The sequence below is a fragment of the Winogradskyella arenosi genome, assembly GCF_003337305.1.
Lineage (GTDB): Bacteria > Bacteroidota > Bacteroidia > Flavobacteriales > Flavobacteriaceae > Winogradskyella > Winogradskyella arenosi.
The window spans coordinates 519,044-634,386 of the sequence record NZ_QPJO01000002.1 but is presented as its reverse complement, the minus strand read 5'-3'; the positions used below and the strand labels follow the sequence as shown (position 1 = coordinate 634,386).

Annotated in this window: 97 protein-coding genes and 3 tRNA genes (2 of these 100 running past the window's edge); 44 read left to right on the top strand and 56 right to left on the bottom strand. The window is 35.0% G+C overall.

The window, feature by feature from the left end; genetic code table 11:
- Nucleotides 1–713: the 3' portion of a DUF6048 family protein gene (locus DFQ08_RS07480; RefSeq protein WP_220235577.1), read on the top strand. 31 nt of this gene lie to the left of the window's left edge; only the last 713 of its 744 coding nucleotides appear in the window; its start codon lies off the left edge, out of view; it ends in the stop codon at nt 711–713.
- 189 nt (nt 714–902) lie between these two features.
- Here DFQ08_RS07480 and DFQ08_RS07475 read toward each other — a convergent pair whose 3' ends face one another.
- The 3 genes from DFQ08_RS07475 to DFQ08_RS07465 form a co-directional block, all read right to left on the bottom strand.
- A complete protein-coding gene (locus tag DFQ08_RS07475; protein WP_114309312.1) occupies nt 903–1,847 on the bottom strand; it encodes a phosphoribosylaminoimidazolesuccinocarboxamide synthase in 945 nt (314 codons plus the stop codon).
- Between the two features lie 120 nt (nt 1,848–1,967).
- A complete protein-coding gene (locus tag DFQ08_RS07470; RefSeq protein ID WP_114309309.1) occupies nt 1,968–2,483 on the bottom strand; it encodes a hypothetical protein in 516 nt (171 codons plus the stop codon).
- A 134-nt stretch (nt 2,484–2,617) separates the two neighbouring features.
- On the bottom strand, nt 2,618–3,571 hold the full coding sequence (locus tag DFQ08_RS07465) for a PhoH family protein (protein ID WP_114309306.1): 954 nt from the start codon (nt 3,569–3,571) through the stop codon (nt 2,618–2,620).
- Between the two features lie 122 nt (nt 3,572–3,693).
- On the opposite strand from DFQ08_RS07465, the gene DFQ08_RS07460 reads away from it, so the two are divergent.
- The 6 genes from DFQ08_RS07460 (at nt 3,694) to dnaN (ending at nt 9,057) form a co-directional block, all read left to right on the top strand.
- The gene (locus DFQ08_RS07460) at nt 3,694–4,530 is read left to right on the top strand and encodes an SAM hydrolase/SAM-dependent halogenase family protein (protein WP_114309693.1); all 837 of its coding nucleotides are present in this window, start codon (nt 3,694–3,696) and stop codon (nt 4,528–4,530) included.
- Nucleotides 4,531–4,533: 3 nt separating this feature from the next.
- Nucleotides 4,534–4,830, top strand: a complete 297-nt coding sequence (locus tag DFQ08_RS07455) for a putative quinol monooxygenase (RefSeq protein WP_114309303.1) — start codon at nt 4,534–4,536, stop codon at nt 4,828–4,830.
- A 91-nt stretch (nt 4,831–4,921) separates the two neighbouring features.
- A complete protein-coding gene (gldF, locus tag DFQ08_RS07450) occupies nt 4,922–5,644 on the top strand; it encodes a gliding motility-associated ABC transporter permease subunit GldF (RefSeq protein WP_114309300.1) in 723 nt (240 codons plus the stop codon).
- 1 nt (nt 5,645) lies between these two features.
- The gene (locus DFQ08_RS07445) at nt 5,646–6,152 is read left to right on the top strand and encodes a hypothetical protein (RefSeq protein WP_114309295.1); all 507 of its coding nucleotides are present in this window, start codon (nt 5,646–5,648) and stop codon (nt 6,150–6,152) included.
- Complete coding sequence (gene gldG, locus DFQ08_RS07440; RefSeq protein ID WP_114309293.1) at nt 6,139–7,809, top strand: gliding motility-associated ABC transporter substrate-binding protein GldG; 1,671 nt, start codon at nt 6,139–6,141, stop codon at nt 7,807–7,809. Before DFQ08_RS07445 ends, gldG begins: the two co-directional genes overlap by 14 nt.
- Nucleotides 7,810–7,938: 129 nt before the next feature.
- On the top strand, nt 7,939–9,057 hold the full coding sequence (gene dnaN, locus DFQ08_RS07435; RefSeq protein ID WP_114309290.1) for a DNA polymerase III subunit beta: 1,119 nt from the start codon (nt 7,939–7,941) through the stop codon (nt 9,055–9,057).
- 77 nt (nt 9,058–9,134) lie between these two features.
- Here the strand turns inward: dnaN and DFQ08_RS07430 are convergent, their stop codons facing one another.
- The 12 genes from DFQ08_RS07430 to DFQ08_RS07375 all read right to left on the bottom strand — a co-directional run bounded on the left by DFQ08_RS07430 (nt 9,135) and on the right by DFQ08_RS07375 (nt 26,512).
- Nucleotides 9,135–9,686 (bottom strand): hypothetical protein, encoded by a 552-nt coding sequence (locus DFQ08_RS07430; protein ID WP_114309287.1) that lies wholly within the window; start codon nt 9,684–9,686, stop codon nt 9,135–9,137.
- A 76-nt stretch (nt 9,687–9,762) separates the two neighbouring features.
- Nucleotides 9,763–12,852 carry a T9SS type A sorting domain-containing protein gene (locus DFQ08_RS07425; RefSeq protein WP_114309284.1) on the bottom strand — a complete coding sequence of 1,030 codons (3,090 nt, stop codon included), beginning with the start codon at nt 12,850–12,852 and terminating at the stop codon, nt 9,763–9,765.
- 161 nt (nt 12,853–13,013) lie between these two features.
- A complete protein-coding gene (locus tag DFQ08_RS07420) occupies nt 13,014–13,520 on the bottom strand; it encodes a hypothetical protein (protein ID WP_114309281.1) in 507 nt (168 codons plus the stop codon).
- A 33-nt stretch (nt 13,521–13,553) separates the two neighbouring features.
- Nucleotides 13,554–14,786, bottom strand: a complete 1,233-nt coding sequence (locus DFQ08_RS07415) for a hypothetical protein (protein WP_114309277.1) — start codon at nt 14,784–14,786, stop codon at nt 13,554–13,556.
- Nucleotides 14,787–14,899: 113 nt separating this feature from the next.
- Nucleotides 14,900–15,652, bottom strand: a complete 753-nt coding sequence (locus tag DFQ08_RS07410) for a LytR/AlgR family response regulator transcription factor (protein WP_114309274.1) — start codon at nt 15,650–15,652, stop codon at nt 14,900–14,902.
- A 7-nt stretch (nt 15,653–15,659) separates the two neighbouring features.
- A complete protein-coding gene (locus tag DFQ08_RS07405; RefSeq protein WP_114309270.1) occupies nt 15,660–18,566 on the bottom strand; it encodes a sensor histidine kinase in 2,907 nt (968 codons plus the stop codon).
- A gap of 139 nt (nt 18,567–18,705) precedes the next feature.
- Nucleotides 18,706–19,068 (bottom strand): DUF4870 domain-containing protein, encoded by a 363-nt coding sequence (locus tag DFQ08_RS07400; protein ID WP_114309267.1) that lies wholly within the window; start codon nt 19,066–19,068, stop codon nt 18,706–18,708.
- A 509-nt stretch (nt 19,069–19,577) separates the two neighbouring features.
- Entirely contained in the window at nt 19,578–19,787 is a 210-nt protein-coding gene (locus DFQ08_RS07395) for a YgaP family membrane protein (protein WP_114309264.1), read from the bottom strand.
- Between the two features lie 121 nt (nt 19,788–19,908).
- On the bottom strand, nt 19,909–20,214 hold the full coding sequence (locus tag DFQ08_RS07390; RefSeq protein ID WP_114309261.1) for a hypothetical protein: 306 nt from the start codon (nt 20,212–20,214) through the stop codon (nt 19,909–19,911).
- A 314-nt stretch (nt 20,215–20,528) separates the two neighbouring features.
- Complete coding sequence (locus DFQ08_RS07385) at nt 20,529–23,723, bottom strand: efflux RND transporter permease subunit (protein WP_114309259.1); 3,195 nt, start codon at nt 23,721–23,723, stop codon at nt 20,529–20,531.
- Nucleotides 23,724–24,001: 278 nt separating this feature from the next.
- Complete coding sequence (locus DFQ08_RS07380) at nt 24,002–25,078, bottom strand: efflux RND transporter periplasmic adaptor subunit (protein WP_114309255.1); 1,077 nt, start codon at nt 25,076–25,078, stop codon at nt 24,002–24,004.
- Nucleotides 25,079–25,201: 123 nt separating this feature from the next.
- The gene (locus tag DFQ08_RS07375) at nt 25,202–26,512 is read right to left on the bottom strand and encodes a TolC family protein (protein WP_114309252.1); all 1,311 of its coding nucleotides are present in this window, start codon (nt 26,510–26,512) and stop codon (nt 25,202–25,204) included.
- Nucleotides 26,513–26,981: 469 nt separating this feature from the next.
- Here DFQ08_RS07375 and DFQ08_RS07370 point away from each other — a divergent pair, with 469 nt between their 5' ends.
- Nucleotides 26,982–28,379 (top strand): nicotinate phosphoribosyltransferase, encoded by a 1,398-nt coding sequence (locus DFQ08_RS07370; RefSeq protein WP_114309249.1) that lies wholly within the window; start codon nt 26,982–26,984, stop codon nt 28,377–28,379.
- 36 nt (nt 28,380–28,415) lie between these two features.
- A complete protein-coding gene (gene pncA, locus DFQ08_RS07365; protein WP_114309247.1) occupies nt 28,416–29,024 on the top strand; it encodes a bifunctional nicotinamidase/pyrazinamidase in 609 nt (202 codons plus the stop codon).
- 260 nt (nt 29,025–29,284) lie between these two features.
- On the opposite strand, the gene DFQ08_RS07360 is transcribed toward pncA, so the two are convergent.
- The 13 genes from DFQ08_RS07360 to DFQ08_RS07300 form a co-directional block, all read right to left on the bottom strand.
- Nucleotides 29,285–30,742 carry an NAD(P)/FAD-dependent oxidoreductase gene (locus DFQ08_RS07360; RefSeq protein WP_114309243.1) on the bottom strand — a complete coding sequence of 486 codons (1,458 nt, stop codon included), beginning with the start codon at nt 30,740–30,742 and terminating at the stop codon, nt 29,285–29,287.
- 82 nt (nt 30,743–30,824) lie between these two features.
- Complete coding sequence (locus tag DFQ08_RS07355; protein ID WP_114309239.1) at nt 30,825–31,124, bottom strand: hypothetical protein; 300 nt, start codon at nt 31,122–31,124, stop codon at nt 30,825–30,827.
- A 15-nt stretch (nt 31,125–31,139) separates the two neighbouring features.
- Nucleotides 31,140–32,216 (bottom strand): cytochrome d ubiquinol oxidase subunit II, encoded by a 1,077-nt coding sequence (gene cydB / locus DFQ08_RS07350; RefSeq protein WP_114309236.1) that lies wholly within the window; start codon nt 32,214–32,216, stop codon nt 31,140–31,142.
- A 2-nt stretch (nt 32,217–32,218) separates the two neighbouring features.
- Complete coding sequence (locus DFQ08_RS07345; protein WP_114309234.1) at nt 32,219–33,553, bottom strand: cytochrome ubiquinol oxidase subunit I; 1,335 nt, start codon at nt 33,551–33,553, stop codon at nt 32,219–32,221.
- 163 nt (nt 33,554–33,716) lie between these two features.
- The gene (locus tag DFQ08_RS07340; protein ID WP_114309230.1) at nt 33,717–35,063 is read right to left on the bottom strand and encodes an MBL fold metallo-hydrolase; all 1,347 of its coding nucleotides are present in this window, start codon (nt 35,061–35,063) and stop codon (nt 33,717–33,719) included.
- A 183-nt stretch (nt 35,064–35,246) separates the two neighbouring features.
- Nucleotides 35,247–35,543 carry a thioredoxin gene (gene trxA, locus DFQ08_RS07335; RefSeq protein WP_114309227.1) on the bottom strand — a complete coding sequence of 99 codons (297 nt, stop codon included), beginning with the start codon at nt 35,541–35,543 and terminating at the stop codon, nt 35,247–35,249.
- 145 nt (nt 35,544–35,688) lie between these two features.
- On the bottom strand, nt 35,689–36,462 hold the full coding sequence (locus DFQ08_RS07330) for a 4'-phosphopantetheinyl transferase family protein (protein WP_114309224.1): 774 nt from the start codon (nt 36,460–36,462) through the stop codon (nt 35,689–35,691).
- Nucleotides 36,459–40,454 (bottom strand): non-ribosomal peptide synthetase, encoded by a 3,996-nt coding sequence (locus tag DFQ08_RS07325; RefSeq protein WP_114309218.1) that lies wholly within the window; start codon nt 40,452–40,454, stop codon nt 36,459–36,461. The genes DFQ08_RS07330 and DFQ08_RS07325 overlap by 4 nt, the downstream gene beginning before the upstream one ends.
- Before the next feature lie 42 nt (nt 40,455–40,496).
- On the bottom strand, nt 40,497–47,237 hold the full coding sequence (locus DFQ08_RS07320; RefSeq protein ID WP_114309215.1) for a polyketide synthase: 6,741 nt from the start codon (nt 47,235–47,237) through the stop codon (nt 40,497–40,499).
- Between the two features lie 391 nt (nt 47,238–47,628).
- A complete protein-coding gene (locus tag DFQ08_RS07315) occupies nt 47,629–48,723 on the bottom strand; it encodes an alanine racemase (protein ID WP_114309213.1) in 1,095 nt (364 codons plus the stop codon).
- Nucleotides 48,724–48,805: 82 nt separating this feature from the next.
- A complete protein-coding gene (locus DFQ08_RS07310) occupies nt 48,806–49,243 on the bottom strand; it encodes a GNAT family N-acetyltransferase (RefSeq protein WP_114309211.1) in 438 nt (145 codons plus the stop codon).
- Nucleotides 49,244–49,316: 73 nt separating this feature from the next.
- Nucleotides 49,317–50,171 carry a class I SAM-dependent methyltransferase gene (locus tag DFQ08_RS07305; RefSeq protein WP_114309209.1) on the bottom strand — a complete coding sequence of 285 codons (855 nt, stop codon included), beginning with the start codon at nt 50,169–50,171 and terminating at the stop codon, nt 49,317–49,319.
- A gap of 23 nt (nt 50,172–50,194) precedes the next feature.
- Complete coding sequence (locus DFQ08_RS07300) at nt 50,195–50,788, bottom strand: type II CAAX prenyl endopeptidase Rce1 family protein (protein WP_114309207.1); 594 nt, start codon at nt 50,786–50,788, stop codon at nt 50,195–50,197.
- 543 nt (nt 50,789–51,331) lie between these two features.
- On the opposite strand from DFQ08_RS07300, the gene DFQ08_RS07295 reads away from it, so the two are divergent.
- Entirely contained in the window at nt 51,332–52,330 is a 999-nt protein-coding gene (locus DFQ08_RS07295) for a metal-dependent hydrolase (protein WP_114309203.1), read from the top strand.
- A gap of 8 nt (nt 52,331–52,338) precedes the next feature.
- On the opposite strand, the gene DFQ08_RS07290 is transcribed toward DFQ08_RS07295, so the two are convergent.
- Complete coding sequence (locus DFQ08_RS07290; protein WP_114309200.1) at nt 52,339–53,196, bottom strand: phospholipase A; 858 nt, start codon at nt 53,194–53,196, stop codon at nt 52,339–52,341.
- Between the two features lie 226 nt (nt 53,197–53,422).
- Here DFQ08_RS07290 and DFQ08_RS07285 point away from each other — a divergent pair, with 226 nt between their 5' ends.
- Nucleotides 53,423–55,237 carry an SLC13 family permease gene (locus tag DFQ08_RS07285; protein ID WP_114309197.1) on the top strand — a complete coding sequence of 605 codons (1,815 nt, stop codon included), beginning with the start codon at nt 53,423–53,425 and terminating at the stop codon, nt 55,235–55,237.
- 33 nt (nt 55,238–55,270) lie between these two features.
- Here DFQ08_RS07285 and DFQ08_RS07280 read toward each other — a convergent pair whose 3' ends face one another.
- Nucleotides 55,271–56,221: a sterol desaturase family protein gene (locus tag DFQ08_RS07280; RefSeq protein WP_114309194.1), complete on the bottom strand. Its 951-nt coding sequence runs from the start codon at nt 56,219–56,221 to the stop codon at nt 55,271–55,273.
- A 514-nt stretch (nt 56,222–56,735) separates the two neighbouring features.
- Between DFQ08_RS07280 and DFQ08_RS07275 the strand changes: the two genes are divergently transcribed.
- The 9 genes from DFQ08_RS07275 (at nt 56,736) to DFQ08_RS07235 (ending at nt 62,347) form a co-directional block, all read left to right on the top strand.
- Complete coding sequence (locus DFQ08_RS07275) at nt 56,736–58,202, top strand: aldo/keto reductase (protein ID WP_114309191.1); 1,467 nt, start codon at nt 56,736–56,738, stop codon at nt 58,200–58,202.
- Between the two features lie 51 nt (nt 58,203–58,253).
- Nucleotides 58,254–59,051, top strand: coding sequence for an ATP-dependent sacrificial sulfur transferase LarE (larE, locus tag DFQ08_RS07270; protein WP_114309188.1), 798 nt, complete (start codon nt 58,254–58,256; stop codon nt 59,049–59,051).
- Nucleotides 59,044–59,703 carry a nickel pincer cofactor biosynthesis protein LarB gene (larB, locus tag DFQ08_RS07265; protein ID WP_114309186.1) on the top strand — a complete coding sequence of 220 codons (660 nt, stop codon included), beginning with the start codon at nt 59,044–59,046 and terminating at the stop codon, nt 59,701–59,703. The genes larE and larB overlap by 8 nt, the downstream gene beginning before the upstream one ends.
- Nucleotides 59,700–60,980 (top strand): nickel pincer cofactor biosynthesis protein LarC, encoded by a 1,281-nt coding sequence (larC, locus tag DFQ08_RS07260; RefSeq protein WP_114309182.1) that lies wholly within the window; start codon nt 59,700–59,702, stop codon nt 60,978–60,980. Before larB ends, larC begins: the two co-directional genes overlap by 4 nt.
- A gap of 13 nt (nt 60,981–60,993) precedes the next feature.
- Nucleotides 60,994–61,188: a hypothetical protein gene (locus DFQ08_RS07255; protein ID WP_114309179.1), complete on the top strand. Its 195-nt coding sequence runs from the start codon at nt 60,994–60,996 to the stop codon at nt 61,186–61,188.
- A 300-nt stretch (nt 61,189–61,488) separates the two neighbouring features.
- Nucleotides 61,489–61,665 (top strand): histone H1, encoded by a 177-nt coding sequence (locus DFQ08_RS07250; protein ID WP_114309175.1) that lies wholly within the window; start codon nt 61,489–61,491, stop codon nt 61,663–61,665.
- Nucleotides 61,666–61,927: 262 nt separating this feature from the next.
- Nucleotides 61,928–62,000: transfer RNA gene (locus DFQ08_RS07245), tRNA-Gly, on the top strand.
- Between the two features lie 53 nt (nt 62,001–62,053).
- Nucleotides 62,054–62,135: transfer RNA gene (locus DFQ08_RS07240), tRNA-Tyr, on the top strand.
- 139 nt (nt 62,136–62,274) lie between these two features.
- Nucleotides 62,275–62,347 (top strand) — tRNA-Gly (locus DFQ08_RS07235).
- A 64-nt stretch (nt 62,348–62,411) separates the two neighbouring features.
- Here DFQ08_RS07235 and DFQ08_RS07230 read toward each other — a convergent pair.
- Nucleotides 62,412–64,925: a leucine-rich repeat domain-containing protein gene (locus DFQ08_RS07230; protein ID WP_114309171.1), complete on the bottom strand. Its 2,514-nt coding sequence runs from the start codon at nt 64,923–64,925 to the stop codon at nt 62,412–62,414.
- 78 nt (nt 64,926–65,003) lie between these two features.
- Nucleotides 65,004–67,517, bottom strand: coding sequence for a leucine-rich repeat domain-containing protein (locus DFQ08_RS07225; protein ID WP_114309167.1), 2,514 nt, complete (start codon nt 67,515–67,517; stop codon nt 65,004–65,006).
- 220 nt (nt 67,518–67,737) lie between these two features.
- Here DFQ08_RS07225 and DFQ08_RS07220 point away from each other — a divergent pair, with 220 nt between their 5' ends.
- The 11 genes from DFQ08_RS07220 (at nt 67,738) to DFQ08_RS07170 (ending at nt 80,399) form a co-directional block, all read left to right on the top strand.
- Nucleotides 67,738–72,741, top strand: a complete 5,004-nt coding sequence (locus tag DFQ08_RS07220; protein ID WP_114309163.1) for a DUF4132 domain-containing protein — start codon at nt 67,738–67,740, stop codon at nt 72,739–72,741.
- 117 nt (nt 72,742–72,858) lie between these two features.
- On the top strand, nt 72,859–73,272 hold the full coding sequence (locus tag DFQ08_RS07215) for a hypothetical protein (RefSeq protein ID WP_114309160.1): 414 nt from the start codon (nt 72,859–72,861) through the stop codon (nt 73,270–73,272).
- Between the two features lie 9 nt (nt 73,273–73,281).
- Nucleotides 73,282–73,602 carry a hypothetical protein gene (locus tag DFQ08_RS07210; protein WP_114309157.1) on the top strand — a complete coding sequence of 107 codons (321 nt, stop codon included), beginning with the start codon at nt 73,282–73,284 and terminating at the stop codon, nt 73,600–73,602.
- A 41-nt stretch (nt 73,603–73,643) separates the two neighbouring features.
- Nucleotides 73,644–74,375 carry an SIMPL domain-containing protein gene (locus tag DFQ08_RS07205; protein ID WP_114309153.1) on the top strand — a complete coding sequence of 244 codons (732 nt, stop codon included), beginning with the start codon at nt 73,644–73,646 and terminating at the stop codon, nt 74,373–74,375.
- A gap of 112 nt (nt 74,376–74,487) precedes the next feature.
- A complete protein-coding gene (locus DFQ08_RS07200; RefSeq protein ID WP_114309150.1) occupies nt 74,488–75,003 on the top strand; it encodes a GNAT family N-acetyltransferase in 516 nt (171 codons plus the stop codon).
- A 4-nt stretch (nt 75,004–75,007) separates the two neighbouring features.
- Nucleotides 75,008–75,214: a hypothetical protein gene (locus tag DFQ08_RS07195; RefSeq protein ID WP_114309147.1), complete on the top strand. Its 207-nt coding sequence runs from the start codon at nt 75,008–75,010 to the stop codon at nt 75,212–75,214.
- Between the two features lie 72 nt (nt 75,215–75,286).
- The gene (locus DFQ08_RS07190; RefSeq protein WP_114309144.1) at nt 75,287–75,709 is read left to right on the top strand and encodes a hypothetical protein; all 423 of its coding nucleotides are present in this window, start codon (nt 75,287–75,289) and stop codon (nt 75,707–75,709) included.
- Between the two features lie 193 nt (nt 75,710–75,902).
- On the top strand, nt 75,903–76,517 hold the full coding sequence (locus tag DFQ08_RS07185; protein ID WP_114309141.1) for a DUF1444 family protein: 615 nt from the start codon (nt 75,903–75,905) through the stop codon (nt 76,515–76,517).
- A gap of 259 nt (nt 76,518–76,776) precedes the next feature.
- Nucleotides 76,777–77,151 (top strand): hypothetical protein, encoded by a 375-nt coding sequence (locus DFQ08_RS07180; RefSeq protein ID WP_114309139.1) that lies wholly within the window; start codon nt 76,777–76,779, stop codon nt 77,149–77,151.
- A 68-nt stretch (nt 77,152–77,219) separates the two neighbouring features.
- Entirely contained in the window at nt 77,220–79,595 is a 2,376-nt protein-coding gene (locus tag DFQ08_RS07175; protein ID WP_114309135.1) for a leucine-rich repeat domain-containing protein, read from the top strand.
- A gap of 33 nt (nt 79,596–79,628) precedes the next feature.
- Nucleotides 79,629–80,399: a hypothetical protein gene (locus DFQ08_RS07170; RefSeq protein WP_114309133.1), complete on the top strand. Its 771-nt coding sequence runs from the start codon at nt 79,629–79,631 to the stop codon at nt 80,397–80,399.
- Nucleotides 80,400–80,481: 82 nt separating this feature from the next.
- Here the strand turns inward: DFQ08_RS07170 and DFQ08_RS07165 are convergent, their stop codons facing one another.
- From DFQ08_RS07165 to DFQ08_RS07075, 19 genes are all read right to left on the bottom strand, one after another.
- On the bottom strand, nt 80,482–80,913 hold the full coding sequence (locus tag DFQ08_RS07165; RefSeq protein WP_114309132.1) for a hypothetical protein: 432 nt from the start codon (nt 80,911–80,913) through the stop codon (nt 80,482–80,484).
- 20 nt (nt 80,914–80,933) lie between these two features.
- Nucleotides 80,934–81,443, bottom strand: coding sequence for an endonuclease V (locus DFQ08_RS07160; protein ID WP_114309130.1), 510 nt, complete (start codon nt 81,441–81,443; stop codon nt 80,934–80,936).
- Between the two features lie 24 nt (nt 81,444–81,467).
- Entirely contained in the window at nt 81,468–82,262 is a 795-nt protein-coding gene (locus DFQ08_RS07155; protein WP_114309129.1) for an alpha-ketoglutarate-dependent dioxygenase AlkB, read from the bottom strand.
- A 15-nt stretch (nt 82,263–82,277) separates the two neighbouring features.
- Nucleotides 82,278–83,501, bottom strand: coding sequence for a hypothetical protein (locus DFQ08_RS07150; protein WP_114309127.1), 1,224 nt, complete (start codon nt 83,499–83,501; stop codon nt 82,278–82,280).
- Complete coding sequence (locus tag DFQ08_RS07145) at nt 83,501–83,956, bottom strand: hypothetical protein (protein WP_114309126.1); 456 nt, start codon at nt 83,954–83,956, stop codon at nt 83,501–83,503. Before DFQ08_RS07145 ends, DFQ08_RS07150 begins: the two co-directional genes overlap by 1 nt.
- Before the next feature lie 24 nt (nt 83,957–83,980).
- Nucleotides 83,981–84,586: an SMI1/KNR4 family protein gene (locus tag DFQ08_RS07140; protein ID WP_114309125.1), complete on the bottom strand. Its 606-nt coding sequence runs from the start codon at nt 84,584–84,586 to the stop codon at nt 83,981–83,983.
- Nucleotides 84,587–84,672: 86 nt separating this feature from the next.
- Nucleotides 84,673–85,428, bottom strand: a complete 756-nt coding sequence (locus DFQ08_RS07135; RefSeq protein ID WP_114309124.1) for a DUF2314 domain-containing protein — start codon at nt 85,426–85,428, stop codon at nt 84,673–84,675.
- Between the two features lie 32 nt (nt 85,429–85,460).
- A complete protein-coding gene (locus tag DFQ08_RS07130) occupies nt 85,461–85,982 on the bottom strand; it encodes a hypothetical protein (protein ID WP_114309123.1) in 522 nt (173 codons plus the stop codon).
- Nucleotides 85,983–86,031: 49 nt separating this feature from the next.
- Nucleotides 86,032–86,379: a DUF2493 domain-containing protein gene (locus tag DFQ08_RS07125; RefSeq protein ID WP_114309122.1), complete on the bottom strand. Its 348-nt coding sequence runs from the start codon at nt 86,377–86,379 to the stop codon at nt 86,032–86,034.
- A gap of 102 nt (nt 86,380–86,481) precedes the next feature.
- Complete coding sequence (locus DFQ08_RS07120; RefSeq protein ID WP_114309121.1) at nt 86,482–87,189, bottom strand: DUF1963 domain-containing protein; 708 nt, start codon at nt 87,187–87,189, stop codon at nt 86,482–86,484.
- Between the two features lie 11 nt (nt 87,190–87,200).
- A complete protein-coding gene (locus DFQ08_RS07115) occupies nt 87,201–87,626 on the bottom strand; it encodes a DUF2262 domain-containing protein (protein WP_114309120.1) in 426 nt (141 codons plus the stop codon).
- Between the two features lie 10 nt (nt 87,627–87,636).
- Nucleotides 87,637–88,386, bottom strand: coding sequence for a DUF1963 domain-containing protein (locus DFQ08_RS07110; RefSeq protein WP_114309119.1), 750 nt, complete (start codon nt 88,384–88,386; stop codon nt 87,637–87,639).
- 91 nt (nt 88,387–88,477) lie between these two features.
- The gene (locus DFQ08_RS07105) at nt 88,478–89,614 is read right to left on the bottom strand and encodes a hypothetical protein (protein ID WP_114309118.1); all 1,137 of its coding nucleotides are present in this window, start codon (nt 89,612–89,614) and stop codon (nt 88,478–88,480) included.
- Between the two features lie 151 nt (nt 89,615–89,765).
- Complete coding sequence (locus DFQ08_RS07100; protein ID WP_114309117.1) at nt 89,766–91,022, bottom strand: hypothetical protein; 1,257 nt, start codon at nt 91,020–91,022, stop codon at nt 89,766–89,768.
- A gap of 53 nt (nt 91,023–91,075) precedes the next feature.
- The gene (locus DFQ08_RS07095) at nt 91,076–91,723 is read right to left on the bottom strand and encodes a hypothetical protein (protein ID WP_114309116.1); all 648 of its coding nucleotides are present in this window, start codon (nt 91,721–91,723) and stop codon (nt 91,076–91,078) included.
- A 224-nt stretch (nt 91,724–91,947) separates the two neighbouring features.
- A complete protein-coding gene (locus DFQ08_RS07090) occupies nt 91,948–92,583 on the bottom strand; it encodes a VWA domain-containing protein (protein WP_181858376.1) in 636 nt (211 codons plus the stop codon).
- A 187-nt stretch (nt 92,584–92,770) separates the two neighbouring features.
- Nucleotides 92,771–93,523, bottom strand: a complete 753-nt coding sequence (locus DFQ08_RS07085; protein ID WP_114309114.1) for a LytR/AlgR family response regulator transcription factor — start codon at nt 93,521–93,523, stop codon at nt 92,771–92,773.
- Nucleotides 93,524–93,538: 15 nt separating this feature from the next.
- Nucleotides 93,539–95,404: a tetratricopeptide repeat-containing sensor histidine kinase gene (locus DFQ08_RS07080; RefSeq protein WP_181858375.1), complete on the bottom strand. Its 1,866-nt coding sequence runs from the start codon at nt 95,402–95,404 to the stop codon at nt 93,539–93,541.
- Nucleotides 95,405–95,556: 152 nt separating this feature from the next.
- A complete protein-coding gene (locus DFQ08_RS07075; protein WP_114309112.1) occupies nt 95,557–96,462 on the bottom strand; it encodes a DUF6892 domain-containing protein in 906 nt (301 codons plus the stop codon).
- 163 nt (nt 96,463–96,625) lie between these two features.
- On the opposite strand from DFQ08_RS07075, the gene DFQ08_RS07070 reads away from it, so the two are divergent.
- From DFQ08_RS07070 to DFQ08_RS07025, 10 genes are all read left to right on the top strand, one after another.
- Complete coding sequence (locus tag DFQ08_RS07070; RefSeq protein ID WP_114309111.1) at nt 96,626–96,976, top strand: hypothetical protein; 351 nt, start codon at nt 96,626–96,628, stop codon at nt 96,974–96,976.
- A 2-nt stretch (nt 96,977–96,978) separates the two neighbouring features.
- The gene (locus DFQ08_RS07065; RefSeq protein WP_114309110.1) at nt 96,979–97,839 is read left to right on the top strand and encodes a hypothetical protein; all 861 of its coding nucleotides are present in this window, start codon (nt 96,979–96,981) and stop codon (nt 97,837–97,839) included.
- Nucleotides 97,840–98,973: an adenylosuccinate synthetase gene (locus DFQ08_RS07060; RefSeq protein ID WP_114309109.1), complete on the top strand. Its 1,134-nt coding sequence runs from the start codon at nt 97,840–97,842 to the stop codon at nt 98,971–98,973. It begins immediately after the preceding gene.
- 60 nt (nt 98,974–99,033) lie between these two features.
- A complete protein-coding gene (locus tag DFQ08_RS07055) occupies nt 99,034–99,450 on the top strand; it encodes a hypothetical protein (RefSeq protein ID WP_114309108.1) in 417 nt (138 codons plus the stop codon).
- Between the two features lie 91 nt (nt 99,451–99,541).
- Nucleotides 99,542–100,600, top strand: a complete 1,059-nt coding sequence (locus tag DFQ08_RS07050; RefSeq protein ID WP_114309107.1) for an SMI1/KNR4 family protein — start codon at nt 99,542–99,544, stop codon at nt 100,598–100,600.
- 40 nt (nt 100,601–100,640) lie between these two features.
- On the top strand, nt 100,641–103,178 hold the full coding sequence (locus DFQ08_RS07045; RefSeq protein ID WP_114309106.1) for a hypothetical protein: 2,538 nt from the start codon (nt 100,641–100,643) through the stop codon (nt 103,176–103,178).
- Between the two features lie 4 nt (nt 103,179–103,182).
- Entirely contained in the window at nt 103,183–103,842 is a 660-nt protein-coding gene (locus DFQ08_RS07040; protein ID WP_181858374.1) for a DUF1266 domain-containing protein, read from the top strand.
- A complete protein-coding gene (locus DFQ08_RS07035; protein ID WP_114309104.1) occupies nt 103,839–106,082 on the top strand; it encodes a tetratricopeptide repeat protein in 2,244 nt (747 codons plus the stop codon). Before DFQ08_RS07040 ends, DFQ08_RS07035 begins: the two co-directional genes overlap by 4 nt.
- Nucleotides 106,083–106,105: 23 nt before the next feature.
- Complete coding sequence (locus DFQ08_RS07030; RefSeq protein ID WP_114309103.1) at nt 106,106–108,076, top strand: tetratricopeptide repeat-containing sensor histidine kinase; 1,971 nt, start codon at nt 106,106–106,108, stop codon at nt 108,074–108,076.
- Nucleotides 108,077–108,082: 6 nt separating this feature from the next.
- Nucleotides 108,083–108,718 carry a response regulator transcription factor gene (locus DFQ08_RS07025; protein WP_114309102.1) on the top strand — a complete coding sequence of 212 codons (636 nt, stop codon included), beginning with the start codon at nt 108,083–108,085 and terminating at the stop codon, nt 108,716–108,718.
- Nucleotides 108,719–108,784: 66 nt separating this feature from the next.
- Here the strand turns inward: DFQ08_RS07025 and DFQ08_RS07020 are convergent, their stop codons facing one another.
- Nucleotides 108,785–109,777 carry a hypothetical protein gene (locus tag DFQ08_RS07020; RefSeq protein WP_114309101.1) on the bottom strand — a complete coding sequence of 331 codons (993 nt, stop codon included), beginning with the start codon at nt 109,775–109,777 and terminating at the stop codon, nt 108,785–108,787.
- A 150-nt stretch (nt 109,778–109,927) separates the two neighbouring features.
- Here DFQ08_RS07020 and DFQ08_RS07015 point away from each other — a divergent pair, with 150 nt between their 5' ends.
- Complete coding sequence (locus DFQ08_RS07015; protein WP_114309100.1) at nt 109,928–110,323, top strand: hypothetical protein; 396 nt, start codon at nt 109,928–109,930, stop codon at nt 110,321–110,323.
- A 165-nt stretch (nt 110,324–110,488) separates the two neighbouring features.
- Here DFQ08_RS07015 and tssD read toward each other — a convergent pair whose 3' ends face one another.
- From tssD to DFQ08_RS06995, 4 genes are all read right to left on the bottom strand, one after another.
- Nucleotides 110,489–110,881, bottom strand: coding sequence for a type VI secretion system tube protein TssD (tssD, locus tag DFQ08_RS07010; protein WP_114309099.1), 393 nt, complete (start codon nt 110,879–110,881; stop codon nt 110,489–110,491).
- Nucleotides 110,882–110,899: 18 nt separating this feature from the next.
- The gene (locus DFQ08_RS07005; protein ID WP_114309098.1) at nt 110,900–111,589 is read right to left on the bottom strand and encodes a hypothetical protein; all 690 of its coding nucleotides are present in this window, start codon (nt 111,587–111,589) and stop codon (nt 110,900–110,902) included.
- Between the two features lie 331 nt (nt 111,590–111,920).
- Nucleotides 111,921–112,817, bottom strand: a complete 897-nt coding sequence (locus tag DFQ08_RS07000; RefSeq protein ID WP_147269453.1) for a hypothetical protein — start codon at nt 112,815–112,817, stop codon at nt 111,921–111,923.
- 25 nt (nt 112,818–112,842) lie between these two features.
- Nucleotides 112,843–113,547 (bottom strand): hypothetical protein, encoded by a 705-nt coding sequence (locus tag DFQ08_RS06995; protein WP_114309096.1) that lies wholly within the window; start codon nt 113,545–113,547, stop codon nt 112,843–112,845.
- Nucleotides 113,548–113,799: 252 nt separating this feature from the next.
- Here DFQ08_RS06995 and DFQ08_RS06990 point away from each other — a divergent pair, with 252 nt between their 5' ends.
- The gene (locus tag DFQ08_RS06990; protein WP_114309095.1) at nt 113,800–115,131 is read left to right on the top strand and encodes a sodium:proton antiporter; all 1,332 of its coding nucleotides are present in this window, start codon (nt 113,800–113,802) and stop codon (nt 115,129–115,131) included.
- Between the two features lie 87 nt (nt 115,132–115,218).
- Nucleotides 115,219–115,343, top strand: partial view of a hypothetical protein gene (locus tag DFQ08_RS06985; RefSeq protein WP_114309094.1) — the 5' portion only. The gene runs 355 nt beyond the window's last position; the window shows 125 of its 480 coding nt (coding positions 1–125); the start codon lies at nt 115,219–115,221; its stop codon lies beyond the right edge, outside the window.

Below are 115,343 nucleotides of genomic sequence, written 5' to 3'. Positions count from 1 at the left end.
TAACGCTGTTGTTTTCTACAATGGCTTATGGGCAACAAGAAAAGAAGAAAACGGTCCAAGATACTTTAGTTTATAAACAAAAGTATGGTCTTAGATTAGGAACCGATATTAGCAAATTAGCACGTAGTTTTGTTACTGACGATTACTCTGGATTTGAAATTATGGGTGACTACCGTCTCAGCAAACGTATTTATATTGCAGGAGAAATAGGAAATGAAGAACGTACATTAGACTATAATCAACTCAACAACACCACGAAAGGAAGCTATTTTAAAGCTGGTATTGATATGAATTTTTATCAAAACTGGTTAGACATGGAAAACATGATTTATGCTGGTTTTAGAGTTGGTGCCGCGAGTTTTAGCCAAACAAGAAACAGTTATACGGTTTATGATGTTTACAACCAATATTGGGGCGACCGCTACACGGTTAACGAATCACAAACCTTTGATGGCTTGTCCGCTGTATGGACAGAATTACAAGTGGGCCTTAAAGCAGAGCTTTTTAATAATTTCTATGCAGGGTTTAACGTACAGCTAAAAGTGCTTATTACCGAAAAGGAAATTGATAATTACGAAAACTTATATGTTCCTGGGTATAACCGTACTTACGACAGTAGTCGTTTTGGTGGGGGTTTCGGGTTTAACCTTTCTTATCTGGTTCCTATATTTAAGAAAGATAAAATTGTCATTCAAGAAAAAGAAGTAGAATAAGTTGCTTTGGCTAAACCTTACCGTTAATGCTAGTCGTTTTATTTCACTTTAATTACTTTTCTAGAGTATATTAAAATTTTTGCGACCAACAGTCATTAAAATATAATGGCAATGGATTGCCTTTAAACGAAAACAACCTAACCATACAAATTGTACGGTTAGGTTGTTTACTTTATACATTATGGTTTTCTATTTTAAATAGTCTAAAACATTTTTTTCTATTCGCGCCTGAATATCCGACACATCTGCTTTTACAAAGGTATCTCCAGTGATATTTTCATAAAGCTCTATATAACGCTCACTTACCGATTCAATATAATCATCACTCATAAAAGGAACAGTTTGCCCTTCTAAACCTTGAAAATCATTAGCAATTAACCATTGTCTTACAAATTCTTTTGACAATTGTTTTTGTGCTTCGCCCTTATCTTGACGTTCCTGATATCCTTCAGCATAAAAATAACGTGAAGAATCTGGGGTATGAATTTCATCAATCAATACAATTTTACCGTCTTTAGTTTTTCCAAATTCATATTTGGTATCGACTAAAATTAAGCCTCTAGCCGCAGCGATCTCTGTACCACGTTGAAATAATTTCTTGGTATAATCTTCCAGTACAATATAATCTTCTTCAGGAACAATACCTTTTTTCAGAATGTCTTCGCGAGAAATATCTTCATCATGATCGCCCATTTCAGCTTTTGTAGCAGGTGTAATAATAGGCTCTGGAAATTTATCATTTTCCTTCATGTCTTCTGGCATCGCAACACCACAAAGCATACGTTTACCAGCTTTATATTCGCGTGCAGCATGCCCAGACATATAGCCACGAATTACCATCTCAACCTTAAAAGGCTCACATAAATGACCGACAGCCACATTAGGATCTGGTGTTGCAACCAACCAATTAGGTACCAAATCTTCAGTTTCCTTCATCATTTTAGTCGCAATTTGGTTTAAGATCTGCCCTTTGTAAGGAATTCCTTTTGGCATCACCACATCAAATGCACTTAAACGATCGGTAGCAACCATCACCAATTGCTCGTCGTTGATGTTATAAACTGCTCTTACTTTTCCTTTATAAAAACTCTTCTGATTAGGAAAGTTGAAATTGGTATCTATTATGGTGTTCATGTCATCATCATTTATTGTGAACTACAAATGTAATTTCTTTCCTTGGTCGAAACAATAAAGTGCATAAAAAAGGAGAAATAAAATTTCTCCTCTTTAATTTAACCTGTATGTTTAGATATTTTATTTAAATCTAATGTTGTACGTTACACCAAGTCCTACGGCTTGTACATCAATATCATTTTCTGCAAAGGTGTTTTGGTAGTAGGCATAAAAATTCCAATCGCGGTTATGGTAACCAATTTGTGGATTTACATAAACCCCTCCGTCATTATCATCTACACCGGTTAAAAAACCATATCCTACATCTGTTCCGAAGAAAAGACCATTTGGTGTAAAATAGTAACGGATAAATCCGGCTAATGGAATAACTCCAAAATCATCATTCTCATCCTCTTCAAAATAGTTGGTATATCCGGTAGCAATACCGATCCCTACATTGGGGTTGAACAAATATTGCCCTCTTAAATCGGCACCCAAAGAAAATGACGAGACATCACCGGCATCACCTACAGGCACACCAGCGGTGATTCCTGCCTTTAGCCATGAGTTGTCAGAGTTGAAGTCAATATCATCATCTTGAGCAAATAATGGGCTTAATCCTAATACGAGTCCTAATGTTAAAAATATTTTTTTCATGTTTTTTTTTAAGTTTTGATTACTGTGACAAATTTAGGCCCATTAACACCCAAAATTTTTATACAATTTGTCATATCTTTTATATAATCAAACCCTTTAAAAACCTAAGAAACTTGATTATAAACACTTATCAATTATTCCCTATTTTCAATACTTTTATAAGCCGCAATAACTTTCTTAACAAGCTTATGACGAATAACATCTTTATCGTCTAAATAGATAATACCAATACCCTCTACATTTTTTAAAACCAGTAAGGCTTCTTTTAATCCTGAAATTGTACGGCGTGGTAAATCAACCTGACCTGGATCTCCGGTTAATAAGAACTTCGCATTCTTTCCCATTCGGGTTAGGAACATTTTCATCTGGGCATGCGTGGTGTTTTGTCCTTCATCTAAAATAACAAAAGCATTATCTAAGGTACGCCCTCTCATAAAAGCTAAGGGTGCAATTTGAATAACTCCTTTCTCTATATAACTATCTAATTTTTCAGCCGGAATCATATCGCGTAAGGCATCGTATAAAGGTTGCATATACGGATCTAATTTCTCCTTCAAATCTCCTGGTAAAAACCCAAGATTTTCTCCAGCCTCTACAGCAGGACGTGTTAGAATGATACGTTTTACTTCCTTTTTCTTTAGAGCTTCTACGGCTAAGGCCACCCCTGTATAGGTTTTACCTGTTCCGGCAGGGCCAATAGCAAAGACCATATCATTTTTACGCATACTGTCTACCAATTTGCGTTGGTTTGCCGTTTGGGCTTTAATTAATTTGCCCCCAACACCATGGACCAACACTTCTCCACTACGAGATGTGGTTTCGTAATCTGCGGTGCTGTCACTGGTTAATACGCGCTCAATAACATTTTCGTCGAGTTTATTATACTTGCCAAAATGTTGCATAAGCATGGTCATTCTTTGGTCAAATTGTTCAAGTAAATCCTCATCGCCATACGCTTTAAGTTTATTGCCGCGGGCTACAATTTTAAGTTTAGGAAAATACTTTTTTAACAGCTCAATATTAGCATTTTGAGCTCCGAAAAATTCTTTAGGAGATATTTCTTCGAGTTCTAGGATAAGTTCATTCAAAAGCGAGCTTTATTTAGTGCGTTAATATGTTTTCTTTTATTAATTTTGTAATTCTGTTGTATACAAACAAATTTAACTATTTTACAACCACAAATCTTAAAAAAATATCAACAAATCAATCTATGGCGATAATCACTTTAACGACTGATTTTGGATATAAAGATCATTTTACTAGTGCCATAAAGGGAGCTATTTATAGTGAACTTGATGAAATAAATATTGTAGATATTTCGCATTCTGTATCGCCTTTTAATATTTGTGAAGCCGCGTATATTATTCAGAATGCGTACAGCAGTTTCCCTAAAGGAACTATACATTTAATTGGTATAGATTCTGAGTTAAGCCCTGATAATAAGCATATTGCACTAAAATTAGACGATCATTACTTTATCTGTGCCAACAATGGGATTATGAGTATGATTTGCAATGAGATAGCCCCAGATAAGATTGTTGAAATTAACATTCATGACAAGGTTGAAACCAGCTTCCCGGTCTTAGATATTTTTGTAAAAGTCGCTTGTCATATTGCACGTGGTGGAACCTTAGATGTTATAGGAAAAGTTATTAACACTATAAAACCCATTAAAAATTTAAACCCATTTGTTAATGATGAACATAATCAAATTATTGGCAGTGTAATCTATATTGATAATTATGGAAATGTGGTGACTAATATTAAGCGCAAATTTTTTGAGAATATTCAAAAAGGGCGTCCTTACATCGTTTATGCACGCAACCACAAGTTTAAAGAAATTCTGAATAAATATAGTGACATTATAAATTATGACGATGAAGAATCCGTACGCAGTGTAGAAGGAAAAGCTATGGTGGTATTTAACTCTTCGCAGTATATTGAAATTGCCATTTATAAAAGCAACAACAGCACCGTTGGTAGTGCTTCTACGCTAATGGGTCTAAAAACCAAAGATACAGTAACAATTAACTTTTTAAACGCTTAAGCTTTGTTAGTAAGAATTGTAAAAATGAGTTTTGAACCTTCTAATATTGAAGAATTCTTGACTAATTTTGATCAGGTAAAAGATAAAATAAGACATTTTGAAGGTTGTAATTTTTTAGAACTGTATCGCGATAAGCAGCAGCCTCATATCTTTTTCACCTATAGTTACTGGGATTCTGAAATGCATCTCAATCAGTACCGGCACTCAGATCTATTTAAAGGGGTTTGGTCTAAAACTAAGCCTTTATTTAATGCTAAACCCGAAGCTTGGAGTGTAGACAAAGTCGCTTCGCTTACGTGAGTTGTGAGCTGTGAGCTGTGAGCTGTGAGCTGTGAGCTGTGAGCTGTGAGTAAATTAATATGTACGAATTCAAAAAAAAATTAAAGAATAGATGATTGCCATTTTAAAAAAAGAAATAAACACCTTTTTCGCTTCACCAATAGGCTATTTGGTTATTGGGGTGTTTTTATTACTCAACGGCCTTTTTCTTTGGGTGTTTAAAGGCGAGTTTAATATTTTTAATTACGGACAAGCCAGTCTATCTTCCTTTTTTTTATTGGCACCATGGATTCTAATTTTCTTAGTTCCGGCTGTAACGATGCGAAGTTTTAGTGATGAAAAAAAGCAAGGAACTTTAGAGCTCTTGGTCACAAAACCTATTTCGCATTTTCAAATTGTACTGGGCAAATATTTTGGAGCTTTTGTTTTGATACTTATGGCCCTCCTGCCTACTCTACTGTATGTATATACCGTGTCTTCTTTAGGAAATCCTGAAGCCAACCTAGATATGGGGAGCACCATTGGATCTTATTTTGGTCTTTTATTTTTAGTAGGCACTTATACCGCTATTGGCGTGTTTGCCTCTACGCTATCAGACAATCAAATTGTGGCCTTTATCATTGCTATTTTTATTTGCTTCTTTTTCTATTTCGGATTTGAAGGCTTATCAAATTATCACATTTTGGGCGACCTTATATATTTAGAAAACTTAGGAATGGCCGCGCATTACAACAGTATGAGTCGTGGCGTTATAGATACCCGAGATTTGGTCTACTTTATAAGTATTGCTATCGCCTTTTTATTATTCACCAAACTTAGAATTCAAAAACAGTAAAATGATTATCACACCTTTATTTGTCGTCTTTTTAATAATTGTTTTTGTACTCTTATTTCTATTTTTAAACACTGTAGATAAGCGAAAATGGTTAACCATACTCATCAGTTTGGTATTAACACCATTTGCCTATTTCTTTGTATTCTATCCGTTTATTAATATTTTAAGCAATCACCATCATCAGAAGTATTTTAATAGTACCGCTTGGATTGAAGATCCTAATCTGCGTTACGAGATGATTGATAACACCATTACTTCAGACACCTTAATTGGCCTTTCAAAAGAAAAAGTAAAAGCCCTTTTAGGCCCAGAAGAATGGTTAACCTGGGATGATGCCGCCAAAGCCCATAACACCAATAAATGGAATTACGGTTTAGGCATAGAACCTGGTGCCTTTACGGAGCACAAAGAATGCGTAGAAATCACCTTTAAAGACGAAAAAGTCGTAGCCCTTAAACCTTACCAAGAGCTAATAACCTTTGAGAAGCAAGACGATGAAAAAAAATAAAACCAGCCTATATATTTTAGCCATACTTGTTGGATTAGTTCTTGTTAACCTACTCTCTAGCACGGTATTTAAACGTTTCGATTTAACTAAAGACCAACGCTATACCTTATCTGAAAATTCAAAAACACTCATTTCAGATTTAGATTCGCCTTTAATTATTGATGTGTTTTTAGAAGGTGACTTTCCTTCGGAATTTAGATTGCTTCAAACCGAAGTAAGACAAATTATAGAGGAGTTTCAGCTTCAAACCGATCAAATTTTCATAAACTATATTAATCCTATTGAAGATGAAACAACCCGTGAGCGCAATATTGAAGAACTTACCAAATCAGGATTAGAGCCCTATATCAACACAGACAATAGCACCGGAAAAGTAACCCAAGATATTATTTTCCCTTGGGCATTTGCAAGCTACAAAGGAGAAACGGTAAAAATTCCACTTTTAAAACGTAGTATTACTCAGGGCTTACAAGAACAAATTAATAATTCCGTACAAGCTTTAGAATACGCTTTTGCTGATGGCTTTAATAAATTGGTAAATGCTAAATCTAAGAAAATTGCCATTTTAAAAGGGAATGGTGAGTTAGACGATATTTATATGGCAGATTTTCTAACCACTGTAAAACCTTATTACAATTTAGCACCATTTACTTTAGATAGTGTGGCCAATAACCCACAAGGGACTTTAGATAAATTAAAAGATTACGACTTAATTGTTGTGGCAAAACCTAGTGTTCCTTTTTCTGAAAATGAAAAATTAGTTTTAGACCAATACACCATGAATGGTGGTAAAAGTTTATGGTTAACGGAAGCCGTGGCTATGGACAAAGACAGTCTTTATAATGCGGCAGGACGTGGAGTTTCTATTATGCGAGATCTTCACCTCAATGATTTTTTCTTTCAATATGGAGTAAGAGTCAATCCTACCTTAGTCAAGGATCTTTACTCGGCACCTATTATGCTGTCTATTGGCGAAGGAAGTCAGGCGCAGATGCAACCTATACAATGGCAATATTCGCCATTAGCCGCGTCTAACCCTAACCATGCCATTACTAAAAATTTAAACTTGGTTAAGTTTGATTTTGCAAGTCCTATTGACACTTTAAAAAACAGTATTAAAAAATCGATTTTATTACAAAGCTCACCAAAATCGAAATTAGAAGGTGCCCCAACAACTATTTCATTAGATGCCGTAACGCAATCTCCAGATGAGGCCAGTTATAATCAAGGTCCTCAAAATTTAGCTGTACTCTTAGAAGGCGAATTTACATCGGTGTACAACCAACGGGTGTTACCCTTTAAGGTCAAGGATTTTAAAACTCAAAGTAATGCCACTAAAATGGTGGTTATTTCTGATGGTGATGTTGTAAAAAATGAAGTTTTAAGAAACCGACCTCAACAATTAGGTTTCGATCAGCTCACCGGAAAATCATTCGGAAACAAAGAATTTCTGCTAAATACGGTGAATTACCTTTTAGACGATTCTGGACTTATAAACATAAGATCTAAAGAAATTAACGTTGCCTTTTTAGATGCAGACAAAATAAAAGAAGAAAAATCGAAATGGCAATTTATTAATATCGCTTTGCCTCTCATTGTTTTAGGGCTGTTTGGCTTTCTCTTTAATTATTTACGAAAACGTAAATACACTGCGTAATAGACCGCAATAGTTTGGTGATAAAACCATATAAAGCGACCTATTTTGTTAATAAGTTTGTTTTATAAAACCCTTCTATTGAGATATATTTGTAAGACCAATTAAAAGTATAAAACACATCTATTCAGCATGAAATTTATTGTTTCAAGTACCTATTTATTAAAACAGCTTCAAGTATTAGGAGGTGTTATTAATAACAGTAATACACTACCAATTTTAGATAACTTCTTATTTGAACTGAGCCAATCAAAACTAACGATTTCGGCTAGTGATTTAGAAACTACAATGTCTGCAACAATTGATGTTGAAAGTGATTCTGAAGGTAGTATTGCTTTACCAGCTAGATTACTATTAGATACCTTAAAGACGTTTCCAGAACAACCTTTAACCTTTGTTGTTGAAGACAATAATACGGTGGAAATCAGTTCTAACCATGGTAAGTATGCCCTAGCTTATGCTGATGGTGCAGAGTTTCCAAATGCGGTTTCTATAGAAGATGCGAGTACAACAACAATTATGGGCGATATTTTAGCCACAGCAATTAGTAAAACTATTTTTGCTGCTGGTAATGACGACTTAAGACCTGTAATGAGTGGTGTATTCTTTCAGTTTTCGCAAGATAGCTTAACGTTTGTGGCTACAGACGCTCACAAATTAGTAAAATATACACGTGCTGATGTAACGGCTACAGAATCAGCTGAATTTATTATGCCTAAAAAACCTTTAAACCTTTTAAAAGGAATTTTAGCAGGAAGTGATGATGACGTGCTTGTAGAGTATAACGACTCTAATGCAAAATTTACCTTTGAAAATTCAGTACTAATCTGTCGTTTAATTGATGGAAAATACCCTAACTACGAAGCGGTAATCCCAAAAGAGAACCCTAATAAATTAGTTATAGACCGTACACAGTTTTTAAATTCTGTACGTCGTGTTAGTATTTTCTCTAACAAAACAACACACCAAATTAGACTTAAAATTGCAGGTGCAGAATTAAATATTTCTGCTGAAGATATTGATTACTCTAATAAAGCTGAAGAGCGTTTAAGTTGTGACTACCAAGGTGATGATATGCAAATTGGGTTTAACTCACGTTTCTTAACGGAAATGATTAATAACTTAAACTCTGATAACGTTCAGTTAGAAATGAGCTTACCAAACCGTGCCGGAATCTTAACGCCTATTGATGGTTTAGATGAAGGAGAACAAGTTACTATGTTGGTCATGCCAGTAATGCTAAATAGCTAGTATTTCAACTACGCCTTATATTTAATCATAAAAAAGCTCACTAATTTAGTGAGCTTTTTTATTTAGTCTAACCACTGTTAATCAAGACTATTATTGCTATAAATAAATGAACCTTTGTAATCTCCGGAAATTACAACTCCATCTGCTCGTGTAAACGTAAATGTTAAATTAATAGCCTCTACAGCGTAATCTATAACGGTAATACTACCATCAACGACTCTTAAATCTGAAGTTCCATCTCCTAAATAAAATTGACTCACGCCATTTTCAAAGTCGGCATCAATAAAATCACCATCAACAACAAACTCTAAACTTGAAATTTCTGATAAGTTGTAAGTTCTATTGGGTGTAAGATCCAACGCATTAATTCGAGCCGAAAACAAATCCACATTATTGATTGTCGTCCCATTAATAGCAGCTGTTATTTCTGCCTCAGTTTTATTGCTTACACTTAAATATACATACTGACCTATTGAAGCAGGTTCTACAATGGCTGTTTTCATTTCATAAACAGATGCCCCTACTGTAATATTGTTTTCGTTTTGAGAGCCTGAATTATCATCATCGGATGAACAAGACACACTTAAAATAACTAAGATTGCGAATGCAAAACGTTTTATATGTTTCATATATTAGAATTTTAAAAAGTTAGAAAAGGCCCACTTTTTACAATGGACCATTTCATATTAATATTAAAATATGGACTTATTTTTTAAGGAATTTTTGAGTTGCAGTATTGGTATTTGTTTGTAACTGCACCATATATAAACCACTTGGTAATTGCGATACATCAACACCATTTACTACCGAATTAGTTTCCTTTACTAATTGACCGTTTATGTTGAAAATAGCCAGACGTTCTATCTGTGCTCTTGTACTAATAAACAATCTGTCACTTGCAGGGTTTGGGTATAATTTCAATTTTGAAATAGAATTTTCATCCTCAAATCCTAAGGTAGAATTATACTCATAAGCACCTAAATCTATAGTGCTATTGAAAAATCTATCGTTCCCAAATAAATCAAAACTTGCAAAAATTGCTGTGTCATAATACGTATTATCTCCTTGATCTATGATATAATTTGAAGCTGATGTTGGTTTATAATCACTATCTAAATTTAAATTATCCGTTGATGGGTCTAATTGCGTAATATCTAAAGCGTTATAAGTCCCAGAAGTTGCAGCTGATGTAACCTGCGCTACAGCGTTGTAAACATTAATGGTTTGGCTATCACCTTCACTTGTTTTACTGTTTTCAATATCTACTGTACTGAATTGGTTTCCATTATATTTATTTTGCCAAAAAATACTATTTCTTGTTTCAAGACGAATCCATCCACTTCCACTTACATTAATAACGTGTTCAACGGAAGCATGGTTGTTAACGTTATTTACAATTGTAGCATTATTTAAATAGTGAACTATACTTCTGTTACCATTAGAAGCTGAACTTCTTCTAAACCAAATTGCACCAAAATCTGATTTATACGTATTATCTGTAAATAGAATATTTGACCAATGAGATGTTAATGCATCAGAATTTATAGCGCTATGTTCTACCAAAACAACACCATTATTACTAGCATTGTTGGTTATTGCTACATTCTCAACCACCAAGTCTCCAGAAAATTTTCTCCAATCTAATAGTAATCCTGCACTGTAATTTTCTGAAATCCATATATTTTTCAAAGTAAAATTGGTAACATTGGTATTAGTTGCGATAACAGGACTAGACCCAGAGGTATACGCATTCTGAAGTACAAAACCATCAAAAATGACATTATCATCTTCAAGACTTACTAATGTTGTGGCATTATCGGTTTTATTAGTTGTGAAATCACCTTCAATATCATCACCATTAATATCTCCAGAAATAATAGTAGCGTTATCCGTAAATACCTTCGTTAAATCTCGGTCTGCTAAGGTTAACTCAGTACCATCAAAACCACCATATATTTTTAAGTTTTCCAAATCTAATGTTAATACTGAAGCGGCTGTTGCTGGCGTATAAACACCACTAGTTACCCAAATTTCATCATTTAATAATGCATTATTTAATACATCTTCAATGCTAGTAAAAGCATCTGTCCAAGAGCTTCCATCATTATTTCCTGTGGCATTTGCATTAACATAATACACTGTAGGAATACAATTTTCACTATAGTTTGTGGTTGTATCTTTAGTCCATCCATTATCATACACACCTACTTGGTTTGGTGTATATCCTGAATCTATTTGTACACATGTTAAATCAGGATTATTATATACCTTCATATATACAAAATTAGAGTTATTACCATTAGCTACGTTTAAGCTAGTTAGCTGATTGTCATATATTAACAATTGATTTATTTGAGGATAAGCGCTAATATCAAAAGTTGTAAATTGGTTAAAAGCAGCGTGAATTCTAGTTAAACTAGGGTTATTGCTAATATCTAGGCTACTGATTGAATTATCTTGAAAATCTACAGCAGTAAGCATTGTGTTATTAGTAATATCTATACTTGTTAAGCTATTACTTGCCACAATTAATTCAGTTAATAAAGTATTATTAGAAACATCAATACTCGTTAAGTTATTATCGCTTGCTGTTAATGTATTTAAATTTGAATTCGCGGTAAGGATAATTGATGAGATGGCATTGTCATTAATATTTAAATCTGTTAAAGCTGTTAAATTAGTCACATCTACATTTGTTAAACTGTTATCACTACAATTTAAATCAATAAGGTTAGTATTTAAACTTACATTTAACGTAGGTAAGCTATTATCGCTACAATTTAAAACCTCAAGACCAGTTGCACCTTGAAGATTTAAATTTGAAATATTATTTGATCTCGTATTTAAAGTTGTTAAGGTCGCTAAATTTGAAACATCTAAACTCGTTAAACTATTGTCTTCGGCATCTAAAGTTACTAAAGAAGTCAACTGCACATTTAAATTGCTAATATTATTTTCTTTACAATTTAAATTGGTAAGACCTGTAATAGTTGACACATCTAAAGCCGTAATTGTATTATCACTACAATCTAATTCGGTTAGATTAATAAAAGCTTCAATTCCTGTTAAATCTGTAATTGCCAAACTACTTACATCTAATGCTCCTGTAACCGCCTGTGCTTCTTCAACAGATATTTCTTGATCATAATCTGTGTTAACTGCACTGTTAACTAAATAAGATTTAAAATTTGCATCTGGTATAGTTACGTAAGAAATACTTGAACTGCAATCTTCTACGACTCTAGTTTCTAGATCTCTAGTCCAACCCACATCATACAAGCCTACGTTAGCTGGTGGCACAGTTCCTGCATCTACTTGAATACAAGTAAGATTAGGGTTATTATAAGATTTCATGTATATAAAATAAGCATTGTTGCCATTAGCTAAATTTAATTCTACAAGCTGATTGTTTTGACAATGAACTTGATTTAATGTAGGAATGTTACTAACATCTAATTGGGTAATTTGGTTATCTGCACAATGTAATCGTGTTAAATTAGTGTTATTACTAACGTCTAAAGAGGTTAGGCTATTTGAATATACCTCTAATATGGTAATATTTACAAAGGCTTCAATTCCTGTTAAATCTGTAATTCCAAGTCCTGTTGCCGATATAGTTCCTGTAAAAGCTTCTGCTTCTTCCACAGAAATTTCTGAATCACTATTGGTGTTAATGGCTGCGTCTGCTAATAAATAGCTTTTAAAATTAGCGTCTGGAATGTTTACGTTTTGGGCCATCGCCGAAAACAAACCTAAACACAAGCAGGTTGTAAATAAGAGTAATTGTTTTTTCATTGTAGTTGAGTATTTTTTAAATTAATGGAATACAAAACAATTGCTATTCCCTAGATTACCAAGTTGTATTTTTCTGAAACTCCATTATTTTTTTCTGAATAAAAAAAGAGCCTACATTTCGTAAACTCTTTTAAAATATGAAAGCAAATATTTTTTAGATATTATTCTACGCAAGCTATATAATTACCATAAGGCGCCTTAATTGTGCCTCTATTTATACCATTGAAATAGGAATCTCCATACTGCCCTCCACCTGTATAATCTCGTCTTAAAATAAACTCATATAGCATACATTGTCCATCTGAATTTTTCTGAACAACTGCTCCTACAGCCCATTGGTATAAAGGCACTCCCGTATCTTTATGTTTTACAGTAGACCAAGTATTCGATGTAATATATTGATGCGTATTACTCATACTATGCTTACTGTAATACGAATCTAAACCTTTAACAGCAATGGCTTTTAAAGCTTCATCTTTATCTAAAGTACCAACGTCTGGCAGCTTAATATTTTTTCTTTTTTCTAACTCTTCTTCACTAATTTTTTTATCCTTCTGTTTAATAAGAGGCTTATCTAATTTATCCTTTATTTTTTTAAAAAATTGTGCATGTGAAGGCTGTGCTGCCCATATAAAGATTATAGTTAAAAATATAAATAGCTTTTTCATTTTTTAAAATGTATTAATTATTCCTTTATCGTTTTAATTGGCATTTTCACAGTTCATTTTTTGTCCGTAAGGCATTTGTCCGTGTATAATTCCACCAAACTCGGAATTCCCATAACCACTACCGTTATAATATTGCTTAATTAAAAAGCCTTGTAAATAGCAGTCGTTATTTTTATTTTTCTCTGTAAAAGCTCCTTTTATCCAACGGTACAAAATGTGACCTGTATATTTGTTTTTTACAACACTCCAGTCGTTAGATTCTATGTTCAATTTTAAAAGTTTAGCACCATCTTTTTCAATAGTTTTAGACACATTTTGTTTAGCAAAGCTTATTAATGATGCATTATTATTCATTGCTCCTGCTTTTGGCATTTTTATAGCATCCATCGTTGATTTTGCAGCGGCATCATAATTAGCTTTTAAGGTTGCTTCAAACTCTTGCACAATTGGTTTTGCTTTTTCTAGCCAGTCTACATGAAATTGTTGTTCGCCTTTACCAATCACGTTTAAAATGGTAATATCTTTTTGATGCATATACGATGGTACATTAAATGCGTGTCCCCCTTGGTGCGATGCTGCATATATGACAAAAACATCTTCTGCAATGAGCATACCTCTAACTAATATTGGCATACCAGTACCAAGCTCGAGAGTTTGTGATCGGTCTGCACCTACTTTGGTTGTAAACATTCCGGATACCAACTCATAACCAATATACCCTTCTGGTGACATGGCTTCTAATTCTGGTGTGGTTAAAAAACGTAACCATGCATAGTCTGGATCTTGTGCTGGTAATAAATCGACGTTATCCCCCATATCAGTCATTTGGCGTCTTAATTTTACACGATCTACACCAACTGCACTCATGCCTTTTGTCATTGCAAAAGGATACGACATATATAAAAATTCATCACTTACACTAGAAGCTGCTTTAGGCTTTTTAGCTTCAGCTTCTTTTTGTTTTTTCTCCAGATATTTTTGATAGTATAAATCTTGCTTCTCTTGGTCGTTAGGGTATTTTTTTGCTAATTCTGCTTTAAATTCTTCATCGGTATAGTCGGTTTTAGATGAATTTTGATTGGCTGTTGCTGTATTACCAACCATTCCGGTAGCATTTGTTGTTTGGGAAGATGCGCTAGTGTCTTCGTCTTTCATCAACTTCTTCTCAACTGCGGCTTTAGCTTTCCTTTTTAGCATTTTACCCAGTTGTGCATGTGTTGTAGTATAGCACATTGCTAAAACCAATAATAAAATTATTTTTTTCATAAGAATTGTGTTTAATAGACTTCAAAATAAGGTCCTAAACAGCCATTCTTAATTGGTTTTTTTCTAAAACTGAGGATTTTTTTTCTGAAAGAAATTCAAAGATTCTAAGGGAATCACATAAATGTTTCTTTGATGACTTCTAAAAACTGATCGCGTTTAGATTTTGAAATTGGAATGCGTTTTTGATTATTCATGAGTAGATAATCACCGTCGTCTTTCACCAATTCGTCTACATATTTTAAGTTAATTAAATACGAACGATGACATTTAAAAAACATGGTATTACGCTCTAATTGTTCTACAAAATGCTTTAACGGTTTACAAATGTTTTTTTGTTTGCCATCCATAAGCTGTACGTTGGTGTACATCCCATCAGCTTCAAAATAAACGATATCGTTGTGTGAGGCAAACATGATGCCTTTTGGAATTTCTAAAGCAATTTTATCCATAGACAATTGCTTTAACGAGTCGCGTAACCTGTTTAATTGATCATTAAGATTATTAGCTTTTATAGCCTCTTCTGCTTTGGTAACAGCATCTTTTAATTCGGTAGTATCTACAGGTTTTAACAAATAATCGACTGCAGATAATTTAAACGCTTCAATCGCATACTGATTATATGCAGTAACAAAAATGAGTTTAAAATCTACCTGATTAGGGAAGTATTCTAAAATATCTAATCCCGATTGATTAGGCATTTCAATATCTAAAAATACGACGTCTGGTTTTGTGTTTTTTATTAAATCTACACCTGTTGCTAAATCTTGTGCTTCATTAATACTTGTAATATTAGTGCAATGTTCTGTTAGCAAATTTGCCAGTAAATGTCTGGCGCGTTTTTCGTCGTCTATAATTATCGCTTTCATTGGTCTTTTAAATTGGCATTATAATAACTACTCTCGTTCCTAAAGCAGTATGACTTTCATCGTATAAATCTTCTATGACAATAGTGATATCGCGTTTCAACTTGTTTTTATACAAATGCACACGCTCTTCATTGGCTTTAGTTGCAAAAGGTTTGTGCTGGTTTGGACGTTTTAATTTTTCGGATTGCTCTCTACCTATTCCGTTATCTTCAACAGTTATTTGAAGTTTATTTTGTTGCACAACTTTAGCGTCAACAGTAAGGTTTCTATAACCTGACTTATGCAATAACCCATGTTTTAAGGCATTTTCAACATAAGGTTGAATAAACAATGAGGGCACTTTTATCTGATTTGTGTTTAACAAATTATCCACAGTAATATGGTATTCTAACTCGTCTTCAAAACGCACTTTTTCTAATTCTAGATACAATTTTAAAGCGTTTAATTCTTCTTCTAAAGTAATTTCGTTTTGTTGACTGTAGTCTAAATACATTCTAATTAATCGACTAAACTTCACTAAATATGAGCTAGCTAGTTCTTTTTCATTCGATACAATATAATCTTGAATGGAATTCAACGCATTGAAAATAAAATGGGGATTCATTTGAGAGCGTAGATTTTCTAATCTCAAATTGGTGATTTTTTTATCGATTAAAATTTTATCGATTTCAGTAATGCGTTGTTCTTCTTTTTGATGGAGTTGCCATCTAAAATACAGCCAAATTAGACCAAAAACACTAATTAAAATAAGCGTATAAAACCACCAAGTTTCCCAAAACGGTTTTGCGATAACAAAACTAATGGGCGATGCAAAGACTGCCTTTTTAGCACTCACATTTTTAGCTTTTAACTCTACTAAATACCTGCCGCTCGCTAAACTATTAAAATTAATAACGTGCGTATTTAACTGAACAGTTTGCCACGAACTATCTAATTGCTGAACCCGATAGTGATATGTAACATGTTTGTTAGATTGAAAACCGTTAGAATTAAATTGCAGTTCAATTTTATTGGCATCGTACGGCAATTGGTACTGAGACTGTAAAATGGTATCTCTATCATTTATACGAATAGCTTCAAGCGCTATTTTTGAGGTTTTAAAATTTTTAAATAAACGAGTCCCTTTAGGTAAGACATAAAAAGATTGTGGCAAGCTTACAATAATGAAGTCTTTAAGAATAAGAAATTCATCTACTGCTGTATTAAGACCATCTTGAGCACTTAAAGATTTTAAATTGTGACTCCGTGTGTTATACTGAAATAAGCCCACATCTGTTGAAATCCATAAGTCGTCACCATCAGATTTTACGGTATTAATTTGTACCTCTTTTGGCAGTTGAACTATTGATTTCTGTAACCTGTTATCAGCAAGTCGCATTAAACCGTTATGTTGTGTAGCTAACCAAACCCCTACTTTAGATTGGCACATGGCATTCACCAACAAACTTTGCCCTTTAAATTGTAGTTCTTCTGATGAAAAGTGATTTAAATCGTATTGAAATAAACCATCCATATAAGCCACAAAAAGGGTATCCTTATGCACTACAGAAGCCTTAACACGACTAGAGCGAAGAATGTTTTTTTCTTTTGAATTGTACGGATTATTGTAAACAATGCCTTCTTTAAAGTTGCCGTAGAAGAGCAAGCTGTCATTAAGTTTAGAAATGGATTTCGCTACAGAAAATTTGTTAATAGCATCCGTTATTTTATCGTTTTTTAGATTCACAATAAAAGATTCTGACGCATTTATGCTGATAATTAATTGCTGCTGTTTTTCATCATAAAATAGATTGCCTATAATTTTTTGCCCAGGTAATTTCAAGGTTTTAATACGCCTCAATTGATCATAAAAGAAAAGTTTACCATCATTAGTCCCCAAAACAAACTGATTCGCATTTAATGCGCAAGAGGCTGTTATTTTAGATTTGGTCGGAGCAAGTGCCACATGTCTAATCTCTAAATTTGGAGATACAAAGACCCCGTTATCTAAAGTAGCAAACCAATAGTTATTGTTAAAATCAACCTCAACGTCCGTAATTGATTCGGTCTTAAATAACTGTTCCTTAAAAATAAAATGCCCATTCTTTAGTTGATAAACGAAAATACCGGCAGTCGTTAAAAACCAGTAGTCATTTTCAAAATTTAAAAGATTGTAAATGATTTCATCTTTTAGTTCAAGAGGTGTTTTGGGTTGTTTTATAGAATCATCTGCTTTATTAATGATATAAATAATATTTTCCGAATCACTTTTATGGGTTAAAAACACCTCCTCTTTAAAGGCAAATAACCTAGGAGATTGAATTAATTTCAAACTATTAATCTCAAATAACTTTGCAGGATGAGCACCTTCTATTTTATAGACGCTGTGCTTATTTAATTGCCCTTCTTTCTTAATCACAAAGACGTAATTACTGGATTTACTATTAGCATTACTAATACATAACCCCTCAAAAACCTTAGTGATTTTTTTAGTTGTTTTATCAATATCAAAAATCCCGGTAGTCGTAAATAAACGAATATGATGGTCTAAAATAGTATAGGCTGCCAATTGACCTTTTACCAATTGACTGGCATCATAAAACAAATGTAATTGGTCGTTTTCAGCATAAAATAACTGACCATAGATGTTGTTACACCATAATTTACCTTCTTGATCCTCCTTGAGCTGAAACAGGGAATTGGCCTTTTGATCAGCATGACTATAACGGGTATAAGATTTTCCATCATAGCGAAATAGGCCTTTATCTGCCGCAAACCAGATAAAATTATTACGGTCTTCAAGAATGTCATAAAATTCCACGTCGGGAAGTTTTGAAACAGCAGACATGTGTTCAAACACTGGATTTTGAGCGTAGCTCCATGCCTTAACAAACCATAAGGCAATTATAATAATATACGTTTTTAAACTATACATAAGGCGTTGTACAATTCACAAACTTAAATATATAATTATTTTATGATGAAATGATTTTTCTGTAAATCGGTAATTTTCTTCTAAACTAAAAAACGCTCACATTTCTGTAAGCGTTTTTACTCCATCTCGTGAAATTAAACTAACTAATAAAATTAAGAGACAATGGATAGCTAGGTAATTCTCCATTACTAGCTTTTATGGCATTTACAATTGGCATTACAAATGCTAAAATTGCAATTAAAATTAAGGTGACAATCCCCAAACCAAGGGCAAAAATGAGTGGAATACTTATAATAGAATATACCAACATACTCAGTTGAAAATTTAAAATAGATTTTCCATGTGCATCCATCCCATCGACTTGTTCTTTTTGCGTAGCCCAAATAATTAATGGTGCTAAAAGCCCACCAAACCCTGTCACATACGTTAGTAATTGCGATAAATGTGTAATTACTAATAGTTGTTTGTCTGTGCGTTTAAGCGTGTGATAATTTGATTCCATGATTACTTATTTTACACCTATAGGACGCTGGTGGGTTAGAAATGTTACAGATTTTTTTAAAATTCTATGAAATTGTGAGGAAACACCCCTAAAGTCCCCTCGAGGGGACAATGCTTCAGATGGAACTTTCATTAAGCTACTACCGCTTTTGGTTTGAATAAAATTAGTGTACAATGTTTTTTTAATACTTGAACCTAAGTTGAACTCCCCTGAAGTCCCCTCGAGGGGACAATGCTTCAGATGGAACTTTGATTAAGCTACGACCGCTTTAGATTTGAATAAAAATAAGTATACCGTGTTTTTTTTTACTTAAACCTGAATTAAACACCCCTAAGGTCCCCACGAGGGGACAATTCTACAACTGGAACTTTAATTAAGCTACGACCGCTTTTTATTTGAATAAAGTGAGTTTGCATGCTTTTGTTATACTGAAACAGGAAAAGACACCTTTGAAGTCCTTTTGAGAGACATGTCTTAAAATTCAATTAGGACAAAAGAAATATCATCCTTTAACAAGACGAACAACTTCCGCCCTCTTTCTTTACGCCTAACTTGACTAAAATAGTTTCTAATAAGCACCATTTTGTAAAGGCTGATTGAATTAAATTCACTCCAATAAATACAGTAAACCACATCCAATTTGGATTCACATAAACGGTTAAAACAACGCTTAAAAGCACCATAGAACCAACAATAACTCTAAAATAGGTATTTAACATCTTTTCTTTTTTTAATAACTAACAAGGTTTTACTAACCTCGTCAGTTTTGATTATTAATTAAAACGTTTACGCATACAGCTAAGACACTGAGCATAATTCTATATTTAAATTTTCCGGATTTTATATGAATCTTTCAATAGGCACCACAACCGCTTTGATTGGATTGTTAGACTCTAAGTTTTCATTAAAAACTTTAATTACCTCAAACAAAGCATCTATTCGTGCTTCATCTGTAAATGAAAAGAACATACTCGATTCATTTCCTCCTCTTTCTGAAGGAAACCAACTAGAGGTCATTAATAAAGACGAACTATTTTTATGCCCATCAATTTCAGAACTACTAAACGTTTCTATATCTGCCTTTTTAAACAATTTTAAAACATCATTTTGATACTGTTCCACTGCTGTGACTATGACTAATTTCATTTGCTCTTTTTTTATACAACCTGCAAGGTTTTACCAACCTTGTAGGTTTAGTTTTCAATCTCAATTATCTCTTAACACCCCTCAAGGGGACAACGGTCCAATTCAACCGAGTGCGTTGTCCTCTCGAGGGGACTTTAGGGTTGTTTTTGTTTTTTACACCAACACTACAAGGTACTGGATACCTTCCTAGATATCATATATTAATTCTGTTAGTTCGAGTGATTCCGAATACCTTCGGAATTGTATCGAGAACTTTTAAAACTTCTCGATACTATTTGTTCATGCTTCACAAATCACTCGAAGTGACGGAAATCTTATTTATAATTCTTCTTCTCTATCATGTAATATACCAATGGCACCACCAACAGTGTTAATACCGTAGATACAATGGTCCCTCCCATTAATGATATGGCTAAACCTTGAAAAATGGGGTCAAATAAAATCACAAAGGCGCCAATAACCACTGTTCCTGCGGTTAATAAAATTGGTGTGGTTCGCACCGCTCCGGCTTCGATTGCTGCTTGTTTTAAAGGAACGCCTTCAGTTGTTCTTAAATTTATAAAGTCAATGAGTAATACTGAGTTTCTCACCATGATTCCGGCTAAAGCAATCATACCAATAAAAGAAGTTGCTGTAAAAAATGCACCCATCAGCCAATGACCTAGAATAATTCCGATTAATGACAACGGAATAGCTACCATCATTACCACTGGTGCTTTAAAATTTTGAAACCAACCTACAATTAAGATATAGATTAAGATGATTGCGCCTAAAAACGCGATTCCTAAATCTCTAAAGACTTCTAGAGTAATTTGCCATTCGCCATCCCATTTCACCGTGTAATCATCTTCAAATTCAGGTTGCCCTAAATACATTTCGTTTATCTCAAAACCTTGCGGTAATGGAATGTCTTTCAGTTTTTCTTCCATACCAAGAATAGCATACGCCGGACTTTCCAATTCCCCAGCCATATCGGCCATCACATAAACCACACGTTTCTGGTTTTTATGGTAGATACTTTTGGCAGCAATAGTTTGAGAGATATCTACCAAATCAGAAATTGGTACCATTGTTCCCATTTTAGACTTTACTTTCAATTGTGAGATATCAGTAATAGTCGATTTTTCTTTTTCATCTAAAGCTAACACCAAACCAATCTGATTCACCGCATCTTCATCATACAAAGTGGTAATCGCACGGTTAGATAAGGCCATATTCATGGTATAGGCTATTTGCTGTGGTGCCACGCCATATAACATCGCTTTTTCTTTATTAATATCGAATTGATATTCGATTTGGTCATCTTCAACCATCCAATCAATATCTACTACATCAGCTGTATTTTTCAGAATATCCTGAACGTGATTGGCCACTCTAATTTGCTCGTCGTAATCAGGTCCATATATTTCAGCAACGATAGTTGACAACACTGGTGGTCCTGGTGGTACTTCTACCAACTTTACATTAGCATTATATTTCGCCGCAATTTTCTGAATATCTGGACGCAGTAATTTTGCAATATCATGACTCTGTGCTGAACGGTCTTCTTTAGACAATAAATTCACCTGAATATCTGCCATATTAGAACCACCTCGTAAATCGTAATGACGTACCAAACCATTAAAGGTTATCGGTGCTGACGTCCCAACATAGTTTTGATAATTCACCACTTCTGGTCGGTTAGATAAGTATTGTGAAATCTCTTTGGCCACAACTCCAGTTCTTTCAAGCGTTGTACCTTCAGGCATATCAATCACTACCTGAAATTCGTTCTTGTTATCAAAAGGCAACATTTTTACAGCTACCGAATTGGTAAAAAACAAAGCCATAGTGCCTAATAATACAGCGAAGGTTCCTAATAAAAACAACCATCGTTTACCCTTACTTTCTAAAAGTGGTCTTTCAAACTTGTTGTAAATTTTATAAATACGGGTGTCTTCTACCGCTTTTTCAGGCTTTTCCTCTGCGCCTTTTTTATCTTTTTCTCTTAAGAAAATATAACCTAAATACGGTGTAATGGTCAAGGCGACAAATAAGGATAAAATCATTGCAATAGACGCGCCTATAGGCATTGGCGCCATATAAGGTCCCATTAATCCTGAGACAAAGGCCATTGGTAATACCGACGCTATCACTGTAAAAGTTGCCAAAATGGTTGGATTCCCTACTTCATTAATGGCATATAAAGCCGCTTGTTTAAACGGTAAGCGTTTCATCTTAAAATGCCTGTGCATATTTTCAGCAATAATAATGGAATCATCAACCACAATACCGGTCACAAATACTAAGGCAAAAAGGGTGATTCGGTTGAGCGTATAATCCATCATATAGTAACTCAACAAGGTTAAGGCAAACGTAATTGGCACGGATAAAAACACCACCAATCCCCCTCGCCAGCCCATGGCTAACATCACTACAATAGTTACGGCAAAGATTGAACCGATAAGGTGTAACAGTAATTCAGACACCTTATGTGAAGCGGTTTCGCCATAGTTTCTTGTGATTTCTACATGAACATCATCAGGAATTAAATTGGTACGTAAATGCTCTACTTTATCGATAATAACCTCAGCTATTTTCATGGCATCAGCACCTTTTCGTTTGGCTACTGAAATCGTCACAGCAGGATATTCCGATTTATAGTCGGCAGACTGCTCTGCACCTTTTCCAAAACCTAAGCTCACATAATTCTGAGGAACTTCCGGCCCATCAATAATCTTCGCCACTTGCTTTAAATAAATCGGCTGATTTTGCTGTACACCAATCACTAAATTTTCAACATCTGTTACTGAGGCTAAGAATTTACCTGTATTGACTAAAAATTCCGTATCACTTTTATCAAAACTTCCAGCACTTAATTGACTGTTGTTGGCTTTAATCATTTCAGACACCGACAAGAAATCTAATCCACTCGCTGCTAATTTATCTTTATCTAAAACCACACGTAACTGACGGTCTCTTCCACCTATTTTATGCGTAATAGCAACGTCATTTACCTTCTTAATTTCAGCCTCTAACTCCTGCGCCATTTGGTTGAGTTGGTAATCGTCATAATTCTCACTCCACAGTGTTAAACCCAACATAGGCACATCATCAATAGCACGTGTTTTTACCAACGGAAACGTTACACCCGCCGGCATTTGGTCCATGTGTTTGTTAATTTCGTTGTACATTTTCACAAACGAACGCTCAATATCTTCGCCCACATAAAACTGAACAATCACCATCCCTTGCTCTTTCATCGATGTTGAATACACATATTCCACACCTTTAATATTCGAGATTAATTGCTCTAAAGGTTTGATGACGCGCGATTCTACTTCCGTTGGACTTGCCCCAGGATAACCCACAAAAATATCGGCCATTGGCACGTCGATTTGTGGCTCTTCCTCACGTGGAATTAAAAACGAACTATATACACCAACCACCATAAACACAATCATTAAAAGCACGGTGAGCTTCGATTGCATAAAGACTTTGGCTATTTTACCTGCGATTCCTTCTTTCATTTTGTTTATTTATTTTGGGCGTTACTTTTTACTCATACCTGTCAGGTTTTAAAAACCTTACAGGATCGCAAAAAGTCAGGCTATTCACTATATCTTTTTACTTGTTTTCGATACAAATTTGCTTAGGCAAATTCACTCAAACTGACGTAAAAAGGATGCCGTTTCTATCCTTAACGCGCGTACTCTTTTGTGTTATTTACTCCTCTTTATTAAGTCCTACACGATTTTTGAAACCTTGCAGGATACTAAAAACTGTGACTGCGACTGTCTACTGATACCTACTGCACACTGATTTTTGCTCCATTGTAAAGTTTTCCTTCAGCAGAAACGATATACGCTTCATCTGCATTTAAACCCGATAATACTTCTACTTGGTCTCCAAAGGTTCTTCCTAAACGCAACCATCTTAATAATGCTGTATTACTTTGACTTACGGTATACACACCAGATAATTGTCCGTTTGTTATAATAACATCACTTGGAATTAAGACCATTGCTGTTGCTGCTTTTCTTTCTACAGGAAATTGTACTGTTGTAAACATGCCTGATAAAATATTGACTTCTGTTTTATCTAAATCTATTTTTACTAAATATTGTCCACCTGTGTTTTTAGCCGATGTACTTACTTCAGCTACCTTTCCTTTTAAGGGTTGATTAATTGATTTCACCAATACGTCAACAGTAGTTCCTTTTTTTATTGCAGAAATTTCAGATTCTGGTACCATAGCCATCACTTCAAAATGTCCTGGTGTTTCCATACTAATTAATGGTGCGCCTGGATTTGCCATATTACCCGCTTCTACATTTTTACTGGTAATGGTGCCACTAAAAGGTGCTGTAATATTACTGTAAGTAAATTGTGCATTAATTTCGTTTTTCATTTGATTGGCAGATTCTAAACGTGCTTTAGCCATTTCAAAATTGGCCGTTATATCATCCATCTCTTTTTGAGAAGCACTATTATCTGCGAACAAGTTTTTAAAACGATTATAATCTTTTTGTGCATTATTGAAGGCAGCTGTTGCTTCAGAAATACCAGCGTTTACCTGTGCACGTTTGGCTTGTAAATCGGCATTATTAATAGAAACTAATAATTGTCCTTTATGTACTTTATCCCCAACATTAACGTGCACTTTATTCACATAACCCATCATTCGTGTGCTTAAATCGGCGCTGTTTGCGGCTTGAATTTTTCCGCTCACTGCCAAAAAGGGATTGTTGCTATTGGCTTCTACCTCACTTGTTTTTACAACGATGGCTAGCGAATTGTCTTCAACTGCTTTTTTATCTTCATTGCCACAGCTTGCAAGTAACAAGACCAATGACAACGTTAGAATTGTATATGATTTTTTCATTTTATGATTTGTTTATTTATTAGGTCTCTATTTGCGTTGCAATGTATCTTCGGGCAAAATATATTTTGACCTCGATAATGCTCGACCAGACACAGGTTTGTCACCTCGAGCGCAATCGAGAGGTTATTCTTTAGTTAAAAATTGTAAATAGGCCTGCACGTAATTGTATTCAAATATCGTTTGGTAATATTCCAATTGCTTTTGTGCGTATTTGGTTTCCGCGATTAATAAATCGGATGTTTTTTCTAAGCCTTCTTTAAATCTGTTGGTTCTTATTCTTAGCGCTTCTTCTGATTGCTCTAAAGCTAAAGTGGTTAAATTCAATTTATTCTCGGCATCTGAAAAGGTACGTTTGGCCTTATTCAATTCTAACTGACTTTGAGATACATATTGTTGGTATTCTAGTTTTGATTTTTCGAATTCCGATTTACTTTTTTGCGCTTTCCCAAAACGTTTAGACCCTTGGAAAATATCCCAACTCAACTGCGCCCCAAACAAATAACCATTAGCATCAGCCTGAAATATTTGGTCATCATACAACTCATAACTTCCAAAGGCATTTAATCGAGGTAAGAAAGCCATTTTATCCGCTTTATTCATGGACTCATAAGCTTCAGAAGCCAGTGCCATCGCTTTAATATCCGAACGATTTTCTGAAATGCTTCGGTCTTTCATTTCCATAGTCGCCACTTCTAATTCATCCGTTGGCCTATACATCACGTAGGTGTCATCATTCATTAAAAATGACAAATAATTAGAGGCATTTTGCACATTACTTTTTGCAGATTGCAATTGATTTTGAACTTCGGTTACTCTTACTTCAACATTCAATACATCGGCACGTTGTAAATACCCTTGCTTAAAACTATTATCCGCTAATTTTTTATTGGCATGAGCCGATTCTAATGCTTTTTCTAAAACCTCAACCGCTTTATACGCCAATTGCAATTGCATGTAGGCTTTATCCACTTCAAAAGCTAAGTACTCTTGGATACGTTCCGTTTGTAATGCCATCGCTTCCATTTTAGATTTGGCCGCCTTACGTTGAAACATGCCATCGACGTTAATTAAGGGTTGTTGTATTTCAAATTTAGTCGTGTAGTTTTCAATCTGAGACGGGTCGTTCAGCAAAGCCGGATTAAAATCGTTTTGTGTTAAAATTTCCTGATTCAATTTAGACCCAAAAGCCATCAACGGATTGGTGGTTGCCATGGCTGTATGACTTGCTGTTATGTTTGGAAAAAACACCGCATTGGTTTGTTTAAAATCGGCTTTCGCTTGATTAAAGTCTTCTTCAGAAATTTTAATACTTGTATTATGTTCTGAAACTCTAGATAAAACTTCCTGTTTAGAAATGGCAACTTGCTCTTGTGCCTGTAAACTAAGTTTACTAAACAAGGTTAAACAAATCATTATTATGGTTATTCTTTTCATATTTAATGTATTTCCTACACAAAAATAGAGCGAACAAAAAGGTTTCTTAGTAACCAATGTTACCGAACAAAAAAAGCATTCACTAAAAAATGAATGCTTTTCACTAACCAACCTAAAACTGACCATCACATCAGTTTATATTTTAAACCTTTTAATTCTAAAAACCAGACTGTATGACCATTACAAATAATCAATCTAAAAAAAATGAAGTTGTATTTAGGAGCATACCAACGGATTTTACATGATAAATATAACATACGCTCCTCTATAACTTTGTAACTATTGTTACCTAATAAAGTGTATATCGATTTTACAATTTTAGGTGTATAAAAAGCCGAAGTTTCCTACTCAGCGCTGCGCTAAGTGGCAAAATATGTTTAAATTTATTCTCTAATTTTTTTCAAACCCTCTTAACAGGATTCCTACTGTATATTTTAGGAATCTTGTCAATAATATAATTCAAACTTTAATGAATATTACAGCTGCGTACACAGACCTTTATCAACTCACCATGGCACAAGTGTATTTTGAAACGAAACCAAAAGGACGTGCCGTTTTTGATTATTATTTTAGACATAATCCTTTTAAAGGTGGGTATTCCATATTTGCAGGCTTGGAAGACGTTTTAGAACACCTTGAAACCTTAAAATTTTCATCTTCGGATATGGCGTATTTAAAATCGAAAGGTTTTAAAAGTGATTTTTTAGACTACTTAGAGAATTTCAGCTTTAATGGTCATATTTATTCGTGTAAGGAAGGCGATATTGTATTTCCGAATCGGCCGATATTACAGGTTGAAGCCAATATTATTGAAGCTCAAATTATAGAAACCTTTTTACTAAACATTCTTAATTTTCAAACTTTAATTGCCACCAAAGCCAGCCGCATACGCTACAGTGCTAAAGATGCTGTTTTATTAGACATGGGCTTACGTCGTGCCCATGCTACAGGTGGCTACTACGCTTCTAGAGCTGCTGCGATTGGTGGTTTTGATAGTACTAGTAATGTTAAAGCGGCTGAAGATTACGACATTCCTTCTACAGGAACTATGGCTCATTCTTTTATTCAAAGTTATGAGGACGAATTGCAAGCGTTTAGAGACTTTGCCAAAATACGACCAGAAAATTGTGTGCTTTTAATTGACACCTATAACACTCTAAAAAGTGGGCTTCCCAATGCTATTACGGTGGCGAAAGAAATGGAAGAACGTGGTGACAAATTACTAGGCGTCCGTTTAGATAGTGGCGATTTGGCGTATTTATCAAAAAAAACAAGACAAATATTAGACGATGCTAATTTGGGCTATGTGAAAATCGTAGTGTCTAATCAACTCGATGAATACGTTATTAAAAGTTTGAATGAACAAGGTGCACCCATAGACATTTACGGTGTGGGTACCAATTTAGTGACCGGAAAGCCCGATGCCGCCCTTGCAGGTGTCTATAAGCTTGCGGCTTTTAACGAGACGCCAAGAATTAAACTTTCTGAAAACATTATAAAAACATCATTGCCATTTAAAAAGCAGGTCTACCGTATGATTGATGATCATGGTATGTTTTATGGCGCTGATGCCATTGCCATCCATTCCGAAACTGAAGTGTCTAAAATGGAACACCCTTTTGACATTACAAAACGTTTAGACTTATCGGCATTTAAACACGAAGCCTTACTTGAACCCGTGATGAAGGACGGTAAAAGAACCATTCCTGTGCGAACAGTGGCTGAAATTTCTGAATATTCTCAAACCCGATTACAACAACTCCCTAACGAATACAAGCGTTTTCAAAATCCGCATATCTATAAAATAGGACTTAGCTCTAAGTTGAAAGAAGAACGTGATGCTTTAATTACACAACACCGTTTTTAGTCTCAAATTTAATCCTATCCATTAAAACTATTAGTTATGAAAACGCTTCTAATTATTGATGTCCAAAACGATTTTATGCCAAATGGCTCACTTCCTGTGGCTGAAGGGGATCGCATTGTACCGGTCATTAATAACATTCAAGATCAATTTGATTTAGTTCTCGCCACACAAGATTGGCATCCTAAAGACCATATTAGTTTTGCAAGTAACCATGACGGGAAATCTAACTTTGATGTCATTGAATTGCACGGTCAACCACAAACCTTATGGCCAGACCATTGCGTACAAGGAACTGAAGGTGCTGATTTTCATCCCGATTTAAACACGGCACAATTTGAAGCCATCTTCAGAAAAGGTACTGATAGCGCTATTGATAGTTACAGTGCCTTTTATGACAACAGCCATTTAAAATCTACCGGATTAACCGGTTACCTTAAAGAAAAAGGTGTCACAGAACTGTATCTTTGTGGTTTAGCCGCCGATATTTGTGTTTATTTTTCAATACTAGATGCCTTTAACGAAGGGTTTGACTGCACTTTTATTGATGACGCTTCTAAAGCTTTAGACAATATTCATTTAGATAATCTGAAACAAGAAATGTTGACTAAAGGTATTACAATTATAAACTCTGAATCTCTATTATAATCTACACGATAGATATCGCACAAAAAAGCATTCACTATAAAATGAATGCTTTTTTAAAATCAACCAAAATAAACTGATAACCATATCAGTTAAGGTTTCTTGTGCCTCCGTGTCCACCAGCAACAACAACCATTATTTTTATACTTAAATAAATGAATTTGAAAAACTGAATCACGGGATTCATCATTTTGAATCTTTGATATTTTGATATTCTTTGTGTCATGATTTATAAATTATTGTTAGAACAATGTTTTTAATATTTACTCTGGTATTAGCCACCAGAAGGGTTTCATTTTAGCTTTATAAATAAAGGCATAATGCAACGCCAGTTTTAACCAATGTCCTGCTAAGCCAATTTCACCAAAGGTTTTCCCTAATTGTCGCCCTTGTGTTTCAGGATATTTTTCATAATCGGGAACAATAGGAAAGGTCGTAATACTAACTCCAGACCCTTTTGTTAATCCAAATCCTGCGGAAGCAATACAAGCTGCTCCCATATTTCCCATAGAACCTTTATGATGTAAACTTTTTTTACCTCCTTTAATGGAATCTATAATATTATCAGCTACTAACTTCGCCGTAATCCCAGAGGGCATTCCTGTTCTTGGTGGCGCTGGCGTAATGTCAGTTCCATTTTTACTTTTTCGAGGTTTAGAAATGGAATGTGGTGGTGCAAAAGCAATCCCTGGTGCAAAAATGTTTTTATAATTGGGATTTTGATAGGTTTCGGGCCAATCTCTAACCGACCATTCTTCATAAGGTTTTGCTGTATAATCGGCATCTACAATCATAAAGCCTTTAAATAATTTTTCTGTGATGTCGTTTTCATTTTTATCATAAGCCTTAAATCCATGACCCGAAAAAGACGGGATTAACATGGCAAAATCATAAGTTTCGGATTTGTGCTCACCTTCAAGGTTTTCGTAATGCGCTACACCATCTTCGACCTTATGGACTCCTGCGCCTAAAATCCATTTAATGCCTCGGTCTTCAAAAATCATTTCTATCATTTCGTGCGACTTCATCGTCAAGCTTCCATAACGCATTAGCATTCCATCCATTCCGAAATCACCTAATTGATATTCATTAGAAATCCAAGTCACTTCGGCCTTATCTCTGACTTTATGCTTACGTAATTCTTGTTCTACATTTAAGATATATTCAAAAGCAGCTCCTTGACAAGTAGATTTAGCGTGACCTGTACCAATTAAAATTTTAGCTTTCTTACCCGCTTTCAATTGTTGGATCACTTTATTTAAACCTCCCCAGGCATGGTTGGCATGGGAATAGGTACACACGGAATAGGCTTTGTTTTTACCTGGTATTAACCCTTCGGTAGCTCCAAAATTCAACTTTGGCCCTGTTGCATTTATAAGATAATCGTAAGTAATTTTTTCTTGTTGGCCTTTTTGGTTTCCTACTACATATTCGGATAACACATAGGGGGTCTGTTCGGTTTTATCACCTTCAGGATGAAACGAAATTGCTTTAGCTTGTTTAAACTGAATTCCTTTCTTTTTATATAAAGGCGCTAATGGAAAATAAATTTTTTCGGATTTCATTTTACCAATTCCTACCCAAATATTAGACGGTACCCATTGGTAATTACTATTGGGTGACACGACGACGACCTCGTGTTGTTTAGATAATTTTCTACGTAAATGCGTCGCTGCGACGTGACCAGAAATTCCTGCTCCTAAAATGACAATTTTAGACATGACCTTAAGTTTTTAATAAAGGTACTTCGCTTCTAGAGAGTACCCCGTAACTTAGGTTACACAAGGAAATTCAATCTTATCCTTACGATTTGTTTATACGTAAATACAGTTTTTTCGCCAAAATCATAAGGAGGACACCTCCTAGCGCAGATACCACAAAATTGACTATTAAACGTGCGGTATTAAAATTACCATGATCCATAATGGACCAAGGATCGAACCCTAAGCGACCAAAGGTTTTAATAAATAAAATACTTCCAAACACACCAATTAAAGTGTTCCCCGTAAAGCCAAATGAATATTTCTTATTAAAATAAGCAAATACATTGGCTGCAATGAGCCCAATAAAAATACTAATTAAAGAAATTAAAGTACCGGTCATAACAGAGACGTTTCATTAATGCTCGCCGTAACCAACATCGTCCATTTTTCCTTTAAAAACACGATATTGGATGGTAAAATAAATAATCACCAAAATAACAGCAATAACAAACCAATACACCCCAACCGATAAGCCATACTCATGTGCCGCCACATTGTATAAGGTTAAATCTGGATTTATAGCGTTAGTTGAGGGTAAGACCTTAGGAAAAATAGAGGCTACTGTAGACGCTAATCCGCCGAAAAGAAACAAAGACGAAAACAAAAAGCCCATACCATGTTTCTGAAATGATTTCACTTTAAATAAGCCAAACAAACCTGAAAAGGCAATAAGAGGAAAAATCCACAACCAAGGATGGGTTATAAAATTATGAAATGGCTTTGGTTCTATTATATGCCATATAAAAAGTGAAACTACCACTAAAAGGAGTAGAACACTATTCAAATTAAAAACAACTTTCTTTAATTTCTCATTTAAATCGGAATTGGTTTTAAAGATTATCCAATTGGCCCCATGAATGGTTAAGGCAACCACACCGATAACGCCTAAAAGCAAGGTAAACCAATCTATGATCCCTAAATGTTCTGCATGAGGACTAAAGCTAGAGTTCCAAAGTGGCAGAAAGAAATAATGGGGCTCGTGTGTAGACACACCATCAGTTACCATACCCAAATTAACGCCTCTTACGACATTCCCTAAGGCAATACCGAAGAATAACGCCAATAACAAACTAGAAATACCAAAGGCTTTATCCCAAATAGATTCCCACATTTTATTATGAACTTGTCCTCGAAGTTCTAAGCCAATAGCTCTAAAAATTAATAACCATAAAATCATCATTAAAGGCAAATAGAAGCCACTAAATGAAGAGGCATACAAGGTTGGAAACGCAAAAAACAAGACCCCTCCAGAGGCTATAAGCCATACTTCATTGGCATCCCAAAAAGGACCAATAGCATTAGTAATGGCCTTTTTATCTTTTTCTTTTTTAGCAAAAAATAAATGAATAATTCCTGCTCCAAAATCGTAACCATCTAAAATGACATAAATGGTTAACATGGTCATTAATACAATATACCAGAATAGTTCCATAGTTAGTGTTGTTGCGCGGTTTCAGGACCTTTGTTAATGATTTTTCCTGCTAACATTAAAAATAAAAGTCCAAGTAATATATATAGGCCTATAAATCCTAATAAGGTAAATAAGGTGTTTCCTGAAGACACGGTTGGCGAAATACCTTCGGAAGTTTTTAATAAATTATACACCAACCATGGTTGTCTCCCTAACTCGGCGGTATACCAGCCTGTTGTATTGGCGATATACGGGAAAGGTAGCATAAACATAAGCGTCCATAAAATCCAGGTTGTTTGGTATAATTTTTTGCGATATAACTGTACCGCAGCCAATAACATTAAACCTATAAAAATAGTCCCAAGACCCACCATAATATGGTAGGCGTAATACAAGCCAGGGATATTTGTGGGGTATAAACTCTCATCAAATTCATTAAGCCCTTTAATTTCCGCATCCCAACTTTGATAGGTTAAAAAGCTTAGAATATTAGGCACGGCTATTTTATTATCTAATTTTTTATTGACCACATCGGGTTGCCCGATAAGTACAATTTCCGAACCGCCTTTTTCAGTTTCAAAAATTCCCTCCATAGCCGCAAAAGTAACGGGCTGATGTTTTACGACATTTTTAGCCACTAAATCTCCCGTAGGAAACGCTACTAAAACACTAGACACCAAACCAAAAATAACTCCTGTTTTTACAAAAAGTTTTCCAAACTCACTATGCTTATTATTCAATAAATAGAAAGCACCAACACCTGCAACCACAAAGGAAGAGGTAATTACAGATCCCATTTGATTGTGTAAAAAGGACGGCAGAAGCCAAGGGTTAGAAAATAACGCGCCAAAATTAGTAAGCACATACCTTCCGTTTTCTAATATTTCATAGCCTACAGGATATTGCATCCAAGAATGGGTTGCGATTATGAGATAACCACTTGCCCATGAGCCTAAAAACACTAAAAAACCGGTTAGAAAATGCAGTTTATGTCCTAGGAGTTTTTCACCAAAAAGAAAAAGTCCTAAAAAGGACGATTCTAAAAAGAAGGAAAACATCCCTTCCATGGCTAATGTTTGCCCAATGATACCACCTGTGAGTTCTGAAAACTTAGCCCAATTGGTACCAAATTGAAATTCCATAGGAATTCCTGTGACGACACCCATAGCAAAGTTAAGTGCAAAAATCTTCATCCAGAATTTTGCAGCGTCATTGTATTTATCAAGTTTTGATCTGAGAAATTTCCACTTAAAATAGACGATCATTAAAGACAATCCCATGGTTAATTGTGGAAAGATGTAGTGAAATGTAATCGTGAATGCAAACTGCATACGATCATAAAAAAGCATGTCTTCCATATACGATGTTTTGGAGATAACAAAGTTACGATTTTACATGCGTTGCAGTGTTACATTAGTTACAATTTACAGCTATATGGTGTTAAAAAATCAAATTTTAACACTAGCCTTTTTAGCGGAGCTTTCAAAGCTAAATTTAAAGTTTTAAGTCCCACAGCAAGGCTTAGGATTGAAATTCCTTAACCGCTTCACTCAAATCATAAACTGCAACTTGGTCCGTGTATTTAGAAATAAGACTACTTCCGGCAGCACTTCTATATCCGCCGGCACAATGCACAACGATGGGCTTATCTTTTGGAATATCTGCTTGAGCATCTCTTAACTGATGTAATGGAATTGCTAAGGCCGATTCAAATATCTTACCCTCTTTAACTTCATTCTCGTTTCTCACATCAATAATGGTGTAATCTTCTTTATGCGCTTTAAATTTAGAAATCTCTAATTCGTTTGATGTTTCAAAGCTATGATCTCCTAAAGTGATCACTCCAACAAGTTGTTTTTCATATCCGATTTTCGCAATGCGGTGTAGAATTTCGGATCTGCATTCCGCAGATGCAATAACCACGTAGAAAGTTTCCTTAGGTTTAACCACAGCACCTAACCAAGTTTCAAATTTATCATTCTCGGAGTTGGCCTTTATATTAATACTCTTAGGCAAATGGTTATTTTTAAATTCTGAATGAGGTCTTGTGTCAATAATTAAATGGGCTTCATTAGGAGCTGTAGAAATCTGAAAGTGAAAATGAGGTTTCACTATCCCTTCCTCTAATGAACTAGCTCCTTCTTTATTAATATCTACATTATAACTAAAGTAAGACGGAATAAAAGGCTGATCTTCTAAAATAGAAGCAACAAATTCATCTTCCGTTAAATTTTTAAAAGCCCAATTTTCTTCACGTTCCTTACCTAAGGTACTCGAACCTTCTTTACTCATGTTCTTTCCACAAAGCGAGCCGGCACCATGAGCAGGATAGACTAAAGTACGATCGGGCAAATGACTAAATTTATGTTGCACCGTATGATACATACTCTTGGCGAGTTCCTTGCGTTTTGCCTTTGTTTTCCCTGATTTTTCTCTTAAATCTGGACGCCCTACATCTCCAATAAAAAGTGTATCTCCTGAAAACATAGCATGCTCATCGTTTTCATCTATAGCAATAATACTAATACTATCGGGCGAATGGCCTGGGGTATTTAAAGCTTTAAAGGTTACTGTGCCTAGCTTAATCTCATTGCCTTCATCGAATGTTTTATGTGGGTATTCCGCGCCCAATAATTCACTTACATAAATATCGGCTCCGGTTTCCTTATGCAACTGTAAATGCCCGCTTATAAAATCGGCATGCGGATGCGTTTCGAATACAATTTTTATCTGGGCTTTATGTTTTTCTGCAAATTCATAATACGGTTTTAAATCTCTAGAAGGATCGACTAATGCTATTTCATTACCGCTGCGTATGGCATAGGAATAGTGTGCTAAAGGCTTATCTTCAAATTGTTCAATATGCATTATAATTAGGAGGTTTTAAAATTGGATTTGACATGTGTGATTATACCGTTGTTTGGAACTCTAGCATAACTAAAAACAGGCAGTGTCATTTATCGATTAACAAACGATGTTATCGCGAATGCATAGTACATCCTACGACGACACCCCATAATTTATCGATGTTCAACACGCCTCCTTTTACTATTAATTAGCGGTCTTAATTACATTGATAATCGCATCTTTCTGTAGAACTCCTGATTCTCGCCACACCTGTTTTCCATTTTTAAACAACAGCATTGTAGGAACGCCTCTTACCTGATATTTTGAGGCTAAGGCTTGATTTTTGTCGACATCAATTTTTATAATACTGACGTCCTCCCCCATCGTTTCTTTAACTTGCTTTAATATGGGAGCCAACATTTTACATGGCCCACACCAATCTGCAAAAAAATCGACTAAAACGGGTTGATCTTGATTTATTAATTCTGAAAATTTACTCATACCTAACTCTTTATTTTTATCAATAAAAATTGCTCTACCGATGCGGGGTGCAATGCTTATTAATTTTATGATTATATAATTTTTGACTTTGTTTTAAAGTTACAAAGATTATTTCAAAAGTAAAGTGACTTATGTTACAGTTTAATCAAAAGTGGGGCGTAAAAATAGATTGATCTATAGCTAGGAGCGTTTGAGGGAAGGCATAAAAATTTATGGTCTTATCCTTATCCGTAATTAAGGCTAAGGCAGCTTGGTAATACGCATTAAAATTAAGACTAATGACCTTGACGGTTGGTCTATGAGAGTCGGTTTGAAGCTTTGTATAATGAACACCATCTGTTACAGACATGTCCTTAAAATCATCATTAATCCCCGTTCCCATGGCTTTCACCAAAGCTTCTTTCCTTGTCCATATTTTATAAAATGTTTCAAGGGAATCAGATGTCTTTTTAATCCAATCCATTTCATCTTCAGTACAAACGGCAGGTATGATATCCTTATACTGAAATTGTTCATTTACAAATTCAACATCTACACCCAATTCACAATTTCCAATGGCCATTATGGCATAATCTTCAGAATGTGACACGTTAAAATGCAGCGCAGGATTCTGAGGTAGATACGGTTTATGATACTTTCCTTTTTTTAAATTAATTTCTGAAACATTAAGGTTTGTTTCGTCTGAAATCAACAATTTAAGTAAGGCTCTACAAATAACAAACCTGTTTTTATCTTTCTTAAAATGATAACGTTCGGCACGGTCTTGCTCTGTAATATTCAATAATGTCCATAAGTATGACACCATAGGCTCATAAGTGGTAAACTGAATTTTAAACACTTTTATATCTTCAGGTTCCGCCTTAGTTTGGTCTTCACTATAATTAGGAAGCCTCATCGATTTACAATAGACTGTTGTCATAACCCTGATCTTTGATCTAATACCTCTTGAAGTCGTTTGGCATAGACTTCCACATTAGGAGTGTCAAACATATCCAAATGATTTCCAGGAATCATATGTCTTTGTACTCCTTGTTGTGCAAATTTACGCCATCCTAGATATTTAAAATCATGCGCAAAAAACACATTATCTTCAGCCTTAAACAAATCTACACTAATATCTTGGGGTTCCATAACGTATTTCATACATGCTAAAGAATGCATGCGATCCATTTTTAAAGTGCGGTTATGCTGCAATTCAAATTGTTTTTCATGTCCTAATTTAAGTCTTAGATAAATCCCTTCTAGACTTAATTTCAACAATCGCATTCGACGTTTAAAATTCTTAACACTGCTAAACATATTCAGAAAAACATAAGCTTTTTGTGCCCATCCATATAAAAAGGAAGCCACGCGTTTCTTCTTAGAATCCTTATAAAAATAACTAGGAAACACATAACTATCAAAACTAGCGAGCATGCTTACTTCCCGACCTTTTGCTTTTAACTGTTTGGCCATTTCAAAGGCTATAATTCCTCCCATAGAAAAACCCGCAATGGCATAAGGCCCATTAGGATTGTTAACCTCCATTTCTGAAATATAATGTGCCGCCATATCTTCAATAGCATCTAAGGGTTCTATTTTTCCATCCAAACCCTTTGGTTGTAGGGCATAAACCGGCTGATCATCATCTAACAACTTGGCCAATTCATTAAACACGTAGATTCCGAAGTGGGCACCATGAATTATATACAGTGGGGTTTTATTTCCTTCTGTTTTTAGAGGCACTAAAGAATTCCATGACTGCTTCTTATCATCCTTATCTATAAAAGCGGCTAGTTTCTCAATGGTTGGATAAAGCATTAATGCCGAAAGCGGCAATTTCTTTCCCGTTTCTTTTTCTAAACGCGTTACCACTTTAATTGCTAAAATAGAATGCCCGCCCAATTCGAAAAAATCACTCGTAATATTTATGTCCGTTTTATTTAATACTTCAGACCAAATCGAACTTACTAATTTTTCAATAGCGGTTTGCGCCGTTTTAACTTCTGAATTTGAGACGGTCTTTGTAGAGGTTTGCAACAGTGCTTTACGATCTATTTTCCCATTTAAGGTTGTTGGAAATTTGGCAATCAACCGGTATTCATACGGAATCATAGGCGTTGGTAGTTCTTCTGCCAACTGTTGCTTCCATTTCTTTATTTGATACTTGGGCAGCTCATCAATCTCATGAGACACAAAATACGTAACTAAAAGATCATCTTCAACCACAACAACGGAACGTTCAATTCCTTCGAGATTTTCTAAAGCCTGTTCAATTTCCTCTAGTTCAATACGGTGGCCTCTAATTTTCACTTGTTGATCTATACGGCCTAAACACATTAACTCTCCATTCGGTAATAATTGTCCTAAATCCCCTGTTCGGTAGAGTTTGGAGTCACTCTCCGTTTCAAATGAAGCGGTTATAAATTTTTCTTGTGTTAAATCTTCCCGTTTCCAATAGCCTTTAGACACCCCATCTCCACCAATCACAAGCTCTCCTGTTTGACCAGGTCCCATTAGCATGCCTTGGGCATTTACAATATAAAATTGCGTATTGGCAATAGGATGACCAATGGTAATTTGCGTATCTGTACTTAAAATTTGTTTGGTTGACGACCAAATAGTGGTTTCTGTGGGTCCATACATATTCCAAAGTTCATTAACCTTCGGAATTAACTTTTTTGCTAAACTCAATGGCAAAGATTCTCCTCCACATAATGCTCTAATTGGTAAAGGCTGATCCCATCCCACATCTAACAGCATCTTCCAGGTTGTAGGTGTGGCCTGCACCATAGTAATCCCTTCTTTCTTTAAGGCCTCTAGTAAAACCCGTCCATCTTTAACCATAAGCTCATCGGCTAAAACTAAAGTTGCTCCAGTTAATAAGGGAAGAAACAATTCTAAACCTGCAATATCGAAGGACACCGTCGTTATAGAAAGCAAACGATCGGTTTCTTGCATCCCAGGTTCGGTCATCATACTAAAGAGAAAGTTCACTAAATTTTTATGGGTTACGACGACCCCTTTAGGTTTTCCTGTAGAACCAGAGGTATACAGCATATAAGCATTGCTCTGAGCATCAATCGCAACATTTACAGGTGACGTAGAAAAATTAGCGCCCTCCGCCAAAACCTCATTTAAGATTAAAACCGTCGTCTCCGTTTCTAAACGAGACGCCAAGGCTGTGGTGGTGATTAAAAATGGAGCTTCAGAATCGCGCAACATATAATTTAAACGCTGCATTGGGTAACTTGGATCTAATGGAATATAAGCCGCACCGCATAGCAAGAGTGCTTTTAGCGTCACCATTAACTCCATAGAACGCGGTAAACACACACCAACAAAATCACCAGGCGCAATCCCTTTTGACATTAAGCAATGTGCGAGTTGCTGACTCTTTTCTTCCAAGTCCTTATACGTGATTTTGGTATCTGAAAATTTTAGAGCGACTTTAGTGCTATATTTCTGCGCTTGTTGGGTCAGCAACTCATGTAAGGGCAAATTAGAATAGGTTGCTGCCGTCGCATTAAGTGTTTTATAATCGGTGTCATCCGTTTTAATAATCTCTGAAATAGCACGCTCCGGATTTTCTACAATTTTCTCTATGATATCCTCTAGAGCACTCATCATCTTTTTAATGGTGGATGCTTTAAAAAGAGAAGCGTTATATTGCCATTCTAAAACAAAATCATCTTCTGAACCACTGGCATTTAGAAATATTTCAAAAGCTTCATACGTTCTAGGATTAGCCTTTAATTTAAAGGTCAAATCTTTAAAAAACACAAGATTACTCATCCCCATATCAATATTAAAAACCACTGGGACTAGTGGAATACGAGACGGATCTCTGGCTATGGGTAACTTTTGAAGAAGTTGACCAAAACTTAATTGTTGATGATCATAGGCATCAAACATTAGAGATTTTCGATGTTTTAAATACGCATTAAACGGCTGATCTAAAACCACTTTACTTCTCAATGGCAGTAAATTTACACAATGCCCAACAAGTTGTGTTTTTCCGGTTACGGCTTGGCCAGCTGCAGGCAAACCTAAAACAATATCATTCTGTCCTGTTTGTTGACATAGAAGCAATTCAAAAGTCGTCATTAATGTTGTTACAAAACTACTACCAACCCGTACACCAGTTTTTTTCAGCTTAGCTAACAAGGCACTATCTAAAGGAAAATCTAAACGATCACTTTTATAGTTACGCACCTCTGGTCTTGGGAAATCCGTTGGTAAATTGAGCTCAGGCACATTCGGCTGATACTGATCAAGCCAAAATTGTTCGGTTTCACGAAATGCATCACTCTCCAAATAGTTTTGATGTTCATCTGAAAAGTCACTAAACGGTATAGCATCTGGAATTTTAAAATTCTCATGAGAACTATTTGAAGAATACAGCAATCCTAACTCTTCAATCATAATACCCGTGGACCAACCATCACAGATAATATGATGTGCGGTCAATACCAACTGATATTCATGTTGGTTTAATTTTAGTAATCCTGCTCTCAATAATGGTCCCTTTACCAGATCAAAAATCTTATTGGCATCAGCTAAGATATACTGTGCAGCGTCATCCTTTTTTTCGGAATCACTGCGTTGAGTAAGGTCTACAACCTCTAAAGGAACAGTGACCTCTTCTAAGATCGTCATAAAGCGTCCATCCGTACTAAAAATAGCACGTAAAGCTTCGTGCCTCTGAACCAGCTGTTGTAATGCCTTCTCTAAGGCTGTTACATCTAAATCACCTTTTAAAATAACAGAAACAGACTCGTTATACGACCTATTAGCGTCCTCTCCACCTAACCTACAACCAATCCAAATTTCGGCTTGCGATTGGGTAGCGTAAATGACCTTTTCAACTTTTGGTCCATCAAAAGGGTTGAAAGTGTTCTTATTTTTAGTATCAGTTGGTTGCAAAATCATTTCTATAAAACGGTTTGGGCGTGTGATTAAAAATTGTCTTTCTTATAATTCTATACGAAGAAATTCTCCGTCATTCTCTCCATCCTTAACAAACCATGCCGGATTCCCTTCAGCATCAATTCCTAAACGGGCATTAGAAATGGGTGGCTTATTCAATTCTTTTGTGGAATACTTTGTAACATCGTCTTGAGCATGCTCATGGCCATTTAACTTGGTATGCAGAATTCCAACAGCAACTAGCGCTTCAACGCTTAAAATGATATTCTTCATTAATTGATCTATATCCTCCTCAGAAAAAGCTTCAGTCATATAGCAAGGGAAACCATCCCAGATATGGAACCCTTTTTCTCGCATTAAAACAAAGACGAGTTCTGAATACGGAATCTCTTCTAAAAATTTAAGGCGCCATAAAGAACGGTAATAGGTGATTTCTATCGGAAGGCCATGTTTTTTGAAGTATTGATTCAGTGCATTCGCTAGACGTTCTGTTTTGGCTGATAGACCATTTTGAAGCGCAATGCCTTTATTTTTAAAGTGATTTAAGGACGCTTTTGCAGCGGCTAAAGCTAGAGGGTGACGTACAAAAGTCCCTGCAAAATAAGTCACTCCTATTTCTGGGAAAGAATCGTCTCCAAATTTCCAAAACCCACCATCTAGAGCATCCATATATTTTCTTTTCCCACATATTGCACCTATAGACATGCCGCCGCCAATCACTTTTCCGTAAGTTGCAACATCCGCCTTAATCCCAAATATGGCTTGAGCGCCACCGGGATGCATTCTAAATCCGGTAATAATTTCATCAAAAATAAGAACCGTTTCCGAGGCTGCAGTGACATCCCTTACCTCCTTTAAGAATTCAATCGGTTGGAATTCCGGTCTACGACTCTGAACAGGCTCTACAAGTACGGCTGCGATTTCATGAGCACGTTCTTTAATTATGGCTAAACTTTCTTCAGTACCATAATCTAAGATTAACATATTCTGAACAGCATCTGGAAGAATCCCTGGAGCAGCAGGAAATGTTCTTAATTTTTTTGATCCTCTTACAATAACCTCATCATTAATTCCATGATAAGAACTAGAAAAGGCGACAATTAATGAACGACCAGTTACCGTTCTTGCAATACGCATCGCGCCTAATACGGCTTCTGACCCCGTGTTACATAAGGCCGCACGATCATGACCTGTAAATTCACAAAGCATTTCACACACCTCTCCCGCTAATGGATGTTGCGGTCCAACCTCAAAACCTTGCTCTATTTGATGGTGTAACGCTTCTTTTATAAAATCGGGTTGATGACCAAACAAACAGGCCCCAAAGCCATTTAAAGCATCTATATATTCGTTACCGTCTAAATCCCATAGGCGATTCCCGGACGATTTTTCAATCACCAACGGATAAACCAATTCTTTAGTTAAAGGTTTGAAGCCAGACACCACTCTTGGGTCTGCCATTTTAGAACGATGGTGTTGCGCATACGCTTTACTCTTAGCCGTTTTCGTATTATAACGCATTGTTAAGTCCTTTAAGAACGCGCTTTGCGCATCACTTAAACCAATGGCTTGCTTATCTATTTTAGGCGAAGCACCAAAGGGTTTTTGATGCGCTTTCTTTTCTTCTTCTGTTCTTATATCCTCATTAGTATTCACTAAAGGTGATACGGTTTTGCTTGACCTTTTTTCTTCAGCTTTCGGAGGTGTTGAAACCACTGGCGCAGCCGGAGCAATAGGAGTTCCACCTCCTTGAAGTAATTGCAATTGTTGCCCTAAAAGCTGTAATTGTTGTGCAATAAGATGCAATGCCGGATTCTGACCAGCTTGAGGAGCGACATAGGCATTCTGCGCCGTATTGCCCATAGGCGCTGATTGTGGCATTGGTGCTTGCTGCTGCTGCTGCTGCACGGGTTGTTGTTGTTGTTGTTGTTGTTGTTGTTGTTGTTGTTGTTGTTGTTGTTGTTGAACAGGCGCAAAAGCTTCCGATGGCAATACCGCATCCAAATGCTCAGCCAACAAATTAGGGGACCCAAATTCATCATTAAGCTGTCTGAAAGTTATAGGTACATGAAATTCATTTTTACAGGTGATAGCCATTTGTGTTAGCACAAGAGAATCGAGACCAAGTTCTAAAAAACTATGATTTGCTTCATTTTCTTCAATTTCAATCCCTGAGTTATCTTCAATGATCTCTGCTATTTTTTTTAGAAGTAAAGGTTTTCTCATAATCGTAGTATTGCTATTTGGTTGGTGTACATTAATGATATTGACTTCAGTTTCAATAGGATTTATAACAGTATTTATCGTTGTTGCGGACTCAACCACAGATTCGACTACCGGTGGTTCTACCCAACACGGTTTACGATCAAACACATAGGAAGGCAGCCCAACTTTTTGTCGGTCTTGATCCTTATACAAAGATTTCCAGTCGGGCTCTAAACCATTCAACCATAAATCGCCTAAGGCGGATAAAACGGTGTGATAGGCGTTTTTGCCATCCTTAGGAACCGTTAAACTAGAAATAGAGGCTAACGATTTGAGTCCTTTCTTTTGCATTGACAAGGTTGTTAATGCACGACCAGGACCAACCTCTAGTAATACAGGATCTTCCAATCCTAAAACCGTTTCCATAGCGCCAGAAAAATTGACCGCTTTTCTCAAATGATTGGTCCAATAGGTAGAACTTGTTGCTTCTGCATCGGTAAGCCAATCTCCTGTGACCGTAGATACAACTGGCAAACGCGGCACATTTAGAGTCACTTTTTTAACTTCGTCTTCAAAAGCAGCCAAAACCGGATCCATCATTGTAGAATGAAAGGCATGACTCGTTAATAACAGCATATTGGCAATACCCTTATCGTTTAGAGTCTTTGAAAACGCTTCAATAGCTTGATCGGGACCTGAAATCACCACTAAGCGATCAGAATTTATCGCGGCAATCGACAAGGTCTCTGGAATGATACCATCGAGACTTTCAATATTTGCACGTACTGATAGCATACTTCCTCCAGGCAATGCACTCACTAATTTTCCACGAACGCTGATTAAATGTAAGGCGTCTTCTAATGAAAATACACCTGCTAAATGAGCGGCTACAAACTCCCCAATACTATGTCCGCAATATAAAGTCGGTTTTATTCCCCAACTCATCCAAAGTTGAGAAAGAGCATATTCTATAACAAATAAAGCCGGTTGGGTAAATTGAGTGTCCTTTAATTGTAATTCAGCTTCATTGCTATTAACGTCTGGATATATAATTGTTCTTAGGTCTAATTTTAATTCCGGTTTAAGTAACTCAGCACACTGATCTATAGCAGCTTTAAAAACAGTTTCGTTATCATAAAGCGCTTTTCCCATTTGTAAGTATTGCGAACCTTGCCCAGGAAATAGAAATGCCACCTCGCCAGGACTCACTTTTAAACTATTGCTTTTAATAGCCTTAGACGCCTCTGAACTTAACACTTCACTAGTTTCCGTAGCCTCATTACTAACTACAGCAAAACTGCGATGCTGAAAAACTTCTCTTGTTTTATGTAATGAATAAGCAATATCTGCGAGTACGGTTTCGGAATTGGTTTTTATAAAATCCCCTAAAGCCTTTTGGTAGCCTTTTTGACTATTTTCTGATTTTGCCGACCAAGTAAGGAGTTGTAATGGTCGTCCTATATTAGATTTTTTTTCTTGGTTTTGGTAGTCTTCTAAAACAATATGAACGTTTGTACCACCAACACCAAATGAGCTCACCCCTGCAATTCTAGACGAATCTGATGGCCAATCTCTTAATTTATTATTGACATAAAATGGGCTATTTTCAAAATCTATGGAAGGATTCGGTGTTTCATACCCTAAGGACGCCGGGATCTGGCGATACTTCATCGCTAAGATTGTTTTAATAACACCCGCTACACCTGCCGCTGCTGTGAGGTGCCCTATATTACTCTTAATGGATCCTACCGCACAATATCCTTTAGTGTCTTGATCTCCAAAAGCCAAACGCAGCCCTTCAATTTCAATAGGATCTCCTAAAGGAGTGGCTGTTCCGTGAGCTTCTATATAACTGACTTGCGAAGGCTTAACACCTGCATCTAATTGCGCACTCCTTATCGCTCCCGCTTGCCCCTCAACACTAGGCGCTGTAAAACTTCCTTTAGCACTTCCGTCGTTATTAATACCGATACCTTTTATAACCCCATGGATGATATCTCCATCGCGTTCAGCATCCTCTAAACTTTTCAGAAGAACCACACCAGCGCCATCACAAAACATGGTTCCTGTCCCCTTAGCATCAAAAGATCTACATTGTCCATTAGAACTCAACATAGAGCCTTCTTGGTATAGATGACCACTATACATGGGCGATGTTACGCTAGACCCTCCCGCCAAAGCCATATCACATTGTCCATTACGAATAGCCTCCACAGCCTGCGCTATAGCAAGTGAAGAGGTAGAACATGCAGAATGCACACTAACCGCAGGGCCTTTTAAATTTAAATGGTAAGCGGTACGTGTTGCGATGTAGTCTTTATCGTTAGTGGTATTAGCCTGTACTTCCCCAATTTGACTCATTAATTTTTTGTTGGGAAACACATTATATAAAAAATAGGTATTGGTATATACCCCTGCGAAGACCCCAATTTTACCATCGTAAAGACTTGGCAAATAGCCTGATTGTTCTAAGGCTTCCCGAGCTATTTCTAAAAATAGACGCTGTTGCGGATCCATGGCCGAGGCCAACTTTGGATTGAGTCCGAAAAACTTAGCATCAAAAGTTCTTGCCGAAGGCACAATACCTCTAGCGCCAACATAAAGCGGATTATTACGAATCGATTCTGGAATACTTTTATCTAATTCCTCCCGCGTAAAAAATGAAATGGTTTCTTTGCCTTCTCTTAACACCTCCCATAATTCTTGGATGGAAGAAGCACCTGGAAATCTTCCAGCCATGCCCACAATTGCAATATCACTATTCGTTCGTCTTTTGTGTTTGGGTTTCGCTTCTGAAAAGGCCGCTTTATTTTGATCCCTATCAAAAAAATTAGCAAGTCCAGAAATCGTAGGATATTGATAGATAATAGTTACCGGAACCTTCACTTTTAGGCTCTCCGCAATTAAACTAGCTACTTTTTGAGTTAGGAGTGAATTTCCTCCCATTTCAAAAAAATTATCATCAATACCGATCTGCGGAATATGTAAAGCTTTGCTCCAAATCTCTGCAATACACTTTTCTGTAGCCGTCCTAGGCTTTCTTAAAAGTGGCGCATTAGACGGTCGTTGAAACTCAGGAATTGGAAGGTTTTTTTTATCAATCTTACCGTTTGTTGTGGTCGGAAACTCATCGACCCACATTATTAATGAAGGGATCATATAAGCCGGAAGAATCTCGGAAAGTTGCTGACGTATGCTATTGGCATCCTTTTCTGTATGTTCAGACTCTATATAAGCCACAAGCTTGGCCCCATCAAAATTATGACTAGAAATTACACAAGCTCTTTTTATATTGGGAAGCGTGAGCATAGCTGCTTCAATTTCACCTAACTCAACGCGGTATCCTCCTATTTTAACTTGGTCGTCTTTTCGGCCAATAAACTCTATATTCCCATCTAGAAGCCATTTGGCCAAATCTCCAGTTTTATACATCAGGCTATTTTCCTCAAACGGATTCGCGATAAAACTTTTAGCAGACAGTTCTGGTAAATTCAAATACCCTTTAGCAAGAGCGTTTCCGGATAAATACAAATCACCGATCTCACCTATGGGTACTAATTTTAAATCTTCAGAAAGAATATAAGTTTTTGTATTGGGTATTGGCCTTCCTATGGGTAATAAATTACCATAATCATCTTTTGGATCATATTTATATAATAGAGAGGTTACAGTAGTTTCCGTAAGACCATAAGCATTATAAAAGTCGCATATTTCACTTAAACGTTGCGCTAATTTAATGGAACAGGTTTCCCCCCCTGCAACAATTCTTCTAAGTGTTCTTATTTGTGATAAGTCGGCAATTGTTTCAAGATAACTCGGCGTACTATTGAGATGCGTTATGGCATTTTTCTCAATAAAATCTATAATTGTATAATCTTTAATGGTTTGCTTATCTACAATAATCGTGGTGGCACCATTCAGTATGGCTAAAAAGATTTGTTCTATAGAGGCATCAAAAAAATAATTAGAAAACTGTAAAATTCTATCGGTACTATCTAAGCCGTAATTTTTAGTCTGAAAAGTGATTAGGTTAACGACAGATCTATGTTTAATCATCACACCTTTTGGATTCCCCGTCGTCCCAGAGGTGTACATAATATAGGCAAGATCATCAGGTGTGGTTCCGATATTTAAAAGTGGAGTGTCATCGTAGTCCGCTATAGAATTTCTAAACGCTGTAAGTGTTGATTCATCAATAGTGAATTTACAATCACTATCGTTTTTTATAAAGGTTTTACGAACCGTTGGAGCTTCAATATCAATAGGCACATAAGTGGCACCTGCCTTTAAGATCCCTAATATGCTTATTATAATCCATTCGCTTCGCTCTATCATGAGACCCACAAAATCGTTTAATTCTACAGAATGCTTAGCAATTAAATATTTTGCGAATTGATTTGAAACCGCATCCAATGTTTGATAGCTGATTTCCTTGCCTTCAAAAATGACCGCGCTATTATCAGGAGTTTTTTTTGCCTGATTTGAAAATAAATCTACAATTGTTTTATCGTTAGAAAATTCAGCGTTAGTCTTATTAAATTCCCCTAATGAAGCAAGTATCTCTGGTTGGGTTAAATCCATAGTATGACATTATAATGTTTAAAGAATTAGGCATTTAGCGTGTTCTTTAATTCAATTTATATTAAATAGAGAATATTATGAGGGGTAGACTAAAGTTAGTATTAATATTCATTTAAGTAAAAACTATTAGTCATAACACATTTTTCTCTGTTAAATAACACCACACATATGTCCTGCAAAGTGATTTTTATTCACAAACCTATTTTTAATACGGAATTCCATTAACCTCCTGACTCATAACATTCTAAAATTAACGCTTAATTAGGCTGATTTAACAAAACAGAGTATTGGTTATTTTCCGTCTTAACATCACCAGTATACTGCAGGTAAACTTCGGAGGTTTGAGATAAATTAAGGAAAAATGAAAGAAGATTTCATACTAAGTATACCTTTAGACGTACACTTTTTGAACAAACTTAGAACTTAACAATCGCGCTACTGCGATATAGTTTAATCTGAATTTTATTTTATCACCGACTTTATACTTTGCGGTATTCGCTTTAGTCTTGTTATCACCTACATCAATAACCACCATATCTGAAGTGGCCCCTACAAATTGAAAGGTATCTTCAGCTTGTAAATCGGCTCTATCAACATCTAATAAGCCGAAATCTAAAATTGCTTTATAAGATTTGAGCGCCTTATGATTATTACAGGGTTTTATAGCAGATCCATGACTACCCTCTGCTGTATGACCTCCTGGAAGTATCTCTTTTTCTATAAGCTCAATGATATTTGCATAAAACTCAAAGGTATCTTTATGTAAGCCTTTAAATTTCTTACCTTCTAAAGGACAGATCCCTAAAAAAGCAGCTTCACCGACCCTAAAGTGATTGATTGCTTTGGGCACTAAATCGGCTTCTAATAATGGAAGTGTTATAGACGTTCCCCCAGATATAAATTTCAGCTTTTTATTGCATTTTGAAGCCACAAGCCCTTTACTTCGGGCTAATTGCATTAACTTATTATAGCTTGGCTCTACACCAAACATACATCCTAAATTTGAACCAATGCCGATGACTTCGATATGCGATAAGTCAGCAACCTGTTGATAAAACGCTTCTACATCGTTATTGCTAATCCCTTCACGCAACTCCCCTAACTCTATCATTATAATTATTTTATGAATGATATTTTTTTTCTGGGCCGACGCATTTAGTGCGGTTATGGTAGCAACGGAAGTGTTTAAGGAAATATCTGCATAAGCGATAACCTCATCGATATGGGTTAATGCAGGAGGATTAATATAGATGGTTTCTAAACTGGGATAGACCGCTTTTAGTTTTTTTAGACTCTCTAGTTTAGAATCACTAACCGACTTAATGTTTTCAATAAGATCCTTAGTTAAAATGGTTTTAATAAAAGTGTCATCTCCGGAAAACACTTTGGTCACCAAACTCCATTCAATATTATGCGTTTTAAAATAATCATTTAAAAACTTAATATTGTCCTTTATTTTTTCGGAATGTATAATTAACTCTGCCATTGCAATGTGTTTTTATCTAAAAATTGAAAAGCATTACATATTTAATACATAAGCGACTTCAGCATTTTAGATGCCACAGCTTTTATTTTTCTAATCGCATTTCTAAATACTTATTGGTAAATCCTAACTTTTCATAGAGCATTTTAGCCGGATTATCTTTTTCGCAATGCAAGGCTATACTCCCTTCACAATTACGAATTGCATACTCCATTAATTTTTGTCCGAAGCCCTTTCTTCTATGATCTTTATGGGTTGCGATATAGACCAAAATATTCTCTGGAATATATTCATCCATTCCGGTTTTATTGATTACTACAGCGCCCACAATCTTTTCGTCCTCTTCCATTACAAAGACATACCCTCCTAAACTCGGACGATCTTTTACTGCATAATCAATGGCCTTTTTTATGGCCGTTATGGGGTCACCGTATTTTTCGAGATGGGTAAATATAAAATCTGCAACACGCTCCCTTTCGGAGGCGTTTATTTTGTTTAAAGCGTCATATGTGGTTGTCTTCATTTTCTAATTATTAGGTTAGTTTTTAACAACTTTTAATACCTTTTCATTCAAATTGATACTTTGAAGATTAGGCTTAAAAGTTTTTCGCCCCTACAATTCTTATCTTGTAGGGGTGTCCGGCTTCATTTTTTGCATCTGAATACCAAACATTGAATTTCGCATCTTTAAAAAGCTTTTCGTAATTATGAGAAAACGACCCTTCTACACCATAGACTTTAGAATTTGGAGACGTCTCATAATTATGTGCTGCATCTGTGGGTTCTATAGCAAAGAATATAATAGATCCTAAAGCATTTAGTTTTTCAAAAAATGCGGTTAATTGTCGTTGTGTAAAATATTCTAAAACTCCTCTAAAGGTTAAGAACACATAATTACCTTGCTGCTGCTGTTCTAGCCAATCGAGAACATCGCCTCCAACAAATTTCAGCTTAGGGTTATCCTTGTAGTTTATGTGATTAATTTTGGTTTGTTCCTTACTAAGATCAATGCCAATAAAGTCGTTTACACTAGGAAAAGTGGTTGATAAATAATTTAAAACACTCCCATTACCTGTTCCGATCTCTACCAGTTTATCAAATGCCATAGGCGCATTTAAAATTTCAGCATTAAGAACCTCGAGTGTAGCCTTATACGCTGGCAAGTGAACATTCTTTAAATTAGCTTCTGTATTGTTTACAAAATCATCGCCTTGTTTGGCCCAGTAGGTTTTATGCAATTGCGCTAACTGCTCGTGGTCTTCATTTTTTTCGATGTTATTAAGAATAGCTCTTCGCATTAAACGCTCTGATAAACTTAAATTATCGCCCAATACTAAAGTTAATCCTTTTTCGGACAATTGTTTTACTTTTTGAGGACACAAAGCTACGAGCATACGCCCTACAGTATTTGTAAGAAACCCCACGAAAACAGACCTAATTTTTCCTTTCATCTTAAATTAATATTGAACAATAGTTATGAGCGCTCTAATTGCAATGTTTTCTTTTTATTATGTTTTATAAGGTAATCGCCGCCCCAAAGTCCTAACATGGTTAAAAAATAAATAATTCCGAAGGTGGTATACGTAGGCGCGCCACCATTGGTTGGTGAAATTGGAAAGGACACCAAGGTTAGATTCACCATAGATTGTAACAGCAGTACACAGAGGCCACTTTTGGTATGGCTGTAAATAAAGGCACACATACCGGCCACACCGAACATAAAAATAAAGGCCGAAACAATAGGTATTTCAGGTAATATACCCTCACCCAAAAGAATTACAGGAATAAACCACAAGGCCCAGAATACAGCAACAATCTGACCGGCATAAAATGGTTTTATATTTTTTGATAATTCGCGAATACAATAACTTACCCAAACCACTTCTCCAAGAAAAGCCCAAACAAAGAAAGCGATATAAGCCCTAAGGGTTGTGATTTTGATGGTAATAAATGTATCTACCTCAACATCATAATAAACACTTTTTAAGACTAAAGTTATAAGTGCTATAGTCGAAGGAAATATTAAACTTAAGAGATACCATTTTGGAGGCACTTTCCAAGTTAACATCGGTTTAAACAAATTAACGACGCCTTTGGGGCCTCGGGTATAGAGCAACAAACAAATTAAAATAAATAAGAGGATACAAAACCGACCGGTATTATATATAGATGCTGAAATTAAGCCTTCTATTCTTGCCTGAACAAAGGGTACGTTTACCAAAGGGCAAAGCACTAAAAATATCCAAACTTCATATTTTTTTATAAAATCTCCCATACGTTATTTCCCATAATTATTGCTTCATAGTTTACAACCTGCAAATTCATTTTGCAATAAACAATTCGAAATCAAAAACTTAAATTCAAGTCAAACTCCGATAATGGAAGTTCAAAAAAAAGTTTAACAAATCAATATATTTCCTATGAAAAGCGAGAATTTAGGCTGAGTGACTAAGAATCAATTCGTAAGCAAACAATCTTCGCATTTTTCAATACCAAAAATCAATTCTAAGCTTAATTTTAGTTCCATTTAGATCAGCAAATTCAAAATCCTTGTGTACATCTTAGTTTAGCGCCTCGTAGTCTCAACCGAAAGATTATCTTTGACCCACATATGGATTCACTCACACAAATTGTTTTAGGAGCCGCTGTTGGCGAAGCTGTTTTAGGTAAAAAAGTTGGAAACAAAGCTTTATTGTATGGTGCTATTGCGGGTACCATTCCAGATTTGGATGTTTTTGCATCTCATTTCACCGATACGGTGACGGCCTTAGCCATTCACAGAGGCTTTACACATTCCATCTTATTTTCTGTGCTCTTTGCACCCTTATTGGCTTGGTTGGTCTCGCGCTATGAAACTTATAAAGATTTTAAAGGTTGGGCCTGGCTCTTTTTTTGGTCTTTAATTACACACCCTCTTCTTGATGCGCATACCACCTGGGGCACACAGTTTTTTTGGCCTTTAGAATTGCGATTAGCCTTCAAAACCATTTTTGTGATAGACCCTTTATACACCTTACCATTTTTAATATTTTTAATTCTAACGATGTTTCAAGGTCGAACCACAAAGAAAAGACGCCTTTATAATGGCTTAGGTCTTGGATTAAGTACGGCCTATTTAGCAGTCACCTTTATGTTGAAGGATGTGGCTCAGACCCAATTTAAAGCGGAATTAGACAAGCAAAACTTCAGTTATAAAGCGATAGACACAAGACCATCCGCTTTAAACACCATTTTATGGAACGCCAATGTAGACACTGAAAACACCTACTTATTAGGACGCTATTCATTTTTTGATTCACAACCCATTCAATTTGAAGCCTACCCTAAAAATCATCAGCTTTTAGGCGATTTAATTCAGAATGAAAAAGTACAACGTATGGTTGCCATTTCCGAAGGTTGGTACACCATAACCCTTGAGAATGAGCAGTTATATTTTAACGACTTACGCTTTGGAGTCTTAAGTATGGAACCGCAATCACAAGATTTTGTATTTAAATATTTAATTAGCACCGATGCCTCTGGGGAAGTGTTCTTTACGGAGCAGGAAAAAGCAACACCACAAGGTAAAAAACTCATTGCCGATTTATGGGAACGGCTTCAAGGGAATTAAGACAGCGCTTACTTACCACTAAACCACTTAAACTCATTGGTTCTTATCACATAACCAATCCTGATCATACTTTGTGATTGTTGGTAGTCTAAGAGGCCTTCCGCTTGTCCTACATACCACTCGAGCATGAGATATTGATTAGAAATATTATTGTCAAAAGGATTAAAATAAATCCGTGTGCGCACGGAACCTTTCCCTTCAAAATTAAGTCCTTTTCGTAATCTTAAATCAAAAATTAGTTTATCCGGTTGGTAGGTATGTGATATATTAATTTGCCCTAAACCAACATATTCTAACAGATCCGGGTTCCCCTCTTTATAAGCAAAAGGCAACCAAGCCTTAAACGTCGCTACGGTATTTTTAGCCACATTGGTGGTGTACTCTGCGCTAATCCGGTTCCAGCTTCGCGAAGCAATACTATCTCTACCATTAGATTCATGCTCAAAAGATAAAGTTCCAATCCCTTTCAAGCGATTATCTTTTCCATAAAACGCCTTTCCTAAAGCGATAGACGGATTAAAATTAATATCGTTAAATGGAAAGGATTCAGCATAGATATTCCAAAATGACTTTTGAGTATAGGTTAAAAATAAATAGGTATCTAGTGGTAATTTACTTCGGGTTAGGATCTGCTTAAAACTAATTTGATATTTTGCATTTGCCGTTTCGCTATTAATAGCTCTATTGGTAGGCACACCTGTAATAAAGTAATTGTCCTTATGAATAGAAAAATAAGGTTGCTTGGCTATTGAGTCTTCCAAAGCTTCCTTGGTAAAGGCCTGAGAAAATACCGAAGTACTTGCAAAAAACATAAGAATTAAACTACAGGTGTTGCGAATTGTTGGGTTAAAGATTGTTTGAAACATAGAAAAACGAATAAGATAAAAGGGTTGATTTTAGGTTACAAATTTGCGTAAATCTATTAAAGATGCTTAACTCATGTCGTGCTAATGTGAGTCTAATCCCTAAATTGATAGTTCATTAACAAGGGTATAGATCACTGATTTATTTCGCAATTATAGCAACGAAATATTGATTTGAGCACCTTTTCTATTTTTTCTTTAATTAACTTTAGTAGCATATAACTATGCCATGGAGCTTTCAATATTATTGGTTTTTATCATTATCGGTTTAAGTATCATACTCTTTGTTACTGAACTTTTTCCTGTTGATAAAATTGCCTTTTTTATCATTGTTGCTTTAGCCCTACTTCAACTCACCTCACCAGAGGAAGCGATTAGTGGTTTTGCCAATCCGGCCACTGTAACTGTACTTTCTTTAATGATTTTAGCGGTAGGTCTTGAAGAAAATGGCGTTATCCAGTGGCTTTCTAATGGCATTAAAAAATTAAGAGTCTTACCACTCCTCTTACTCACACCGGCCTTTATGATTATTTCCGCTAGTATTTCAGCCTTTATCAGCACGACTGCCGTGGTCATTATTTTTATAAAAATCATTAATAGGTTATCCATTACATATGGGTTTTCATCCTCACGTTTGTTAATGCCCATTTCATTTGCAGGAATTTTAGGCGGAAGTTGCACCTTAATGGGGACCTCAACAAATTTAATTGTCAATGCTATTGCTCAAGATCAAGGCGAGATAGGATTTCGTTTTTTCGAATTTTCAGGATATGGTATTGTGTTTTTCACCATCGGATTAGCGATTATGACGGTCGCTACTCGTTTTCTCCCGAAAAACAAAAAAAGTAATTTATCCTCTGATTACGATATTGAATCTTACATGTTTACCATAAAAGTTAATGAAGACTCCCCTTTTATCGGACAACAATTTGGAACTATTGATTTCTTAAATGCTGAAGATTCTAGGGTCTTAAAACTAATTAGAGATGAACAAGTCATTAATGATCCCGGAAAATACATTGAATTAAAGGCTAATGACAATTTAGTTTTAATGAGTAATCTAGATAATTTTCAATCCTTTCTTAAAGAAAATGGATTTGTTTTAAATGAAAAACGCCAGAAGCAACATATTGAAAACTTTAATAGAGGCGACCAAGACCAAAAACAATCTGATGTCACTTATATTGAAACCCTGATCCTTCCTGGTTCTAATCTTATAGGAAAAACCTTAAAAGGTTTAAGACGAATTTCTTTTGAAGGGGCTTTCCCTATAGCTATTAAAAAACGTCGCAACTTAAGAAACACCAAAGAACGTCTGCTACGTAAAGACATCGAAGACATCAATTTAAAACCTGGAGATCGGGTCTTATTAGAAATGCAAGAACACAAAATATCAGACCTTTATCATATTGAAAATATTGCCATTTTGAATGAACATGATTTTAAACCTCAAGTCCCAAAATCTAAAACCATAACCGCCTTAATCATTTTAATTGTTGTAATAAGTTTAGCGGCTACTAGTTTACTTTCTATCTTAACTGCATCATTAGCAGGAGTCGCCGCCATGCTATTAACACACTGTATTAAATTAGAAAGTGTTTATCAAAAAGTGAATTGGCAGATTATATTCTTATTAGCAGGTATGATTCCTTTAGGTACAGCTATGACCAATAGTGGTGCCGATATTTGGCTCTCCGAACATTTATTAACACTAATGGATAATCAAAGTGCAACCGTAGTTTTAAGTTTAATCTTTGGCGTTACAATCCTATTATCTGGAGTTATTTCTAATAATGCTACAGCCATTATTATGACACCAATAGCTATTGCTGTTGCTAGTGGTTTAAATTTAGATATCAAACCTTTTTTACTCGCTGTAATGTTTGGTGCAAATTTTAGCTTTTTCACCCCCATTGGCTACCAAACCAACACGCTTATTTACGGAACGGGCGCCTACAGCTTTAAGCACTTTTTGTATATTGGAGGTTTATTATCCTTTACCTTATGGCTAGTGGGCTCCTTAATGCTTTCTATAGATTTATAACATAAAACTAAATCAATAAATGCGAATCAAAAATCAAGAGGCATTTTTAAGCTTTTCATTTTGAGCTTCATAAGCCAATTGACGTCTCATTTGCTTTACCGTTAGCGTGCTTCCATCGTGACTCCACCCCGGAGGTCCGAAAACGTACATCCATTTATGATACAAATTCCTGGATTTCTTCATGTCCTCCCAAATGTTCTTATACTCGTGAGTTAAGATCACAAATATATTGTAAGAATTTGGAGGTGTAGACACACCATATTCAATATCAATAGACTCATCAAGTTCTTTCCAGGTACCAAAAATTCGGTCAAAAACATTAAGAAACCCACCATGGTTTTTATCCATATACTCCAAGTTTCTTGCATGATGTACTTGGTGCATGGTATGGGTATTCAAAATTTTTTCAATGAATCCCATTTTCTTAATATATTGGGTGTGCAGTTGAAATTGCCAAAGGGCCTCAATCCCTAAACACACCACAAGCATTTCTGGCGGAAAACCAATCATCACAATCCATACATAAAACAAAGGCTTATAGAAAATAGTAAACCATCCATTACGCACTGCCGTACCTAAATTAAAATTATCTGAAGAATGGTGCACAATATGTGCCGCCCAAAAAAAACGCACCATATGGTTTTGTCTATGGAACCAGTAATAGGTAAAATCATCTAAAAGCATACAAATCACCCAAATATACCAAACATACCCAAAAGACTCGTATCCCATAATATTGGTACGCACACCATTAACCATCGGATTAAAAAGGTCGTAAGCAAAATTAAAAATCACGACGATTGATACCGTTTTTATTAAGGCACCAAGTATGGCCGATCCCACACCAAGAGAAACACTAGAAATTAAATCTTTCCAATGGTATAGCGACTTATTATCATCTAAAACTTTGCTGTACGAAAGCTCTAAAGCAATAAGACCTAAAAAACACGGAACTCCGTATACTAAAGGGTTAGTAATGTCCATTTATTCTATTTTTAAAAAAAGGCTGATTGGTTAACTTGTGGATGCATTAAGACCCTATAACGTAGTTTAACACCCCGTACTTAGCGCCTTTTTGTTATTTTAAGAGCGTGAATATACAGCATCATGCATAGAAATCCGAATTTTACACCTAGGTTTTCTTTAATTCTGAAATTCCTAGTCTTTAATTTATACCTTAGAGTAAGTTAACCGTATTGTTCTTTTATTATTTTATATAAGGCCAATTTTTAACACAACTTTCTTATTTAAAACTTTGTCCTTACCGCTTCAATATTCCTAATTAGCTTAAAACAGCTCTTAAATTGAGTCTTATTTCTGTTAAACTGCTTAAACGTTTTATCAGCTGCACACTCGCTTTATTTACAATATTAACCGAAATATTTGTAAGATTAACCTTAACCCGTCAATTCATGTTAAAAAATACTTAATTGGTCTACGGCTTACTTTGTTCGCCTCAGAGATTATTAACTTAGACCCTCACCGAAAACCCTTAAACATGAAAAGTAAGTACCCTGTTTCACGACGCGATTTTATTAAATTATCAAGTATGGCAACTGCGGGAGCCATGTTTTTACCTTTCGATGTAAATTTCTCTGATAAAGCACCCGCAGCTATGATGAGACCTTTTGGCCGAATGAAAAATAAAGTGACCACATTAGGTTTAGGCGGACAAGCCTCTATTCAATGGACGCCAGACGATGTAGATCCGGTAGCTATTATTGAAAAAGCTTTTGATTTAGGCATTAATTATTACGACACCTCCAATGTCTACGGTCCTAGTCAGCTGTATTTCCATAAAGCTTTTGAGAATTTAAACCTTATACCAGGAAAACCCAATTACAATAAGAAATTAAGGGAATCCATTACCTTAACGAGTAAGACCTTAATGCGATGGGGAAAACCCGGTTGGAAAGAAATGGAAAACGTTAGAAATAAATCTAACGGCGAGGATGTAGAAACGGCGGCACAAGATATAAAACGAACCATGTCTCAAATATTTGGTGATGGAGAAGGCAATTACCCTGAAGGTTCTTATGTAGACATCTTTTTAATACACAGTCTTACGACGATTGAAGAAGTTGATGTGCTTTACAAGGGTTTAGAAACACCTCTTCATCCCGATGAAAATTGTGGAGCCCTAGCCGTTTTAAGAGATTACCGAGATGGCACCGATCTTACGGGAACCAATCCAAAAAATGAAAAATTAATAAAACATATTGGTTTTTCCGGACATAACAATCCTGAGGCCATGATAGACATGTTGCAACGTGACGACTATGGATTATTAGATGCCTTATTAGTGTCTATGAATTCTAATGATCACCTGTATTTTAATATGCAACATAACGTTATTCCTCTGGCTAAAGTTAAAGGTTTAGGCGTTATAGGTATGAAAGTCTTTGGAGCAGGAACCATGTATAATGAAGTTCCTGGATTCTCCAGAGACCCTGACCAAATTTATAGAAAAGTAGGTTCGCCAACCTTACCAAGTGATAAACTGATAGAATACGTCTTAACGTCTGAAGGCATTGATACCCTAATTATTGGAATTGGACAAATTGATGACGATCCGTTAAAGTGCCAACTGACTCAAAATTATTATGCTTCTCAAGTAAAACCAAACGCTATGTCCTTAGAAGAACGAAAAGCGATAGAGGCAAAAACAGCACAAGTTTCTGGTGGTCGGACCAATTTCTTTCAACTTGATAATGTGGGACTCACCCCACCTAGAGCGATCAATCAAGTTAAGGTAGACGGCAAAACAAGACTGACATGGCAAACGGCTTATGCGGGTGCCAATCCTATTTCGCATTACGAAATTGTGAGTAACGGAACCGTTTTAGGTACCGTAAAACACCAACCCCAAGTATTAAAACGCCAACCCTTTGTATTTGAAAGCAATCAGCAGAATCTCACTAATGTCACCGTTAGAACCGTAGATTCTGAAGGGAACAAAGCCTAAATATAAAATCGCTTAAGCCCAAATGGACTAAGTAAAAAAACAGGATAACATATGTCTAAATTAGCTTTGCTAAAACAATGGTTTAAAGATCATAAAGGAACGGTTACAGCCTTTTCTGGAGGTGTTGATTCCTCTCTAGTTTTGTATGTTTCAAAATTAGTGCTTGGGGATGCTGCTTTAGGCTTAATTTCAAATTCTGAAAGTCTAAAATCTAAAGATTTTAAAGTGGCCACGGATTTTTGTAAAACCCATCATATTCACTTAGAAGTCATTAAAACTTCAGAATTAAAAGATCCTAATTACACCTCGAATCCGGCTAACCGTTGTTTCTTTTGTAAAACCCATCTTTACGAAGCTATGGTAAGCATGATTCAAGACCGTTACCCCGGGTATACCATTTTAAACGGCACTAATTATGATGATTTGGGGGATTACCGTCCCGGCCTAGAAGCTGCTAAAAATCATCAAATTAAATCGCCCTTAGCGGAACTAAATATTACCAAAGCAGAAGTTATTGAAATGGCCAATGCCTTAGGTTTAGAAACAGCCTCTAAGCCACCAAGTCCTTGTTTAAGTTCAAGGATTCCTTATGGTACAAGGGTTAATAATGAACGCCTGAAGCAGATTGAACATGCCGAGTATGTTCTTAATCGCTTCGGTTTTCAAAATGTAAGAGTTCGTTATAAAGGCGAAGAAGCTTCGGTAGAAGTCCCTATAAACGAACTAGAAGCCTTAAAAAGTCAATTCAACCTCATTACAGAAGCTATCAAAGCCATCGGATTCTCTAAAGTGACTTTAGATGAAGAGGGATTTGTTTCTGGTAAACTAAATCGTGTATTAAATGAATAAAGCCTTTATCATTGATGAAGATAGAAAACGCCGATTAGGTTTTGAAGAAGTCATCTTCGGAGCCTCAAAAAGCGTGGCATTACTTTCAGATTTATTGAAAGATTATGTTGAAAAAGATAAAAATGTATTAATCACAAAACTACAAGCTGAGAAAGCCAAACACTTATTAAAAGACTTTAAAACGGCATTTTACGATGATGAATCTGAGATTTTTATGCTCTCTCATCATGAAATTTCTAATGAGAGCCCAACTAGAATAGGAATTGTTTCCGCCGGAAGCTCAGACATCGGTGTGGCTAATGAAACTTATTATACCCTGGAATATATGGGGGTTAAATCGGAAGTTATTCATGATGTCGGTGTGGCAGGCTTACACCGATTATTCGATCATTTAGAGCATCTAAAAACTTTCGATATTTTAATTGTTGTTGCAGGTTTTGAAGGCGCTTTACCTACGGTTGTAGGTGGACTTCTCCCCCAGCCTATTATTGCTGTACCAACTTCGGTTGGCTACGGCACGGCCAAAACAGGAGAAACGGCACTGCATGCCATGCTGACTAGTTGTGCCAATGGTATTACAGTGGTTAATATTGATAATGGTTATGGAGCCGCCATGAGTGCTTTTAGAATGTTAAACCTTATAGAAAAATGAAGACCATATATATTGAAGCCTTTTCGGGACTCTCCGGAAATATGTTTTTGAGTGCGTTTAGTGAATTATTAGGCGATTACGACCAGTTATTAGACCTTCCAAACAAATTACATTTACCTGATGGTAAAATTGAAATTAAACAGGCCGATAAAAACGGAATTACCTGCCAATATGTGGAGGTGATTGATTTAAATGACTATCCGGATTCTGACTCAAACTCCACAACGCATAACGGTCATGACCATTCACACAGTCATGAGCATTCACATGAGCACGATCACCATCATACGCATGAGCATTCTCACGAGCACTCTCATGAACATCATCATGGTGCACATCGGCATTTAAGTGATATTCAACGCATCATAGACAATGCGCATATTAGCGCTAACGCCAAAAAAATAGCACATGAGATATTTTTAATGATCGGTGAAGCGGAATCTAAAATTCACGATATGCCCTTAGAAACCATTCATTTTCATGAGATCAGTGGCGTCGATTCTATTATTGACATTGTGGGTAATGCGGTGCTTATAGACCAACTCAACATCTCCAAAGTATATTGTACTCCAATTTGTACGGGGTTTGGAATTGTAAAAACACAACACGGTATGTTACCTGTACCTGCTCCGGCTACTACCGAACTTTTAAATGGGATGCCACTCTATCCTGGTAACGAAGAAGGTGAAAAAATTACACCGACAGGAGCCGCAATTTTGCGCTATTTAAATCCTGATTTTAAAACGAAGGCCTATACGCCATTAAAAACAGCCTATGGTCCTGGAAAAAAGAATTTTCATAACGCTAACGTAGTGCGAATTTCATTAATTGAAAATGACGTTGAGAAAGACAATTACTTGCAATTAGAAGCTTCTATTGACGATATGTCTCCAGAATATCTCGGTAACGCCTTTCAAGACGGTTTATTAGCCGCTGGAGCTTTAGATTTTAGTATAACCCAACAACTTATGAAGAAAGGCCGTTTTGCCTTCTTATTACGTGTCCTACTCCCTAAAGACGAATTAGAAGGGGTCTCTAATTATCTTTTTGATAATACGAGCACTATTGGACTTCGGTATTTTCCGATTCAAAGAATAGAGTTACCTCGTATCCATGAAACAGCCTCTACAGAATTTGGTGATATTTCGATTAAAAAATCGACAACACCAACACAACATATAAAAGTAAAGCCAGAATTTGACGATGTGCAACGACTGGCTAAAGCGACCAACCAAACCGCTTATCAAGTTATAAGCAAACTTAATATTAACTCTTAAAACTCTCAAAACGATGAAAAAATCATTATCAATTTTAACGCTCGTCATCAGTTCTCAAATTTTATTGGCCCATCCAGGCTCAGATCATCATTCGCATAGCTCTTTTATTGGAGAATGGGCTTGGTTACTTATTCCGGCCATTGCTTTAGTAGGCTTAGTATGGAAATTTGGTGTCAATAAAACGTCATCAGAAAAAAGTAAAAAATAACATTCGTTCATAAAAGTTATTAAAAGCCCTTAAAAATATTAAGGGCTTTGCTTTTTTTAGGCTTAATTGTAAGAATTTTCTATTGTATTAAAAACTCAGCTATAAAATCACTTATTCCACTAATATAGAATAAGATACCTTTATAAAGACTTCGAAATCATTTTAAAACGATTTCGGCTTTTTCGGCTATATCCCTAAGAAAATTCAACTTTAGCTATATTTTAACCCTGCTTTATATGTTATTCAACGGAATAATTATATTTTCGCCTTTCGAATTAAAATTTTTAACAGAAAGAACATATGAAAGATCTTATCGAAAACATCCAAAGCACAATTGAATCATTTCAAACTGATGCTAACTTACAATTAGAAAGCGGTAACAAAGCAGCTGGAACTAGAGCAAGAAAAGCTTCTTTAGCTTTAGAAAAGCAATTAAAAGAATTCCGTAAGGTTTCTGTTGCTGAATCAAAAAAATAAAAAAAATAGACCTCCCCTTTAATTTTAAAGGGGAGGATTTTTTTATCCCCTTTCCTAGACTTTATCTTAAAAGTCCTGACTATAACTTGATGATTCTTTCAAAGTCTATAGTCCTTTGAAAATTCCTTTTTATTTCTATATTTCATATCTTACTGTAAATAAGCCTCTTGATTTTTATTACAAAATCACTTTAAAATTCTAGGGCATTAAATTAGGATTTGAATATAAATTATTTATATATTTGCACCCGCTTACCAAAATTGCGAGAGTAGCTCAGTTGGTAGAGCGTCAGCCTTCCAAGCTGAATGTCGCCGGTTCGAACCCGGTCTCTCGCTCTAAAGATTTCTTAGGAGATCTTATATAATTTGAAATATTGAATTCAAGTATTGGGGAGATACTCAAGCGGCCAACGAGGGCAGACTGTAAATCTGCTGACTACGTCTTCGCAGGTTCGAATCCTGCTCTCCCCACTATATTTACTAACCGTTTACTTTAGTCAACCTAACTTTATTTATTTGAATACATATTTAATTTAGTAGGAACTAAAATAAAGCAAAACGGTTTTTATTTAATTAAACACCTTTAATTAAAGCCATTTAATTATAAAACGCGAGAGTAGCTCAGTTGGTAGAGCGTCAGCCTTCCAAGCTGAATGTCGCCGGTTCGAACCCGGTCTCTCGCTCTAAAGCAAAAAGACTTCATAATTATTATGAAGTCTTTTTTTTTGTTTTATACTACATTATAAGCTAGGCGTATCTAAAAGGTGCTTCGCTATCTATATCATCAAAATTACGTTGAGCCACTAATTTATGTTCTAAAGGCTCATAGAGTTCAGATTTCATATTACTACCATTAAATTTAGAGGTCCAATACACCAATTTTTGTAGGTTAAGATTTCTAAAGTCTTCAGATACTTTTTCAGAAAATTCACAACCACTAATACTTAATACTTCCAACTGTGTTAATGATGCTAGTTCTACCGGTAAAACCACTTGTTTAAAATTGTTTATTCCTAACACGCGTAGATTTTTCAGATTTGCAATCCAAGTCGGTATTTTTTCTTCTCTGTTATGTGCGCTAATAAAAAGAGTTTCTAAATTCAACTCAGAAATTGATTCAGGATAGGTACTTCCATTTTCATCTAAGCCTTCTAACCAAAGATGTTTTAGAGAACTCCAACGCGATATGGCTTTAATACTTTCATCTGTAATATGATCACAATGGATTAGTTTTACGGCTTCAATAGTGTCGACGTTTAGGTTGTCTATAGTTTTAAGCGCGACACTCTGCATTCTTATTTTTTTAAGCTGAGGCAAGCTTACCGCAGGAAAAGCATCAAAACCTTTGGCTTCAAATATCCCTAAAAATTCAAGGTTTGGTGTCTGGCTTAATAAACGCTCTAAAGCTTCAGTAGTTCCGTTATACTCATCAATCCTTAGTACTTTTAGATTCGGGTGTTTAAAAGCGGTTAATGCATTGTTATGTTCTAGATTGTCTTTTTTGAATGTGATGGTAAGCTCCTTTAAATTGACGAAGTTTTTAAGTAAGCTATCTAACTGATTCACATCACTGGTAAAATTAAACGATTCAATGTTCTCTGGACGCCTAAAGGTTTCAAAATTTAAAACATTATTGACGTCGTCATTTCTATGTCCAAGATTAAATTTAGCCGCGCTAATTACTGCATAAAACTCCTGTAAATTAAGAATTGGTGTGGCTTTAACTTCTACATTAAACACATCAAACGGTTCTATTCCTGCTTTTATGCCTTTAATTTCAGAAATAGTTAAATTGGTCATCTGCTTTGGCAAGCAATCAGTATTTACAACTAAAGCACTCGCATTTTTAATGGTCAGGTTTTCTAACTGAGCTATTTTTGAAAATACTTTAGGAAATGCCTTAATTGGAGTTTCTTCATCTTTAGTATGCCACTCTGGAAACCTGTATAGTTCTACATTTTTAAGTTTTGTACATTGCTCAATCCCTTCAAAAATCCAATCTAGTTTATGCTCTAGTTTGTAATGAAGCGTAGTTAGATTCTTAAATACAGCTAATGATGTTTTATGCGGAATTTCTGGTGCTTCACAATCTACTGTTATCGTCTTTAAATGAGGAAAAAACGACGCATTATCTAATACAAAGTTCAGAAGTTTTGGCGTGTTTATTTCTATAGATTCTCGCAGACTCACCTCTATCATTGGAGCAATATTAATTTCGCTATTGCCAATTTTAGTGACCAATTTAGGTTTGGACGCATCCCCAAAAAACAAGGCCGCTGATATGGTGTCTATCTGAGGTGCGATAAGCTCAAAGTGTTCTAATTGGGGTAAATCTTCAAAACCATTTGATAATCTCATTATACTTTTAGATAGCAACATAAATCGTTTCAGTTGCTTTAAATGACTCACATCTTTAGGTAAGACTGTTAATTCACTTAAGCTAAACAATTCTATACGTTTTAAAGATGCAGGAAACACGACTTGAGACAAATCTTGAACCCCAACATAACGCAGTTTCAACGCTTTTAATTTGCTTAGCGCTGTAAGCCAATTAAAGTCGGTTAAATTCAGGTTATCAGCAGAGTTTCGAGACCAATATGCACCTTCAATACCGATTTTTTTTAAGGAGGTTAACTGAGACATTGTACTTGGAAACCTTTTTAAACAAGGCGCAACAAGCTTTAGTTTTTTTAAATTGGGTAAATTACCAATAGCCTCTGGTAATTGCTCAAACTCACCTTCTAAATCCAATGTTTTTAAAGATGTTAGTTTTGGTATTTCATTAAGGATATTATCATACGTATGGCCTTCTCCTTTTAAATGAATTTTTAAACTTTCAACCCCATTAAAACGTCCTAAAATCTGAGGATGTTCTTGCAACTGAATCAAAAATTCTTTCGAGAAACTGTACAATCCCAGTTCTGGCGCTCTACTAATAAGCGTGTAGAGTTTAAACAAATCTAAGTCTTCAGATAGCACCCCATATTCTAAAATAGAAATTAGTCTTGCGTTTACAGATTTTATTCCTCCTTTTTGGGTGAGTTTTTTTCGGCTCTTAAAAGCTACTTGTAAAGCTTCTGGAGCTTGTTTTTTTATAATGTCAGCACATTCTGTTCTATTTTTTTTATCTGCGGTTGTTTTTGCGATTACAAAAATTTCATAATAGAAATCTTCTGGAAAGTTTTTAAAGGCCTTAATAACTTCATAAGTTTTGTCAATTTCAAAAAAATTAAAAACAGGGGGTTCTATTAGTTTTGTCATAGTAATCGTTAATTTTTAAAGTATAAATTTCTTTTGAAAACAGAGTTTTGGGTTGCGGTACGTTGTGCTTAAATTTCTTTAGCAGTAGAGATTGTATTTTTCATATCTGTTATCAAAATCCTCTTTTAATATTTTATTTCCAGCTAATGCGTAAAATTTAGACGATTTCATATTGTTTCCATTAAATTTTGAATACCTGTAAATTAAATCCTCTAAATTCAAATTCTTAAATTTATCAGAGACTTGCTCTGTAAAATCACACCCTCTAATGCTCATTATTTTTAACTGGGTTAATTCGGCTAATTCTTCTGGTAATGGACAATAATAAAACTGCTCTATTCCTAGAACTCGTAAGGATTTCATTTTTCCTATCCATTTTGGTATTTGTCTTTTAGTTAAAAATCCATCAATAAAAAAGGTGTCTAAATTTAAATCTGCAATGGTCTCCGGGTAGGTTTCAAGATCTCTACTAATATGCTCTAACCAAAGAAATTTAAGCGTTTTCCAATGCGATGCCGTAACCATAGCGTCGTAACCAAAATTGTCACACGATAAAACTTTAAAAAGTTCTATGTTGGGCACTGTTAAGTTTTCTATAGACTGTATATCATCGCTATAAAATAATTTAAGTGTTTTTAGTTTGTTTAAAGTAACTTTAGGTAAGTCTGCAAGACCTACACACTCGTAAATTTCTAAAAATTCGAGATGAGGCGTATGCTCTAATAATAATTTAATAACAGTAGTGTCACCATTAAAATTTTTAATGGTTAAGTTTTTTAAATTATGGTGCGTATAAGCGGTTAAACCATTGTTTTGTTCGGCATTATCTTTATTAAAATCAATGGTTAGTGATTGTAAATTACAAAGTGTTTTTAATGCCTTGTCTAAGTCTTTTACATTACTATTAAATATAAAATCTTTAAAGCTTTCAGGGTCTTTAAAATTATCAAAATCTAAAGTCTCATTTTTAACACTGTTTACATCGTCTAACGTAATTTTTTTAGCACGTATGACCGAATAAAATTTTTGCAATGCGGTAATAGGTGTAGCTGTTACTTTTATATGATTTACCTCAAAATCTTCTACACCTGGCTCAATGACTTTTATATCTGTAATGGTAAGACTGTCTGTCTTTATGGGTAAATAATCTGTATTTAAAACTAGTGCTTTTGCACTTTGTACGCGTAAGGTTTGTAAATGCTTTACTCTAGAAATTGCTTGAGGGAAATTAGTAACGTCAGCGTTCGTTATTTCAGCATCAGCTCCATTATATAAACCATAAATAAAAACGTCTTCTAGCTTTTTACATTCGTGAATATCCTCTAAAACCCATTCTAAATGATGTGCTAACTTATACTTAAGGTTTTTAAGTTTTTTAAATGCAGAAAACGTATGTGGACTTCTTCTTTGTGGTGCTTCACAAGTAATTTCTATCTCTTTTAAATTAGTAAAAGACAAGGCATTATCCAATACAAAACTAAGAAGCTCTGGATGAGTGAAATCGATTCTTTTTAGCTTAGTTACAGGTGTTTCACCATAGGGCATAAACTCTGTATGGAAACCTAGTAAACGTTTAATATTTGGTCCAAAAATAAAAGATGCAGGAACTTTCTTTAATTTAGATAAATGAACAGCTTCTAAAACCTCTAAGGTTTTAAATTCACTAACAGATGCAGGGAATTGTTCTAGTTCCCTCATACCACTTAACCTTAATTTTTTCAATTTTGGCAAGTGACCAAGTGTTTCTGGTAAAGCGGTTATATTTTCTAACCTAAAAAACTCTAATTCTTTTAAACTTGCAGGAAGCTCTACACCAGAGAGATCTTGTACCGTAAAAGAACCTATTTTTAATTTCTTTAAACTTGTCAATTCTTTAAGCCAAGTAAAGTTAACTATGTTAGGGTTAGGATCGTCTTCACCATAAGGAAAACTCCCTCTAAACTCTAACTTTTTAAGTGCTTTTAATTTGGTTATTCCTTCGGGAATCCATACCAAATTAGGTGCTGTTAGAATAAACTTTTTTAAGTTAACTAATCGCTCTAGTTCTTCTGGTATGTATTTATAATCAATTTCAAGCTCAAGTTTTTCTAATGAGGTAAGTTGCGTTATGTTGTTTACAACGCTACTAAAACCTTCTTTCTGTCTAGAGGTGCTAATTGTTAATTCTTTAATACCATTAAACTGACTTAAAAGACGGGGTGTTTCTATAAAAAGTTGAACCACTTCTTTTTTTGAATATGTAATGGAAAGTGATAAACGCTTACAAACAAGTGTGTATAGTTTACAAAGGTCTAAGTCTTCTGAGAGTACGCCATACTCTAATATAGCAATCAGCTTCTTGTCAAAAGAAGAAGAATCTTCTATCAGCGTTATTTTTTTTCGACTTTTAAAAGCTAATTGTAAAGCTTCTGGTGCCTGTTTTTTTATGATATTGGCACATTCGGTTCTAATCTGCTTGTTTTTAGTAGATTTTGCAAGTACAAAAATCTCGTAATAAAAATCTTCTGGGTAATTTTCACAAGCTTTAATTTTTTCAAAAGATGTTTCGTCTTTATAAAAGTTGAAACCAAATTCGTGTTTAGCAAATATCATAAGGTAGTTTAATTTTGGTTTTACAAACCTATTTTAAAACACGGTGTTATTTGTCACTGTATTCTGTGATATTTAACACGTAAAAAAAGTCCCTTATAAAAATCACTAAATACCGTGAGTTTAAACAAACCGATTTCTTTTACCTTGCCATCAGTAATTCAGTTTGTTTAGAAAAAGACAAATCATTGTTAATGACCATAGTTAAAAATATTTAAGAGATATGATCCCTATAGAAGATGCTAGAAAACACTTAGAACAATACGCAAAACCAGCCGTAGACCGGTTTGAATTTCGTGCGTATTCTGAGCCTTATCGTGTTTTAGCAAAAGTACTTGGTGGTATAGAAAAAGAGAAACGTGTCTATTATAATCAGCACGATTTTATTGCCGCCTTTGAAGATCCATTCCATATAAATCCTTGGACCACACCTGAAGGAATGCGTTTAGGGATGCAATTATATGGTGTTATTCAAGCGCCATATTTAGCAGCAATGTGGGATTTTATAAACACCTTACCCTATCAAGATTCTTATAACAGGCAAGCCTTTAGATCGCGAGATGGTGAAGATGTGATACACAAAAAAATAGTCAGTTTTAGAGCATTTCTGAATTCCAGCAGAATGGGATTTGGTGGCTTATCTTTGGTAGAACAGTTTCAATACAACACGTATTTTTCGGGGAACCAAGACCTTTTTCTAGCCATTGTTTTACACAATGCAGAAGGCGCGTTTGATGCCTTGCTAGATGATATTATTCAGGGAGAAGATGAGATTGGTGGCGTAAGTTCAGATATTATCAAGGCCTTGTTGTATTCCGAAGAGGAGAAACATTGGGAAATGGTTGCCAAATTACTACTTGCAGCGCAACGTCAAGAAGGTTTACGCCAAACCATAATAGAAGCTTTAGATAGCTGTAGCCTTGCTGCGTTTAAATATATGTTACAGGTTATTATAGATAATGACCTAGCCCGTTTTAGTAGTGTGAATAGAGCGGTTTGTACTTGGTTTAATTTGAATTGGGAAACGCCTAAAAAAGCGCTTATCAATCGAATATTAACGCTTGCACAATCTTTAATTTTTAACTTAAAAGAAGTAGATACTTATTTAAAAAGTAACGATAATATTGAAGTGCTCGTTGGGCTTTGGGCCATTGGTATTTTAGATGTCGATACAGCCAATAGAAAAGCATTAGACATTGTATTTGACCACGACGACCGAAATAAGAAGATACTCGCGTTGTATTTTATGAGTCAAACCGATAAAACAAACGATGCGCTAGTCCCATATTTTATAGAAAATATAGGGAAAGATTACGCCTTAGACCATTGGATGGCGGTAAACTTACCAGAAACATCTTTAGATGATACCACGTTTGAAAAACTACTTACTGTCGCTAAAAATGCTTCAGATAAAGGAAAGGTTTACGAAAGTAAAATATTCTCGTGGTGGAGTTTTATACCAAGATCAGACTATTTCTTCAATTTTATAATGAATAGTGCTACGCAAGCACAATTAGAATTAATGGCGCCTGATTTTGAAGACTTTCCTTCAGAATTTAGAGAGGCTTATTTTAGAAAGGTATTCCCTAAAAACTACAGCTATTCGTTATACTACAACAAAGAACAAATAAAGCACAAAGTAGTATTAAATTATGATAAGAATTCTTGGAAACGCGCTTTAGCAAGACGCGCCATTTACAACAGAAACGAACTGGTAATGGCTACTGGATTAAGTCTGTTCTTTAAAATGCATTTGTACGATACCGAATTAGAAATTATTGAAGATTTATTAAGGCGAAAAAGCAAAATGTTACGGACTTCGCTAATACAGTTATTAATAAACTTACCTGTAGATACTTTACGTCATAGCACCACTAATTTAATTCAGGCTAAAAACATAGAACAGCGTATAGCCGCTTTAGAAATTTTAACGATTTTACACGATAACAACAGACAATCTAATTTTACAGAAGAGCAAATAGCACTTTATAAACAGCGCCCTAAAATCACTAAAAACGAGCAAGTTTATCTCGATAAATTTTCTGACAATACCGAAGAATACAACTACAGTAACGGTTTTGGCGCTATAGATTATGATAATTTATCACCGCTTTACATTCCACAGTCGCATTTTAAAACCAAGACCAATATTTTTGATAAACTAGGAATTACCACTTCTGAAGCTTCTGGGTTTAAGTTTAAAGATTTTATTGACGTAAAGAAAATTGTAACTCAAGTCAATCAGTTAATTAATTTGGTTACAGAACATCGCAATCACGAATACCAAATGTTAGCTTATGATGGTGAAATGCACACCACGTATCTTAATAAAGGGGTTCACGATATGAAAAAGTTAAGTGAAGATGCTACAGCTTTAGAGCAGCTGCATAACTTACCACTAGCCGACCTTTGGATTTCTTGGTACGAAAAAAGCGAGCTTAACGATTTTGAAATGTATTCGGTTATACGCTACATCAATAATCGAGAAGCGCCATTTGGAGCCTATACCATTCTTCAGCCGTATTTACAGCAATATTACCCAGATTTGGCGGGCTTAAACTTAGGCGAAGTAGAACGCTATTATTCAAAATCTAAAACCTATAACAAAATTTTAAAACGTTTGTTTTGGGCTTTTGCAGACCAAAGAATGGTGGGTGATTTTAAGTTTAAGATGTATGAGGATATGATTGCTAATTTCCCTGATAAACACAAGCTCACCCAATTTCAAGAGCAAAGTACCTATTACAGCACGGTAACTCATAATTGGACAACCATAATTCAGGAATACACGCCAAATTTTGGTTTAAATCATCTAGACCAATTAACCAACGAGCAACTGTATAAATATTGGGCGATTCAAATGTATTTATCGGCTCAAAATATGGAACATCCTAGCGAGGCCACTACCATTAAAGTGCTTACGGAAGAGAATATCAATAAGAGAACGTTAAAGTTTCCAGAAGTAGAAATCACCTTAAAATTATACAGAGAAGGCTTAATTAATGATGACGATTTATTATTCCAATCGCTAAACAATCATTCTATAATGAGTATTATAGATGGTGGTTTTAATTACAGAATGAATTTTAAAAACGGGATAGAACGTAACAGCATTCCAAAACACGTATTTCTACCTTTAAAAACCAACCTTTTAGAAACAGAGTTAGAACGTGGTGATTTAGCAACACCAGCTTCTGGGTATATTAATAGTATTCACCGCGTAGAAGGTGTAGATTATGTTTTTCGCGTTTTAGAGCGTTTAGGAAAAGATACGTTTGAGCGTGGTTATAGTTATTATGGCGACAGTAAAAAATCAAAATTCAGTACTATTCTTAAACGAACGGCCTTTAAAGACACAGAATCTTATGCCGATTTTGCCAAACTAGCCGATGCTTCTAAAGTGAGTAAAAAACGCTTGATAGAATTAGCGTGTTACGCCACGCAATGGGCCAATGTTGTAGGTGAATATTTAAACATTGAAAATCTAGAAAATGCCGTTTGGTGGTTTCAAGCGCACGCTTCAGAATATATGAATAGCGAAAAAGAAACCATTATCGCGCGTTATTCTAACATTCCTAAAAACGACTTTGCACTTGGTGCTATAGATATCTATTGGTTTAATAAAGTGTACAAAAACTTAGGAAAAACCAATTGGAAACTGCTTCACGATGCCGCCAAATATATTACCGATGGAAACGGACATAGACAAGTAAAACTCTATTCTAGTGTGATGCTTGGTGAAGTTAAAATCACCGAAACGCTGAAAAAAATTAAAGACAAGCGCGATAAAGATTACGTACGTGCTTTAGGATTAATCCCGTTAAGTAAAACGGTACCAGAAAAAGATTTATTAAAACGTTACAACCTACTGCAAACCTTTTTAAAAGAAAGCAAGCAATTTGGGGCACAACGTCAAGAAAGTGAAGCGACTGCAGTAGAGATTGCGTTAGACAATTTATCTCGTAACGCAGGGTATAAAGACCGCGTGCGTTTCAGTTGGGCAATGGAAGCCAAAGCCACACAAGCCATTATGGAAAATGCGGTAGTCACTATAGACGACACGGTTATAGAACTTGGTATTACAGACTTAGGTAAAACCACGATTAAAGTGACCAAAGCGGGTAAAACTTTAAAAAACATACCAGCAAAACTACGTAAAGACAAGCAGGTGGTGGCTTTAAAAGACAACAAAAACTACTTGTCTAAACAATACAGCAGAACGCGTTTATCCTTAGAAAACGCAATGGTTAATGAGGATGAATTTGCAGCTAAAGAAATTCACGAGTTAATGCAACACCCTATTGTAAAAGCAATGTTGCAAAACTTAGTGTTGTATGTGCCTGAGAAGGAAATTTCAGGATTTTACAACAATGGCGCTTTGGTAGATACCGATGGTAAAGTACAAACATTGGCAGAAGATGATGTGTTGCTTATTGCACACGCCTCTCATTTACACCAATCGGTGGCTTGGGACTTGTATCAGAAATATGTGTTTGCAGAGCGCATAACACAACCCTTTAAACAAATTTTTAGAGAGTTGTATTTAATCACGAACGACGAGCGTGAGCATAGTAATAGGTCTGAACGTTACCAAGGACATCAAATTCAGCCTAAAAAGACCGTGGCTTTATTGCGTGGTCGTGGTTGGACGGTGAGTATGGAAGACGGATTGCAAAAAGTATATCATAAGCAAGGTTTTATTGCTACAATGTACGCGATGGCAGATTGGTTTTCACCCTCAGATGCAGAAGCACCAACCTTGGAAGTGATTCAGTTTCACTCTATAGACAGCTATAAAAACATTCCGCTTACAGAGATTCCGCCAGTAATTTTTAGCGAAATTATGCGCGATATCGATTTGGTAGTTAGCGTTGCGCACGTTGGTGGTGTAGACCCAGAAGCCAGTCATAGTACAATGGAAATGCGTGCTGCATTGGCCAAAGCTTCGGCTCAATTATTCAAGCTTCCAAACATCACGGTTAAAGAGCGTCATATTTTTATAAAAGGAACTTTAGGCGAATATACCATCCATTTAGGAAGCGGTTTAGTCAGCAAAAACGGATTGGCATTATCCATCATTCCGGTGCACAGTCAGCATCGCGGACGTATGTTCTTGCCTTTCGTTGACGAAGACCCAAAATCGGCAGAAATTATTTCTAAAATGAAATTACTGTCAGAAGATAATAAAATCCAAGACCCAACCATTTTGGCACAAATTAATAGTTAATACAAGCATTAGGGCGTTACCTCGCTTAGGCGAGGTCGGGCTTTCTGTTACAAGTCCTCGTGCTATCGCACTGTGGGCTTTCCACGACAATCCCTAACGCAAAAAATCCGTATACCAATGGAACTGACATTACAACTTAAAAGATTAGGAAAGAAAAAAGTAAAAGAAGTGCCTTTTACTTTAGAATCGCATCCTAAAAACCTAGAAGACTTATTAATTGGTTGTGTTAAACATCAAGTGGAGGCGTATAATAAAAAACGAACCGAAGTAAACGTTATCGGATTTTTAAGTCCAGCCGAAATACAAGAACAAGCCCAAAGTGGTAAAGTCGATTTTGGAGAAATCACCAATACAACACTAGCCAATCATCAAGAAGCCATAGACAATGTATTACTAGCCTTTAAAGACGGATTATTCGTGGTTTTTGTAGACGACGAAGAAATCACTGATTTAAACACACCGCTACAACTCACGTCTAATAGTGTCGTTGCTTTTATAAGGCTTACATTTTTAGTCGGCACCTATTGGTAAATTGTAGCTATGAAAATCCTTCAACATGACTTAGGCGAACAAATCAAGAATGAGCATTCGGTCTGGTCAGCATTATTAGCCAATACCAATTTTGGGAATTATGCTTCAAGCTTCTGGAACGTCATTCTAAAACCAGAACATGTTACGATAAACCGTGAAGACAAAACCTTCATATTTCAACAGGCCAATTTTCAATTTGATGTCGAAGCCGGATTATCATTTAGTGATGACCATTCCTTCTATACAAAACAGGTTTCCGGACACGGCACATTTCAAACTATAAATTCTAAAACTATTCAAGTTAAAACTTTAACTTTAGATACCGATTAAAATCACAAGTACTAAATAAACAAATTCAAAATATAAACATCATGAAAAACTATTCAAACGCCATCATTTTCGGAATAGCTATCGTTGCCGCTTCCATATTTTTAGGAAAAGCCTATACCGACCGAAATAAAAAAGATGGTGAAATTCAAGTTACAGGCTTAGGGAAAACAGATTTTTCTTCCGATTTAATTGTTTGGGAAGGGAGTTTCGGATCTACAAGTATCGATTTAAAACAAGCTTACATCTCTCTAGAAGAAAACAAAAGTATTATAAATACTTATTTAAATAAGAAAGGAATTCCGTCAGAAGAGATTGTCTATTCTGCTGTACAAACTAGACAAAAAACCAAGCAATTATACACTATTAATGGTGATTATGCAGGAGAAGAATTTGTTGGTTATGAACTCACACAGTCTTTAGAAATTAAATCTGAGGACGTCGATAAAATTGAGAAAGTCTCTAGAGAAATCACCGAATTATTAAATCAAGGTGTTCAGTTCTATTCGCAAGCACCACGCTATTATTACACCAAATTAGCCGACCTTAAAATTGAAATGATTTCAAAAGCGACCGAAGACGCGAGATTACGTGCCGAAAAAATTGCAGAGTTTTCAGGAGGCGAATTGAGTGATTTAGAATCGGCTAAAATGGGAATCTTTCAAATTACAGGACAAAATTCAGGCGAAGATTACTCTTGGGGTGGTACGTTCAACACCAGTTCTAGAGAAAAAACAGCTTCTATTACCATGAAATTGGTTTATAAAGTGGATTAATCCCCCCCTACCCGATTTATTGTTAAAAAGGTATTCTTATCCAATAGAATACCTTTCTTTATATCTGAAATTGACGAACAAAAAAAACTTCAACAAAGCGAAGTAAAACATAATGGTTGAAATTATAAAAGCAAACGCCACCCATTCTGATCTCATTGTAGACATCGGAACACAAGCGTTTAGGGAGTCTCACGGACATAGTGCTTCTAAAGCCGACATAGAGAGTTATATTTCTAGAACGTATAATAATGAAGCTATACTAAAAGAATTTAACAACGAGAAAGTCCGTTATCATCTGATCTATTGTGATGGTGTTATTGCGGGATTTTCAAAAATTGAATTAGATACGAGCAACAAAAATATAGCGGATTTAAACATCACGAAATTAGACCGCCTCTATCTTCTGGAAGCCTTTCACGGCAAACACTTCGGTGTTAAATTGTTTCAATTTACTATTGAGTTATCCAAAAAACATGATCAAAACGGAATCTGGCTTGCGGTCTGGACAGAAAACCAAAAGGCGGTCAAATTTTATCAGAACATGGACTTTAAAATTGTAGGCGCTTTTGATTTTAAAATATCTGAGACGCATAGCAATCCCAATCATATTATGTATTTAGAATATTAAACCAATGAAAAGCACAGGTCTTGAAACTACAACGGGTAATTCCTCAAAAGAAAAAAGTGACAAAAACACGTTCTTTGTCATCAATGTTTTTGGAGCTCAACTTTATGAAAAACCTACGTTAGATTCAAAATTGATAAAGCGCATTTCAGTTGGAGAGAAAATTGTTGCAGAGCACATTCTTGAAACCAAACAATCCATACACATTGGTTAAGAGTTTCAACTTCATGGACATTTTATTAAAATAAAACATCAAGGCTGTTCTGGATTTATTCATAGTTCAGACTTGACTACTTTTAGACCTCAATTAGAACAGGTATACGACGGCGTCCTTATTCCTGATCTTAAAGGAGCACTAGAGCATAAAACAACAGAAACAAGAATTGAACATTATAACAACAAGCCCTACGAAGTTGAAGACATCATAAGCACCTATGAGCATGTCGTTCATACCTACACGGATTTTAATGATGGCTTTGAAAATATTTATTTATATAAACATATGGCATTACATGAAGTCTATCACCAATTGCCAGTGCATAACCCAAAAATTAATAGCTCTTCAAAAGGAAATTTCATGCTCATGCCTGAGTTTATAGAAAAAAAAGACAACCAATACCTATTTAAAGGTATAGGCATCACACGTAGTAACGCCATTATTGAAAATCAAGAGGGTCAATTTTCAGTAGTGTCATTAGACTGTCCGTAAATAAATTCAACCTCAAAAACCAATCTTATCGTAGTTCATCAAGAGCTTCATACCCATAGACACCGCTTTAATCTTAGGAAAAACCTTACACTTAATCTATTTAAACGAAGGATTACATCTATAAATGGCTGAATACCGTGATAAAAAAAAACCACTATTGCGCTAATTTTGTCCAAGACAAAAAAAAATAATTATGAGTAATACCATTTACGGACCAGAAAAAACACCAGAAGAAATAGCTAAAATAGTAGAGCAAACTGAAAATAGCGATCAAAAAATCTATCCTATTTTAAAACCTGGCGACTGGGTTGGATTAAAAGCAGGAGCATTGAGTTCAACTTTAATTCCGTCTGAAAATGGCGCTGAAGTTGTGATTGGGTACGGTATGGATACACCAGACAACTTTGTATTTTTAACGCAACAGCATTTAGAGACTATGGATGCTAAACAAATTACCCAAGAGGCTTTTACCAATTTAGAAGCTTATAATACCGATTTCGAATTTGTTAAAGCACTTAACAACAAAGCTCTTGCCTCTAGCGGAAATGATTTTTCTAGTGAGCGTATTCTTTCTAAATCGCATATGTTAAAAGCGCACGCTATGTTAGAGGCCGAAGAATTATTAGTTTCTATTCCTAGACGTACCTGTATGATGGTGATCTCTAAAATCGCCGATGAAGATACGGTGAACAAATTTGTTTACTTACACAACCATACTTGGAATGACGATAGTTTTGGAAATGCTCCCATTATCAATGCGCTTTTCGTTGTAAAAGAAGGTGCTATTGTTGGGCATATTCCATTATAAATAGATAAAGTAAAAGCTGCTTTTAATAGCAATTACACTTCTCTAAAAGGTATTTACATAGTTGTAAATACCTTTTTTTATTTCTTAAAATTAAAACATTCATGAGGTGAATCGTAATAATTATATTCTTAAATGGCTGAATACCGTGATAAAAATAACAAGGTGCTTTTATAATTTTAAACTCTATTTAAAATACAAAATGAGAGGGGTATCTATAACCCTTTAATAAGCATTACAGTAAAAATTAAAATGATTAAAAATGAAATATTTAGACTTCAGTATTAACGGCAGAGTACAAAACTTAATGGTAGACATTTTTGAGTCTATTAGTACCCAAAAGGAAACCGAAATAAAAATCAGTGAGCTTTTAGATACGCGTAGCATTTTTGAACTGATTTTTGAAATTGTAAGAACCTCCGGTTTTTATAGTGAAGATGAAAACTTCCAATTAATTAAAGCCTTAAATATTGATACTGATGAGGCTAGTAAGGAAGATGCTTTGTTTGCTACTTGGGCAACTATGGGTGAAAATTTAAACACTGCAAAAACCCAAGAAGAATTTAATGCCAAATTCGCTTTGTTTGTGCCCATTATTTTAAAACGTATGGAAGCCATTAACCGTATGTCGGCTTAATATTTCTTAAAATTCCTTTTAATTACTGTTTACCTAAAATTCAACGTTTTACATTATAAATTTACACCATGATCTTAGACCCTTCCAACCTTACTAGATATTACAAGCAATTAAAAACGCAACCCAATTACCCAAAAGCTTATCTCTATGAGCTTTTTGCTGTTGGTAAAATGTCTAGAGATGAACTTATGGTTGATGAAGTTTTTAAAATCTTAGAAACACACGGTACCGCAGAACTTCTTAGTGCTTTTAACACCCGTAATAAGCTGCCTGAAGACGGTGAAAGTTCAGGAAAGATTTTAGAGGCTTTGCTTAAATACGGACTTAAAGATCCTTTGTTTCCCATTGGTAAAATATACAACGTTTTTCAATTTTCATCAATTTCTATAAGACAAGAAGCGATTGCAGAAACATTAGAAAAGCAACCTGATCTTATTTCACGTTTAAACGGTATTACCCATCTAACAATAGAAGATGTGTTTTCCAACGGTTTACCAAAAGAAATTTGTGATATTACCTCTTTAACAGCTTTAGAAATTGAAGGCAACTACCAGTATTTACCCAGCCATATTGGAAATTTAAACCGTTTAGAAAAGCTTAGTTTGGAGTTACCACAATTGGCTTCATTTCCAGAATCGTTTTGGTCTTTAAAAAATATAAAAGAACTAGAATTAAGTGACATAGAAACGGATTTTCAAGCGTCGCTTCAGCTAGAAAAACTCACCAAATTAGAAGAATTAGGTTTCTACGCCGTCAATTTAAAAGATAGTTCTCAACTAAAACTTCCTTCGAGTTTAAAAGAATTAGATTTTATAAGACTAGAGCACTTAACAAAACTTCCTGCTAGTATTTCCACATTAGTAAATCTTGAAAAATTCAACTTATTTAAATGTCCTAATCTTATTGAAATCCCTAACGGATTCAATCAATTAGATAAGCTTTTTGTTCTTAAGTTTAAAGCCATCCCTTTAATTAAAACCATCGCAGACCATCAAATATTTACCAAGAGCTGCGAATACATCACTTTAGATGATGGTTTAGAAATTGTACCGGGAAATACGCCAATTTTAAATACAGAATTATTAGTTAGAGATGTAAAAATCTTAAACTACATATTATCGCATCCAGAACGTTTTACGCATCTAGAAAAAATAATAATTCAATACATCACAGATTTTTCCGCTGTAATGCTCGGCTTTGGGCAATTAAACACACTTAAAGCTATCGATATTCATCAAGGAAGCCGAATGGAGACCTTGTTTCAAGATATTGAAAAATGTAAGCAACTCAATTATTTAAAATTGTACGGCGCCAGTATAGAAAACATTCCTGAAGGTTTAAAAGACCTGAAACATTTAGACTATGTAAGTTTCAATAGCTGTCGTGAATTGGTATTGAATGCTGCTAATTTACCTTCAAAAATTAAAGAATTGCACGTATTCGACATACAAGAATATGTTGCTTCAGAAAAATTATTAGAAACAGAACAGGCTTATTTTGGGAATTTAGCGATTGAAAATCCAAAAATGTTATTTAGCAACCTAATTGCGAAAACACTTCATTTTTCGGGTATTAATGAATGCGAAAATACGCAAGAAGATTTAACGCAATACTTACCAAAACCAAAACTATTAACCACACTAAAAGCTTATACAAATACCGGTCATTTTAAAGATATACTTCTTTATTGTATAAACTTAGAGCATTTACATTTAGATAATAATGAAGCTAGTCTTGTGCCTTTAACGTCTAAACCTGCGCCTCAATTAAAGTATTTAAAGTTAGATTTTTACAAAGCTGAAAATCTAGAAGACATTCTCATAAATATGCCAAATTTAGAAGCTTTAGATATGGCACATTATGACGGTACATCTACATTTCCGAAGGTTACATTGCCTTATTTAAAAAATCTAAATTTAAGTTATACCTCTTTTGAAACACTGAAAACCTTAGAAGCTCCGGCTTTAGAATCGTTATATATTGCCTTAAGTTACCAATTTGGAATGCAAGGGTATGCGAAATTAAATCAGTTTAAAGCTTTACAAAAACTAAAGCTGTTGGGCATTGGTGATGATGTAAATAGCATTCCTGAAAGTATTACGGAACTAAAGCTTACCGAATTTTTAATAGGTCACAAATACGAGGTTTTACCAGAATACATTCAGCAAATTAAAACTTTAAAAACCTTATCCTTAGGCGGAAATGACTTTGTAGATTTACCTACTTGGATAGCCGATTTACCCCATTTAGAACGCTTAGATATTGATGGTTGTAAGTTTGAAAATGCCGTACCAGAATATTTTCAGAAACTAAAACTGAAAGAACTTAAATATTATATCTCTGGTTTTGATGGCTATAATATGAATCCAAAAAAATACAACAACTTAATAACGCCAGGTTATACCAAATTGAAAAAAGAGTTTAGTAAAGCGGCCAATGCCTAACTTTTGAGATCATCTAATATTTAAAACAAAACTATGAACATAGAAAAATTAATTAAAACTCGGGAGCCTTACCAAGAAAGATTATTTGAGAGTTTTTTAATCGAAAATATAAAGTCGTATGAGAAACTTATGGACGTTTATCAAACCTATAAACAAAATCATCCTGACAAGACTATAATTTTAACGCTTGATGATTTAGGTCAAGCTGAATATACCAGTGGTCACGCTTGTGATTACAATTCTCTGCTAGATACAGAAGGTTATGATTTAACTGGACTTGATGAAGCGTGTTATGATGAAGATAACGAACATTTGGGGCATCTTTCTACACCATCGGAATATTTCATTATCCGAGAAAACTTTTTAAAACAAACAAAAGGGATTGATTTTAAAACGGTTTGTGAAAAAGGCATAGACAATGCTGAAGACGATGTTATCGATTTAGAAAACATCAACGAATCTCCATTAGCCTTTTTAGACCCACAAGTTATTTTGAAAATTCTTCCAGTAGAACAATCATACGAAGGACTTACGGGATTTCCTAATGGATATTTTGATGCCGACTTTAGTCCTTTTGAAAATTATGCGCTTTCGAAATACTTATTTGACACCTATAATCTTGAACTTTTTGGTATAGGAGCTTCCTTTTTAGGATTTATTAGAAATGAGCCTTTAAAAGACAATGAATTAAAAGCATTGTTAGCCGACTTGGCAAAATTATACAACACCACCGAATCAGAATTTGAAAAATTAGCAGACATCCTAAAAAATAAAAACCATTTATTTTTAAGATATACCGAATAATTTCTGTCTTAAAAAAACTAAAAAGCCCAATTATAAAATTTATAATTGGGCTTTTTTATTATTTACGATGCGTACCTAAAATTTACTCAGAAAACTGTTTTATAATTTCAAACAAGGTTAATTTAGTTCTCTTTATACTGCCATCATCGTGACGAAATATATGTACTTTAGTATTATCATAGCAACCAAAAAACAATAAATCACCTTCAGAATTAGCACCAATAGCTTTACCTAAAGCTAATTTTTCTAAACTCCATCTGTACCCATCTAAATCTTTAAATGTCGGGTTCATAAATTCACTTAACGTTTTAACATACGGATGTAATGCGTAAATACGGCTAACTTCCATTCCATCTATGTTGGTACGCTCCATCATCTTTTCAAAATTGTATAAGGTAAATTCTTCTTCCTCAAAAATTACAGTCCTTGGTTTTTCTGCAATAAACTCCCTGTAATTTTTTCTAAACATTGGTTTTAGTTCATCTACCGAGGTTATAATTAAATTTTCATTCATAGTTGTAATTTTTAAAAGTATTAATTCTTAGTATTTTCTTTAGTCTTTGTATCTACAATTTGTAGTAATGTTGGCATTCGGTATTTACCGTGCATACGTTCTATGGCGTTACAAACCTCATCTCTGTCCGTACCAATAGCCGTGACATATAATGGTTTTTTACTTTCGCCACGAAACACTTCTTTAAACACAGCTGTTTTAGACACAAACTCAGATTTTGCAATACCAACAACCGGAATTTTATGGTCTAAAGCTTGGTACAAATAGCCTCCTAAACCCAAGTGTTTTTCTTCTAGAATCACATAACCATCTACAATAATTAATTCTACCTCATCTAAATTCACTTGTTTTAGTAAACTTAAAATACACGGCAATTCGCGTTTATAAAAAGAACCTGGTTCGTACGGTGCTACACCTTCAATAATATCGGAGTAAATTTGCGTTGGAGCTTCATCTTCCCAATCGTTAAAGCTTACCGCAATGGTTTTGGCTTTTCCGTCGTAATAATAAGTATCAAAAGCGAGTATCATAATTCTTGTTCTTTTATTTTTTAATTACTGTTCTGTCCTTAAAGGCAATATTAAATCAGCTTTACTAAGTGTATATTTTAAAGGCGGATAAGCAAAATTCAAACTTCTATTTTCTTCTCCGCGTTGTTTATAAAATTCTTTTTCTTGCGTTTCATTTGCCAGTTCCATCACAGAACCATCTTCAAAACAGGGCTTATTATTTCTGAATTCAACCAAGGTTTTAGAGGTTCTAAAAGTGATACCAAGCCATTTATTATCGGCTAATTTTAGCGCTTCACGATTTGGGTTTTCTAAAATGATTTTATGCGAATATTTAGCATTGGCTTCCACAGAAAACAGCACCAAAGAATGCTGTGTTAATGCGATATCAAACTCTTCGTCGGTAGATTTATCTTTGATTCTAAGAATTCGAGTCGATGCATCCGTAAGCGTTTCCGGATTTTTATAACACGACCATAAACCAATATAAGCGTCCGGTTCTAAATCTAAATTCTGATCAGAATGGTACCCCATTTTTGTGTAGTTTTCATCGTAAATCTCAATTAAACCAGAATTGAATTCTTGTTCTGATTGCCCTTCTGAACGTAAGGTTTGATTGATTTTCTCTAAAATATGACGGTGATTTTTAGAAAAATAATACGGCGAAATAGTGAATTTAGACGTGGTTCTAACTAAAGGCACACCTCTGGTGGTTTCCTTTACAATATGGTTCCCAAGTCGACCTTTGCCAAGAGTTTCAAAAGTAATTTCTTCAGATAAGGCTTTAAAAAACGTCTTCTCTAGAGGTATGGTGGTTTTATAAAACGGAAGTGTTTTCATACGCTTAAAGTAACTTTACAAAATTGGTTTTTTATAATCTCCGGTATTCATACTAAAATGTACTTTACCATAATTAACGCGTTTTACCGTTTTGTTTTCTTCGTAATACGAGCTTCTTAAATCTTCTAAATTTTCCGTGTCCATTGTTTGTAATGGTATCAACTCCTCATCTTGTTTTATATAGGTTTGGTTGTTGGTATAGACGGCATTTAGATTAGAACAACGCATTACATAACCCATTCTAATGGGGATTAAATCGATATCTAAAACCGAAGGTCTAATTTCGTGCGTGTACAAACGATTGGTCGATAACGGAATAACAAACACCGAATTTGGATATAATGTGACGCTAAATTCTTTCACCAAAGTAGCATCTTTTACAGAGGGTTTTAGTTTAAAAAGTAATCGTGATAAACCGCTAGACTTCCCGTAAATTCTATCGAACTTATTCGTTTTAGAGCGACTTAACTTATCTAAATTAGTATGATCGTAAAACGTACAGAAGGCAATTAAACCTTCTTTAGGCATATCTTTCGTTTTGTCGGAATGCGCTTTTATCTTCGCTTTTACATCTTTAGGATGGTCTTTATCTTTCTTTTTATTCTCGTAAATCTGAGCCAATACGTGGTTTAATTCGGTAGGTATTTCAAAATCAAAAGTTACTGCGTTGTTAATGCTGTTTACAATATGCTGGTCTGTCGCTCTAAAATTATCGGTGGCACCGGTTAAATTACTAGAACATCTTAACAATTTAAAATGTAATTCTTCTTTGTTTGTTGCAGATTCGTGTTTAGTAACTTCTGATAGATAAATGCCCTTACGCAAGGCTACCGATTGTTTTGTAGACTCGGTTAAATTTTGAAATTGATGTTCTTTTTCTATTTTTGAAAAGTAATTATCGTCTTCAAAAAACCGACGATAAAACACACCTGCATTGTGTAAATTAATTGGAACTTGCCCTTCACTAATCACATTAAAACTTGATGTAGAATGGTTTTCATAATGAGAAGAAAATTCTTTGATAATGAAAATGTCTTCCGCTTTTGCATCTAACAAACTTATATCTCCAACAGCAAAAATTCGGATTGACTTTTCTGTGTTTTCAATATCAGAAAAATGTGTTACTACACATCCGTTAAAGTTGGCTAACAAGTAATCTAATGCTTCTGATTTAGTCTCTGAAGTACTTAAATCAATTAAAACGTTTTTAGTTTTTGAGAGAGCGTTTTCTGTATTCATTATTTTTCCCTTTGATGTTTATAATAACTTAATGCTTCAGCTCTCACTAAATCGGTATAATTCTTATTCTCAGAAATCGATTTTAATAAACCGATGTATTTTTTATGTTCTTCTCCTTCTAAAGCATTGATGAATCTATTCAATAACAATGTAGAGGTAATGGTTCCATTTTCTGTATTGAAATTCAGTAATTCAGTATTATAAATATTGTAGTCTGGTTGATCTATAGCTTCTATAAAATGGATAAATGAAAAATCTTCTTCTAACTCAGAATCTTGACGTTTTAAGAAATTAAAAAGTGTTTGAATAAGTTGTTGCTTTTGTGAATCTGTAAAACGATTTACATCTTCTAATTCATCGCCAATAGCATCAAAGAATTCACTAATTTCATAATCCTCCATATTGTCATTGACGTTGAAGTTTTTAATTTGTGTGATAGCGGTTTCTAAATTCATTTTATGACTTACTTAAAAATTATTCTATTCTAAATAGCCTTCTCTTATAAAAGAAAATTCATTAGCAATCAGCATTTGTAAATAGGCTTCAAAACTATCTGCAATGACTTCAAACCCATTAGGATCGTGAAGAAACCTCACAATCTGACCCATTTTTCCTTTATCTGAAGGACTAAAATCGATGTAAAGTTGAGAGGTCCCTCCATTATTTGTACAATCTGCAAAATGAAGCCAATGCAAATCTTCAGCTTTTTCTAAGATTTTTTCATCACTGTCTACACCATCATATTCTCCATCTAAATAATCTTGAAAATTATAGGGCGCATCACCTTGATTATCTAAGATTTGTTGAGACGACAATAAGTAATAGTCACATTTAGATAAATCAGAACCCAATAAGGTCAACGCAATGTCTTCATCACCATACGTTCTCCAATACGTACCATCTACATACTGCAATAAATCAATTAATGCCTCAGGAACCGCAGGACAATCGGCTTTAAGTTCATTTATATCGTCTTGAGATGCACCGTGTTTTATGTTTTCAAAATGATCCCAAATAGCTTTGCCTTTAGCCTTATAATAGGCCTTTTTAAGTTCTGAAATGTATCTGTCTGCGATGTTATTCATTCTATGGTTTTTTCTTTTATAAATTCTAGAATATCAAAATTTATGAAATAAATGTACGTTCAATTCTTAAAAGAATGTTTATAATATTATTTTAAAACAGGAATAATATGCTCCCAATTTAAGGCCGTTGCATAATCTAAGGCTGTTTTTCCTGTATTGGTTTTGGCATTTTTATCGGCACCTAATTCTAATAAAATTTCTACAGCGATTTTGTTTCCCGCAATAGTTTCTGTGTGTAGTCTGGTAACTCCATTTTCATCAGCAGCTTTAACCACATCTAGATTTGTTTCAAAATAATCTCTAGCCGGTTGCTCCATCACTTTACTCATTGGGTGTTCAATCAGGTTTTCTTGATTGTCTTCCTGCTGATAAGCCACTAGAATATTGTTAGGGTCTCCAAAATCTAATCCCCAAGCGTCATCGTGTTGTTTTCTGGCTTCCTCCGTCATATCTGAACGTAAGACCTGAATGGTGTAACCGCCATACGTTTTACGGTCTATGGCTAGCATCCAATCTGATATTTCAGAAACTTTTCTAGTCACCGTATCGCCTTCTGCAACATTGGTTAATAGGTTAGGTGAATTCATTAAAACACCTGTAATATATTCCCCATCAAAAGCAATTTCACTAATCCACATATGTTCTACAGTTGGTTGGTCATCACCTTCAGCCATTTGTTGAAAAGGAATCTTAACCAATGATAAATTATGCGCAGGAACCACACGCTTTGCTTCCCAATAAATTTCTCTCCAGAAATAGTTAAACGTGTCTTGTGCTTTACGATAAGCCGCTTTCATTTTTTGATTTTGTTCGGCAAAAACGATATTATTATCTTGACTCATTGTGTATTGTTTTAGTTATGATTTTTGTTTTATTAAAGAAAGAATGTCCCTGTTTTAGACATTCCTATAGGATCTGCTGTTCGTGCTGTCCATTCTTCGTTATTTAAAATAGAATGAGGTTGCATTACTATTTTGGTATCTAGACTTTTTCTGCCCACAAGTACTATTTTATCTTCAATGTTAGATTTAGTACTGTTGAAAATTTCTAAATAGGCTTCATTAAAATGCATTAGCATAATCTGTGTTTTATGCTCAATTTTATAAATATCTAAAACTTTAAAATAAGCTCCAGAAGGAATTAAATGAAAACCATATTTTGCTACATCCGGATTTATTTCTCCTAAGTTAGAAGCCGAATTAGAGGCGATAGCAAAGCGTACATTTTTAGCTAAACCTTCTGCTTGATTAGAGATATCTGTAAAACCACGTTCTTGTATAATTTGATCTACTTTATAGCGCGTTACTAAATCCTCTGAAAGTTCACAATCTCTATAGTACATTGTTAAACCTGAAAATGTATTTTGGTAGGCTTGTTCTATTTTTTTGTTTTCCATTTTTTGGATTTAATAGTTTACATTTTATTTATAAAACTGTCATTGATAACTAGTAATAGATAATTCGTATTTTTAAATTGGCACGCTTCGCCAAATTTATCATATGTAGCGTGCCTCTACTTTTTTTATCCCAAAAAGCAATTAAAGCATCAGCATATTCAGCCATTTCAGCATTTCTTCTGTAACCAGCACTTTTTCCAAATTTATCCCAATTAGCAGGGAATTTTTTTATAGGAAATCCATTATCCGTTGCAAATTTTTCGCCCAATTTATCTGCTCCATTTGCTGTTCCGCTTACAATTTCAATTTTATTTTGTTGTGATAGTATTTTAGTACATACCTGGTGAAGCTTTTCGTAATCTTTAAAGCTTCTTCCACCAGCTATTATTATTTTCATAGTTAGCTAATTGAAAATGAGATTTTATTTGAATAGAACAGATAACTCTAAATTTGATTCTATTCATTAATATTTGTATCAGTCAATGTATAATTGATTCTTTCAATAAAAATCGTAATACAAACTCCATTGGTTGGTATTGTTGTTTTTGGCGAACATTAAGCTACCACCATCTACCACGTTTAAATTTGCTTTATAATCTGATACAATTTGAAACACAAACTGAAAACCTTCACCAAAGCCCTCTGCATCACCAATTCCGGATTGACAAAAAGAAGGATAACCGCCTATTTTATGATCGTAGATGTGGTCGGTGATATCAAAATAATCCTCAATAATGCCTTCGTTTTCTAGTTTTAAAACTTCATCTTCATCTTCTAGAGATAAACCGCCACCGTCCCATAACGGAAAATCATTGTTGTCTAATTCTGCTTGTAGCGGAAAAGGTTTTATAACCGCATTAGGAGTTTCTAAATTTTTAATTTTGATACGGTCTAGACTGTCATATTCTCTAAGGAGCCAATGGTCTCCCATTTCTTCAAAACACTCTGGCCATTCTGCGGAAACAAAAACAGTGATGAGTTTTGTATGCTTAAGACTTGGATGAACGTAAGGCAAATTAGGTAGGTAAAATTGCGCCAACGGAAACATTTGATTTCCGTTTTTATCTAACGGAATCTCTTCATCGTCGTGATACGCAAAGACTTTACCTATCCAGCTTTCTTCAATAGTGTTTTTTGGTCTAAAACCACCGGTCGTAAATTTAGTAACGGGTTTAGATATTTTATTTTTTAGGTCTTCTACAGTCATTTTTTTAATTTTTATCCAAACATTGTGGCATCGTCAAAATTTTCACCGTCATAAGATTGTGCGATTAAATAATGATTCCCAAACATTCCATCTTCTTGATAAATCACGTCTATCAAGTCTTTGGCATAAAAATGAATGGCTGTTATTGTTAATTTTTGTCTGAATTCTTCCGCATTTAATACAGGATAGCCATTCTCTTCATCGGCCCAATTTTCATTATAATTTTTGTGAAACGCACTTACGATTTCATCTGTGGCTTTGTTCTTTTTATCTTCAAAATCTTCAAAAAATAAATTTCCTAAAGCAATCATTTCCTCTAAACTAATGTCTTCTAAATTAAGGCTGATATCAATTTTTTGCTGATCTGATTCAATTGTTGTTCTATAACAATCTTCACTCCGTGGATCTTTTTTAAGCCTATCTTTGGTTATTTTCATACTTATAATGTTATCCTAAATCGGTTCTTATATTAGAGAAGTCACCTTTGGCGAGTTTATCTTTTTCAATAAAAAACATTAGAAACTCATCCATATCCCAGTCCCAAGAAAAAACATTATTCCATCGTAACGTAAGTAACGACGTCCACTCATCTGTTTTACGCGGATCATAAGCTAAGGTGTTGTAATATGGGTATCCAAATAAATAACTAAATGTTTTTTTGCTTACCATATCTGGTACTTTACTGCATACGTAATCTAGTTGTCTTTTATTTAATCCTTTGTCTTTATGTAACTCTTCTCTGTAAGGTATATCTACATTCTCTTGCAAATCAATTCGTATACAATGATCTACATAGAAGTAATCTAAATTAGGATTTATATAGGTTTTTAAGGGAGTACCTTCTTCAAAATGATAGACTTTTGCATAATCTTTTGCTCCAAAAAATACATTTTTATCATCATCATTAGCGATAAAAAAACTTAACATTCCTGTTTTTGGTAGTGGCGTTTCAAATTTAATTTCACTTAAATTAATTTGTAATGCAAAACGATAATCACCAAACTCGTGTTTAGGCCATTCAAAATCTTCAGGCACTTCTGGATAGCCTCCTTGTTTACTTAAACCTACATTTTCTTTACTGCGATTTTCTCCTACTATTTTAATAGAGGGTAACATTACGGATCTTAAATATGCTTCTTTTTTATATAAATCGTATTTTTCAATTTTAACTATCTCTTCAAATTTAGCTTTGTCCATACGTTGTTTTTTAATTTTGATACATTACAAATATGCTGTTTTGCTTAGGTTTTTAGGTAACGGTTTTCAGTGATATTAAAATCTCTACATCTTACAATTCGGCTTTACGGGCTTGTACCTTTTTAATAAGTAAACCGATAAATTTTAGTTTCTCTTCATATTCACGTTTAATTTCTTCCTGAGAGATCTCCATAATTTTTGCCGAATCAAAATCTAGGGCTTCAACCTTTGTCTCAAAATTTCTGTTTTTTTCTACATCTTCAGATTTAAATAACACCACTGGCATGTCTTCTCCTTTTTCTAAGGCTTTTATGGAAATGGTTTTAGAGGCTCCAAATTGTGCCAATTCAAGGTCTCGAAATTCTTCAAATACCGTTTCAACAGCAAATTTAAAATTGGCCTCAGCCGGCGTACGATAAACAATTCCTTCTATAGGCTGCTCATTTATAAATTGTGGCCTTTCCGAAGGCTCTGGCTGTGAAAACTCAAAAGTTAATTGCTCACTTAAATTTCCTTTCCCCTTAAAAATATGCTTTGGAAAAATGGTATGGTACATTTTGTTCCCTGCAATATTAGACCAACGTCCTTCTTCAGAATAAAGTGCTGTAGGATCTATAATAACCGTGTATTTTAGTTTTGATTTTTTTAAGTAAGGTTTAAAATTTTCATTGAGCAATGTAAACTGACTCTTGTAAAAAGAAATTAGTTTTAAGGCCATATCGGCTTCATCTTTATTGCTGATTTTATCAATATTCTCCATCAGTTCCAATACCGCAGAATACGCTTCTACCTCAATACTAGAATCCGTTAAAGAGGCTGAAGGCAATCCGTTATAAGCTTTCATTTTTGTTGAAGGAATTCGTAATATTTTTTCTTGACCGTTAGTCTTTTCATCTGGATTAAAAAAAACAGATTCAGGTAAAGCCTTACCTGAAGCTATAAATGTCTTTGAGGTATCCGCTACTAAAATTGGAGTGACTATGATAGGATCTTCGATAGTAATTTTAGTAGAACTTGAAGTCAAGGCGAGGTCTATACCATTTTTTAGCACTCTAGGCTCGTTTAACGTATAGGTCAACTCTAATTTTAAGACATGTTTAGGCAAAAAATAAGGGGTCTCTTCAGAAGTCGTTACCGTTTGCTCTCGTAATAAGCGTGTGTAAGTTTTCTGGCTGCATGATGATAAAGTAAAGCATAAAAGAACGAAGACGTATAATTGATGTTTCATGGTAATTGGTTTTACTTAAATGATAATTTATTTCAGGTAAATTTAGAGCTAGCGCTCCCCTAGCCTACTCTTTTTTAGAGCAAGCTGAATAGTATTTTATGTGTAAGATTTATCCGTTTTGCGCTCCTTAAAGTTGAAGCTTTAGCTTAAATTACCAGGTTAAAATCGGCTCGTCTTTCCAGAAAACCATGCGGAAGTCTTCGTAATGATTAGCGGTACCAATGGTGTGGTCATCTCTTACCCCTTGATTTAATTGTAATTTATGAAGCATGCCTGATGCCGCTCCAACCCACAAGGTTTTTTCGTCGTCAGAAATAGTAAGGCCTGTAATTGTAGATCCTAAAAAGTGTCGCCAAATAGAATTTCCTTTAGTATCAACAGCTTTTATATAACCAAAAGCGTCTCCTAAAATATAGAATTCTGAAGTTGAAACACCACAGTAAACTCGCATTCCATCTTCAATAGTGATACAATCTTCACCACCTTCATAAGCCGGAATATTAATATTTTGAAAATCGGACGTCGCAACGCCAATAGTGATCCCGTTATAAAAGTGACACGAATTGGTGATTAACTGTTTATCGTCTTTAGAGAACATACAGAAATCTGGATAAGCAGATTGTGTTCCTATTTCTGTAATTTCATTACCATCACTATCTAAAACTCTATGGTCATAAGCTTGGTCGCCCACCACAATGTATTTATTGTCGTTAGAAAGCGTTGCGTTTTCCATATCCATATAAGGTTCCCACTCATCATCTTCAGGATCTGGTAATGGATGAATCATAGTTTCATCAGTGTTAGATATAATATAAATGCCATCTGAGGACACCAATAGCACTTTAAGTCCGTCGTTAAAAGGAATTAATTCTGTAATTCCAATATCCTTAGCTTTATCAAGGGGAAAGGTTGCAATAATAGGGCCTTCCCAGCCCTGGGTGGTACTAATGCTGTTATTTGCTGCTATGGCAAACACATTATTTTGTTTCGATTTTCCTACTGCTGCGATAGACGCATCAAGCTCTAAAATATCCTTATTATTAAGGATGAAAGCTTGTCTTTGCTCATAGGCTGTACCTGTTACGAATACAATTTTCTGCGCGTCTATAAATTGTAACTGCATAATACTTTGCCCTTTTTCTTTCATTAGCTCAATTAAAGGCGTGTGCGCAGGCGGAAAATCCGCTCTAAATTGAGTCACTGTATTATTCTCATTGGCCGCTTTTAACACTTGCAAAACCGCTTCTGCTAAATTCCCTCTATCATCCTTTGGTTCTTCGCCTTTCCAGTTTTCCCAACCTTTAGTTTCACCAAATTCAACCATGGCATTAACATCAGAAGCATATTTACGTCCCTGTTGATTCCATTCGTCTTTAATCTGTTGTATATCTTTATTTGTTGTTTCCATGTGTTATGATGTTGAAATAGTGAAACTAATGTAGCTTTATTCTAATAGTGGGCTTAGTGAAATAAGATGGCTGTTTTGTTGATAAGGCTAAATTTAGCAGCATCTAAAAGTGTAGCACAAACCAAGGTTTCTACCCAAAAATCGCCTTTATCTTGTATTTTTTGATTGATTTCTGCTAAATTAGAGATGATATCGTCTTCATTCAACTGAATATCTAAGTACTTAGTTAAGCTTTTTAATTCTCTCAACAAATCATAAGATGATCCAATCATCGCCCCAGGAACAGGGTTCTCGTCATTATCAAAAAGAACCTCAGGTAATTCTACAGGAAGATAAAACCCTTCAGAATCGGAATGAGTTAAAAGATGACTAGACATATACGAATAATGCTCCTCTAAAATAGGATCTTGTCCAGGTTCATCATCCATAGGAAATGGTGTTGGCGTCCAGTCCCAATTTTCATTATCTCTATTGTCCCAAGCGTGCGCCGCAAAACGTCTTAAAAAATGCAAAAATACATAAGGAAATCCTCCTGAATGTAAAGGGGCTCTATCTAAAGTTTCTGATTCTTGGTGTGGCTCTATATTATTTTTGACTAAGATGCTATTGATATTTTCAAAAATCACTTTATAAGCTTGATACCCTTCCGGTTCGTTTTCTGTAAAGTCCGCTAAAATGCCGCTCGTAATTGCTAATCCCATAATATTGTTTGTTTTATTTTACATGACAAAATTAGAGCGGAACGTGACGCTTTTTATCACTGAATCTAGTGATAATGATAAATCGTGAATATTTGCCTTTGAAGATTAAGCCCCTAAAACGCACAAAAAAACACGCTAAAAATTAGCGTGTTTTTCAAATTAAACTAGTAAACCCCAGCATAGAAACCCCTTATCTTTCTATGCCAATTAATCCCCGTTATTCCTTACATTTTAGACGTAATAAACGTCCCATTATTCTCTTTCGCCAAAGTTTGCATAAAACTTAAGTCTGCATCTTCCCCGAAAGCAATGGTATGAATAATAACATCATTTGTATTTCTTTTTTTAACTTCCTCTAATACCGTATTTGGATTGTCGTTAGGCAAGCCATCACTCATTAAAACAATTTCCTGAACGTCTTCCGTAGCAATAGCCTGAAGCAAACCTTGTAAGGTATCTGTCCCGCCTTGAGCGGTTAAGTTCTTCACAAATAAATTAGATGATGTTCGCGCCATATTATCTGCAACCTTGAACGCATTAGCCTGTTTTGTAACTGAATTATTAAAGGCAAAAACTAAAAACTTTTTACCATCTGGCAAACCTTTTATTGCCGGTATTAAATTACGTTTAACAGCCCCTAACTTGGTAGCCTCTTTAGTCACTTGCTTCCCTAATATGCTCCCTATTTTTCCACCGATAGCTTTACTAACTTTGCTTCCTGCTGTATTTCCAACTTCTCTCATCACCTGATCTTCAACAGAACCTTCATCAATACCTTCCATACTTCCTGAAATATCAATAAGGTATAGCGTATTTAACTCTGAAGTTTTAATGTCATAAAATTCATCGGATGTTTTCACAGCATAACATGAATGTAATAAAACACACAAGGTTATTAATGTGACAGCTTTGGTTATAGTTTTGAAATCGATCATCAATTAAAATTATTTTAGAGCGCAAATTTAACCCTATATCCTATTAATATAGACTTGCATAAGAATTTGACGGTAAGTATTTAGGAAATACCTTACTTGAAAGAGAATTCAATTAGACCAAAGCATCAATATATTCCAACAAACTTTTTTTTCGACTTTGAGACACCGGAATCGCATGGTTTCCATCTAAAACAACTTCTTCTCGACGCTTATGATAAGATGAAATATAATTTAAGTTAATAAGAAAACTCTGATGGACACGAAAGAAATGATCGTTCTTTAATTTTTCATCAAAAGACTTCAATGGTTTAGACACTAAAATTCGACTTTCATCTTTGAGTAAAAATGAGGTGTAGTTATTATCCGATTGGGCAAATAAAATATACTTAAGTTCTACAATATGAATGGCTTCAGCAGTTTTTAAAACCAACTTTTTTGAAGTCGTTTGTTCAGAAACATTATGCATTAACGCTTGTAGCTGACGTTGGTAATTAGTTTTAGATAAGGCTTTAAAAACTTTATCGATAGCTGTTATTAAGGCTGTTTCTTCATAAGGTTTCAACAGATAATCTATTGCGCTAAACTTAAACGCCTCTATGGCGAATTTAGAATAAGAGGTGGTAAAAATAATTTTAAAATCAATGGTTTTCAAAAGGGCGAGGAATTCAAAAGCATTGCCATCCTCTAGAAACACATCTAAAATTATAAAATCGGGCTGTTTTAATTGTATCGCACTAGCTGCCTCTACAATAGTTTTGGCGTTTCCGATGACATTAATATTGTCATAAGCTTCTAAAATGGTTGAAGCATAAGCCAAAGCTTGCGGATCGTCCTCTACTATAAAACAAGAAATTTGTTGTTGCATAAGACCACAAAGATACTATATTTCAATGGTCTTAAAACTTAAAATTACCTTTGTTCCTTCCGTACCTGAGTTCACCGAAATAGTCCCTTTAAAACCCTTTGAGCTTCGATTAAGATTTTTTAGTTGCTCACGAATAATGGCCATACTCATGGATTTATGTAAGCGTCTTGCCTCATCCTCTTTTACCTTAAACCCTTTACCATTATCTGAAATAGATACATATAAAACATTCTCCTTTTTATAGTATGCTATCTCAATATGCCCCTCATGATCTGAGTTTAAACCGTGTAAAATCGCATTTTCGACAAAAGGTTGTGTTATTAATGTAGGTAGCAAATCAAAATCCTCGGTAACGGAGTCCGCAACATCAATGCTGTAAGTAAAGGCCTTATTGTAATTCAGTAATTGTAGATTAAGGTAAGACTCTAGAGCCATTTTATCATCTTCAACACTAATAAAATCCTCATCTGATTTTTCTAAAACAAGCCGAATTAATTTTGCATAACTCGTAAGATAGGTTTTAGATTTTTCTTTATCATTTTGCTGAATAAAATTTTGAATACTTTGTAAGGCATTAAATAAAAAATGCGGATTTAACTGTGTTTTTCTTAAGCGTTGCTGTAACAAAACTTTATCTAGCTGTTGCTTTATTTTGTAATTTTTAAACCCAAAATAGCCCAATACAGCAATCAGAACCGCAAATAATCCCAAAGCCAATAACAGATTATGTTGTTGCGCAATGGTCAGAGCTTGTAATTTGTTCTCTGTGTCTAATACGGTAATACGCCGCGCTTTTTTTTCAGATTCATATTTTTCTGTGAGTTCCGCTACCTTTTCCTTTTGATGCGCCTCTACAATAGAATCCTTTATCTCGTCTTTTAAATCGGCATAATACAAGGCCTTTTCATTCTGCTGCAAACCTTGATGCGACGCTTTTAAATTGTTATAGATATGAGGCTTTAAATTAATTTCCGCCCCCACAAGCGCACTATCTAAATATCGTATCGCCGTTGAAAATTCTTTTTTCTTTAAATAAGCATAACCGATATTGTTATAGGTTTTACTTAGCGTATTAATCTTGTTGGATGCTTTTTTTAAACGGAGCGCTTTTTCACCATAATAGATTGCCTTAGCATAATCCTTAGCTTCTGTAGAATAGTATAAGGACAAATTGGTATAAATGGTGGCTAACACTTTAGTTGCTTGAAGTTCTAAGGCCAATTCTTCGGCTTCAAATATGCGTTTTAGGTATTTTGAATATTCCTTCTTACTGTAATAAACACTCGATAAATTCACCAATACTTGAAGCTTTATACCGGCATTAAAGTCACTTAACTCTAAGGCTCTTTCAAAATAAACCTGAGCATTTTTTAAATTTTTTAAGGTTGCATTTATGGCCCCAATATTAGAGTAAGTACTCACTAATTTTTGAGGAATTTCCGCTTGCTCTAAAAGTTCTGCAGCTTGCATAAACAAACTTAAAGCAGCTTCAAAATTTTGTTTGTAATACTGAATCGTTCCTAAGTTATGTAACGCTAAACCTTTAAAACGTTTAGACAAAGGAGCTGCCATCATTTTCTGAAGAAGGGCCTCCGATTTTGAAAAGTCATTTTTTAATATATAAAGTCCACTTTTTTGTAAACGCCCTTGGGCTAATAAGGTGTCGTTTTCTAGAGTTGCTGCAATTTTCAAAGCCTTATCGACGTAAAGAAAAGAACTGTCAATTTGCGTTTGCGCTAACGTTTTAGAGCGCTCTAAAAACTTAGCAATTTCTTTAGGTTTATTTTGTGCATACACATGAGATTTACCACAGAAGACCACAAGCAATAGCAGACAACAATACCTCATCCAATCTAAAGTCACCTTATTGGTATAAAACATATGTATGAAACGCCTTCGATCCTCTTTGACTTCCCCCTGGGTCATAACCAAATTAATTTATAAAATACTATACTCGTAAACTTCAATTTTAACCCTTATCAAGTACACCAATTTAAAATTAGTTAAGCCTCATTTCAGGGATTAAAAAGGTTTTATAACCACTCCGCCTCAATCCCCATCTGTTCAAACTCCTTATAAGCTTCATCGGTGGCATAGCACAAAGTTACTTTTTTTAAGTTAGGAAATTGCCTGGCATCTATAGCGGTTTTAATATCCCAATATTCGACAGCCCCTCCCGAAAATGGGCATAAATTCATATAAATATCGTTACCGCCATCTTGGTAAAAATTTGTAATTTCAGAAGCTAAGCGTTTTGGTATGGGGAGGTCTTTAAAATATTGAGTGACTTCCGCAATCGGTTCGTAACCTTCATCGTCAATATCAATCTCACGGGCTTGGTACCAATCTGCAAATTCATACAAATCAAATACAGGTTTCATAAGCCCTTTCATATACATCAGCTCTTCAATTATCGATAATTTAAAACCAAAATCTACAAACGTCAGGACTTCTTTATCTAAAGGTGTAATACTATATTTATCTTTAGGAATGCCCACACCTCGTACGTAAGGCGTGTATGTACTAATTTCAATAGCCTCAATTTTTTCGCTTCTTACAGAAAACCAAGCACTAATGTCATGGACTACCAATGCCCCACTTCTATCACCTTTAAATAATTTAACGTGCTGCTGTTTATGCGACTTATAGTACCGCACAATATCCTGATTGTTGAAATAAAATATACCACCAAAAATCTGCTTCGGACTAAATGCATAGTCCTCTAATTCTATAGCCACAGTGATGGACTCTGCCATTTCTCCATCTTTAGAATAGGCTAATAGCCCTAAATCATCCCAAGTAAAAACGGTCGTGTTTTTTCCTTCTGTAGTTCTGTAATTTTCATTCAAACACGCTTTTAACTGTGTTAACGATACTGGAAAAGTGATGGTTTCTGAATTAATTTGAAATCCTTTAGACGATAAGTGTAATGCAATCATAATTTCGGTTTTATACGTTTTCAAAAGTAAGTCGCTTCTAGAAATACCAAATGCCTGTATTCCGTGATTTTTTCTTCGGAAGTAGTCCTCATAAATTAATATCACTGTTATCAGGGATAAAAACTAAGACCTCTCCCATTAACTTTGTAAAAAACCTTTTTTTATGGAAGATAACACCAAAACGGCTGCGTTTTTAGAATCTTTAAAACGCAACAACGATAAAATAAGAGACGACCGTGCTCACGCTATTGCAGAAGATGCTCAACTGATGTACAAACGTGAAACGGAAGATTTAGCCTTGGCTTTAAAACGTTTAAAACGTGAACAAGAAAATATGCTAGATATGAGCCCCACAGATGCCAACAGTTTGGTTTTAGCCTCTGATTTCGATGCGAAGGACTATGTGGCTAAAGACTTAGAAATGTCGGTTAAAATAAGAAACTTAGAAATTAAATTAGAACTAGCCAAAAAGCGTTATGCGCATTTATTTGGTGGCACAATTAACGAACTATAATTATGGGAGGAGGAAGATTTAGTCACGATGCGTATGCAAAATTACGTCAATCTAAAGGCTACAGCAATAAATCTAGAGAAGAGATATTTACCTCTAGAGCAATAGATTCTGAAATGGATCCATCTGAGGTCATTTTTAGAGAATCTAGAGATTCTGAAGAACATCCAGAAACGGTATCTATAATTGTAGCTTTAGATGTTACGGGTAGTATGGGATTTGTACCCGAGCATATTGTTAAAGAAGCCTTACCCGATTTAATTGGCACTTTAATGGAAGCTGGGATTGAAGATCCGCAAGTCTTGTTTTTAGGAATTGGCGATTTTGTATACGACAGAGCGCCTTTACAAGTAGGACAATTTGAATCGTCTGCCGAATTACTAGACCGTTGGTTAACCCGCGTTTACCTTGAAGGTGGCGGTGGCGGAAACAATCAAGAAGGCTATAATTTAGCGCATTTATTCGCGGCGAGACATACAGCGATTGATTGTTGGGAAAAAAGACAACAAAAAGGCTTTTTATTCACCATTGGAGATGAACCTGTGTTTCCTACCATTCCTGCAGAAATCATTAAACGTTATACCAGTGTCGATGAAGCTGCAACCATTACTACGGAAGCGATTATTGAAGAAGCGCAAGAAAAATACAACGTCTTTCATATGCATTTAGAACATAACGAATGGTCTAAACAAGAAAGTCGTAAAGGAAATTGGAAAGCACTTTTAGGAGATAACTTCCTTGAAATTGCAGATTATAAAACGGTTGCTAAACGCATTGCAGACGTGGTGATTCAAAACCATAAACCTAGCACTTCAAGCAATACATCTACAGGAAGTACTTCTATAGATGTAGAAAATATGTTATAAATGCCAAAATGTAGTTTAGTTATAGATTTAGGATTTGGTGATGCTGGAAAAGGGTTAACGACCGATTTTCTAGCATCGCAACATCCTGAACAGAGTCTTGTGGTTCGGTTTTCTGGAGGCCATCAAATTGGGCATACCGTTAGTACGGAAGCACTAACCCACACCTTTAGTAATTTTGGTTCGGGAACATTTTTAGGTGTCCCAACGTATTACTCGGAATACACTACCTTATTTCCGCCAGCCATTTTAAATGAAGGGGAATTTTTAAAAACATATCAGCCAAAATTGTATGGTCATCCGTTAGCGATGATTACTACCATTTATGATATTGCCTATAATCGCGCTATAGAAAAGCAACAGCATCACGGCTCTTGCGGATTAGGTTTCGGAACAACAATTGCAAGAAATAAAGCCGAAATTTTCTTTTACGCCAACGATTTACAGTTTGATTGGGTGGTAAAACAACGTTTAAAAAGTATTAAAAACTACTACCAAACTTGTTTAGAAAGTCAGCCAAAAGCAGTACAAGACTATTATAAAAACGAACTCAAAGACTATAACGAAAATTATTTTATAGAGAGTTGTTTAGGGATTCAAAAATTCTACAGCATCGCCTCATTATCTGATTTAGCAGACCAGTTCGAGCATTTTATTTTTGAAGGTAGTCAAGGTATTTTGCTCGACACTCAACACGGTTTTCATCCGCATACCACATGGAGTTCTACCACCTCTAAAAATGCCATTCAGCTTATCAAATCGCATTTAAAAACGATTTCAGAAATTGATATTTACTATGTGACCCGCTGTTATCAAACCCGCCACGGCAACGGCCCAATGGCAGAAACCGAAGCTGTAAGTCTTCAAAATAATGAAAATGAGGCGAATGTCACTAACGAGTTTCAAGGCGTATTTAGAACACAAGCTTTAGATACCGAATTACTGAATTATGCCTTAACTTGCGATGCCATTCATCATCAAGATTTGGACTGTAAAAAACATCTTGTCATAAGTTGTTTGGACCAATTGCCTCGTTTTTCTTATGCTAATTTGCTTCAAAAATTAGATGTTAAATTCAACACGGTGTATGGAAGTTATGGCCCTCGACGAGAATGTATTCAGAAGCTTTTAGACTAAAGGCTTTAAAGAATTCAACACAACGTTAAATGATTACAGAAAAAAATACTAAAATTTATTATGACCAAAACAGACAACAACTCTGGGATTGAATTAAGTTCTAAAGCAAAATATAAACCTTTAGTTTTTGCTCTATTTATGATAGGGCTTTGCCTAATTTCCCTACAAGACATATCTATAGAATCAGTGATTCCTTTAGGCGGTGCTATCGTATTTTTTAGTCTCTATGCCTTTAATAAAAAGCTTAAAGTTTTCAATTTTTTTGAGACCCATTTTGTGTTTCAACCAGGAGTTATAGGTAAAACAACGGTGCCTTATAGCGCACTTAAATCTTTTGCGGTTGAAAAAAAAGTCATCGTGATTACGTATGAAAATTCAGACGGAAAAGAAAAGAAAATTAAATGTCTAGTTAGTCAGATTGAACCTAAGCAATTTCCCATATTAGAGAGCACATTAAAAAGTAAAATTAGCGATTAAAGAAGTCGCTTCTTTTATAAAATCACTAGTTTCAGTGATAAAAACTCCGAGGTTCCAAAGTATCTTAGCATTCTAAATTTACACGCGTAAAATGACTAATTATATCGCATATTCAGACGAGTTTAAAGATTTACAATGGACGGATTTTAATTTTGAAAACATTCAAATCGATACCTTTCCAGTACTTGAAGACCCTTATCATTATAGTAATAGTTTTACGTTTAGAGACGCCCTTTTAGAAGCTATTGAAAAACATACAGGAAAGCCCGTCTTAAAACTCTTATTTATTACGCCAGATTACATCAGTATTCACAAATTTTATGGCATTGCTTATCTTAAAGGTAAAATTGTTTACGCCTTTGAAATAGAAAAAACACCGCTTTTTGAGGAATGGTGTGACACTATTTTAGATGAAGACCCAAATGAGAAAACGCTAACATCTTCTGTGTATTCTTTTGGACAAAATAGTTTTAGCTCACAACCTATTAGCAATTTAAAGAACATCACTTTTCAAGAGCAAACCGGTGCCTTTATAAATCATTTTATTCCGAATGCCTTTATAGCCGAACAATTGGCCAAAGAGAAATCAGATTTTCTAGCACCACATATTCAACTTGATGCAGAAATAGATATGAAAGCCTTGGTCGCCTCCTTTATTGGTTTAATTTCAGAAAAAAAATTAACGTTTCATCCGCCTACAAATAACGAGGCCATTTATGAAACATTTGAAAAAGAAGCCGGCTATCCGTTTCCACAAATCATTAAAGATTATTTAAGCCTTCATAATGGCATTGACCGTTGCGCGATTATGGGCGCAGAAGATATTTATAATGAATGGAAACAGTGGAAGGATATTTATGACGATTGGACGCAAGAAGACTTGTTGGACACCTATTCTACCAACCAAGGGAAAGCCTTATTAATGTACACCACACCGTATTGGATTCCGTTTTTCGATTTAGAAAACGGAAATTTTCTAGCCTTCGATTTTGCGCCAAATACTAAAGGAAAAGCGGGACAAATTATTCGTTTTGGTGCCGACCAAGAAATTGGATATATCGAGGCCGATGAACTTGTTTCCTTTTTTGAAAGTTTAAGAGGACCAGAAAGCGAAATTGAAGATAACGAATGGTTTTATATCGCTCAATAACACTCGTATAAACCTATAAATTTAGAATACCAACCAGCATATGTCTGCCATTTTTAAAACACATATCATCCCAAATCTAAAGCTCGATGCTTTAGAAGCTTCAGAAACAAAAGGCCTACAGCAGGTTTTAGAAATATTAGAAGCTACAGACACGGATGTTTATAAAAACATAAAAAATAATAGTGATTTCAGCGGAATTACCGCCGATTTCACAACGCAAGTTGCGCAACAAATTTACTTTCATCCTAAACGTTATGCCAACACCACAGAAGGTATTGCTTTTGTAACGGCTTGGTTGCCTTTATTAGATGAAGGGATTTATCCAGATGAAAAAAGCGTCAACAAATTAGTCGAATTTCTGACTTTTAATCTGGGTTATTTTCAGTCGGAAGCCTTTTCTGAAACCATAGCACAGCAACTCTTTCAAGTTTTAAAGATTTTGGTTAAAAGTCCATCGGAAGCCGCACTGCCTATCGTTCAGTTTATAATACAAGGTATTTTTGACATTCGTGATGTGCTGAGTTCGGAGTATTTAATTCAGAATTGTTTAAAGCACAATTTATTTTCCGGCACTTATGCCGTAAAACAAGACAACGGGACCATAAGCACGTTTCCTTTCACCATAGATTCCAATTTTATTAATTACTTTTTTGAAGGGAATTGGGAACTGTTTATTCATAAATTCCATCAATTATTACCGGTTGGTCGTGTGTATGAGAAATCAGCTTACGATATTATAACCCCTTGGTTCAGTAACGATTTGGCCGCTTTTTACGAAGCCAATCCAAACAGTGCTCTGACAGCAATTGAAGCTTTAAAAGAACGTTTAATTTGGGCAGATGCTCAAAGTGACACCCTGTTACACTTAACAACTACGGAAGGCAACTACCCGTTAATGCAAGCATTGGCGAACAAGAAATGGGATTCTGGAGATGTGTTATTATTCAATACACGAGATAAAAGCCTTCCGAAGCAACAACAAGATGCAGGCTATATTAATTTTTTAGACTGGTTAATTGCCGATGGTGGCGCCAATTTAAACTCCGAAGCCTTTAAAGATTACGGTATTAAAATTTTAAGCGAAAATACCGCTAACAATTTACCTATAGAATGTATTCCGTTTTGGTTTCAAATTGCACATCCACAAACGGGATTTAAAAATCATTCTGAGACCTTCAACACTCTTTTTTCTAAATTATTTTTAGAAGATGACCGTTTCGGTTTACTACCCACAATGCGATTGAAAGGAAAAGATGTTCAAGTTACAGGAGCATTTGTAATTCGCACCATAGCACAATCGCATTCAAACGTATTGCTTTGGTTTGAACGTTTACAAAATGAAGGTCTAAAAAACCCTTTAAATCAGTTTTTAATTAGAGCCTTTTGCGATGCTGGCGAAGCTTTATTAGAATTGTTTACTGCGGAAGAACAAGAAAACTTACAACGCTTATTATTAAACTTAGCTTACGCTACACGTGATGCGAGCGCTATTATTAAAGCAAAAAACATTCCGCTTATTGCAGAAACTTTAAGTTTTTTATGTGTAGAATCAGGAAATTTTACACGCGTTAACGAAATTTGGGCACTTAAAGATTTAGAGGCTAATGCGACTGATATTTGTAACCAATTTGCCCGCAAGCATTATATCAACGAAAATCGTCCGCTAACCCTAAATACCATTCAAGCCTTTTTTAATTATTTAGGCGATTATTATTACAGCTTAACAAAAGAAGCCGTTTGGGTTCCTGAAGCCTTAACCACGCAAGGTACACGCATAGCGCAGTACTTTAACCTTCATAATGAAGATGTTGGTTTCTTTATACACCGCTTGGTAGACCGTGTACTTAGTTTTCATAAACGTTGTAAAAGTAAGGAAACTACCAATCCTATTTTTAAATCCATTTCCGCAGATATTGAAGTCTTTTTAACTGATTTTCTAGGGAAATTAAATAACGAAAAACTTCATCTAAACACCATCACAAAACTATACGAATACAGTAATAGCGACGATTCTCGTTTCAGTAGTAATGATGTTTTATACGACCAAATTGAAAGTTATAGTCAGTTTGTTTTAGAAACCGAAGCTTCTGAATCTGAAGATACCACAGAACAAGACGCTGAGGATACTCAAGAATCAGAATCCGCAGAAGAAGGTTCAGTAGACACTGTTTCGACTTCAAAAATTGATATAAATGCTATTGAAGTGAATCAGCATTATGTGGAGGCGCTACTTACCAATATAGAAACTTATAAAACGGCAGGTTGCGAAACCGAATTGTTAGACTATTTCAACACACATATTAAAGATTTAAAAACCTGGTTAACAAATGACAAAACTGGTTTAGAAATGCGATTTAGTCAAACGTTATATATGACTTTATTAGATACCGATTTAGCACCCGGAACCGCATTAGAAACTTATGGTAACCTTAGCAAAAACGTATTTGTACACTTGGTAAAAGGGAGCAATTTAGCGACCTCCTACGCTATGGGATTAAAGACGATTGCAAAATCTGGAGCGTATTCAGACCCACTAGCCAACGCATTATTGCAAGTGGCAGACCAATTAAATGCTTAACATAATGACACAAGATATCACACCCGAAATACAAGACCAATTAAATTTATCGGCCTTGATTTTAAAGAAAAACCATAAGCAAGCCAACTTAAGCAGTTGGTCTGGCTTTAACTTAGACGATAAAATGCACGTGAAGCAAGCTGAAAGACTGTTAACCATTTTTGGTATTAAATCGGGCTTACATTTGCGTAATAGTTTAATGCGTTACGAAAGCGGATTAATGGTCTCTCAAGCTTTTGAAAAATTAGCTTCTGAATTTAGAAGAGACACCACAAAAACGTTTGAAGCCAAATACCAAGCGTTAAATAACCTGCAAACACAAAACACCTATAAAATGGTGTGGAAATACCGTTTTAGCTTAAAAAAACAAAAACTAACGGGGTATGAAATGGCGATGTCTATTTTTCAAATGCGATTAGGATTGGTGTTAGGTTTTATCACTACCGAAGAAATAATTTTACGCTTAGAAGAAGTTAATGCTACCGTAAAATCTACATTTTCTAGTTGGGGAGAATTCCATAGAAATGTGTGTATAGGAGATGAATTCATTTTAGGAGCTACAGAACAAGACGTCAGTACATTTCCTAATATGACCACCTTATGGGACCACTATCAACGCTTACATATTGAATACGCCGATTGGTTTAAAAACTGGAACAAATGATTATATCATCAAACGACATCATCAGCTACATAGAGCACGCAGAAACGCATTATAAAAATAATCAGTACCAGGCATTAAAGTCGGTAATTGGTGATATTCAAGAATATGTAACTTTATTAAGTGAACCCGAAGATTTTGCGAGATATTACCGCATTTATATGTTGTATCTCGGCGTTTACGAAGACATGAATATGCCGGTCTTAAAGTCGTATTTACAAGGTTTAATTGATTACGGACAAGTACAAGCATCAGATTTTGAATACGTCTGTAGCTTTTACGAAGAATGTGAACAAAGTGTCTACGAGGATGCTTTAGTGCGTTATCCGTATAACGATACCATACAATTGCATTATGCTTTTAAATTGCAAAAAGAAGGACGCTACCAAGACGCCATTTTGGTTTTAAAGTACCTTTTAGAGTGCTATCCTGCCTTAACAGAAGCTCGTTTTTTACTTTGGGATATCCAAGCTGCGCAATTAGAACACATTTGTGATTCTGATGAAGAGGCAGATTGTTATGAATTGTTAGATTTAGCTTCCGCAACGCATAATAAATCCGTTTTAAAAGGCTTACAACTTGATGAGCGTTTAGATTTACCCAGCCAAACCCTAGCCAATATGCACGTGGCAATGTGGGAAAACAAATCTATAGATAACAAAGCTTTGTGGAATTCTGAATGGAAACATTTAGAGATTACGGATAGAACCCGAATGCTGTTGGTTGATTATTTTCAATCGTTTATGAGGTACGATATGGTGGCTCAAATTATAAAAGACCCTGGCGAGCCACAGTTACCAGAAGAAGACTATAGTAATTTTGAAGAGTTTAAAATCTATATGCAAGATTTTGCAAACTCGGGATGGCAATTGGCACAGCATTATTACTTACGCTATGGCGATTCGGCTTACTATCATACTAAAGACAGAAATGTTTTAAATCAATGTGTACAACAGGGGTTGACCTTGAATCCTAAAAACCCGAATCTATTCGTTTTAAAAGCACGTGCTTTTTTCTTGGTTAAAAATTACAAGCAAACCGGAGAAGCCTATCACCAAGCTTTTAGAAACGGCCTTAGAATGAGTGAGTATCTATTTTATTTACTAGAAGTGAATAGCCGTATAGAAAGCTGGCAAGGAATTTTAGATATTGTGGAACAATTTCATAGAAGACAGCCTGCAACGCTTAAAACCTTATTTTTTAAAGCACGTGCTTTGGTGAAATTATCCCGTTTTGATGAAGCCTTAGTTGTTTTAAATGAAGCTTTAGAAGATTTTCCGTTACCATCACATTCTTACGCGCCTTGGTTGTATAATTTAAGGATGATTATTCATATGAATAATCAAAACTACACCGCGTTTTTTGAAGATATGCAATCTGAAATTAATTATTATAAGATTGGCGATATAGATTATTGCAGCACTATGAATTTATGTGTGGAAGCTCTTTTAGAAATGAACGATTATAAAGAATGCCATAAATACGCCATTTATAATCACGAACAAGGGCAATTAGCACCAGAATTGTATCCTATTTTTAAGTGGATTTGTTATTATGATTACCTACCAAAACCCGATGATTTAGCACCAGCCTCTGAAGACGATTTGGTTAAAAATCCAACTACGTTTATCGAGTTTAGAAATAATGGATTAATCTACTGGATTTTAAATAATTTTGACGCCGCCATCGGGAATCTTAGTCAAGCCGCGCATATGGCCAATAACAAAGCTTTTTACCTTAAAATGGTAGCGAGTTGTGCCGAAGATAGTTTTAATAATGCAGAAGCCTTATCGGCTTACAAAACCGCAAAAGAGCAAGCCCCAGAAGCAAGCGATTACAAAACGCTTTTTAAGTTATATAATTTTTACAAAGAAGAAAACGAACCGAAAAAAGCCTTAGAAACACTTCAACATTCTATCCAAAGTTATCCCGATTACACCTTTTTTGATTTCCCAAGGGATGAATATAATATGATGTTGAGAAGTCATAAATTACTCTCTCAACAATTAGAAGATGTAGACGGATTCACCAAATACAGTGCTATGTTTTTAAGTAAAGATCAACCCTCAGTCCAGGCCTTGTATGATCAATTAACACATATAAAAACTCATTTTGCATCGGATGAATTTTTACTTCATAATATATTAGAAGAGATTTCTCAACGTGATGAAGATTTTGATGAAGCACATTCAGAAATGTTAAAAGCCGTGAAAACTAAGATAAGAGCCAACTATTTCGTTTAAAGAGATTAAGTTTGCTTATTCATATGAATTTCTTTACAAAATATATAAGTCAATTACTGTTCATTTTCTGCGGATTGTGCGGTTGCCTGCAAGCGCAAGAACCCCAGAATACACCTTTAATAGACTCCCTTTCTACTGTTTACAGCCAAAATGTTTACAACAATCCACAGGTCGCCAAAACAGCTGCCTTGCACTGGTTAGAACAGAGTAGAGCTTTAGAAATGGACTTACAAGTGGCTCGCGCCTTGTATGCTTTAGGAAATTTAGGAAATATTTCAGGAGATTATAAAAGTACTATAACGTACACTACCGAAGCCATCAACCTACTAAAATTCATTAATTTAGAAAAAGGACTTGCCGCCTGTTATAATATTTTAGCTTCGGGCTATAAACATTTAGGGCGCTATCCTGAAGCGATGGATAGTTTTATTCAATGTTTAAATTATGCTGAAAAGACCGATAATAAAATTCAAGAGGCCAATGCTTATCAAAATATTGCCACCCTTTATTTATTTCAAAAAGATTACAAAAAATCAGCCAAAAATTTAGACCGAGCCGCTAATCTTTATAGGGAAATTGGTGATGATGATGGCGTATTAACCACTCTTTTTAATTATGCGAATATTTTAAAAGAAGAAGGAAAATATGAGCAAGCCAGAAAACACTATAAAACGGTTTTAAAATACAGGGAAAAGGAAGGCAATAAAGCGGTTATGGCCTACGTCAATATTAACCTTGCTCAAATGTTAGTACAAGAGGAGCGCTGTGAAGAGGCCGTGGTTGCCTTAAGAAAAACATTAAACCTTTTAGAAGCGCTTCAATTTAACTCAGATCTTGTTATCGTTTTAAACGATTTAGGCCTGTGTGAAAGTAAATTAGGACACCGAAGAGCTGCAATTTCAGCTTTTGAAAGAGCCTTAAAAATTGGTGAAGATCAAGCTTTATTGCCTTATAATTCTGAAATTTATAAAAACTTGGCCATGCTTTATGAAGCGGAAGGCAATTATAAAAATGCTTTAAAATTTTATCAAAAAGGGGTTTTGAGTCGTGAAAAACAAAATTCTTTAGATAAAGAAAAATACGTTGCCAACATCCAGGAAGGTTATGAAACGCAGTTAAAAGAAACTCGAATTAAGCTTTTAGAAAAAGAGCAAAAATTAAGTGATACGGAATTGCAAAAGGCGGAGCTCACGGTAAAACGTCAGCGCTTAATTAGAAATGCACTCATTGCCGGATTTATATTGGTCTTAACCATCTTAGTCATTCTTAGATTATCGTATGTGAAGCGCTTACGCATCCAAAAGGAATTGAGTTTGCAACAAGAAAAAAATGCTAAACAGAAAATTTCTGAGATGATGAAAGATCACAAATTATCCGTGATTGAGCGTTACCAAGAAGGGCAAGACGAAGAACGTTCACGGTTAGCACGAGAAATTCACGATGGTATTGGTAGTGATTTGGCGAGTATAAAAATTGCGTTTGAACATTATACCGAAAACCATAAAGATGATCCACAGACCAAACGTATTGCCAAGGCTATTAGTAATGCATGTCTTGATGTGCGCAGTCTATCACACCAACTGCACCCTCTCCCCTTTTCTAAAATGGGCTTTACGAGTTTTTTAAGTGATTTTCTTAATCAGGTGGGTAAAAAATCAGACATAAAAATTCAAACCTTTTTCTTTCCAGAAGAAGAGATCGACCAATTAAGCGATGAAATTTTAGCCGATGCTTACCGTATTGTGCAAGAATTGATTAATAATATTCTAAAACACGCCGAAGCTAACCATGTTGATGTGCAACTCACACGACATAAGGACCATTTAAATATTGTGATTAATGATGATGGGAAAGGCTTTCAAAATCATAAAAAAAATCAAGGGATAGGACTCCGAAATATCAAAGAACGTTTACAAAAAGTAAAAGGGACTTTAGATATTGATAGTCGTCCAGGTCATGGTACCTCAATTACCATAGACATCCCCATAAACTAATAGATTGTGAAGAAAATAAATATAATTATCGCAGACGACCATTTAATGTTTCTTGAGGGTATTAATACCATTTTAAGTGATATGGAAGAAATTGGCGAGGTTCACCTGGCCACTGAAGGGAAACAAGTGGTGCGCTTGTTAAAACAATTTGAAATCGGTTTAATAATTAGTGATATCAGCATGCCTAAAATGGATGGGATAGAGCTGCTCACAGAAATTAAAAAGAAACATAGTCACGTAAAAATAATTATGCTGAGTATGTTAGACAATCACAGAACTGTACATAAAGTGATACAAAAAGGTGCCGATGGATTTGTCCCTAAATTTACGAGCAAGGAAGAGTTGCAAAAGGCAGTACGAACGGTTTTAGATGATGAACAGTACTTTTCTGAATTGATTAAGCAACGTTATATGGAAAGTGTGTTTGAACGAAAAAAGTATAAAAACATTGAGTTGTCGCCTCGTGAAAAGGAAGTTTTAAAACTTTTAGGCGATGAGTTGACTTCAAAAGAAATATCAGAAAAGTTATTTATTTCGGTCAACACCGTTGAAACCCATAGGAAAAATATCCTCTTAAAAACGGGATCTAAAACCACCACGGGTGCTGTAAAATATGCTATAGAATCAGGCTTATTTGACTAATAAAAAAAAGAGACTTTAAAATATTTAAGGTCTCTTTTTTTATCTAGATTTTAAGGACAAAACACATTATTTCGTTCTTATGCCCTCAGTCTCTATAGAGCTTACAATTTGTCTTAGTTCTTCCGTGTAAGACGTGGTATCATTCTCATCGGTTAATAATTCGCTACGATAAATAAATTGGGTATCTAAATCAAAATATACCACGTAAATTCCTGTTTGCGGATTTCTCCATTTCCCATTTCCGTTATTCTTAATGCGCTTATCCTCTAAATATTGTACCCAAGCTCCTCTAGAGAGGGTTGATTTATCCATATAAATCTTACTATTTTCAGTGACTTTAAAATAAGGATATGCTACTTCTAATTTCGAATTTATATGTTTTAAAATCATGGTTTTTAAACTGGTAAATCCTGAGACATTTTCGGATAAAACCATAGGTTCTGGTTTTCTTTTACTATCCTCAATATCCAACGGAATTATAAGGAAACCATCGGGATGACTAGCGGTTTTAATTAATAAACGAAATTGATATCCTGTGTTTAAAACATCATAATGTTCATTTAACCGATCTATAAAGCGTGTAACCACATCGTTTAGAACTTCTGATTTTACATCACGCTTAAAATCTAAATGAATGGCTTCTGTAGAAAATATAATTTCGGGAATTTCAGCCTTAAAATCGGTTCTAACTCCTTGCCTAACCTCATAACGTATTAACGCATCTTGATATAAATCATCTACCGTCATATTATCAGAAGTAGGATACATTGGTAAGCTGTCGTTTTCTAGGATGTGCTTTAAATTTAAATGGGTATAAAATTGAATTTCAGGAATATCCTTATCATAAATAAGAACACCATACATATTAGGATCCATGGTAGCGGCGTTAAAAAACAGGCTTAAATCGCTAAAGACCAGCTTACCATCATATTTTTTCAGCAAATATGCTTCTAAATTTTGTGCGGCTACTTTTTTAGGTATTCCAATATATTTGGCACAACCTTTAAAGATAAGCAGTACGATTAAAATAGAAATAATGGATAAAATTGTAATTTTCATAATACTCAAGTCTATAAGATAAATGTAGCCTAATATACAAGCTCTGCCCTCACTGAATTCCGTGAGTTTTCATATTCCCTTACAGTGGTTGCTTTATCAGAAAGCACTTCCAATACCTTTGAAGGAAACATAATATTTAAATTACACAACATGGGATTACAAGAAAAAAGAGCTGCAAAATCTATCGAAGAGCAATATTTAGCCAACTACCAAGAAGAAATTAATGAGATTGTAGGCAAATCATTACCGATAACTATTAATTGGGACACCTTTGAATTCGACTATATAAAATTTGTACCGAGTGTTTGTTTACAACGCCTTACCGATGGCTTACGTGAGGTTTGTAAAGATGATATGGGAAAAGAAGCTGTTCAAGAAGGCGTTAACTCCATAGAAGTTTATTGCATCCCTAATGAAGGGGCTGAAGCCAAAAAAGAATTAAAATTAGAAGATGGTGTATTTTCATTAACAGCATGCTGGGGCGGCCACCACAGCGGTTATTTTATTGATATAACCATTCGTGAGTATTTAGAAAATAATTTATAATACACGCGCACTCCTACAACCAAGCATTTACATCATAAAAAAAAAGGAAACTTATTACAGTTTCCTTTTTTTATACTTAGACTTATTTGTACCTCATTCAACTAAAAAACAGCCTTTAAACCTCATATTTAAAGACTGTCATATTTAGAGGGGTATGTGGCTCAATTAGTCCAATTTTATCGCATTAAACGTTACGCCTTTTAAAATCATACTAAAATATGCATCACTATGCGCATTATATTCCGAAAATGACTGACTAAAACTAACAACGGTCGCTTTATCAAATTCTAAAGCAATGGTAGCCATTTCTTGATCTCTGTGAAATATCTTTGCAACTCCCGACCAATCACCTTGCTGGTTAGAAATCCACTCTATAAATAACGGATCGTTCACCATTTTAGTGGTTCCTGAAAAATTTACATCAATTGGTCGCCGTTCTTCAGCATAATAATCATTATTAAAACTGTAATCGCATTGACTTAAGGTTAAGGTTTTTTCTGAGTTACTATCTTTTTTTATAACTAATTCTATTCGGCTTACTACATTATGATCTTGCATATGTTCTTATTTTAGGATTTATAGAAATTTCTCAATTTGTTCTTGTAATTGCTTGTCTTTAACGATACTTTTTAACCCTTTAGAGGTATCAACTGTTATGCTAATCACCTTGTTATCCTTAACGGTTTTATTTTCTGAACCTAAGCTGAAATTAACCGTAGAGACGGCTTCTGTAAATGCTGTTTTCGCTAAAGGATCAGAAGCGATATTACAAAATGTACTTTGTAATAATTTTAGCACCTTAGAAGCATAATACTTCTCTAAATCTTCAGGATTATCTTCATATTTAAACGCTATTGAAAGCGCTTTTTCTAAACGTCCTTCTAAGTCTTCTTCTAAAGCCTTAATATCTTTTTTAAGCTGAAGTACGGTTGGGATTTCATCTGGATTTGGTGTTAATGGCACCTTACCATCTGATAATAAGTAAGCGTATTTGTCTACATTTCGTAGCGTGATAGAAGAAATAGAGCGCGAGTCTATATATTGAAATTCAGATTTACGGTCATACATATCGCATAACAAAATGGTATGTTTTTCAGAATCATAATTTACAAAAAAACCTGAAGCACTATCAGAATGTGTACTGATCGTTACTTGCGGCATTTGAGGGCGTTCCTCTTTGCGTTCTATATCGGCTATCTCTTTTAATATTTGTATTATGCTTTGCGGATCTAACACCGGAAACTGTAACATTGTTTTAAAATCCATAATTTTCGTTTATTATTTCCTACAAAGTTGACGTATTATTAGAGTGTTTTTCTAACCGTTTTCAGTGATATTTAGAAATCACAGGACAGCTTTTAGCCAGACTTTGTTCGTAATTTATTAATACAAAATCGTGAACTGAGAGCACTATCAATGCGTTTTTTCAAGAATGTATACTAAGTTTAAACTCGCTTTTGAGGCCCTTTTAAATCCTGTTAATATAAAGGAGTTCCTGTTTAAAATGCAAATACCTAATACTTACACCTAAGATCTTGGAAACGCATTCTGAATGGTTAATTTATAGGCCGAAGAAACTCTGAATGGTCTATAAATTTTAAAAGTAAGCGATATCATAGGTGTAGATCAGCGTTGTGTTGTAGGTCTTATCAACTACAGACTTTCTACAAAGATTCTGCTGCGGGTCATAGTTAAAATTTATAACCTTTGTTTCCTTATCAGCCTTATTAAAAAAGTGATGTTCTTTTAAAACACCAGAAGCATACACTTTTGTTTCTTTATTTACTAATACGGTATCTATATAGCGTTCCATTTTAATACAGCGCTGAGCGTTATCATAGCTATAAATTTCGGTTATGGAAGAGTCATTTTTTGAGATGCTATTAGAGCGTTGCTTTTTCACGAGTAAATCATTCTTATACGTATAATCTACACGGTAGCTGTAATGGTTAGCACCATCTTTAAAACAATTGCCTTGTTGCTGCTTTACCTTAACATTTTCGTAGTAAGTATACCCATATTCGCAATAAGAATTAGAGACATAATTTTCATGCTTAGAATACAATACCTGGTCGTTGTTATTGGTTTTTCGAATAAAACCGTCCCTTAAAACACCTTCAACATAGGCCTGCATTTTTATCTGTTGTTCTAAATAGCTAAAGTTTTTTAAGGTGGTATTTCCATAAGGAGCCGCTTCAATTTCAGTCAAGGTTTCTACGTTTCCAATTTTATAAGTGTAACAAAACGTCATCTGTAAACGACCTTGATAATAAATTTTGTGTAACATCAAAAGTCCGTTTTTGTCAAACGTTTTTTCCGCAGCTATAATAGGTTTAGCATCGATTTCCTTGGTCTGCCTGTAGGTTGTAATCTGTTTTACCTTTCCGTTTAAGTGCAATTGCTCTAAACTAATGGGTTGCGTGTTATCCACATCTAGTTCTTGAGCATGGAAAGTGGCACTCATAAGTAAGAGAAGTACGATGATGCTTTTCATAAGACATGGATTAGTTCAATTGTTTTTATAACATCACCCAAGGCCCTTCAATAATATCGTCTCTTACAATATTTAAATATGCGTTATGCACCATATAATAATTAAATTCAGCAATAGGTTGACTTTTATGTCCTGAGTTCAATACATCAGACTCATAAGTCAATGCGATTAACCGATCATTTAACTGCCAATTATAAAGTGTGCCTTCCTGCAGAAAAGCATCTTTTTTTACCTCCGGTGCTCCGTATTGCGCCGTTAGAAACTTAACTAAATTTTGAAATTTATTTTGAAAGGCCTCGGTCTGCGATTTACCAAAGGCATGAGCGTTAGAACACAAAGCCATAAAATTTTCATCTGGACTTTGAAGCATTTCCACATTATTAAATTCCCAATCTTTAAGATAGCTTAGGTTTTTTCCGGAATTCTTATTCAAGATTTTATAGTCCATACCGATATACTTTTTATGCGCACTGTAAGGCGCAGTGTAAATCTTATGAACCTCAACCCTACTCGCCCCTTGAAGCGTTCTATCCGACTCAGCTCTTGCTGCCTTATGCTCCTGGTCCATTTTAGCCTCTTGCAAAGCATCCCCATAAAAATAACCCACATTAAAATCTAAATCGACCTGATTTAAATTTAAGGCCTGGTCGCCTACCTTAGGTGAGGTACACGAAAAATTCAGAAACAGAGCTAAGCTCAGGAAATGTAATAAGTAGCTTTTAGTATTCATTTTTAGCTCCAAAGGAATTGCAATTTATAGGCTTCGAAATTAGAGCTTATCTCAATTGTATTTATCACAGTATTCCGTGATATTCTACTTCAGTCGTGCTAAAAAATATCCAAATCTTAACATTAAGGTCATCTGCATCAAATAAATCATTTTTTTAAGCAATTGCGTTCAAATTAAATAGTCCGTACTAAGGACGGTATTGTTAATTTTTTTAAATTAGTAGTAGATTAAATAGTCCTATAAAACTTACTTATGTTGTTGATAAATGCTAGTCCAGAACTCACGGAACAAATCTCTTTGTGGCCTTCAATTCCCTTTTTTATAATTTTATTAGCGATTGCCGTTGGCCCGCTTCTTGCTGAACATTGGTGGGAAAACAATCGTAATAAACTAATGGTGTCCGTACTTCTGAGTGTACCAACCATTTTCTATTTGGTTTATATGGATCTTACAGAACATTTAAAACATCAAGTTTTTGGAGATTACTTACCTTTTATTGTATTATTAACCTCCTTATTTGTGATTACTGGAGGCATTCATCTTAGTGGTGATATCAAAGCCAAACCAAAGGTGAATACTCTATTTTTAGGTATCGGTTTTGTTTTGGCCTCTTTTATGGGAACTACAGGAGCGGCTATGTTACTCATACGTCCTGTTATTAATATTAATAAACAGCGCGAGTTCAGCGTGCATACCATCTTATTTTTTATTGCCGCTGTAGCCAATTGTGGTGGACTTTTAACCCCTTTAGGCGACCCGCCATTACTTATGTTATATTTGAGAGGGGCCAGTTTTACTTGGTTCTTTAGTTTACTTCCTGAATGGGCTTTTGTGGGGACTTTACTCCTAACATCGTATTTCTTTATTGATTCTTATTATTATAAAAAAGAAACGCCAAGCCATTTAGAAGCTGATGCACGCGAAATTCAACCAATACGGATTACTGGGGCTCTAAATTTCATCTTTTTATTAGGTGTGGTTTTATCTGTAGCCTTCATCAATCCTGATGTTATTCCTAATATGGGAGAAGAAAATGCGTCATTCGCCTTAAAACATTTACGCGAAATTGTTTTGGTAGCCCTTACCGTCATAGCATACTATGTAACGCCTCATAAAATTAGAGTTAGTAATAAATTCTCTTGGGGACCAATTGTAGAAGTTGCCGTAGTATTTATCGGTATATTTATTACCATGACACCAACCTTAATATACTTAAGTCAGCATGCGCCAAGTATGGGACTTACAGAGCCATGGCACTATTACTACGCAACAGGATTTCTAAGTGCGTTCTTAGATAATACACCCACAGCCGTTGCATTTCATAGTGTGGCCTCTAGCATTCCTTATGCAGATCACATTCCTTTAGTCGCTTTTGTTTCTGAAAAAGTTTTGAGTGCTATTGCAACTAGTGCCGTGTTCTTTGGAGCCTTAACTTATATTGGAAACGGCCCTAATTTTATGGTGAAATCTATTGCTGAAGATCATAAAATTAAGATGCCAAGCTTTTTTGGATACATGTTTAAATTCTCGTTTCTGATATTGCTTCCTATTTATATTCTTACACAGTTATTATTTATGTCTTAAGACCTCATAAATCGTAACGTCTGTAATTTTTTTAGGTTGAAAATTTTCAGATATTGAACACATCATGCATCCATTAATTCGCATTACATGTCATTAGCCTCCTATAAATACTTAAAAATAGCCATTCTTTTTTTATCTTTTACTTTAGTCTTTAGTTGCGGTTTAACGGGCGAAGAAGTTGGGAGACTCAAGATCAATGCCCTTAGTAAAAC

What these genes read in the sequence shown, in the direction of transcription:
- DFQ08_RS07475 (WP_114309312.1), bottom strand. Translation starts at nt 1,847, where the DNA reads ATGAACACCATAATAGATACCAATTTCAACTTTCCTAATCAGAAGAGT.
- DFQ08_RS07470 (WP_114309309.1), bottom strand. Translation starts at nt 2,483, where the DNA reads ATGAAAAAAATATTTTTAACATTAGGACTCGTATTAGGATTAAGCCCA.
- DFQ08_RS07460 (WP_114309693.1), top strand. Translation starts at nt 3,694, where the DNA reads ATGGCGATAATCACTTTAACGACTGATTTTGGATATAAAGATCATTTT.
- gldF (WP_114309300.1), top strand. Translation starts at nt 4,922, where the DNA reads ATGATTGCCATTTTAAAAAAAGAAATAAACACCTTTTTCGCTTCACCA.
- DFQ08_RS07445 (WP_114309295.1), top strand. Translation starts at nt 5,646, where the DNA reads ATGATTATCACACCTTTATTTGTCGTCTTTTTAATAATTGTTTTTGTA.
- gldG (WP_114309293.1), top strand. Translation starts at nt 6,139, where the DNA reads ATGAAAAAAAATAAAACCAGCCTATATATTTTAGCCATACTTGTTGGA.
- dnaN (WP_114309290.1), top strand. Translation starts at nt 7,939, where the DNA reads ATGAAATTTATTGTTTCAAGTACCTATTTATTAAAACAGCTTCAAGTA.
- DFQ08_RS07430 (WP_114309287.1), bottom strand. Translation starts at nt 9,686, where the DNA reads ATGAAACATATAAAACGTTTTGCATTCGCAATCTTAGTTATTTTAAGT.
- DFQ08_RS07425 (WP_114309284.1), bottom strand. Translation starts at nt 12,852, where the DNA reads ATGAAAAAACAATTACTCTTATTTACAACCTGCTTGTGTTTAGGTTTG.
- DFQ08_RS07420 (WP_114309281.1), bottom strand. Translation starts at nt 13,520, where the DNA reads ATGAAAAAGCTATTTATATTTTTAACTATAATCTTTATATGGGCAGCA.
- DFQ08_RS07415 (WP_114309277.1), bottom strand. Translation starts at nt 14,786, where the DNA reads ATGAAAAAAATAATTTTATTATTGGTTTTAGCAATGTGCTATACTACA.
- DFQ08_RS07410 (WP_114309274.1), bottom strand. Translation starts at nt 15,652, where the DNA reads ATGAAAGCGATAATTATAGACGACGAAAAACGCGCCAGACATTTACTG.
- DFQ08_RS07405 (WP_114309270.1), bottom strand. Translation starts at nt 18,566, where the DNA reads ATGTATAGTTTAAAAACGTATATTATTATAATTGCCTTATGGTTTGTT.
- DFQ08_RS07400 (WP_114309267.1), bottom strand. Translation starts at nt 19,068, where the DNA reads ATGGAATCAAATTATCACACGCTTAAACGCACAGACAAACAACTATTA.
- DFQ08_RS07395 (WP_114309264.1), bottom strand. Translation starts at nt 19,787, where the DNA reads ATGTTAAATACCTATTTTAGAGTTATTGTTGGTTCTATGGTGCTTTTA.
- DFQ08_RS07390 (WP_114309261.1), bottom strand. Translation starts at nt 20,214, where the DNA reads ATGAAATTAGTCATAGTCACAGCAGTGGAACAGTATCAAAATGATGTT.
- DFQ08_RS07385 (WP_114309259.1), bottom strand. Translation starts at nt 23,723, where the DNA reads ATGAAAGAAGGAATCGCAGGTAAAATAGCCAAAGTCTTTATGCAATCG.
- DFQ08_RS07380 (WP_114309255.1), bottom strand. Translation starts at nt 25,078, where the DNA reads ATGAAAAAATCATATACAATTCTAACGTTGTCATTGGTCTTGTTACTT.
- DFQ08_RS07375 (WP_114309252.1), bottom strand. Translation starts at nt 26,512, where the DNA reads ATGAAAAGAATAACCATAATAATGATTTGTTTAACCTTGTTTAGTAAA.
- DFQ08_RS07370 (WP_114309249.1), top strand. Translation starts at nt 26,982, where the DNA reads ATGAATATTACAGCTGCGTACACAGACCTTTATCAACTCACCATGGCA.
- pncA (WP_114309247.1), top strand. Translation starts at nt 28,416, where the DNA reads ATGAAAACGCTTCTAATTATTGATGTCCAAAACGATTTTATGCCAAAT.
- DFQ08_RS07360 (WP_114309243.1), bottom strand. Translation starts at nt 30,742, where the DNA reads ATGTCTAAAATTGTCATTTTAGGAGCAGGAATTTCTGGTCACGTCGCA.
- DFQ08_RS07355 (WP_114309239.1), bottom strand. Translation starts at nt 31,124, where the DNA reads ATGACCGGTACTTTAATTTCTTTAATTAGTATTTTTATTGGGCTCATT.
- cydB (WP_114309236.1), bottom strand. Translation starts at nt 32,216, where the DNA reads ATGGAACTATTCTGGTATATTGTATTAATGACCATGTTAACCATTTAT.
- DFQ08_RS07345 (WP_114309234.1), bottom strand. Translation starts at nt 33,553, where the DNA reads ATGGAAGACATGCTTTTTTATGATCGTATGCAGTTTGCATTCACGATT.
- DFQ08_RS07340 (WP_114309230.1), bottom strand. Translation starts at nt 35,063, where the DNA reads ATGCATATTGAACAATTTGAAGATAAGCCTTTAGCACACTATTCCTAT.
- trxA (WP_114309227.1), bottom strand. Translation starts at nt 35,543, where the DNA reads ATGAGTAAATTTTCAGAATTAATAAATCAAGATCAACCCGTTTTAGTC.
- DFQ08_RS07330 (WP_114309224.1), bottom strand. Translation starts at nt 36,462, where the DNA reads ATGACAACAGTCTATTGTAAATCGATGAGGCTTCCTAATTATAGTGAA.
- DFQ08_RS07325 (WP_114309218.1), bottom strand. Translation starts at nt 40,454, where the DNA reads ATGATTTTGCAACCAACTGATACTAAAAATAAGAACACTTTCAACCCT.
- DFQ08_RS07320 (WP_114309215.1), bottom strand. Translation starts at nt 47,237, where the DNA reads ATGGATTTAACCCAACCAGAGATACTTGCTTCATTAGGGGAATTTAAT.
- DFQ08_RS07315 (WP_114309213.1), bottom strand. Translation starts at nt 48,723, where the DNA reads ATGGCAGAGTTAATTATACATTCCGAAAAAATAAAGGACAATATTAAG.
- DFQ08_RS07310 (WP_114309211.1), bottom strand. Translation starts at nt 49,243, where the DNA reads ATGAAGACAACCACATATGACGCTTTAAACAAAATAAACGCCTCCGAA.
- DFQ08_RS07305 (WP_114309209.1), bottom strand. Translation starts at nt 50,171, where the DNA reads ATGAAAGGAAAAATTAGGTCTGTTTTCGTGGGGTTTCTTACAAATACT.
- DFQ08_RS07300 (WP_114309207.1), bottom strand. Translation starts at nt 50,788, where the DNA reads ATGTTAACTTGGAAAGTGCCTCCAAAATGGTATCTCTTAAGTTTAATA.
- DFQ08_RS07295 (WP_114309203.1), top strand. Translation starts at nt 51,332, where the DNA reads ATGGATTCACTCACACAAATTGTTTTAGGAGCCGCTGTTGGCGAAGCT.
- DFQ08_RS07290 (WP_114309200.1), bottom strand. Translation starts at nt 53,196, where the DNA reads ATGTTTCAAACAATCTTTAACCCAACAATTCGCAACACCTGTAGTTTA.
- DFQ08_RS07285 (WP_114309197.1), top strand. Translation starts at nt 53,423, where the DNA reads ATGGAGCTTTCAATATTATTGGTTTTTATCATTATCGGTTTAAGTATC.
- DFQ08_RS07280 (WP_114309194.1), bottom strand. Translation starts at nt 56,221, where the DNA reads ATGGACATTACTAACCCTTTAGTATACGGAGTTCCGTGTTTTTTAGGT.
- DFQ08_RS07275 (WP_114309191.1), top strand. Translation starts at nt 56,736, where the DNA reads ATGAAAAGTAAGTACCCTGTTTCACGACGCGATTTTATTAAATTATCA.
- larE (WP_114309188.1), top strand. Translation starts at nt 58,254, where the DNA reads ATGTCTAAATTAGCTTTGCTAAAACAATGGTTTAAAGATCATAAAGGA.
- larB (WP_114309186.1), top strand. Translation starts at nt 59,044, where the DNA reads ATGAATAAAGCCTTTATCATTGATGAAGATAGAAAACGCCGATTAGGT.
- larC (WP_114309182.1), top strand. Translation starts at nt 59,700, where the DNA reads ATGAAGACCATATATATTGAAGCCTTTTCGGGACTCTCCGGAAATATG.
- DFQ08_RS07255 (WP_114309179.1), top strand. Translation starts at nt 60,994, where the DNA reads ATGAAAAAATCATTATCAATTTTAACGCTCGTCATCAGTTCTCAAATT.
- DFQ08_RS07250 (WP_114309175.1), top strand. Translation starts at nt 61,489, where the DNA reads ATGAAAGATCTTATCGAAAACATCCAAAGCACAATTGAATCATTTCAA.
- DFQ08_RS07230 (WP_114309171.1), bottom strand. Translation starts at nt 64,925, where the DNA reads ATGACAAAACTAATAGAACCCCCTGTTTTTAATTTTTTTGAAATTGAC.
- DFQ08_RS07225 (WP_114309167.1), bottom strand. Translation starts at nt 67,517, where the DNA reads ATGATATTTGCTAAACACGAATTTGGTTTCAACTTTTATAAAGACGAA.
- DFQ08_RS07220 (WP_114309163.1), top strand. Translation starts at nt 67,738, where the DNA reads ATGATCCCTATAGAAGATGCTAGAAAACACTTAGAACAATACGCAAAA.
- DFQ08_RS07215 (WP_114309160.1), top strand. Translation starts at nt 72,859, where the DNA reads ATGGAACTGACATTACAACTTAAAAGATTAGGAAAGAAAAAAGTAAAA.
- DFQ08_RS07210 (WP_114309157.1), top strand. Translation starts at nt 73,282, where the DNA reads ATGAAAATCCTTCAACATGACTTAGGCGAACAAATCAAGAATGAGCAT.
- DFQ08_RS07205 (WP_114309153.1), top strand. Translation starts at nt 73,644, where the DNA reads ATGAAAAACTATTCAAACGCCATCATTTTCGGAATAGCTATCGTTGCC.
- DFQ08_RS07200 (WP_114309150.1), top strand. Translation starts at nt 74,488, where the DNA reads ATGGTTGAAATTATAAAAGCAAACGCCACCCATTCTGATCTCATTGTA.
- DFQ08_RS07195 (WP_114309147.1), top strand. Translation starts at nt 75,008, where the DNA reads ATGAAAAGCACAGGTCTTGAAACTACAACGGGTAATTCCTCAAAAGAA.
- DFQ08_RS07185 (WP_114309141.1), top strand. Translation starts at nt 75,903, where the DNA reads ATGAGTAATACCATTTACGGACCAGAAAAAACACCAGAAGAAATAGCT.
- DFQ08_RS07180 (WP_114309139.1), top strand. Translation starts at nt 76,777, where the DNA reads ATGAAATATTTAGACTTCAGTATTAACGGCAGAGTACAAAACTTAATG.
- DFQ08_RS07175 (WP_114309135.1), top strand. Translation starts at nt 77,220, where the DNA reads ATGATCTTAGACCCTTCCAACCTTACTAGATATTACAAGCAATTAAAA.
- DFQ08_RS07170 (WP_114309133.1), top strand. Translation starts at nt 79,629, where the DNA reads ATGAACATAGAAAAATTAATTAAAACTCGGGAGCCTTACCAAGAAAGA.
- DFQ08_RS07165 (WP_114309132.1), bottom strand. Translation starts at nt 80,913, where the DNA reads ATGAATGAAAATTTAATTATAACCTCGGTAGATGAACTAAAACCAATG.
- DFQ08_RS07160 (WP_114309130.1), bottom strand. Translation starts at nt 81,443, where the DNA reads ATGATACTCGCTTTTGATACTTATTATTACGACGGAAAAGCCAAAACC.
- DFQ08_RS07155 (WP_114309129.1), bottom strand. Translation starts at nt 82,262, where the DNA reads ATGAAAACACTTCCGTTTTATAAAACCACCATACCTCTAGAGAAGACG.
- DFQ08_RS07150 (WP_114309127.1), bottom strand. Translation starts at nt 83,501, where the DNA reads ATGAATACAGAAAACGCTCTCTCAAAAACTAAAAACGTTTTAATTGAT.
- DFQ08_RS07145 (WP_114309126.1), bottom strand. Translation starts at nt 83,956, where the DNA reads ATGAATTTAGAAACCGCTATCACACAAATTAAAAACTTCAACGTCAAT.
- DFQ08_RS07140 (WP_114309125.1), bottom strand. Translation starts at nt 84,586, where the DNA reads ATGAATAACATCGCAGACAGATACATTTCAGAACTTAAAAAGGCCTAT.
- DFQ08_RS07135 (WP_114309124.1), bottom strand. Translation starts at nt 85,428, where the DNA reads ATGAGTCAAGATAATAATATCGTTTTTGCCGAACAAAATCAAAAAATG.
- DFQ08_RS07130 (WP_114309123.1), bottom strand. Translation starts at nt 85,982, where the DNA reads ATGGAAAACAAAAAAATAGAACAAGCCTACCAAAATACATTTTCAGGT.
- DFQ08_RS07125 (WP_114309122.1), bottom strand. Translation starts at nt 86,379, where the DNA reads ATGAAAATAATAATAGCTGGTGGAAGAAGCTTTAAAGATTACGAAAAG.
- DFQ08_RS07120 (WP_114309121.1), bottom strand. Translation starts at nt 87,189, where the DNA reads ATGACTGTAGAAGACCTAAAAAATAAAATATCTAAACCCGTTACTAAA.
- DFQ08_RS07115 (WP_114309120.1), bottom strand. Translation starts at nt 87,626, where the DNA reads ATGAAAATAACCAAAGATAGGCTTAAAAAAGATCCACGGAGTGAAGAT.
- DFQ08_RS07110 (WP_114309119.1), bottom strand. Translation starts at nt 88,386, where the DNA reads ATGGACAAAGCTAAATTTGAAGAGATAGTTAAAATTGAAAAATACGAT.
- DFQ08_RS07105 (WP_114309118.1), bottom strand. Translation starts at nt 89,614, where the DNA reads ATGAAACATCAATTATACGTCTTCGTTCTTTTATGCTTTACTTTATCA.
- DFQ08_RS07100 (WP_114309117.1), bottom strand. Translation starts at nt 91,022, where the DNA reads ATGGAAACAACAAATAAAGATATACAACAGATTAAAGACGAATGGAAT.
- DFQ08_RS07095 (WP_114309116.1), bottom strand. Translation starts at nt 91,723, where the DNA reads ATGGGATTAGCAATTACGAGCGGCATTTTAGCGGACTTTACAGAAAAC.
- DFQ08_RS07085 (WP_114309114.1), bottom strand. Translation starts at nt 93,523, where the DNA reads ATGCAACAACAAATTTCTTGTTTTATAGTAGAGGACGATCCGCAAGCT.
- DFQ08_RS07080 (WP_181858375.1), bottom strand. Translation starts at nt 95,404, where the DNA reads ATGTTTTATACCAATAAGGTGACTTTAGATTGGATGAGGTATTGTTGT.
- DFQ08_RS07075 (WP_114309112.1), bottom strand. Translation starts at nt 96,462, where the DNA reads ATGATTGCATTACACTTATCGTCTAAAGGATTTCAAATTAATTCAGAA.
- DFQ08_RS07070 (WP_114309111.1), top strand. Translation starts at nt 96,626, where the DNA reads ATGGAAGATAACACCAAAACGGCTGCGTTTTTAGAATCTTTAAAACGC.
- DFQ08_RS07065 (WP_114309110.1), top strand. Translation starts at nt 96,979, where the DNA reads ATGGGAGGAGGAAGATTTAGTCACGATGCGTATGCAAAATTACGTCAA.
- DFQ08_RS07060 (WP_114309109.1), top strand. Translation starts at nt 97,840, where the DNA reads ATGCCAAAATGTAGTTTAGTTATAGATTTAGGATTTGGTGATGCTGGA.
- DFQ08_RS07055 (WP_114309108.1), top strand. Translation starts at nt 99,034, where the DNA reads ATGACCAAAACAGACAACAACTCTGGGATTGAATTAAGTTCTAAAGCA.
- DFQ08_RS07050 (WP_114309107.1), top strand. Translation starts at nt 99,542, where the DNA reads ATGACTAATTATATCGCATATTCAGACGAGTTTAAAGATTTACAATGG.
- DFQ08_RS07045 (WP_114309106.1), top strand. Translation starts at nt 100,641, where the DNA reads ATGTCTGCCATTTTTAAAACACATATCATCCCAAATCTAAAGCTCGAT.
- DFQ08_RS07040 (WP_181858374.1), top strand. Translation starts at nt 103,183, where the DNA reads ATGACACAAGATATCACACCCGAAATACAAGACCAATTAAATTTATCG.
- DFQ08_RS07035 (WP_114309104.1), top strand. Translation starts at nt 103,839, where the DNA reads ATGATTATATCATCAAACGACATCATCAGCTACATAGAGCACGCAGAA.
- DFQ08_RS07030 (WP_114309103.1), top strand. Translation starts at nt 106,106, where the DNA reads ATGAATTTCTTTACAAAATATATAAGTCAATTACTGTTCATTTTCTGC.
- DFQ08_RS07020 (WP_114309101.1), bottom strand. Translation starts at nt 109,777, where the DNA reads ATGAAAATTACAATTTTATCCATTATTTCTATTTTAATCGTACTGCTT.
- DFQ08_RS07015 (WP_114309100.1), top strand. Translation starts at nt 109,928, where the DNA reads ATGGGATTACAAGAAAAAAGAGCTGCAAAATCTATCGAAGAGCAATAT.
- tssD (WP_114309099.1), bottom strand. Translation starts at nt 110,881, where the DNA reads ATGCAAGATCATAATGTAGTAAGCCGAATAGAATTAGTTATAAAAAAA.
- DFQ08_RS07005 (WP_114309098.1), bottom strand. Translation starts at nt 111,589, where the DNA reads ATGGATTTTAAAACAATGTTACAGTTTCCGGTGTTAGATCCGCAAAGC.
- DFQ08_RS07000 (WP_147269453.1), bottom strand. Translation starts at nt 112,817, where the DNA reads ATGAAAAGCATCATCGTACTTCTCTTACTTATGAGTGCCACTTTCCAT.
- DFQ08_RS06995 (WP_114309096.1), bottom strand. Translation starts at nt 113,547, where the DNA reads ATGAATACTAAAAGCTACTTATTACATTTCCTGAGCTTAGCTCTGTTT.
- DFQ08_RS06990 (WP_114309095.1), top strand. Translation starts at nt 113,800, where the DNA reads ATGTTGTTGATAAATGCTAGTCCAGAACTCACGGAACAAATCTCTTTG.